At 52.7% G+C, this 115,343-nt stretch carries 102 protein-coding genes and 2 riboswitches (2 of these 104 only partly in view); of the genes, 18 read left to right on the top strand and 84 right to left on the bottom strand.

The genetic code is table 11. The features are described 5' to 3' along the window. The 40 genes from JNUCC32_RS27325 to fni all read right to left on the bottom strand — a co-directional run. Positions 1–626, bottom strand: the 5' portion of a protein-coding gene (locus JNUCC32_RS27325) for a glycosyltransferase family 4 protein (protein WP_009594254.1). 499 nt of this gene lie to the left of the window's left edge; the window shows 626 of its 1,125 coding nt (coding positions 1–626); the start codon lies at positions 624–626; its stop codon lies off the left edge, out of view. Between the two features lie 114 nt (positions 627–740). Beyond that, a complete protein-coding gene (locus JNUCC32_RS27320; RefSeq protein WP_192570397.1) occupies positions 741–1,499 on the bottom strand; it encodes a WecB/TagA/CpsF family glycosyltransferase in 759 nt (252 codons plus the stop codon). 6 nt (positions 1,500–1,505) lie between these two features. Beyond that, positions 1,506–2,744 (bottom strand): polysaccharide pyruvyl transferase CsaB, encoded by a 1,239-nt coding sequence (gene csaB, locus JNUCC32_RS27315; RefSeq protein WP_192570396.1) that lies wholly within the window; start codon positions 2,742–2,744, stop codon positions 1,506–1,508. Further along, entirely contained in the window at positions 2,720–4,738 is a 2,019-nt protein-coding gene (locus tag JNUCC32_RS27310) for a DUF5693 family protein (protein ID WP_192570395.1), read from the bottom strand. Before JNUCC32_RS27310 ends, csaB begins: the two co-directional genes overlap by 25 nt. Positions 4,739–4,858: 120 nt before the next feature. Beyond that, on the bottom strand, positions 4,859–6,577 hold the full coding sequence (locus JNUCC32_RS27305; RefSeq protein WP_192570394.1) for a phospho-sugar mutase: 1,719 nt from the start codon (positions 6,575–6,577) through the stop codon (positions 4,859–4,861). A 45-nt stretch (positions 6,578–6,622) separates the two neighbouring features. Further along, positions 6,623–7,054: a 3-hydroxyacyl-ACP dehydratase FabZ gene (gene fabZ, locus JNUCC32_RS27300; protein WP_007133270.1), complete on the bottom strand. Its 432-nt coding sequence runs from the start codon at positions 7,052–7,054 to the stop codon at positions 6,623–6,625. Between the two features lie 502 nt (positions 7,055–7,556). Continuing rightward, positions 7,557–7,757 carry a DNA-directed RNA polymerase subunit beta gene (locus tag JNUCC32_RS27295; protein WP_009594210.1) on the bottom strand — a complete coding sequence of 67 codons (201 nt, stop codon included), beginning with the start codon at positions 7,755–7,757 and terminating at the stop codon, positions 7,557–7,559. Between the two features lie 9 nt (positions 7,758–7,766). Continuing rightward, entirely contained in the window at positions 7,767–8,594 is an 828-nt protein-coding gene (locus JNUCC32_RS27290) for a flagellar hook-basal body protein (RefSeq protein ID WP_015737739.1), read from the bottom strand. Between the two features lie 68 nt (positions 8,595–8,662). Beyond that, positions 8,663–9,544 carry a flagellar hook-basal body protein gene (locus JNUCC32_RS27285; RefSeq protein WP_036660349.1) on the bottom strand — a complete coding sequence of 294 codons (882 nt, stop codon included), beginning with the start codon at positions 9,542–9,544 and terminating at the stop codon, positions 8,663–8,665. Positions 9,545–9,645: 101 nt separating this feature from the next. After that, complete coding sequence (locus JNUCC32_RS27280) at positions 9,646–10,644, bottom strand: rod shape-determining protein (protein ID WP_036660372.1); 999 nt, start codon at positions 10,642–10,644, stop codon at positions 9,646–9,648. Positions 10,645–10,840: 196 nt separating this feature from the next. Continuing rightward, positions 10,841–11,125 carry a sporulation transcriptional regulator SpoIIID gene (gene spoIIID, locus JNUCC32_RS27275; RefSeq protein WP_009594246.1) on the bottom strand — a complete coding sequence of 95 codons (285 nt, stop codon included), beginning with the start codon at positions 11,123–11,125 and terminating at the stop codon, positions 10,841–10,843. A gap of 261 nt (positions 11,126–11,386) precedes the next feature. Further along, a complete protein-coding gene (locus JNUCC32_RS27270; RefSeq protein WP_015737742.1) occupies positions 11,387–12,127 on the bottom strand; it encodes a M23 family metallopeptidase in 741 nt (246 codons plus the stop codon). A 111-nt stretch (positions 12,128–12,238) separates the two neighbouring features. Then, complete coding sequence (spoIID, locus tag JNUCC32_RS31650) at positions 12,239–13,813, bottom strand: stage II sporulation protein D (RefSeq protein ID WP_228468834.1); 1,575 nt, start codon at positions 13,811–13,813, stop codon at positions 12,239–12,241. 321 nt (positions 13,814–14,134) lie between these two features. Beyond that, positions 14,135–15,481: a UDP-N-acetylglucosamine 1-carboxyvinyltransferase gene (murA, locus tag JNUCC32_RS27260; protein ID WP_176502510.1), complete on the bottom strand. Its 1,347-nt coding sequence runs from the start codon at positions 15,479–15,481 to the stop codon at positions 14,135–14,137. A 501-nt stretch (positions 15,482–15,982) separates the two neighbouring features. Beyond that, positions 15,983–16,237, bottom strand: a complete 255-nt coding sequence (locus JNUCC32_RS27255; RefSeq protein WP_192570393.1) for a DUF1146 family protein — start codon at positions 16,235–16,237, stop codon at positions 15,983–15,985. 663 nt (positions 16,238–16,900) lie between these two features. Next, the gene (locus JNUCC32_RS27250; RefSeq protein ID WP_015737745.1) at positions 16,901–17,305 is read right to left on the bottom strand and encodes a F0F1 ATP synthase subunit epsilon; all 405 of its coding nucleotides are present in this window, start codon (positions 17,303–17,305) and stop codon (positions 16,901–16,903) included. Positions 17,306–17,404: 99 nt separating this feature from the next. Beyond that, a complete protein-coding gene (gene atpD / locus JNUCC32_RS27245; protein WP_009590553.1) occupies positions 17,405–18,805 on the bottom strand; it encodes a F0F1 ATP synthase subunit beta in 1,401 nt (466 codons plus the stop codon). A 116-nt stretch (positions 18,806–18,921) separates the two neighbouring features. Continuing rightward, positions 18,922–19,782, bottom strand: a complete 861-nt coding sequence (atpG, locus tag JNUCC32_RS27240; RefSeq protein WP_009590544.1) for an ATP synthase F1 subunit gamma — start codon at positions 19,780–19,782, stop codon at positions 18,922–18,924. 305 nt (positions 19,783–20,087) lie between these two features. Next, the gene (atpA, locus tag JNUCC32_RS27235; RefSeq protein WP_015737746.1) at positions 20,088–21,602 is read right to left on the bottom strand and encodes a F0F1 ATP synthase subunit alpha; all 1,515 of its coding nucleotides are present in this window, start codon (positions 21,600–21,602) and stop codon (positions 20,088–20,090) included. 18 nt (positions 21,603–21,620) lie between these two features. Continuing rightward, positions 21,621–22,166: a F0F1 ATP synthase subunit delta gene (locus JNUCC32_RS27230; protein ID WP_015737747.1), complete on the bottom strand. Its 546-nt coding sequence runs from the start codon at positions 22,164–22,166 to the stop codon at positions 21,621–21,623. Next, complete coding sequence (gene atpF / locus JNUCC32_RS27225) at positions 22,163–22,651, bottom strand: F0F1 ATP synthase subunit B (RefSeq protein WP_009590554.1); 489 nt, start codon at positions 22,649–22,651, stop codon at positions 22,163–22,165. The genes JNUCC32_RS27230 and atpF overlap by 4 nt, the downstream gene beginning before the upstream one ends. A gap of 95 nt (positions 22,652–22,746) precedes the next feature. Beyond that, a complete protein-coding gene (gene atpE / locus JNUCC32_RS27220) occupies positions 22,747–22,959 on the bottom strand; it encodes a F0F1 ATP synthase subunit C (RefSeq protein ID WP_007128780.1) in 213 nt (70 codons plus the stop codon). A 106-nt stretch (positions 22,960–23,065) separates the two neighbouring features. After that, positions 23,066–23,827 carry a F0F1 ATP synthase subunit A gene (atpB, locus tag JNUCC32_RS27215; RefSeq protein ID WP_009590537.1) on the bottom strand — a complete coding sequence of 254 codons (762 nt, stop codon included), beginning with the start codon at positions 23,825–23,827 and terminating at the stop codon, positions 23,066–23,068. 35 nt (positions 23,828–23,862) lie between these two features. After that, on the bottom strand, positions 23,863–24,240 hold the full coding sequence (locus JNUCC32_RS27210; protein ID WP_015737749.1) for an ATP synthase subunit I: 378 nt from the start codon (positions 24,238–24,240) through the stop codon (positions 23,863–23,865). Next, positions 24,237–24,467, bottom strand: a complete 231-nt coding sequence (locus tag JNUCC32_RS27205; protein WP_009590543.1) for an AtpZ/AtpI family protein — start codon at positions 24,465–24,467, stop codon at positions 24,237–24,239. Before JNUCC32_RS27205 ends, JNUCC32_RS27210 begins: the two co-directional genes overlap by 4 nt. 175 nt (positions 24,468–24,642) lie before the next feature. After that, entirely contained in the window at positions 24,643–25,800 is a 1,158-nt protein-coding gene (gene wecB, locus JNUCC32_RS27200; protein ID WP_096775855.1) for a non-hydrolyzing UDP-N-acetylglucosamine 2-epimerase, read from the bottom strand. 68 nt (positions 25,801–25,868) lie between these two features. Beyond that, on the bottom strand, positions 25,869–26,498 hold the full coding sequence (gene upp / locus JNUCC32_RS27195; protein WP_009590550.1) for a uracil phosphoribosyltransferase: 630 nt from the start codon (positions 26,496–26,498) through the stop codon (positions 25,869–25,871). Between the two features lie 335 nt (positions 26,499–26,833). Further along, the gene (glyA, locus tag JNUCC32_RS27190) at positions 26,834–28,084 is read right to left on the bottom strand and encodes a serine hydroxymethyltransferase (protein ID WP_009590552.1); all 1,251 of its coding nucleotides are present in this window, start codon (positions 28,082–28,084) and stop codon (positions 26,834–26,836) included. Positions 28,085–28,174: 90 nt separating this feature from the next. Next, complete coding sequence (locus JNUCC32_RS27185; protein WP_009590539.1) at positions 28,175–28,759, bottom strand: TIGR01440 family protein; 585 nt, start codon at positions 28,757–28,759, stop codon at positions 28,175–28,177. Positions 28,760–28,839: 80 nt separating this feature from the next. Next, positions 28,840–29,304 carry a ribose 5-phosphate isomerase B gene (gene rpiB / locus JNUCC32_RS27180; RefSeq protein WP_009590548.1) on the bottom strand — a complete coding sequence of 155 codons (465 nt, stop codon included), beginning with the start codon at positions 29,302–29,304 and terminating at the stop codon, positions 28,840–28,842. A 114-nt stretch (positions 29,305–29,418) separates the two neighbouring features. Beyond that, a riboswitch (ZMP/ZTP riboswitch) is annotated at positions 29,419–29,500 on the bottom strand. Between the two features lie 107 nt (positions 29,501–29,607). Continuing rightward, positions 29,608–30,195 carry a low molecular weight protein arginine phosphatase gene (locus JNUCC32_RS27175; RefSeq protein WP_009590545.1) on the bottom strand — a complete coding sequence of 196 codons (588 nt, stop codon included), beginning with the start codon at positions 30,193–30,195 and terminating at the stop codon, positions 29,608–29,610. Between the two features lie 55 nt (positions 30,196–30,250). Then, positions 30,251–30,814, bottom strand: coding sequence for a manganese efflux pump MntP (locus JNUCC32_RS27170; RefSeq protein WP_096775852.1), 564 nt, complete (start codon positions 30,812–30,814; stop codon positions 30,251–30,253). Positions 30,815–30,883: 69 nt separating this feature from the next. Further along, positions 30,884–32,062: an L-threonylcarbamoyladenylate synthase gene (locus JNUCC32_RS27165; RefSeq protein ID WP_192570392.1), complete on the bottom strand. Its 1,179-nt coding sequence runs from the start codon at positions 32,060–32,062 to the stop codon at positions 30,884–30,886. 382 nt (positions 32,063–32,444) lie between these two features. Beyond that, positions 32,445–33,140 carry a stage II sporulation protein R gene (gene spoIIR / locus JNUCC32_RS27160; RefSeq protein ID WP_192570391.1) on the bottom strand — a complete coding sequence of 232 codons (696 nt, stop codon included), beginning with the start codon at positions 33,138–33,140 and terminating at the stop codon, positions 32,445–32,447. A gap of 224 nt (positions 33,141–33,364) precedes the next feature. Beyond that, positions 33,365–34,546: an FtsW/RodA/SpoVE family cell cycle protein gene (locus JNUCC32_RS27155; protein WP_009594539.1), complete on the bottom strand. Its 1,182-nt coding sequence runs from the start codon at positions 34,544–34,546 to the stop codon at positions 33,365–33,367. A gap of 310 nt (positions 34,547–34,856) precedes the next feature. Then, a complete protein-coding gene (locus tag JNUCC32_RS27150) occupies positions 34,857–36,044 on the bottom strand; it encodes an FtsW/RodA/SpoVE family cell cycle protein (RefSeq protein WP_036662077.1) in 1,188 nt (395 codons plus the stop codon). Positions 36,045–36,178: 134 nt separating this feature from the next. Beyond that, positions 36,179–37,069, bottom strand: a complete 891-nt coding sequence (gene prmC, locus JNUCC32_RS27145; RefSeq protein ID WP_192570390.1) for a peptide chain release factor N(5)-glutamine methyltransferase — start codon at positions 37,067–37,069, stop codon at positions 36,179–36,181. 4 nt (positions 37,070–37,073) lie between these two features. Continuing rightward, on the bottom strand, positions 37,074–38,141 hold the full coding sequence (gene prfA, locus JNUCC32_RS27140; protein WP_015737758.1) for a peptide chain release factor 1: 1,068 nt from the start codon (positions 38,139–38,141) through the stop codon (positions 37,074–37,076). Positions 38,142–38,366: 225 nt separating this feature from the next. After that, entirely contained in the window at positions 38,367–39,467 is a 1,101-nt protein-coding gene (gene ychF, locus JNUCC32_RS27135; RefSeq protein WP_090909881.1) for a redox-regulated ATPase YchF, read from the bottom strand. 180 nt (positions 39,468–39,647) lie between these two features. Then, on the bottom strand, positions 39,648–40,760 hold the full coding sequence (fni, locus tag JNUCC32_RS27130; RefSeq protein ID WP_192570389.1) for a type 2 isopentenyl-diphosphate Delta-isomerase: 1,113 nt from the start codon (positions 40,758–40,760) through the stop codon (positions 39,648–39,650). A gap of 415 nt (positions 40,761–41,175) precedes the next feature. On the opposite strand from fni, the gene JNUCC32_RS27125 reads away from it, so the two are divergent. Beyond that, positions 41,176–42,615, top strand: a complete 1,440-nt coding sequence (locus JNUCC32_RS27125; protein WP_430623449.1) for a phospholipase D family protein — start codon at positions 41,176–41,178, stop codon at positions 42,613–42,615. 67 nt (positions 42,616–42,682) lie between these two features. Here the strand turns inward: JNUCC32_RS27125 and cls are convergent, their stop codons facing one another. After that, positions 42,683–44,185, bottom strand: a complete 1,503-nt coding sequence (gene cls / locus JNUCC32_RS27120; protein ID WP_036662074.1) for a cardiolipin synthase — start codon at positions 44,183–44,185, stop codon at positions 42,683–42,685. A gap of 201 nt (positions 44,186–44,386) precedes the next feature. Here cls and JNUCC32_RS27115 point away from each other — a divergent pair, with 201 nt between their 5' ends. The 5 genes from JNUCC32_RS27115 (at position 44,387) to JNUCC32_RS27095 (ending at position 50,103) form a co-directional block, all read left to right on the top strand. Further along, positions 44,387–44,983 (top strand): TetR/AcrR family transcriptional regulator, encoded by a 597-nt coding sequence (locus JNUCC32_RS27115; protein ID WP_090909877.1) that lies wholly within the window; start codon positions 44,387–44,389, stop codon positions 44,981–44,983. A 97-nt stretch (positions 44,984–45,080) separates the two neighbouring features. After that, positions 45,081–45,422 (top strand): DMT family transporter, encoded by a 342-nt coding sequence (locus tag JNUCC32_RS27110; protein WP_009594491.1) that lies wholly within the window; start codon positions 45,081–45,083, stop codon positions 45,420–45,422. After that, complete coding sequence (locus JNUCC32_RS27105) at positions 45,422–45,736, top strand: DMT family transporter (RefSeq protein WP_009594524.1); 315 nt, start codon at positions 45,422–45,424, stop codon at positions 45,734–45,736. The genes JNUCC32_RS27110 and JNUCC32_RS27105 overlap by 1 nt, the downstream gene beginning before the upstream one ends. A gap of 152 nt (positions 45,737–45,888) precedes the next feature. Next, a complete protein-coding gene (locus tag JNUCC32_RS27100) occupies positions 45,889–46,842 on the top strand; it encodes a TetR/AcrR family transcriptional regulator (protein WP_192570387.1) in 954 nt (317 codons plus the stop codon). A gap of 27 nt (positions 46,843–46,869) precedes the next feature. Then, positions 46,870–50,103, top strand: a complete 3,234-nt coding sequence (locus JNUCC32_RS27095) for an efflux RND transporter permease subunit (RefSeq protein ID WP_192570386.1) — start codon at positions 46,870–46,872, stop codon at positions 50,101–50,103. An 80-nt stretch (positions 50,104–50,183) separates the two neighbouring features. On the opposite strand, the gene JNUCC32_RS27090 is transcribed toward JNUCC32_RS27095, so the two are convergent. Further along, complete coding sequence (locus JNUCC32_RS27090; RefSeq protein ID WP_096775841.1) at positions 50,184–50,861, bottom strand: TorD/DmsD family molecular chaperone; 678 nt, start codon at positions 50,859–50,861, stop codon at positions 50,184–50,186. A gap of 343 nt (positions 50,862–51,204) precedes the next feature. On the opposite strand from JNUCC32_RS27090, the gene moaA reads away from it, so the two are divergent. Beyond that, positions 51,205–52,209: a GTP 3',8-cyclase MoaA gene (moaA, locus tag JNUCC32_RS27085; protein ID WP_192570385.1), complete on the top strand. Its 1,005-nt coding sequence runs from the start codon at positions 51,205–51,207 to the stop codon at positions 52,207–52,209. A gap of 122 nt (positions 52,210–52,331) precedes the next feature. On the opposite strand, the gene mobA is transcribed toward moaA, so the two are convergent. Continuing rightward, positions 52,332–52,976 carry a molybdenum cofactor guanylyltransferase gene (gene mobA / locus JNUCC32_RS27080; RefSeq protein ID WP_192570384.1) on the bottom strand — a complete coding sequence of 215 codons (645 nt, stop codon included), beginning with the start codon at positions 52,974–52,976 and terminating at the stop codon, positions 52,332–52,334. Between the two features lie 186 nt (positions 52,977–53,162). Here mobA and JNUCC32_RS27075 point away from each other — a divergent pair, with 186 nt between their 5' ends. Further along, positions 53,163–54,398, top strand: a complete 1,236-nt coding sequence (locus JNUCC32_RS27075; RefSeq protein WP_430623448.1) for an MFS transporter — start codon at positions 53,163–53,165, stop codon at positions 54,396–54,398. 164 nt (positions 54,399–54,562) lie between these two features. Here the strand turns inward: JNUCC32_RS27075 and JNUCC32_RS27070 are convergent, their stop codons facing one another. Continuing rightward, the gene (locus JNUCC32_RS27070) at positions 54,563–56,281 is read right to left on the bottom strand and encodes a glutamine--tRNA ligase/YqeY domain fusion protein (RefSeq protein ID WP_096775839.1); all 1,719 of its coding nucleotides are present in this window, start codon (positions 56,279–56,281) and stop codon (positions 54,563–54,565) included. A 273-nt stretch (positions 56,282–56,554) separates the two neighbouring features. On the opposite strand from JNUCC32_RS27070, the gene JNUCC32_RS27065 reads away from it, so the two are divergent. Both JNUCC32_RS27065 and JNUCC32_RS27060 read left to right on the top strand, forming a co-directional pair. After that, a complete protein-coding gene (locus tag JNUCC32_RS27065; RefSeq protein ID WP_036662061.1) occupies positions 56,555–56,809 on the top strand; it encodes a DUF2164 domain-containing protein in 255 nt (84 codons plus the stop codon). Positions 56,810–56,857: 48 nt separating this feature from the next. Beyond that, positions 56,858–57,406, top strand: coding sequence for a GNAT family N-acetyltransferase (locus JNUCC32_RS27060; RefSeq protein WP_009594522.1), 549 nt, complete (start codon positions 56,858–56,860; stop codon positions 57,404–57,406). A gap of 160 nt (positions 57,407–57,566) precedes the next feature. Here the strand turns inward: JNUCC32_RS27060 and JNUCC32_RS27055 are convergent, their stop codons facing one another. The 16 genes from JNUCC32_RS27055 to JNUCC32_RS26980 form a co-directional block, all read right to left on the bottom strand. Then, positions 57,567–58,226 carry an MOSC domain-containing protein gene (locus JNUCC32_RS27055; protein WP_192570383.1) on the bottom strand — a complete coding sequence of 220 codons (660 nt, stop codon included), beginning with the start codon at positions 58,224–58,226 and terminating at the stop codon, positions 57,567–57,569. A gap of 222 nt (positions 58,227–58,448) precedes the next feature. Then, entirely contained in the window at positions 58,449–58,946 is a 498-nt protein-coding gene (locus JNUCC32_RS27050; protein ID WP_015737774.1) for a GNAT family N-acetyltransferase, read from the bottom strand. Between the two features lie 82 nt (positions 58,947–59,028). Continuing rightward, positions 59,029–62,406 (bottom strand): GH36-type glycosyl hydrolase domain-containing protein, encoded by a 3,378-nt coding sequence (locus tag JNUCC32_RS27045; RefSeq protein ID WP_192570382.1) that lies wholly within the window; start codon positions 62,404–62,406, stop codon positions 59,029–59,031. Positions 62,407–62,447: 41 nt separating this feature from the next. Beyond that, positions 62,448–64,613 (bottom strand): glycoside hydrolase family 3 N-terminal domain-containing protein, encoded by a 2,166-nt coding sequence (locus JNUCC32_RS27040; protein WP_192570381.1) that lies wholly within the window; start codon positions 64,611–64,613, stop codon positions 62,448–62,450. 198 nt (positions 64,614–64,811) lie between these two features. Beyond that, the gene (locus JNUCC32_RS27035; RefSeq protein ID WP_192570380.1) at positions 64,812–65,573 is read right to left on the bottom strand and encodes an alpha/beta hydrolase; all 762 of its coding nucleotides are present in this window, start codon (positions 65,571–65,573) and stop codon (positions 64,812–64,814) included. Between the two features lie 24 nt (positions 65,574–65,597). After that, positions 65,598–66,599: a LacI family DNA-binding transcriptional regulator gene (locus JNUCC32_RS27030; RefSeq protein ID WP_090909864.1), complete on the bottom strand. Its 1,002-nt coding sequence runs from the start codon at positions 66,597–66,599 to the stop codon at positions 65,598–65,600. A gap of 39 nt (positions 66,600–66,638) precedes the next feature. Continuing rightward, positions 66,639–67,457 (bottom strand): carbohydrate ABC transporter permease, encoded by an 819-nt coding sequence (locus JNUCC32_RS27025; RefSeq protein WP_009594477.1) that lies wholly within the window; start codon positions 67,455–67,457, stop codon positions 66,639–66,641. A 45-nt stretch (positions 67,458–67,502) separates the two neighbouring features. Then, entirely contained in the window at positions 67,503–68,408 is a 906-nt protein-coding gene (locus JNUCC32_RS27020; RefSeq protein ID WP_009594508.1) for a carbohydrate ABC transporter permease, read from the bottom strand. 102 nt (positions 68,409–68,510) lie between these two features. After that, entirely contained in the window at positions 68,511–69,758 is a 1,248-nt protein-coding gene (locus JNUCC32_RS27015) for a sugar ABC transporter substrate-binding protein (RefSeq protein WP_009594526.1), read from the bottom strand. Between the two features lie 446 nt (positions 69,759–70,204). Next, the gene (locus JNUCC32_RS27010) at positions 70,205–71,458 is read right to left on the bottom strand and encodes an MFS transporter (RefSeq protein WP_192570379.1); all 1,254 of its coding nucleotides are present in this window, start codon (positions 71,456–71,458) and stop codon (positions 70,205–70,207) included. Positions 71,459–71,846: 388 nt separating this feature from the next. Beyond that, positions 71,847–73,679 (bottom strand): sensor histidine kinase, encoded by a 1,833-nt coding sequence (locus JNUCC32_RS27005; protein ID WP_192570378.1) that lies wholly within the window; start codon positions 73,677–73,679, stop codon positions 71,847–71,849. Further along, a complete protein-coding gene (locus JNUCC32_RS27000; RefSeq protein ID WP_192570377.1) occupies positions 73,676–75,250 on the bottom strand; it encodes a response regulator in 1,575 nt (524 codons plus the stop codon). The genes JNUCC32_RS27005 and JNUCC32_RS27000 overlap by 4 nt, the downstream gene beginning before the upstream one ends. A gap of 164 nt (positions 75,251–75,414) precedes the next feature. Further along, positions 75,415–77,094 carry an extracellular solute-binding protein gene (locus JNUCC32_RS26995; RefSeq protein WP_192570376.1) on the bottom strand — a complete coding sequence of 560 codons (1,680 nt, stop codon included), beginning with the start codon at positions 77,092–77,094 and terminating at the stop codon, positions 75,415–75,417. A gap of 68 nt (positions 77,095–77,162) precedes the next feature. Beyond that, positions 77,163–78,062, bottom strand: coding sequence for a carbohydrate ABC transporter permease (locus JNUCC32_RS26990; RefSeq protein WP_192570375.1), 900 nt, complete (start codon positions 78,060–78,062; stop codon positions 77,163–77,165). A gap of 27 nt (positions 78,063–78,089) precedes the next feature. After that, positions 78,090–79,067, bottom strand: coding sequence for an ABC transporter permease (locus tag JNUCC32_RS26985; protein ID WP_090909857.1), 978 nt, complete (start codon positions 79,065–79,067; stop codon positions 78,090–78,092). Positions 79,068–79,311: 244 nt separating this feature from the next. After that, on the bottom strand, positions 79,312–81,387 hold the full coding sequence (locus JNUCC32_RS26980; RefSeq protein WP_228468832.1) for a molybdopterin-containing oxidoreductase family protein: 2,076 nt from the start codon (positions 81,385–81,387) through the stop codon (positions 79,312–79,314). Positions 81,388–81,872: 485 nt separating this feature from the next. Continuing rightward, positions 81,873–82,068: riboswitch (cyclic di-AMP (ydaO/yuaA leader) on the top strand. 166 nt (positions 82,069–82,234) lie between these two features. Between JNUCC32_RS26980 and JNUCC32_RS26975 the strand changes: the two genes are divergently transcribed. Then, positions 82,235–84,061 (top strand): APC family permease, encoded by a 1,827-nt coding sequence (locus JNUCC32_RS26975; RefSeq protein ID WP_009590329.1) that lies wholly within the window; start codon positions 82,235–82,237, stop codon positions 84,059–84,061. A gap of 140 nt (positions 84,062–84,201) precedes the next feature. Here JNUCC32_RS26975 and JNUCC32_RS26970 read toward each other — a convergent pair whose 3' ends face one another. From JNUCC32_RS26970 to JNUCC32_RS26950, 5 genes are all read right to left on the bottom strand, one after another. Beyond that, a complete protein-coding gene (locus JNUCC32_RS26970; RefSeq protein WP_192570374.1) occupies positions 84,202–85,062 on the bottom strand; it encodes a formate/nitrite transporter family protein in 861 nt (286 codons plus the stop codon). A 462-nt stretch (positions 85,063–85,524) separates the two neighbouring features. Further along, complete coding sequence (locus JNUCC32_RS26965; RefSeq protein WP_015737789.1) at positions 85,525–86,772, bottom strand: MFS transporter; 1,248 nt, start codon at positions 86,770–86,772, stop codon at positions 85,525–85,527. A gap of 111 nt (positions 86,773–86,883) precedes the next feature. Further along, positions 86,884–87,477, bottom strand: a complete 594-nt coding sequence (locus JNUCC32_RS26960; RefSeq protein WP_192570373.1) for a TetR/AcrR family transcriptional regulator — start codon at positions 87,475–87,477, stop codon at positions 86,884–86,886. Positions 87,478–87,735: 258 nt separating this feature from the next. After that, positions 87,736–88,329, bottom strand: coding sequence for a DUF4352 domain-containing protein (locus tag JNUCC32_RS26955; RefSeq protein ID WP_192570372.1), 594 nt, complete (start codon positions 88,327–88,329; stop codon positions 87,736–87,738). A 133-nt stretch (positions 88,330–88,462) separates the two neighbouring features. After that, complete coding sequence (locus JNUCC32_RS26950) at positions 88,463–89,824, bottom strand: FAD-dependent oxidoreductase (protein WP_192570371.1); 1,362 nt, start codon at positions 89,822–89,824, stop codon at positions 88,463–88,465. 427 nt (positions 89,825–90,251) lie between these two features. Between JNUCC32_RS26950 and JNUCC32_RS26945 the strand changes: the two genes are divergently transcribed. Continuing rightward, entirely contained in the window at positions 90,252–90,887 is a 636-nt protein-coding gene (locus JNUCC32_RS26945; protein WP_192570370.1) for an SDR family oxidoreductase, read from the top strand. 107 nt (positions 90,888–90,994) lie between these two features. Here the strand turns inward: JNUCC32_RS26945 and JNUCC32_RS26940 are convergent, their stop codons facing one another. Next, the gene (locus JNUCC32_RS26940; protein ID WP_096775822.1) at positions 90,995–91,474 is read right to left on the bottom strand and encodes a glutathione peroxidase; all 480 of its coding nucleotides are present in this window, start codon (positions 91,472–91,474) and stop codon (positions 90,995–90,997) included. 292 nt (positions 91,475–91,766) lie between these two features. Between JNUCC32_RS26940 and JNUCC32_RS26935 the strand changes: the two genes are divergently transcribed. Beyond that, positions 91,767–92,303 (top strand): hypothetical protein, encoded by a 537-nt coding sequence (locus JNUCC32_RS26935; protein ID WP_096775821.1) that lies wholly within the window; start codon positions 91,767–91,769, stop codon positions 92,301–92,303. Between the two features lie 25 nt (positions 92,304–92,328). Here the strand turns inward: JNUCC32_RS26935 and JNUCC32_RS26930 are convergent, their stop codons facing one another. The 3 genes from JNUCC32_RS26930 to JNUCC32_RS26920 form a co-directional block, all read right to left on the bottom strand. Beyond that, positions 92,329–93,582, bottom strand: coding sequence for a hypothetical protein (locus tag JNUCC32_RS26930; RefSeq protein WP_192570369.1), 1,254 nt, complete (start codon positions 93,580–93,582; stop codon positions 92,329–92,331). A 195-nt stretch (positions 93,583–93,777) separates the two neighbouring features. Then, a complete protein-coding gene (locus JNUCC32_RS26925; protein WP_192570368.1) occupies positions 93,778–94,128 on the bottom strand; it encodes a DUF3243 domain-containing protein in 351 nt (116 codons plus the stop codon). 97 nt (positions 94,129–94,225) lie between these two features. Beyond that, positions 94,226–95,842: a DEAD/DEAH box helicase gene (locus JNUCC32_RS26920; protein WP_192570367.1), complete on the bottom strand. Its 1,617-nt coding sequence runs from the start codon at positions 95,840–95,842 to the stop codon at positions 94,226–94,228. A 243-nt stretch (positions 95,843–96,085) separates the two neighbouring features. Here JNUCC32_RS26920 and JNUCC32_RS26915 point away from each other — a divergent pair, with 243 nt between their 5' ends. Beyond that, positions 96,086–96,655, top strand: a complete 570-nt coding sequence (locus JNUCC32_RS26915) for a hypothetical protein (RefSeq protein ID WP_192570366.1) — start codon at positions 96,086–96,088, stop codon at positions 96,653–96,655. Here JNUCC32_RS26915 and JNUCC32_RS26910 read toward each other — a convergent pair. The 11 genes from JNUCC32_RS26910 to JNUCC32_RS26860 form a co-directional block, all read right to left on the bottom strand. Next, positions 96,652–98,322 carry an ABC1 kinase family protein gene (locus JNUCC32_RS26910; protein WP_096775818.1) on the bottom strand — a complete coding sequence of 557 codons (1,671 nt, stop codon included), beginning with the start codon at positions 98,320–98,322 and terminating at the stop codon, positions 96,652–96,654. The genes JNUCC32_RS26915 and JNUCC32_RS26910 overlap by 4 nt on opposite strands. Further along, on the bottom strand, positions 98,323–98,640 hold the full coding sequence (locus JNUCC32_RS26905) for a phasin family protein (RefSeq protein ID WP_009590344.1): 318 nt from the start codon (positions 98,638–98,640) through the stop codon (positions 98,323–98,325). 248 nt (positions 98,641–98,888) lie between these two features. Continuing rightward, complete coding sequence (locus JNUCC32_RS26900) at positions 98,889–99,545, bottom strand: PepSY domain-containing protein (protein ID WP_228468831.1); 657 nt, start codon at positions 99,543–99,545, stop codon at positions 98,889–98,891. Between the two features lie 118 nt (positions 99,546–99,663). Then, on the bottom strand, positions 99,664–100,290 hold the full coding sequence (locus tag JNUCC32_RS26895; protein ID WP_192570365.1) for a PepSY domain-containing protein: 627 nt from the start codon (positions 100,288–100,290) through the stop codon (positions 99,664–99,666). A gap of 88 nt (positions 100,291–100,378) precedes the next feature. Continuing rightward, entirely contained in the window at positions 100,379–101,731 is a 1,353-nt protein-coding gene (locus JNUCC32_RS26890; RefSeq protein ID WP_192570364.1) for a sensor histidine kinase, read from the bottom strand. Beyond that, complete coding sequence (locus JNUCC32_RS26885) at positions 101,728–102,426, bottom strand: response regulator transcription factor (RefSeq protein ID WP_096775815.1); 699 nt, start codon at positions 102,424–102,426, stop codon at positions 101,728–101,730. The genes JNUCC32_RS26890 and JNUCC32_RS26885 overlap by 4 nt, the downstream gene beginning before the upstream one ends. A 34-nt stretch (positions 102,427–102,460) precedes the next feature. After that, a complete protein-coding gene (locus JNUCC32_RS26880; RefSeq protein WP_009590348.1) occupies positions 102,461–103,099 on the bottom strand; it encodes a ThuA domain-containing protein in 639 nt (212 codons plus the stop codon). 108 nt (positions 103,100–103,207) lie between these two features. Continuing rightward, entirely contained in the window at positions 103,208–104,023 is an 816-nt protein-coding gene (locus JNUCC32_RS26875) for a uroporphyrinogen-III synthase (protein WP_192570363.1), read from the bottom strand. Positions 104,024–104,360: 337 nt separating this feature from the next. After that, a complete protein-coding gene (locus JNUCC32_RS26870) occupies positions 104,361–105,821 on the bottom strand; it encodes a catalase (protein ID WP_192570362.1) in 1,461 nt (486 codons plus the stop codon). Between the two features lie 188 nt (positions 105,822–106,009). Continuing rightward, complete coding sequence (locus JNUCC32_RS26865) at positions 106,010–106,828, bottom strand: winged helix-turn-helix domain-containing protein (protein ID WP_009590363.1); 819 nt, start codon at positions 106,826–106,828, stop codon at positions 106,010–106,012. Continuing rightward, positions 106,804–107,199 carry a Fur family transcriptional regulator gene (locus JNUCC32_RS26860; protein ID WP_009590342.1) on the bottom strand — a complete coding sequence of 132 codons (396 nt, stop codon included), beginning with the start codon at positions 107,197–107,199 and terminating at the stop codon, positions 106,804–106,806. The genes JNUCC32_RS26865 and JNUCC32_RS26860 overlap by 25 nt, the downstream gene beginning before the upstream one ends. A 198-nt stretch (positions 107,200–107,397) precedes the next feature. On the opposite strand from JNUCC32_RS26860, the gene JNUCC32_RS26855 reads away from it, so the two are divergent. The 4 genes from JNUCC32_RS26855 to JNUCC32_RS26840 all read left to right on the top strand — a co-directional run bounded on the left by JNUCC32_RS26855 (position 107,398) and on the right by JNUCC32_RS26840 (position 111,539). Further along, positions 107,398–108,408, top strand: a complete 1,011-nt coding sequence (locus JNUCC32_RS26855) for a D-alanyl-D-alanine carboxypeptidase family protein (RefSeq protein WP_192570361.1) — start codon at positions 107,398–107,400, stop codon at positions 108,406–108,408. Positions 108,409–108,527: 119 nt separating this feature from the next. Beyond that, entirely contained in the window at positions 108,528–109,223 is a 696-nt protein-coding gene (locus tag JNUCC32_RS26850) for a response regulator transcription factor (protein ID WP_096775812.1), read from the top strand. Next, entirely contained in the window at positions 109,216–110,313 is a 1,098-nt protein-coding gene (locus JNUCC32_RS26845; RefSeq protein WP_096775811.1) for a sensor histidine kinase, read from the top strand. Before JNUCC32_RS26850 ends, JNUCC32_RS26845 begins: the two co-directional genes overlap by 8 nt. Before the next feature lie 113 nt (positions 110,314–110,426). Further along, positions 110,427–111,539, top strand: coding sequence for a diguanylate cyclase (locus tag JNUCC32_RS26840; RefSeq protein ID WP_192570360.1), 1,113 nt, complete (start codon positions 110,427–110,429; stop codon positions 111,537–111,539). Here JNUCC32_RS26840 and JNUCC32_RS26835 read toward each other — a convergent pair. From JNUCC32_RS26835 to JNUCC32_RS26820, 4 genes are all read right to left on the bottom strand, one after another. Further along, positions 111,536–112,486, bottom strand: a complete 951-nt coding sequence (locus tag JNUCC32_RS26835) for an aldo/keto reductase family protein (RefSeq protein WP_192570359.1) — start codon at positions 112,484–112,486, stop codon at positions 111,536–111,538. The two genes, JNUCC32_RS26840 and JNUCC32_RS26835, sit on opposite strands and share 4 nt — an antisense overlap. A 79-nt stretch (positions 112,487–112,565) precedes the next feature. Next, positions 112,566–113,675, bottom strand: coding sequence for a Ger(x)C family spore germination protein (locus tag JNUCC32_RS26830; RefSeq protein WP_192570358.1), 1,110 nt, complete (start codon positions 113,673–113,675; stop codon positions 112,566–112,568). After that, entirely contained in the window at positions 113,672–114,781 is a 1,110-nt protein-coding gene (locus tag JNUCC32_RS26825; RefSeq protein WP_192570357.1) for a GerAB/ArcD/ProY family transporter, read from the bottom strand. The genes JNUCC32_RS26830 and JNUCC32_RS26825 overlap by 4 nt, the downstream gene beginning before the upstream one ends. Beyond that, positions 114,774–115,343 carry the end of a spore germination protein gene (locus JNUCC32_RS26820; protein ID WP_192570356.1) on the bottom strand. 792 nt of this gene lie beyond the right edge of the window, so 570 of the gene's 1,362 nt are visible here — the last part of the coding sequence; its start codon lies off the right edge, out of view; its stop codon occupies positions 114,774–114,776. The genes JNUCC32_RS26825 and JNUCC32_RS26820 overlap by 8 nt, the downstream gene beginning before the upstream one ends.

Raw genomic sequence — 115,343 nt, 5'->3', positions numbered from 1 at the left:
AGGAAACCGATAATGCTGCCGAGGAGCAGCAGGCAGAGCAGGGCTACGGTTGTGTTGCCCATCAAGACGGCCATGACCAGGATCGTGCCGATCGCAATGCCGGATACGCCTGCTGCAAGTCCGTCAAGCCCGTCAATCAAATTAATCGCGTTCGTTACGCCGACGATCCAGAAGATCGTGAGCGGAATCGATACCCAGCTCTCCAGCATGGAGTAACGGTCCTGGAACGGTATATTTACAAAGTCCACGGTAATATTAAATCCGAATACAACTACGCAAGCAGCTGCAATCTGAGCCAAAAACTTCACTTTGGCCGAAAGTTCAAATCGATCATCCAAGGCCCCGATCAATACGATCATGGAACCGCCGATCAGAAATGCCTTCATGAAGTTGGCATCACGAGGCGACAGGCTATCCGGCAAAAAAGGAAGAACCGCAATCAGTCCAAGAATAAAAGCCAGATAAATGCCGAGTCCCCCGAGTCGGGGCATGATCCGGGTATGAACCTTGCGGGCATTAGGAACGTCAACGGCACCAATCTTAACCGCAAACTTTTTTACAAGCGGCGTTAAGAGCAGAGCGAGCGCCAGCGATACGATAAACCCGATGATGTATATCATTAACATGTAATCATTCGACCCCCAATAAAAGTCTACCGGTTGAATTATACTCCCTTCGGGTCCGAAAACCAATGCCAATTTCCGGTGATTTCCCGGATTTTACCCACAGAAATGAGCCATTTAGCTCGATTTCGTTACGTTTTCTTTCTCGCGCAGCACTTTCACTACGAATTTCGGCAGCGCAAGCATTCTTTTGTAACGGGTAGGCTCCTTCAGAAGGCGATAAAACCATTCGAGACGCAGCTTTTGAAACACCTTCGGTGCCCGCTTCAGCTTGCCGGAGATAATGTCGAAAGATCCCCCGACGCCCATCACGACCGGAACCTGGAGCGCCTGTTTATGCTGGGCAATCCAAGGCTCCTGGTTATCCGCACCGCGCGCCACAAACAAAATATCCGGTGAAGCCGCCCGTATCTGTTCGATGACGGCAGCATCTTCATCTGGCCCAAAAAAGCCGTCCCGGCAGCCGCATATAATTGCAGCCGGATATTGCATTTGTAACCTTTCGGCAGCTTCCTGAATCACTTCGGCGGTAGTTCCCAGCAGAAAGAACTTCCATCTATAGGTTTCCCCGACCTTCAACAATTCATGTAAAAGCTCGAAGCCGGTTACGCGTCCCTCCAACGGATCCCCGCCCACACCGGCGGCCCAGACGATTCCGGTGCCGTCCGGAACGATGATTTCAGCGCTTTGCATCATCTCTTTATACTCCGGATTGTTGACGGCCGTCATCACCATGATCGGATTCGCCGTGATCACATGATGGGGCTGCCCCGACTGCACAGCCTCTGTCAGGTATTTCACCGTATCTTTCATGCCTAGCTTGGAAAACGGAATCTCGAATACCGATACGGTAGGAAATGGATAGGTCTGTTTCATGTTTTATCATCCTCTATGGCGTAAATATTGGGCAATATGGCGTGCAGGCATGGCAGCCTCGCGCTTCAGCACGGCAATCTGCTCGCCATGCTCCGCCTTCCATGCCGCTGCATCGTCCAACAGCTTCAGCATCTGATCCTTTAATACGTTCGGGTCAAGAGATTCACTGCTTCCGACAGGCTCGCTGCCAAGCCGCTTCAAGAAGTGGTTGATTTTCGGATCATAAGAAATTCCGAGCAGCGGCACGCTCTGATTCGCGGCATAGATCAGGCTATGCAGGCGCATGCCCAATATCATATCACAACGGCTAACCTCGCGCAGCATGTCCTGCGGCTGCTTCTCATCGCGATAGAAACTCAAGGCAGAGCCATTCTTGGAGATATCGCCCATGGCATCCGCTATAAACTGCGAAGCCTCAATATCATCCGGCTGATGAAAAGGAAGAAAGCGAAGATGCACCGGTCGTTGTCCGGCCAACACCTTTAAACCTTCCGCTACAGCCTTCAGCTCTTTTCGTTCCGGATGCCAATACCGAACCGAAATACCAATGACCGGCAGAGAGCCTTTCGTGTCTCCGCTTGATGACGAGGATGCCTTTACAGGTTCTTCGGATGATTCGTGCTGCTCTTCTATAGAAGAAACTAGTGCAGCTTCATTCTCTTTCGACGCTGATCCCGGGTGGGAATCCCGATGGACACCCTCTCCGGCCGGCAGCGGCAACCCCATTACCGGGTCCGGCACGACGTGCACGGCTTCCCCCGATATTCCCATGGACTGAAGCAGTTCGCCCGACTGCATGTCCCGCACCGAGATATACGTGCATTTACGGAAGATCGAGCGAATCATCGGATAAAACAGTTTACGGTTCACCGGGCCAACGCCTTGGGCATAAATAAACGTCGGTTTACCGAGCCACTGCGCGATCTTGAGAACGCCCAGATAGTAAGGAATGGTCTTCGGACTGGTGGCATCCTGCAGCAGGCTTCCTCCGCCGCTGATCAAGCCGTCGCTGTCCTTGATCGCCTGTCGAACCTCGCCGAGCTTCATGCGATGAACGGATTTAACCCCATAGGCAGCCGAAGTCCATTCCGGATCAATGGAAAGCACAACGGGGTTGATATCGACCCCCGCTGCCTGTCCTTCCTGCTCTAATGCGGTCAGAATCGATTTCAGCACCGCTTCGTCACCGCTATTTTTAAATCCGTAATATCCGGAAATGACTATTGTCTTAGAAGTGGAGACCATCGTTTCCAGATCCTTTCTGCCACTTGCCATACCAATATCGCGATCAATCCGATGATCAGGCCGAGTCCAAGGCCCAATACGACGCGAATCGCCGAAATATAGAGAGGCGTGTGAATATGCGTGAATGTTCCGACCATCGACAGCTGCCCCATCACGCCGATAATGAGAAGGTATACGGCATGACGATACTTAAATGACAGGAACACGCCGAGTACCATCATCGGATGAGCGAGCAAGAATTCCTTGTTACGCGGACGTACGCCAAACGTATTTTCCAGGAATGTACGGAATGTCATTTCGATCGAAGATACGGACCCTGCATTACCTGTACGGGTGAGATAGTACCAGCCAACGATGGCCACAATACCCGCTGCGATGACCCATGTCAACGAGATCGGTGCTTTAAGCAGCTTCAGAATTGCGCTGTAAGTCGATCCCCCGCGATATAGAACCACGTAGATCGCAATAAGCCCAATCGGAGCTGCGGCAAGCAAGCTCACGCCACGGAACTGATCCAGCACGAGCATATAGGTCACATTGTTCAATAACGCAACAACGATCGGTACAGCCGCAAGCGACAAAATCGAGGTTTTGACCAGCAATACGATCGAATGGGTCACTCTTCTGCCAGGACTCATGTCCGGAATGCTCTTCTGCGTTTCATTGACTTTGCGAATGGCCAATATGACGGCAACCGTTGGAGCGCTGATCGCGGCAAATAAAGCCAAGGCCTGTTCAAGCAATGTCGGCTTTAGAACATATAATCCGGCGCTGCCCACAAGCCCGATCAGGAAGGCTGCAATCGTCAAGAACGGAATGTAATAGGAAATCATGAGCGATATCAACGCGATGGCTCCGACGACCGCCCCAAGCTTGAAGTAACGCTGCAAGGACGAGTCGGTTACTTTAAACGGCTCTGCAGGCCCCATGGTAAATCCATTGTCTTCGATCTGCTTGATGGCTTGGCCCGATCCGGTCAAACTGTCAATCAGATTGTCGAGCGGATGCGTAACGGTAGCCTTGGTCATATCCCGGCTCGGCTCTGCATTCAAATAGAACATCCGAATGTTACGGTCTTTGGATGCCAAGGCAAAGCGGTCCCCGATAACCTCGGGCTCCAGATTAGCATCCCGCTCGCTTAAGGAATAAATACGGGTTACGTTGTAATCCGTTAAATAGGCAAGTTTCGTAAAGCCTTTTTGCGGACGCTTGATATTCTCAATCGCCACGAGGCCGATCCCATGTTCGTTCAACAGTTGGCCAAAGGAATCCAGGCTTTTCATGTCGGCTTGATCATTGAAACCTCTGGCGGAATCCCCTTCAAACAGAATGCGTTTCACGCCGTTATCCGCGAAGTAAGCCATCAGCTTCTCCATGTAAGCCTGGTCATACGGAAGACTGTCCGACAGACGCGGCACAATGTTAAAGCCCTTCTCCCGCAGCATGCTGATCGTAATCGGGTCTGGAGACAACGGTTTAATGACCGCATTGGAACGCGGAGTTTCCAGCACCAATCCGTCCACTGCGCGATCGAACTGCCATGATCTTACCGGAATCCCCAGTCTCGTGAACGTGTCTTGAATGATGGGTTTAATTAAAGCTGCGCTTTCCTCGTTCAGGAATGCAACATACGTAAAATTCTCGTTCGGGGAGACCGTCGTACCTGTCAGATCGGCGACCTGCTGCCCGTCATATACCGATATCCGCCGCGATTTCGCCAGCTCGTCCAGCGTGCTTTCATAAAGCGCCATACTGATCACGCCAGCGTCTTTCAGGCGATCCAGCTGCTCGGATATAAAATCCTGCGGCTTGGATTGATACACCGCGACATCCAACAAATCCCGATAATCAAACACCAACTCAACGTTCTTTGATGTTGATTCTGTTTGCAGTCGGTCATAACCTACAGGCAGGGCCGCTGCAACGCCAAGAACAACCAGAATCCACAGCCACTTGCGGGCTGCCGTGTTCCAGCGTTTCCATTTCTGAACCACGAAAGTACCTCCTCATCGAACCTGCGGGGATTTACGATGGAGGGCAACGGCAATTTGATGCCTTGCAGCAACCATCGTAAATCCCCTTCGTTCTCTTCTCTCATTAAAATGTATCTATGGTTAAGCGTCTACCCGGGCCATGACTTGATCCGAGAGCGATTGAATTTTGGCCTTCGCATCGGCGAGAGATTCGCCGCGCACGGCAAAGTACACTTTGATCTTCGGCTCGGTGCCCGAAGGTCTCAGGCAGAACCAAGAACCGTCTTCAAGCAAATACTTTAACACGTTTTCCTTCGGCAATCCGTCCAAGCCCTCCGCATAGTCAAGGACCTGCTTAACCGTTTGGCCCCCGACCTTCTGGGGCGGATTGTCGCGCCAATCGGACATCTTGGCTTGAATCTGGGCAACGCCATCCTTGCCTTTGAGCGTCCGGGATTCCAGCGTCTCGAGGAAATAACCGAACTGCTCGTAAAGCTCCTGCAGCACATCGTACAGCGTCTTGCCTTGTCCTTTATAGTAGGCGGCGGCTTCGCATATCAGCATCGAGGCCAGCACGGCATCCTTATCGCGCGCATAGTTGCCTGCCAAATAGCCGTAACTCTCCTCATAGCCGAACAGATACGTATGGCTGCCGGACTCCTCGAACTGGGTCATTTTCTCGCCAATGTACTTGAAGCCCGTCAATGTATTCAACACGGCGGCACCATAATGCTCCGCAATCGCCGCTCCCATCTCGCTCGTAACGATGGTCTTGATGACGGCACCGTTATGAGGAAGCTTGCCCGCCTCCTTCAATTGACCCAGCAAATAGTGGATCATTATCGCGCCCGATTGATTGCCTGTCAGCACGACGTATTCGCCCTGAGCGTTCTTCACGACGGCCCCCATGCGATCAGCGTCCGGATCCGTCCCGATCAAAATGTCGGCTCCCACTTCCTCGCCAAGCTTCATCGCAAGCGTGAACGCTTCCCGTTCCTCCGGATTCGGAGATTTCACGGTGGAGAAATTGCCGTCCGGCTGGGCTTGTTCAGGAACGACATGGATATGCTTAAAGCCGATGTTCCGAAGCACCCGCTCGACCGGGGCTTGCCCAGTTCCATGCAGCGGCGTGAATACGATTTTGAAATCCTCGCCCAGCTTGGACGCGATAAGCTCCCGATTCACGCTGATATCAGTCACCGTATCCACAAAAGCCTGATCTTCCGCTTCGCCCAGCCAAACCAGCAGACCCTGAGCCTCGGCATCCGCCTGCGACAGCCTTTTCACGGCGGAGAAAGAATCCACCTCCTGAATCCGGGCAATCACATTCTCCGCTTCGTCCGGCACTAACTGGCCGCCTTCACGGTTGTACACCTTATAGCCGTTATATTCCGGCGGATTATGGCTTGCCGTGATGACAATTCCGCCAGTAGCGCCCAGGTGGCGCACGCTGAATGACAGTTGCGGCGTAGAACGCAAGGAGGGGTACAGCTTGGCTACAATCCCGTTGCCAGCCAGAACCAAAGCAGCCTCCAACGCAAACTCCGGCGAGAAATGCCGGGAATCATGGGCGATGACAACGGAAGGCTTGCCTTCCGCATCGCCGTGAGCCTCCAGAATATACTGTGCAAAGCCTTGCGTTGCGCGACCTACCGTATATTTATTCATCCGGTTGCTGCCTGCACCGATGACGCCGCGCAGACCGCCCGTTCCAAATTCCAGATCACGATAAAACCGCTCCTCCAGCTCTTTGGCATCGTGCTCGAGTGAACGCAGCTCCTGTTTCGTCTCCTCATCTACATAAGGATCATTCAACCAACGCTGTACCGTATCGATTGTTCTCTGACTCATCTCTGACATGAAAAAAAGTCTCCCTTCCTCATCCAAACAAGAATAGTCTGAAAATTACTCCTTATCCGCGAGAGCAAACATAATTTCTCCCTCGGCCACTACGCGTCCATCCACCGTTGCGGTCGCTTTCCCTTTGCCGATCATGCCCTTCAGGCGAATGATCTCGACTTCCAAGCGCAGCGTGTCTCCCGGTACCACTTGTCCACGGAAACGGAAACCGTCAATGCCCGCCAAAAAGCCGAGCTTGCCCCGATTGCTCTCTACGTTGAGAATCGCCACAGCGCCGACTTGCGCCAAAGCTTCTACAATCAGGACTCCCGGCATAACGGCATATTCAGGGAAATGCCCGACAAAAAACGGTTCGTTGATCGTCACGTTCTTGATGCCTACCGCCCGTTTGCCATCCTCGATCTCCACGATCTTATCGACGAGCAAAAACGGGGGACGATGCGGAATAATCTCTTGGATCTGTTTGATGTTCAACATAGTATTAAATCCTCCTTATGTACGTACCCGCCAAGCATAGCGTTTGAAAAGGGGAGTTCGTTCCAGTTGCGCCGCTATGCCGCTTTCTCAAGCAGCGGAAGGTATTGCTGATGGTTGTATCAGTGCTTCATCTTCGAGGTTCTTTAACGAATTTCGGATCATTTGCATAAAAAGAAGGAGTTGCGGAAAAAATGATGGATATCCTTCACCGCTGCAGAAGTGAAGGTTTCAGATAAGGGGCTTTCTCCTTCGGACATTCCGTGTACGAGGAGAGGGCCCTTTTACAAGTTTTTTTGGGGTCCCCGCAAAGTATTTGGAATAAGCATCGCAGCATAGGCTCCACTTTGTGGGGTTATTTTATATACATCCGTCCATTGTCATGAAATGACAAAGTTAATACGCAAGTCCCATCCCATTATACCGTTTAACCCTAAAAAAAGAAAACTCCCTTGCAGGGAGTTCGGCATCTTATCAACGATGTTGTATGTCACCCCGACCTTCGTCACGGTGCGAAAATCAAATCAAAAACATGCTTCCATGTGCCCCATTCAAACACTTCACTAAGCTCCTGATCCCCCAGGACAACATATCCGAAGACCATGCCCCCGAATAATGCCAGTACGAGCAATACAGGAATCATGATACGGACGGCGATTTTCCATCCGGATGTCTTGGAGCGTTTTTTGGCGTTTGATTCACTCATGATGCCCACCTACCCTCGCATTGTGTTGGCAAGGTTCATCATGGTATCGCTGGAACTAAGCGCGCGTGCCGTCAGCTGGTAGGCCCGCTGAACTTCCATCATCTTGGTCAATTCATCGGTCAGGTTCACGTTGGATTGCTCCACAAATCCGGACAGCACCTTGGATTTAGGAGGCTCACCCGGAGCAGGCGGCGTCGTATCGAATACGTCGCCTTCCGCTAAACCATTCCCTAAGACGAACAGGTTATCCCCTACAGCGACCAGTCCCTCCGGACGCTCAAGCTCAACCAGCTTCAAGGTGGCATAAGGAGCCGTACGGCCACCCGTTGGGGTCTCCACGATAATCTGACCTCTCTCATTGATGGCAACTTTCCCTTTGGCCGGAAGAGAAATCGGATTATCGTTCACGTCAAGCACAGGATAGCCTTGTGAATTGACCAGCAGCAGGTTGTTCGGATTACGGGCGTCCGGGGATACATGGAACCCGCCTTCGCGGGTATATCCGATCGCGCCGTCTCCCTGAACCGCAAACATGGCTTGCCCGTCAATCATCAGATCGAGCGGGTTGCCGGTTTCCTTCATGGCGCCCTGCTCCATGTTTGGCACAACGGAAGATAATCTCATGCCGTACCCGAGTGTATAGCCAAGCGGCGTCGCACGGCCCGTTCGGTCGAAATCCTTGTGATGGCCCTGAACCTGTGTCAGCACATCCTCAAAGGATGCCTCCTTTTTCTTATAACCAGCCGTGTTGACGTTTGCCATATTGTCCGCAATGACATCCAATCGCTGCTGGAGGGCATTCATCGACACCATGGCGCTTATCATCGAGTTGTTCATTACTTACCTCCCGTGGGCTCCCATTATTTCGGCAGCAATGTGCTGCCTACCTGCTTACAGACGTTAGCTTAGACGCGGCCAATCTCATTGACCGCCTTCTCCAGCGTTCTGTCGTAATATTGAACGATTTTCTGATTCGTTTCATACGCGCGCAGCGCAGCGGTCAATTCCACCATCGACTGCGTTGGATCCACGTTGGACCCTTCGATGAATCCCTGTCGGACCACTCCGTTATCGGCCGGCGTCATAAAACGCACTTCACCGTCCGGATCAGCCATGCGGAACACGCCATGCCCTTCTCGAATCAGTCCATGAGGCTGGCTCACGATGCTGACGCCGAGAATGATGCCCGTCCCTCTGCCAGCGGCGTCCATGATTTCTCCTTGCTCATTCACTGTAAAGTCACTCGCCGGACCTGTCAATACAATCGGTCTGTTATTGTTATCCAGAACCTGATAGCCGCTCTCGCTCAACAGGTTGCCTTCGGGGCTGACCCGGAAGCTGCCGTTGCGGGTGTACCGGACATCTCCGTTCTCGTTCTGAACCGTGAAAAATCCTTCCGGCCGGTAAATCACCTCGCCGTTCTCATCCACGTATCTGCCCGAAGCATCAAACGGATAAGCCTGGCCCGTTGCCGGATTCTGTACCGTAAATGAGGATACCAGCGCAAAGTCCGTTGTCTTGTTCGTTTCCCGGAGCGCGCCTTCGGTATAGAGCGAAATGCTCTCCTCGGCGTATACGCCCGTGTTGAACTTACCCAGCTTCCGTCCCGCATTCGACGACTCGTTGCCGCCGATCATCGAGACCAGCACTTCAGGGAACGAGCGCTGTACGCTGTTCGTTGCCTTATAACCTGTCGTGTTAACGTTGGCGATGTTCTGCGTCACCGTATTATGTCGCTGCTCCTGGGTCATCATCCCTGAAGCGGCTGTATATAGACCTCTTAACAATGAAGGCACTTCCCTTCCATTAACGAATCATAAGAACCTTAGTCGATAAAGGCTACGGTTCATCTCCATATTCAACTTGTCCTATCATCTATATCGGAAGGTTAGAACTTTTTCTTAACGACCTTGTCCAAATTATCCAGCATAATTCCCGTTCCCTTAACCACACAGTGCATCGGATCTTCAGCGACAAGCACCGGCACCCGAAGCTCGTCCGTCAACAGCTCGTCCAATCCATGAAGCAGCGCGCCGCCGCCCGTTAGAATAACGCCGCGATCGATGATGTCCGCCGACAGCTCAGGCGGAGTACGCTCCAATACGGATTTGGCCGCGAGCACGATCGATGACACGGGATCCCACAGAGCTTCCTGCACTTCCTCTGACGACACCGTTACGGTAAACGGCAATCCCGATACCATATCGCGTCCGCGAATGTCCATCTCAGCTTGCCTGCCGCCCGGGCGAACCGTTCCGATCGCCATCTTCAAATCTTCTGCCGTCCGTTCCCCGATCAGCAATTTATATTTATGCTTCACGTACTTCGTGATCGCCTCGTCGAACTTGTCCCCTGCCATTTTAATCGAAGAAGCGGTGACCACATCGCCCATGGACAGGACGGCCACATCCGTGGTGCCGCCCCCGATGTCCACAACCATGTTACCGCTCGGTTGGAAAATATCCATTCCTGCGCCGATTGCCGCCGCCTTCGGTTCTTCTTCCAGGAACACATCCCTTGCGCCGCTGCGCTCAGCCGCTTCCCGGATCGCTTTCTGCTCCACCGAAGTAATGTTCGTCGGTGCACAGATCAGGATTCGGGGCCGGCTGTGCCAACTGCGCGCGCCCACGCGATCAATAAAGTACTTCAGCATCGCTTCCGTAATTTCGAAGTCGGCGATGACCCCGTCCCTCAGCGGGCGGATCGCCGTAATGTTGCCGGGAGTACGCCCGACCATGCGCCGTGCTTCCTCACCGACGGCAAGGACTCGTTTGGTGTCGGTCTCAATAGTGACAACGGAAGGTTCGTCTAACACTACCCCCTTCCCCTTTACGTGAATGAGCACGTTCGCCGTTCCGAGATCGATTCCAATATCCTTGCTCAACATCATGAAAAGCCCCCAAAGTGTTATTTTATGGTAAAAGAGTCTGTTCGCTGTACCGTACCACCCTTCGACATAATCTAGCAATCGATGATGATCTTCGGCAAAACAGGTCCCATATTTCGATCCTATACCAGCTTTTAACATATCATACTTTAGGGGAGGGATTCAACGCCAATCTAGCGACCAAAGCCCTAAAAAATCAGGATTTTGCCGTGGCCACCGGTTCACGGTTGCTGCCGGTTTTTTTGTACTTGATCTTGGTAGCTTCTCCGCCTCTCAGATGGCGGATGGATTTGTGGTATTCGAGAATGTGCTTTACCTGATCCGCCAGGTCCGGGTTGATCTCCGGCAGACGTTCGGTTAAGTCCTTATGCACCGTGCTCTTCGACACGCCAAATTCTTTGGCTATAGTTCGAACCGTATGCCTCGTTTCCACGATACAGCGTCCGATCTTAATGGTCCGCTCTTTGATGTAATCGTGCACGCTCCCGCCTCCCTACTGTGTGGATAGTTTGGTACATTATATGAGGGGCCTGACGGGATATTCGCGGTTTCAAGTGCTGACAAGCTTACTTGGACCCATTTATTTTCTGGACATGCCGATCGCGGACAAGCAGAACAACTCCATAAAACAAGGCGCAGCAAGGGTTGGACTTGCCATCCGAACCCGCAGCAAAAAAAAGACAGGATCCCAAGATCCTGCCTCTTCAAGTGCGCGGTGGGCGCATATGACGAAGAAATGAAATTATTTTTGCGGAAGCACGCTCACAGGGTTGACCAGTTTCCCGCCCTCATACACTTCAAAGTGCACGTGGTTGCCGAGATCCTTCTCAAGCTCGCTGCGTCCGGCCGTCGCGATGGAATCGCCCTGCTTCACTTCAGCGCCTTCCTTCACTTTCACTTCGTTCAAGCTTTGGTACACGGTTTTCGTATCGCCGGAGGTAATCTCCACGACGTTGCCATTGACCGGATGATTCTCGACCCGGGTCACTTTACCCGTAAGCGCGGCTCTAACTTCGAACATCGTGTCATCGGCGGCAGCCAAGTCGATTCCCAGATTCGGCGTGAAGGTGTCGTTATATTGCACCATTGCCTCTTGATGGGTCTCCGGATTCGTCTCGTCAAAGTAAGGTTTGACGATGCTCACCGCCACGTCGTCCGCTACCGGCCAGATCATCGCTTGCGCATTAGCCGTCACTTCTACAGCCTCTCCGTCATTGCCTTCGGTTGCAGCAGGCTTCTCCGAGCCTTGAACCGATTCCGATACGGTTGTTGCTTCCTCTTGTGGGTTCAGCGTCTTTTGGCTGGCGTCCTGGTAGACCCACACGAGGGTTAGTATAATTGCCGCTGCTGCTAAGTATGCTGCCGGGAACACCCACCGTTTGGATAATGCTTTCTTCCACGAAGATGACGTTACCGCCGAATCTCCTTGCACAGTTTTAGGAGTTTCTTCGTGGGGTTTACTATTTTTGTTCTGTTCATTCATTTGCAATCACCTCAGTAACCATTGTTACCGGGGTCAACTCTTTTATACGTTATCTCACTATTATTTTTTTGAGAGGTTGTTCCAAAAGTCGTCTTTTGATCACGGAGTGAATCAAGGGGCAACTAAAGAGAGAAGATTTGAAGTTTTGTCAAAAGAAATATTCGTATAATAGTGCTCCAGGATCGCTTTCGCTTCATATCCCTCGCGGGCCATGCCCTCTGCTCCGTACTGGCTCATGCCGACTCCGTGGCCGTTGCCGTAGGTCGTAATCTCAATCTCTCCGTCTTTCATATGAAGGGTGAATTGGCTGGACCGGAGCCCCAGCTTCTCTCTCACCTCGCGACCGGTGAACTTTTTGCCGCCGACCCGTACGCTCTCAATGCGATGGCCTTGCGTATACGAGAGCACTTTCAAAAAAGAAGAACCCCCTTCCCCGCCTGCCGATACCGGTACGGCTCCATCCGCCAGTCCAAGCTTCCCGATAAACTCCGACCTTGGCATCGTGACCGTTGTCTTGTATTTGGGCGAAATCTTTTTATCCCATGGACTCTCCACGCTGCGCAGGTAGGGAATCTCGTTCTTCCAATAATCCTCTGAATTTTCGGTATACCCGTTGCTGGTGGAGAAAAAAGAAGCCGTAATCGGCTTACCTTCATACGTCATCACCACACCCGCCGTTTCCTTAACGGCCTGCCGCAGCTTCGCCAGCTCGGCTTCCTTCCCCAGCCGACGCCATTCCTTCGTCAGCTCGTCTTGGGCAATATAAGCCTGGTGACTGACCGTGTCGGTCACCAGGGCCTTGCCGTCCGGCACGCCGCTGCGGTCGCCGGACGCCAGCCGCTGCACGATATAGGTTCGTGCCGCGATGGCCTGGGCCTTGAGCGCCTCCAGCTGGAACTCCGCCGGCATCTCGGCGGCCAGGACGCCGACGAGGTATTGTTCCAGCGGCAGCTCCTCCACGGTATCCGTCTTGGTTACATAGACGGATACCGTGGGCTCTTCCGCCGCCTGCGGCTCGGCGGAAGGCAGCGGGGCCGGCCCGGGCGGCAGCGGCTCTGGTGCGTTGTTGCCGGGGGCAACCACCAGCAGAGGCAGCGCCAGCGCCAAGGCCAGCAGCCCGGCCACCGCCCAGACGGCGGGGTGCACCCGCACCCGCCGCTTCCCGGCGGCCGGGCGCCGCGCGGCAAAGCCGCGGCGCCCCCAGCGCGCAGGCCGCACACGGAACGTGCGGCCGCCGCGCGGCACGCGGCCCGGCGCCGCTTGCGCGAAGCGCTGCGGCTCGGCCGCGGAGTGCGGGCCCTGCGGCATGGCCGCCGGCCCGCCGGGGTCTGGCCCGGCGCCATACGCAGGCGCGCCGGCAGGGCGTTCGGGCGGCGGCGTCTGTGCCGCCCGCGGGCCATGGCCGGACTCGCCGAAGGCGTCCGGCCTGCTCCTCGGGCCGCGGTGCCCGCGCGGCCCTTCCTCCATATCCTCTGTATCCGGTATCGAACGACGGCTTTGTTCTTCTGTCAGCCCGCCTTTCTTCTCAAGCCCCTCAGGAAATTTCCACTTCAACACGGGAGCCGCCGATCCTTCGGACGGCACCTGATACGACTCAGCACTTCCTTCTTTCCGAACGTCTTTTGAATCGACCGCTCGTTTGTTCCCTGCGGTGCTCACATTCACACGAACCTTCGAATCTTTCATTGCGTTTCCCTCCTGTGCCTTTTCCCCTGGTATAGGCTCTCGTTCATGCTCCATCACGCTCTACTTATACTTATGAGATACGGGCATTTGATAGAACTATTCTAAGAGACGGGAAAAGTATATGGATGAAGAAACGCTGCGGCTGACTACAAGCAAGCTAGCAAAGAGTCTCCTATTCATCCGGAATCCCAACATAAGAGGAGGAGGAGTACCTGCAATGATGATGGCATACCCAAAAAAAGAAGAGGCCTTGCCTCCATCGGCAAAGCCCCTTCTATGACTTATTGCATCTATTCTGAATGAACAGATCCAGCCTCCCGGTTATACCCAGGTTGGCTGCACTTTAAAATGTTTGGCGTCCTCTGCTTCAGTTGCCGCTTTCTTCGAAACCTTCTCCGTGCTCGGTTCCTCCGTCGAAATACGCCAGATATCCGCGCCAAGTCCGGACAGCTTCTCCGCCAAATGAACATAACCGCGATCAATATGCTGAACGCCGCCAACTTCGGTAGTCCCCTCAGAGACAAGACCGGCTAAAATCAAGGCGGCCCCTGCACGCAGATCCGTTGCCGTTACTTTGGCTCCTTTCAGCTTCGCGCCGCCGGTCACGATGGCGGAACGTCCCTCCACCTTGATCTCCGCATTCATCAATTGGAATTCGTCCACGTGCATAAAGCGGTTCTCAAATACGGTTTCGGTTACGACACTTGTACCTTCCGACACCAGCAAGAGCGCCATCATCTGCGATTGCATGTCGGTTGGGAATCCAGGGTAAGGCAAGGTTTTCACATCCACCGACTTTAACGGCTTGTCAGCGATGACGCGAATCCCGTTCTCGTCCGGCTCGACGGTGATCCCCATCTCCTCCATCTTGGAGATGACAGGGCCGAGATGATCGGCAATGGCTCCTTCCACGTATACGTCCCCGCCGGTAATCGCAGCGGCAGCCATAAAGGTGCCTGCTTCGATCCGGTCAGGAATCACGTTATGCTTCACGCCATGCATCTTCTCAACGCCTTCGATGCGGATCACGCCCGTGCCCGCACCGCGAACTTTGGCTCCCATCGCATTCAGGTAATTCGCTAAATCGACAATTTCCGGCTCTTTCGCCGCATTTTCGATAACCGTTGTCCCTTCAGCCAATGTGGCAGCCATCATAATATTTTCAGTAGCACCTACGCTCGCAACGTCCAAATAGACCTTTGCCCCGCGCAATCTGCCATTGCTCTTAGCTTCAATATATCCTTGTCCGAGGCTGATTTCCGCCCCGAGAGCTTCAAATCCTTTTAGATGCTGATCGATGGGTCTTGTGCCGATAGCACATCCCCCGGGAAGCGAAATCCGGGTTCGTCCACAACGTGCCAATAAAGGTCCCATGACCAGAAAAGACGCCCGCATCTTCCGCACCCATTCATAAGGCGCTTCACATGTCGTTATGTGCTCTGCATTCACACGTATCACTTCATCCTGATATGTAATGCCCGCACCAAGCGACTCCAATACTTTGCTGATTGTAATTACATCGTCAAGAGGAGGCGCGTCAATAATAACACTTTCCCCAACTTCCCCTAGTAGAGAGGCAGCGATGATCGGAAGAACTGAATTTTTTGCTCCGCTGACTTTGACGCTTCCGGTCAGTCTTTTGCCACCGCGGACGATAAATTTGCTCATCATGGTTTCCCTCCGCGTCCATAATTTTCCTGATTGCGTGTGTTAGTAATTAGGTGTTGCTAATTCCCTAACTTTCATCTTAACATTAGTGTTTTCCGCTAAACAAGCGATTTTTGAACTATTTATGACATCTGATACGGTGTCTACATCAGGAATTGAACAATCCATGATGCCACCTTATGAAGCATCTGTTATCCGCAGTATGGACCTACGAAAGGTACCATGACCGACCAGCACTTGTCAATGCGCAACAATTACCGGGTGAACATTATAGTCCGGAAGTCATAGCGTCCGCCCGATCAGTTTCTTGATTTAAGTGTTAACATAATAAAATGCGTTTATTCGACATCTTCTTCTGAAGCAACCTAACAGAGATATAACCATTCATACCGCAATTAAAACAGACACGTAAAAAGATTGCCGAACACATAACCATCCTACAACTCATGTCTTTAAAACAAGCTGCTCCAACACGTTATGTACCACGCCCGTCTTTCGCGTTTAAAACATATATCGGATCATTTGACTCCATGTAATATAGTCAATTAGGAATTCAGCAACGAATCGTCCAAGCACCACCGCCAGCAGCAAATGCAGCAGCTTTCCCTGCGGCCCTTTCGGATGACGGACAACCAAATCCAGCTTTACTTGTTGTAATGCCCACCAAGCCAGTGCGATACAGACCAGTGAAACAACAATCGATATCAATCCGCTAACACCGACGGCACCGATTGAATTGGATACATCCTGATTCATACTCCCTCCTCCTTCGTGAATTTGTCAGCCCCATTCAGGACCGACTCTTCTATAATACTTGGCTGGAGCCTAAGAATCCAGCACTTTCTATACGACATTTCCTCGGAAATAATAAAATTTATCGACATTGCCCAAAAACGATCAGGAACGCGCCATTAGCCGAAGTCCAAAATGCTGTTCTTATCGCAATCATGAACCAATGAAGCACCAGGAATGGATATAGTTTCATTCCCCATGCTCCTATTTATACTTATTATATTACAAAAAATTACCGGTCCCTAACTTAGCGGCCGGTAAAGCTTCCAGCATGGTTAATTCTTGGAATGACCTTTCTCTCTTAGACGCTATATGTTGTGCTGCGACTCTATAAAAGCAAGGCTTAGATACTTGGGATATCCAACATTTCATAGAATCGCAGGCTCCAAGAGCCTCATATGACACTGTTAGAGAGCTGCTTTAGCAAATTCATCCTACTCTTCTGACCCTTTAAACGATGAAAAAATTAACTATAATCGACGCGATTCCTAGAAAACAGCCGGCGGTTTCCCCGCTTATCGAAATTTTCCTTGCGATTCAGAGCAACAGGATTCAGCTTCTCTGAAATCCTATCCATGCTGTAAACAAAAAACAGCTTGGCTGCAAGATTGCAGCCAAGCTGTATTGTTAGTTCCGCGTCACTTTAATCCGGTTCATCGCTCTTTGCAGAGCCAATTCCGCGCGACGATGGTCAACTTCATCTTGTCTTCCCTTCGCATGCAGGCGAGTCTCTGCTCTTTCCTTCGCGGCTTCCGCACGCTCCAGATCGATTTCTCCCGCTCTCTCTGCGCTTTCCGCCAGGATGACAATCTTATCTTTGCGGACTTCGACGAAACCGCCCTGTACCGCAAACGGGGTTCTCTCGTTGCCGATCTTCACAAAGACTGGCGCTATTTGAAGCGGCGTAACGAAGGAAATATGACCAGGCAAAATGCCCAGCTCTCCCTCGACCCCACGCACCGTAACACTGTTCACCTGCTCCGAGTAAACCAAGCGGTCCGGCGTTACGATTTCCAACAAAATGGTGCTCACTTCCATCCCTCCTCACCGTTTTCCGCAGAAAACTCGCGCAGCAGACCTCACAGTCCCACTGAGAGCACTGTTTCGGTCTGCCGATCACGGAGCGTCAGCTTACAATGTTTTTGCTTTTTCAACTGCCTCTTCAATCGTACCTACGAACAGGAAAGCGGCTTCCGGAAGGTGGTCGTGCTTGCCTTCCAGGATCTCTTTAAAGCTGCGTACGGTTTCTTTAACCGGCACATATTTACCAGGAATGCCGTTAAACTGCTCGGCAACGTGGAAAGCCTGGGAAAGGAAACGCTGAACACGACGAGCACGTCCAACGATCGCTTTATCTTCCTCGCTCAGCTCATCCATACCGAGGATTGCAATGATATCTTGAAGCTCGTTGTAGCGAGCCAAAATTTTCTTAACGCCTTGAGCTACATTGTAATGCTCTTCACCAACGATTTCCGGAGCCAAGATACGTGAGCTGGATGCCAGCGGATCTACCGCAGGATAGATACCCATCTCGGAAATTTTACGCTCCAGGTTCGTCGTTGCATCCAAGTGAGCAAACGTCGTAGCAGGAGCCGGATCCGTATAGTCATCCGCCGGTACATAGATCGCCTGGATGGATGTTACAGAACCTTTTTTCGTGGAGGTGATCCGCTCTTGCAAGCGTCCCATTTCGGATGCCAGCGTTGGCTGGTAACCTACCGCGGAAGGCATACGTCCCAGGAGGGCGGATACTTCGGAACCCGCTTGAGTAAAGCGGAAGATGTTGTCGATAAAGAGAAGCACGTCTTTACCTTCTTGGTCACGGAAATATTCCGCCATCGTCAAGCCGGTCAACGCTACGCGAAGACGGGCACCCGGAGGCTCGTTCATCTGACCGAATACCATCGCGGTTTTGTTGATAACGCCGGAATCGCTCATCTCGTGGTAAAGGTCATTACCTTCACGAGTACGCTCACCTACGCCGGCGAATACGGAAATACCGCCGTGTTCTTGAGCAATGTTGTTGATCAATTCCTGGATCGCAACGGTTTTACCTACGCCGGCACCGCCAAAGAGACCGATTTTACCGCCTTTTTGGTATGGAGCTAGCAAGTCGATAACTTTAATCCCCGTTTCAAGCATTTCTGCTTGCGTGGAGAGTTCATCGTATGCAGGAGCTTCACGGTGGATCGGGTTATTAACTTCGGACACTACGGCACCTGCATTATCGATCGGCTCACCCAATACGTTAAATACGCGTCCGAGTGTAGCGGAACCTACAGGAACCGTGATCGGTCTGCCCAAATCCACAGCTTCGATACCGCGAACGAGACCGTCCGTGGATGACATCGCGATACAACGAACCAGGTTATCACCCAAATGATTGGATACTTCCAAAGTCAAATCAACCGAGCGGCCGCCTTCCAACGTAGCTTCAATCTTGACAGCATTAAAAATCTCGGGAAGATGACCGCGCTCAAATTCAATGTCAACTACAGCACCTGTAATGCTGACAACGCGTCCTTTTTTCATTGATTCGTTTTCCCTCCTACCCGTTCACCTCTGGCGGTGAACGATGATCGTAAAAGCGGCTGTTCATCACATCGCCGCATATCCGTTAAATACTAAGTTAAGAATTCAAACGTGCATTATTGCTGAGCGTTGGCTCCGCCCACAATCTCGGAAATTTCCTGCGTGATGGCAGCCTGACGAGCACGGTTGTAAGTCAGGTTCAACTCGTTGATCAACTTGCTCGCATTCTTCGTTGCTGCTCCCATCGCGGTCATCTTCGCTCCAAGCTCACTTGCCTTCGCATTGAGCATTGCGCTGAAAATCAGCGTTTCCGCGTATTTCGGAAGCAGAACCTCCAGCACGCCTTCCGGAGACGGCTCATACTCATAACCAGTCAGGTTCTCCCCGCCGCCAATGTTCTCCATCGGCAGAAGCTTTGAGATTTCCTGAAGCTGAGTCAAGGCATTCACGAATTGGTTATAACACAGGTATAACTCATCGATCTGACCCAGCTCGTATTGGTGAACCGCCGCGTTAGCGATGGTCTTAATATCCGCATAGGTCGGACTGTCGGATAAATCGGTGAGCTCCTCAACAACCGGAAGTCCACGACGGCGGAAATAATCCCGTCCTTTACGTCCGATCACAAACAGGCAATACTCATCCTTGGACTGATGGCGTTCTGCGATAAAATTCGATACTTTACGCAAAATATTGGAGTTCGAAGCACCCGCAAGACCACGGTCTGAAGTGATCACCAGATAACCGGTTTTCTTCACTTCGCGCTTCTCCAGCATCGGATGGCTGATTCCCTTGGTTCCAGCAGCGATGCTGCCTACCACTTCTTTCAGCTTCTCGGAGTATGGAAGCGCGGAGGTCGCCTTCTCTTGAGCTCTTCTCAGCTTGGCAGCAGCAACCATTTCCATCGCCTTGGTGATCTGCCTTGTGTTCTGAACACTCTTGATCTGCCGCTTAATATCACGTAATCCTCTTGCCATGTTTTCACCACCTTAAAACTTTGGCGGAGCCAAAGTTACTTCGTAAGCATCAGCCTAGCTTTGGCGAAGCCAAAGCTAACTTCGTAAGCAATCACCTAACTTTGGCGGAGCCAAAGTTACTTCGTAAGCAATTCGCGCTTTGGCTGGGGCCAAAATTACTTCGTACGGGTAGACTTAGCTTTGGCTAGGACCAAAGCCACATCTGTTGTAATAACCACTTTGGTCACAGCCAAAGCTACATTCCATATGATGAAAGAGGATGCCGGGCTTACCCCGGCTCCCCTCCTATTACTTGCCTGAGGAGCTTAGACCGAAGCGGCAAAGCCCTTCTTAAATTGATCGATTGCCGCTTTCAACGCGTTTTCGTTGTCGGACGTCAAATCCTTCGTATCCGTAATGGATTGAAGAATTTCCGGTTTATTGCTTCCAATAAACGCGAGGAATTCGCTCTCGAAACGACGCACGTCAGCAACCTCGATATCATCGATATATCCTTTAACGGCTGCGTACAAGCTAACCACCTGTTGTTCAACGGACAACGGCTGGTTCACGCCCTGTTTCAGGATTTCCATCAATCTTGCACCACGGTTCAAACGAGCCAAGGTTGATTTGTCCAGATCGGATCCGAACTGGGAGAACGCCTGGAGCTCACGGTATTGCGCAAGATCCAGCTTCATGCCGCCCGCAACCTTTTTCATCGCCTTGATCTGCGCGGAACCACCGACACGGGATACCGAAATACCGACGTTAATCGCTGGGCGTTGTCCGGAGTAGAACAGCTCGGACTCCAGGAAGATCTGTCCATCCGTAATCGAAATTACGTTGGTTGGAATGTAAGCAGATACGTCAGAAGCCTGTGTTTCAATAAATGGCAGTGCGGTTAATGAACCACCACCAAGCTCATCGTTGAGCTTCGCTGCACGCTCCAGCAAACGGGAATGCAGGTAGAAAACGTCACCCGGATAAGCTTCCCGACCCGGAGGACGACGGAGGAGCAAGGACAATTCACGGTATGCTGCCGCTTGCTTCGACAAGTCATCATAGATGATGAGCGCATGCTCGCCTTTGTACATGAAGTACTCGCCCATTGCGCAGCCTGCGTATGGAGCGATGTACTGCAGCGGAGCCGGCTCGGAAGCCGAAGCCGTAACAACGATCGTGTACTCCAGCGCGCCATGACGGCGAAGAGTTTCAACAACCTGTGCTACAGTGGACTGCTTTTGCCCGATGGCTACATAAATACATTTAACGCCGCTGCCCTTTTGGTTCAGGATCGTATCGATGGCAACGGTGGTTTTACCTGTTTGGCGGTCACCGATGATCAGCTCGCGCTGGCCGCGGCCGATAGGTACCATCGCGTCGATCGCTTTAATACCGGTTTGCATCGGCTCATGAACGGATTTACGGTCGATAACGCCTGGTGCACTGCTCTCAACCGGACGGAATGCAGTCGCTTCGATCGGGCCTTTGCCGTCAAGCGGCTGACCCAGCGGATTCACGACGCGTCCAAGCAGAGCTTCGCCTACAGGAACCTCCATGATACGTCCTGTACGCTTTACCTGATCGCCTTCCTTGATTTCGGAGTAAGGTCCCAGGATAACGACACCGACATTGCTCTCCTCAAGGTTCAGCGCCAGACCGAACACGCCGTTTTGGAACTCCAAAAGTTCCCCGGACATCGCGTTCTCCAGGCCGTACACGCGAGCAATACCGTCACTTACTTGAATTACCGTACCTACTTCAGAGACAGTGATATCGGATTTATATTCTTCAATTTGACTTTTGATTAAAGTACTGATTTCTTCAGGTCTGATACTCAACGTTTTCACCCCTATCTACTATGCTCGTCTATTAAAAGACTTTTCGAGACGTTCCAGCTTCCCGGCAATGCTTCCGTCATACAGCTTGTCGCCAATGACGACTTTCAGGCCGCCGAGCAAACTTTCGTCCACAACATTGGTCACGCGGATCTTCTGATGTGCTAACTGTCCGAATTCCGAAGCAACTTGTTCTTTTTCCTGATCGCTAAGCGGGTAGGTGGAGTACACAGTGGCGTCTGCCAAACCCAAGCTCGCACCTTGTATCTTCACATAACTGTTCAGCAGTTCTGCGAACATTTCTGCACGCCCTCTGTCGAGAAGCAATTCGATCGTGTTCAATACAGGCTGCGATACCTTCCCTGCCAACGCCTGGCTGATTACGTTCATCTTCACGGACTGGGGAACATTCGGCGTGGCGATGAATTTCTGGATGTCGGCATCGCCTTCAATGGCATGCACGACAGCCCGCAATTCCTCTTCCACTTCCAGACCCTTCTGCTGCTGAGCCGCCACTTCGAACAGCGCCCGCGCATACCGCTTGGCTGCTACCGTATTTTGGCTCATGGTCTGCCTCCTACCTCTTTAAGGTATTGATCCACCAGTTCTTCTTGAGCTTGGTCGTTCTTGACTTCACGTTCGATCAGCTTGGTCGCGATCTTCACGGAAACGCTGCCGATTTCGCTGCGAAGCTCTTCGACCGCTTTCTTCTTCTCATTCTCGATATCACGAACAGCTTCGGATTTCAGGCGAATCGCCTCTTCCTTAGCTTGTTCCATAATTTGCTCTGCTTGTTTGTTGCTAGTTTGTCTGGAACGCTCGATGATTTCGTGAGCATCTTGACGCGCTTGCTCCAGTGCCTTCTTCTGCTCTTCTACATATGCAGTCGCCTGCTGGCGGGTCTGTGCCGCTTCGTTCATCTGGCTCATGACCAGCTCACGACGCTGCTCCATGATGCCGAACAATTTGCTGAACGCAAACTTTTGAAGCAAGAGGTAAAGAATAACAAACGCGATAATAGTGATTACCATATTTTCCCAAAGAATTGTCATTGAGGTCACTCCTTTCCATCAACACGAAGTGCGGTGCCTAACAAAACGAAGGCGCGGATGGCATCGGCCCTCCCCGCCAAACCGTTGTATTGTTATTAAGAGAACATGATCAAGAACGCGATTACAGTAGCTGCCAAAGGAATAACCTCTACGATACCAACACCGATAAACATCGTTGTTTGCAATTGACCACGTGCTTCTGGTTGACGAGCGATAGACTCAACTGTTCTGCTTACGATCATACCGTTACCCAAACCTGCGCCAAGGGCGCCCAGACCTACTGCAATAGCTGCTGCCAAAAATTCCATTGTTAAATATCCTCCTTAAAATTGTTTCAAAATTGAAATTTGGTGAAACTATAGAAAATATCTCTTTCGAAAAACACCGCTGTTACGGCGGATTCGTCCGAGTTGATCAATGCTCTTCGTGAATCGTAGTTTGCGAGATGTATACCATTGTCAAAATCGTAAAGATAAACGCCTGCAATGCACCGATGAAGATACTGAAACCTTGCCATGCGGCCATGAACGGAATGCCCCAGAAGCCGGTTTTCAGAATCACCGTGATCAATACCTCGCCGGCAAAAATGTTGGCGTAAAGCCGGATTGCCAGAGCGATAGGTTTTGCCAGGTTCTCAATGATATTGAGCGGCAGGAAGATCGGGAACGGTTCGATGTAATGCTTCAGGTAATGCTTGCGATTCAGCTTCAGGCCCAGGTAGTTCATGAGCACGAATACAACGATCGCAAGACCGGCCGTAACGGAAATGTCCGCTGTTGGCGACTTCCACCACAATACGTGAGCATAGTGGCCATGTTCAAGTCCGAGTGTAGCCAGGATTGGCTGACCAAAGACCGTGAAGTTCTCCGGCAAGTCGGTGATAATTGAGAACGGCAAGCCCAGCAAGTTGGCTACAAAGATGAACAGGATCAGAGTAAGCCCCAACGATATGTAAGCTTTCCCTTTCTTCAGATCCATCGCACTCGCTACGACGCCTTGCACAAATTCCACTACCCATTCCATGAAGTTTTGCAGTTTGGAAGGGTTTTCGACAGATAGATTACGTACCGCCAGCCGGCATAATACGAACACCACCACACAGGTGACGAGAAGCATTATGACCGCCGAAAGGTCAATATTCAATCCGCCAAGTTTGATAATCGGTGAATCATGCATATAATTGTTTTCACCCCTTTCCAAGTTAGCGCTGATCAATGATTGTTTCTCAAACTGAACACAATGCTGACAGGAATGGTCAACAATTGGGGTATGAACAGACCGGCGATAGCACCGCCTAGGGATACCTGTTCGAGTTTTACGGCGAAGATCACAATCAGGAGCCCGATGCACAATCTCGTAATGAAGCCGAAGTTGTACTTTTTCGGTTCCGGATCGACAGCCAATTGCGCCAGCTGCTGCACTTTCATGGAGAGGAAGCGTACATTAAACAAGCCCGCCGCCATGCCCATGATCAACCCCATAATTATCGGGCGGAATTCCGGATAGAGAGCCCATCCGAGAAACAAGGCAGACAATAAGAGTAACGATACTCTAAATACAGCGTTCACAATGGAAGTCAAATCATTCACGCCTGCGCCCCCAAAAACTTTTTAATGAGAAGAGCGATATTCAAAATCCCTACAAAGAGCCCCGAAAGCGTACCAATGGCAAGCCACACTCTGGGCCCGTCCAACTGATTCATGAGCCATCGCCCGGTAAAAAAACCGATGAGAATGTAAGCGGCAAGCAAACCGCCCGCCCCGCTAATGTATAGCGCTATCAACCAAGGGTTATCTTGACTTTTCGGATTTTTCATATGAACCTCTAATCCCAACTCATTTTACTGAATATAACAAGAGTTTGTCAATGAATCGATTTGATGGATTTCCCGTGTAAAATCGGCGTTTTGAGCAGTCTAAATTGCGCAAAACGCCGCGGTAACCGTACAGTTCAACTGTATGCTGTCCCCTTGCCAATCAGAATACGGTAAACTATGCCTTTGTGAACATTCTGTGAAATTCCTCAGGACGCTCTTTTCGAATGCCAAAATGGTGCAAAATCGCATTGACAATTCGCTGGGAAGCTTGTCCATCCCCGTAAGGATTAGCGGCTTTGCTCATCTTGTCATAGAGCTCCTGATCGGTCAGCAGAGCCTTAATGCGTTCGTACACATTCTCTTCCTGGGTGCCTACCAGCTCCAGGGTTCCGGCCTCAATGCCCTCCGGACGTTCCGTCGTGTCCCGAAGCACCAGCGTCGGCACGCCGAAGGACGGAGCCTCCTCTTGCATGCCGCCCGAATCCGTAATGATGAAATGCGTACGGGTGTAAATATTGTTCATATCCACGACATCCAGCGGTTCAATCAGCTTGATGCGCGGGTGGTTCCCCAAAATGCGGTGAGCCGGCTCTTTGACGGCAGGGCTCGGATGCACAGGGTAGACGATGGCGATATCCTCGAACTCGTCGGCAATGCGCTTCACCGCTTCAAAAATCTGACGGTGCGGCTCCCCTTGGGATTCGCGGCGGTGCGCCGTCATCAGGATTAGGCGCTTGCCCTGTGCCCAATCCAGAACCGGATGGGTATATCCTTCCCGAACCGTATACTGGAACACGTCCGTAGCGGTGTTGCCCGTCACGTAAATGCGGGATTCCGGCTTATTCTCCTTGCGGAGATTCTCGGCAGACCAGTCCGTCGGCGCAAAGTGCAGATCGGCCAGCACGCCGGTCAGCTGACGGTTCATTTCTTCAGGATAAGGATTCAGCTTGTTCCATGTGCGAAGACCGGCCTCTACATGGCCGACCTGAATCTGCTGCAGGAAGGCTGCATAGCTGGCCAGGAACGTTGTCAGCGTGTCGCCGTGCACCAGCACGATGTCCGGCTTGGCCTCGCGCAGGACAGGCTCAAGCCCCTCCAGAACGCGTACGGTGATCTCGTTCAGCGTCTGACGGTCTTTCATCACGTCCAAGTCGTAGTCCGGAACAATCTTGAACACGTCAAGCACCTGATCCAGCATTTGCCGATGCTGCGCAGTTACACAAACCACCGATTCGATATGCTCCGGATGGCGCTGAAGCTCCAGAATAAGCGGCGCCATCTTGATCGCTTCGGGGCGGACCCCAAATATCGTCATCACTTTCACTTTTGACATGTTTGAAATTACCCCTCTTTGCATGCTTGTTTTTTCAATTCAAGTCGTACGAATGACTGGCTCGGCTCTTATTTCGTGCCGTACAGCCGATCTCCTGCATCACCCAGGCCCGGTACGATGTAGCCATGGTCGTTGAGCCCTTCATCCAGAGCAGCAACGTAAATATCCACGTCCGGATGGACGTCATGCACGGCCTTTACGCCTTCCGGCGCAGCCACGAGATTCATCATCTTGATCTGGGTGCAGCCGCGCTTCTTCAGCACGTCGATTGCAGCGATGGCCGATCCGCCCGTCGCCAGCATCGGATCGATGACGATCAATTCCCGCTCTGTCACGTCGGTTGGAAGCTTCGTATAATATTCCACGGGCTGAAGCGTTTCCGGGTCGCGGAACAATCCGACATGCCCTACCTTGGCAGCGGGAAGCAGCTTGACCACGCCGTCCAGCATGCCAAGACCCGCACGCAGGATCGGCACGAGGCCGAGCATCCGGCCGGAAATGACCTTCCCTTGGGTTTCAGCTACCGGTGTCTGCACGGATATCGATTCAAGAGGAACCTCCCGCGTAATTTCATAAGCCATCAAAGTCGCGACTTCGTCTACCAATTCGCGAAAGTCTTTTGTGTTAGTCCGCATATCGCGTATAAATGTAAGTTTGTGTTGAATCAACGGGTGATCACAAATCACCAATTTTCCCATGTCTGGTCCCTCCGGTTTGAATGCAAATGTTATTTCAATATGGGCGTAAATACTTGTGAGCTCCATAAATCCTGTCTATTATATCATTCCCTCTAGTCAATTGACACCTGCACGAGTCATGTTTATTTCCGTGAGTTTTGACCTTATAACCGGATCTTCGTCAGCCCTGCACCTAGGTTTTCCATTTTCGCCTATATTGATCCTCACCGCCAAGCGACCCGACCGGGAGCATGCGAGCATAGCAATCTGGCCAGAATGTGACAGCTCCTAAAAGAGGACCCCACCTTCAGGTGGGGTCCTCTTATCATAGGCCTCTTATGCTGACGAAACTGTGATTAATATTTCATTTCGGCATAGAGAGGATATTGATCCGTAAGCTCAGCCACCAAACGGCCCGCTTTTTCCAGCGTTGCTTCGTCTTTAGGCTGCTTCAAGGTCATGGCAATAATCTTCGCGATTTTCACCATCGCCTGCTCATCCATGCCGCGGGAGGTTACTGCCGGCGTACCGATACGGATACCGCTCGTGACAAACGGGCTCGTCGGATCAAACGGGATGGCGTTCTTGTTGACGGTAATCCCGATGGAATCCAGCACCTTCTCTGCGTCTTTGCCGGTGATGTCCAGATTGCGGGTATCGACCAGCATCAGATGGTTATCGGTTCCGCCGGAAACGATGTTCAGGCCTTCCTCGATCAGGGTGTCAGCCAGCACTTTCGCGTTCTTCACGACGTTCTCTGCATACGTCTTGAAGGACGGATCCAATGCTTCGCCAAGCGCAACGGCCTTGGAAGCAATGACATGCATGAGCGGTCCGCCCTGGGAGCCTGGGAACACCGCTTTGTCGATCGCCTGTGCCCATGCCTTCTTGCACAGAATCATGCCGCCGCGAGGTCCGCGAAGGGTCTTGTGTGTCGTGGTGGTTACGAAATGGGCATGCGGAACCGGATTCGGGTGAAGACCCGCGGCAACAAGACCCGCAATATGAGCCATATCGACCATGAACAATGCGCCTACGTCGTTCGCGATGGCAGCAAGCTTCTCGAAATCAATGATGCGAGGATATGCACTTGCACCCGCCACGATCAGACGAGGACGGTGTTTGAAAGCCGCTTTGCGGACTTCGTCGTAATCGATAAGGAACGTGTCTTCCTGCACGCCGTATGCAACGAAATTGTACAGAAGGCCGGACGCGTTAACCGGGCTTCCGTGAGTCAAATGGCCGCCGTGGGCCAGGTTCATGCCGAGCACGGTATCTCCAGGCTTGAGCGCAGCCAAATACACCGCCATGTTCGCTTGGGCGCCGGAGTGCGGCTGAACGTTGGCATGCTCGGCACCGAACAATTCCTTCGCGCGGTCACGGGCGATATCCTCCACGATATCCACTCGCTCACAGCCGCCGTAATAACGCTTGCCAGGGTAGCCTTCCGCATATTTATTCGTCAGCACCGTCCCCATGGCTTCCATAACCGCTTCGCTGACGATGTTCTCGGAGGCAATCAGCTCAATGTTGCTGCGTTGACGCTTCAGTTCCAAATCCATCGCTTCCAATACAGCCGGGTCATTCTTCCGCAAATGTTCCATCATGTTCATATCCTCCCATAATCAATCGTTATTTTCTCTTGCCAAGTCAAGACTACAAGTTTACCTAATGACTAAAGCGGGCTCTCATTCGAATCAATCGCACAGCGTGGAATCATCCCGCTGCTCAAGCCGGTACACGGCACGTTCTCCGCCGATCAGCTTCGGCCGGGTGTAAGCCGCCGTTACGCGCGCATCGCCGATATAACGCTCGCTCGGCCTGAACGGAACCGCCACTCTTCGCAAATGCATGCCGATCAGCGTCTCGCCGATATCGACACCCGCATGGGCCTCAATGGATTCCGCAAGGCAGGGCTCCTTCATACTCCGATACGCCGCCGAGGCCATGGAGCCTCCCGCCCCCGGAATCGGTACAGCCGCCACTTCCGTCAGGCGCAGCTCTTCAAGCAGTCCCCGCTCCATGACTAGCGCCCGGTTCAAATGCTCACAGCATTGATAGGCTACAGCGAAGCCGAATTCCGCTTGAACCTCGGCAATGCCCTGAAGAAGCTGCTGCGCCGTTTCAAGAGCGCCGCCCGTGCCGATCCGGCGTCCGACCACTTCACTGGTGCTGGCTCCGATGACCAGCACCTTGCCCGGTCCTAAGGCTGCCGCTTCGGCCAGCTCGCGGACGATCCGCGCCGTCTGTTCGCTCAAGGAAACCTTGGAGATATCCGTCATGTCACAGTCCTCCCGATGAATTTTTTTCACAGAAGATGCTTCATTCCATACGCAATAACCGCAGCAGCTTACGCGTTGACCTATCGCGATTCGCTCTTCAGGTAACGCTCCTCGATGGCCTTGATCTTGTTCACGCGGCCGACATGGCGTTCGCCCTGGCTGAAATCCGTTGTCAGCCATGCGCTGACGATCTCGGCAGCAAGCCCGGGGCCGACGACGCGCTCGCCCAGCGCAATCACGTTGCTGTCATTATGCTCACGCGTGGCTTTGGCCGAAAATACATCATGCGTCAGCGCGCAACGGATGCCCGGCACCTTGTTGGCGGCAATGCTCATGCCGATTCCCGTTCCGCAGATCAGAATGCCCCGATCCGCTTCACCCGAGACCACCTTCTCGCACACCGGAAGCGCGTAATCGGGATAATCCACGGAATCGGAACAGCCGCAGCCAAGATCCTCCACCTCGTGTCCAAGACCCCGAATGACCTCCACGATCTCCTCTTTCAGACGAATGCCGGCATGATCGGTACCCAATGCAATTTTCATCTATGAAAAACCCCCTCGAATGTTCGCTTTTGCGTTTTAGCTTGTTTCATTATAACCCAAACTCCACGCAAAAGACGAAAAAAGAGCAGTCGGCGCACGTATTGTGCTCCAAATGCTCTTTGCCCAGGCGACCGGCCGTATATTCCGATGCTCCATCGTGGTTTCATCCACTTCGTCGCCAGTTACATCGGATTCATGTTTTTCACCTTCATCTTAAAGCAATACCCTGCGAAAGGCAAGCGGCTTTTTTAGCCAGATTGAGCCCGGATCCAGATTTACTCTTCGCTTCCGTCGAAGCCGATCCTATTTATGCTGATCCGCTTCCAGCTTGTCCAGCAGGCGGAAGAGCGCCGTTCGAATCTCCGCCGCCGTCGCCTCGTATTCCTCCCGCGAGCCACCGAAAGGATCGGAGATATCGAAGCTCGGAATGCGCTGGCGCAGCTCGATCAGACGCTCCCGGTCGCGGTCGCTGACATCGCGGCCCAGCGATCTGGCCAGCTCAAGCGTCGCGTACAGGCTGTCCTGCTCCCGCAGATCATCCAGCACCCGCCGGTCATCCTCCACAAACTCCTTCAGCGTGTGCATCTTGTCGGCCGCATGCGGGAACTGCCGAATCGCATACTGCTTATGCGACTGGGTCAGCGTCAGAATCAGGTCTGCCCATTCCACCAGATTCGCGGTCAGCGGCTTAGATACCAAACGATCTTGAATATCCTGGTCCCGCAGTATCGATTCCGCATGACGGGATACCGGCATGCCGTCCACGGCCGAGACGCCGGCGGATTGCGTTTCCAGGGGAATGCCCCGCTGTTTGGCGAGCTTGCGCAGCATCCCTTCCGCCATTGGGCTGCGGCACGTATTCCCCGTGCAGACAAACAATATATTTTTCACGGTCCCGTACCTCCCCGTTGTAGGTTGTTTTGGGATTATTGTAACAAATATTGCATCAAAAGATAAACATCACGCCAAAGATGATCAAAATCAGTCCGCCCAGCATTTCGCCGTACTCTCCCAGCTTGTTGCTCACCTGACGGCCGAGCAGCAGGCCGAGAATGGACAGCAAACCGCCCACGACACCGAAGGAGATCACGATCAGCAGCACATCATCCACGAACATCCCGAGCGAAACGCCTACCGAGAAGGAGTCGATGCTGACGCTGAGCGAAAACAGCAGCATGCCCAAGAACGCGGTAGGATGAATGCGCTGACCTTCCCCGCCCCGCCAAGCATTATACAGCATATGCCCGCCCAGCAGGAGGAGCAGCCCGCCGGCTGCAAGCCCTGTGACGTGACCCAGCAGCATACCTACATAGCGGCCGGCAAACAAGCCCGCCAGCGGCATTAGCATGTGAAACAATGCGATCATGAAGCTGATGCCCAGCATATGGCCTAAGCGCATGCCGCCTCTCATTCCGACTCCGATGCCAAGCGAAAATGCGTCTAGCCCGAGTGCAACCGCCATCAGCAGAATCGCCGCAAGCTGTCCCGATTGGACAGACGCCTCCAACATCCCCATTCCCCCAAGTCCCATGGTCTTGTACACCATATGCGGACAAGGGGGAAATCATGCTAAAACCGTTCAATCGACCTCTTCATTGACGTGGACGATGTGATGTCCCGCGGCCTTCAGCAGCCGGTTCATGACGGCTGCGCCAAGCCCCTGCTCCGGGCACGCTTCGGCCAGGATGAAAGTCGCGCCTTCTTCATCGAAGCGGCGCAGGCCGGCGTACAGCCGGCGGGCCGCTTCCTCCGGCGCGGCCAGGCTGCCGAGCGAGACGGCAACGTCCGCGCGGTAGCGACCGATGTGCTCGTCGAACGACAGCACGCCGGTCACCTCCCCGCGCCGGGCCGCCGCCTCGAGCTCGGCCGCGATGCGTGCCGACACCGCGTCGGCACGCGGGCCCTGCACCACGCACATCGCACCCTTCGGTGCGTAGTGCGTGTACTTCATGCCCGGCGAGCGCGGCGCCGGGCTCTCCGCCTCCCCGGCGGCGCGCTGCAGCGCCGGGTCCTGGCGCACGCTTGCCGCCACCGCGGCAAGCTGCTCGGCCGTGACGCCGCCCGGGCGGAGCACCGTGACGGCACCATCTTCGCCGACCTGCACCACCGTCGACTCGACGCCCACCCCGGCCGGGCCGCCGTCGAGCACGCCGTCGATCGCCCCCGCCAGGTCCTCCAGCACATGGCTGGCCAGCGTCGGGCTTGGCCGGCCGGAACGGTTTGCGCTCGGTGCGGCGAGCGGACAACCGGCGGCGCTGATCAGAGCCAGAGCCACAGGGTGATCCGGCATCCGGACGGCAACCGTATCGAGTCCGGCCGTCACGCGAGGCGATACGGCGCCCGGTTTCACGGGCAGCACCAGCGACAGCGGTCCGGGCCAGAACGACGCCATCAGCGCCCGTTCCGTCTCGTTCACCCGCTGGACCAAGCCGTCAAGCTGAGCCAGCTCCGAGATGTGTACGATCAACGGATTGTCCGATGGCCGACCCTTGGCGGCGAAGATGCGCTCGACCGCCTCCGTATTGCCGGCGTCAGCACCAAGTCCGTACACCGTTTCCGTCGGAAAAGCCACCGTACCGCCCTGTGCAAGCACCTGTCCTGCTTCGTGCAGCGCCTGCTTCGCTTCCTTCTCGGACCCGAGGCTCTCGTTGGAGAGGGAGCTTAAGACGTGCCACACTTTGGTTGGTTTCGATGCAGCATTCCGGGAGCCTTGTTCCCGCTGCAGGTTGCGTTCCTTGTCATTCCCGTTCTGTTCCATACCTATCCCAAGCTTTCTGTATATGAAATATATAAACATCCAAACGCGTTTTGCCTATTCTCCAAAAGAAAAAGCGCTTCTCGTTCTTCAGTCCCGTGCCGGTTCCCATGGAAACCGGTCGCGCCAAAGAGAAAGCACTCTTCTAGAGGTTGTTCAAAAAGTCCGCTTTTGATCACGAAGCGAATCAAGAAGCAGCTCGGCATCGAATCTTGAATTCAGCCGGGCCTTCCGGTGCTCACGTACCCAAAACGTACGCTCCACTCCTCAGTCCCTAGCTTCATCCAACCTTCTCGGTGCTGAAAATCCACCTTTTTGAACACGTACTTCTTCATCCAAGTTTATCATACCCTGTCCGTATTGGAAATCAATACGCGGGATCATCCTAGAATAAGCTCGCCACCCAATTCCAGAGGCCCAGGAACATATCCCACAGGAAGAAGCGGACCTCCGGCTCGCTTTCGCTTGCCTTCTTCGGCGCTTCCTCCGGAGAAGCGTCGCCCGCATCGGCGGACACCGTTTGGATCCCCTTCTCGACAGGCTGAGCTGCCGCATCCCCGCTGCCGCCGTCGATGAAGCACAGCGGCGGGAACAGGACGCACCACCAGTTTTGTCCTTGACCTTCGCCTAACGTAATCCGCAGCGCATCGTAATCGCCCGCCGGATACACCGTGCCCCCGTACAATTTGGTCGGGAACGGCACGACGCCAAGCTCTACATGGTAATTGTAGGTGATCCCTCTTTTTCTCAGCTCTTCACCCACCAGCTGGCGGATTTCCGGAAGATGCTGCCGGGTTAATGCTTTGGCGTCTTCCAGGCTTTGCGGGTTCTCCAGCTCCAGGACCCACATCTGCATTTGCTCAACGACCGCGTCTCGAATCTCTCTTTTGACGAGCTGATCGGACGGGTTATCTGAATTCGCGAGAATGCGAAGCCGTATCGATTCTTGAGGGATCGGACCGCCAACAACGGAAGCATCGATCTGCTGTCCCTCCCAAGCCATGATGACCATAAACATGCAGGATAAGAGCACAACCATTTTTTTCACGATAATACGGAGGGTTTCACTATAATTTTTCATCTCGGACAACCGCCTCTCTATGAACGAAACTCTATGATGCTATCAGTATGTCCGACTGAAAAAGATATAAACGTGGAATCTAGCAAATCGAAAAAAATTCATAGATTGGCGCGTCACGACTTTAACAAAAAAAGATGCCGTTCCCATGGGAACGGCATCCTCTCATATAAATGACGATTCGGTTTTGGTTATTTTCCAGACCGCGGCGAAGTTCCACCCGACCATCAAGCCTGCTGCTTAGCGGCCGCCGGGCGATAAGCATGCGGATCCGGCATATCTTCCTCCACTTCCTGACCATGCAGCTTGACGCTCATGGCGACCCCGAGACTCGCCATGCTAATCACAAGGGACGTTCCCCCGTAACTGATGAAGGGCAGCGTAATCCCCGTCAGCGGCATCAAACCGATAAACATCCCGATATTCTCGAAGATCTGATATAAAAACATGGCCACGATTCCTATGATTAGAAACGGTCCCGCACGCTCCCGGGATTCCAGGGAGATCAGGATCAGCCGATGGATCAGGATGAAATACAACAACAGCAGGACGGAGGAACCAATAAATCCGAACTCCTCGGCAATCTGCACAAAGATGGAGTCGGAGTACGCATAAGGCACCCGGCCCGACTGTATCGACGAACCCTGCATGTAGCCCTCGCCGCTCATGCCGCCGGAGGCGATGGCAAGCTTCGCATTCGTCGTATGATAGCTGGCCTTGGCGGTCGCTTTCTCCGGATACAGCCACGGATCAATCCGTTCCACCCAGTGCGGCTTCAGTATTTTCGATTCCAGCAGTTCATCATGATAATGAATGTAAGCCTGAGCGCCGCCGAAGGCCACTCCTGCCACCAGCACAAGCCCGATCAGCGCATGGGAGAACTTGACGTTCCCGATCCAGAGCAGCCCCAGCAAAATGATGACATAGCTAAGCGCGTTACCCAGGTCATTCTGAGCCATAACGAGCACGAAAGGCACGAACGCCAACAGCCCGATCGGAACGACGTCCTTCCAGAAGGACAGCAGCGGTTTGTTTTTTCGCACCAATACAAAAGAAAGAAATATGATCAGGATCAGCTTGAACAATTCAGCAGGCTGTATACTTAAACTGCCAATGTAAATCCAGCCCTGGGCGCCGTTGATGTCCTTCCCGATAAACATCACGAGGACCAGCACGGCTAAACCGCCTAAGTATATATATTTGGCATATTTAATCAACAATCGGTAATCCAGCAGGCTAATTCCGAAAAAAGCCATGAAGCCGACAATGTAAAAAGCAATCATGCGGATATGAGAGCCTTCGAACTTGGTGTCGACGGTCGTGCTGTATATGGACGTAATGCTGATACCCATCATCAAAACCAGTACGAAAACAATAACGTAATCCATCTTCTTGAATTTCTGAAGCATGCTTTGATCCCCCTGTGCCCGGAGACACGAACCCCCGGTTTGCCTATACAGGCATATAACGATTATTCGAAAAGAAAGTTTGCCTTTGCCTTATCGTCGTTGATACTCATCATTCCATAAACCCTAATCTGAAGGTGGCATTACGGTCAAGATTTTCAGGGATCCTGCCATGCAAGCCCCTAATGAATCATTCTAAAAGATTTTCACCGCTAACACAATTCACGATCCTCTTTCCTGGATACGGAGAAAAAAACAAAAGAGATGCTGCTTTCGATAGCATCTCTCCGATTCTAAACCCTAATCACCCGCGTTAAGCCTGTTTGGTTGGCGCGGAACGGTATGTTTGCGGATTCGGCATATCCTCCTCCACTTCCTGTCCGTGCAGCTTCACGCTCATGGCAACCCCGAGGCACGCCATATTAATGATGAGCGACGTTCCGCCGTAACTGATGAAGGGCAAGGTGATTCCCGTCAAAGGCATCAACCCGATAAACATGCCGATGTTCTCAAAGATTTGGTACAGCAGCATGGCAACGATGCCGATGATCAGAAACGGGCCCGCTTTTTCCCGGCTTTCCAGCGAAATCAGGATCATCCTGTGAATGAGTATGAAATATAACAGCAACAGGACGGAAGAGCCGATAAAGCCGTATTCCTCCGCAATTTGCACAAAAATCGAATCCGAATACGTATAAGGTACGCGCGAAGATTGCACGGAGCTGCCTTCCAAGTACCCCTCTCCGCTCATACCGCCTGAAGCAATGGCCAGCTTTGCATTGTTCGTATGATAACTTGCCTTCGCGGTAGCTTTTTCGGGCACCAGCCATGGATCGATCCGTTCCATCCAATGACCGCGGCTCTCCATGATTTTCGATTCTTTAATCTCATCATGAAAGTGGATGTAGGCCTGTGCTCCGCCAAAGGCAATGCCCGCTACCAGCAGCAGACCGATCAGCGCATGCGAAAACTTCACGTTGCCGATCCATAACAACCCGAGCAGTATGACAATATAACTGAGTCCGTTCCCCAAGTCATTCTGAACCATGACGATGGCAAACGGAATGAACGTCAGAAAACCAATCGGTACGATATCCCGCCAGAAAGACAGCCTCGATTTGTCCTTGCGAATAAGGACATAGGTAATAAATATGATCAATACCAGCTTAAATAATTCGGCAGGCTGAATATCCACGATGCCGAGATTGATCCAGCCCGTGGCATTATTTTTGGTTTGACCGATGAAGGAAGGCAGCAACAGCGTGATTAACCCTCCGATATAGATATGCAGCGCGTATTTATTCCATATTCGATAATCAATCAAACTAAGCCCGAAGAAAGCCGCGAAACCGAGGATATAAAATACCGCCATTTTAATATGGTGACCCTCGAACCCAGCGGTATCGAACGTGGCGCTATATATCGACGTGATGCTGACGACCATTAGCATCAGCAGCACAAACACAATGACAAAATCTATCTTCTTGAACTTCTGAAGCATGCTTTAGGTCCCCCTGTGCCCGGAGCCCGCAAACCCCGATGTGCCATTCAGGCAGAATAACCATCTGGGCGAACAAACCAACGTTCATTCTGCAGCCCATCCTCTATTTTAAAAGAAATCGGACCCGAATACAATTAACGGAAAATTCCCAGAACATGCCGGTCAATCCCCGCCAAATCGGGTACCGTGACGATTTCCTCCCAGTATCCTGCCTTCCGCAGCAGCTCCGCTACATCCCCGGCCTGTCCCATGCCCAGCTCAAAAGCGATCAGGCGCGGCGGCGCCGACAGCAAGGGCAGCTGCGCCATCATGATCCGGTACGGATTCAATCCGTCCGGCCCGCCGTCCAGAGCCGTACGCGGTTCATAGTCCCGGACTTCCGGCTGCAGCTCTTCGATATCCTCCGCCGGAATGTACGGCGGATTGGAGACGAGGATGTCCGGCCCCGTGCCGGCAAACGGCTCCAGCAGGTTCCCCTGCCGGAACTCAACCTGGGCGCCCAGCTTCTTCGCGTTCCGCGCGGCAACCTCTAGCGCATCGGGCGAAATATCGCTCGCCAACACATCCCATCCCTTTGACTGCAAAGCCAACGTAATGGCAATGGCCCCGCTGCCTGTGCCGATGTCGACGACCTTCAGCCCTCCATCCGGTCGCGGGGTGAGCTCCCGTCCGTACTTCAGCACCGCTTCCACGAGCAGCTCCGTTTCGGGGCGCGGAATAAGAACCGCCGGCGTGACGTCGAACGGCAGGCCGTAAAACTCCTGTTCGCCGATAATATACTGCGCCGGAACGCCTTGCGCTTTGCGATTGATCGCTTCTTCCAGGGCGCGGCGACGGTCCGCCGGAAACGGCTCCGCGAGCGCCATATAATATGAGGTTCCCGACAATCCCAGCACATGCTCCAGCAGCAGCTGCGCATTCCGCTGCGGCTCCATCACCCGCATGCCGTCTAAAAAAGAAGAAGCCTCCACAAAGGCTTCTCTTACGCTGCGCTGCGGCGTCAATTCAAATATCGTCCGCTTCAAAGCGTTATACTCCTTTTTCCATCGCTTCAGCCTGCTCCGCAAGGGTCAGCGCCGAAACGATCTCTTCAATCTCCCCGTTCATCACTTGATCCAGCTTGTGAACGGTAAGTCCGATCCGATGGTCGGTCACGCGGCTTTGCGGGAAGTTGTACGTCCGGATCCGCTCGCTGCGGTCACCGGTGCCAACTTTGCTCTTGCGCTCCCCGGCGTACTTCGCTTCTTCCTCTTGACGCATCATATCGAAGATACGGGCGCGAAGCACCTGCAGCGCCTTCTCCTTGTTGGAGTTCTGCGATTTGCCGTCTTGGCATGTAGCCACGATGCCGGTCGGAATATGCGTTACGCGCACCGCCGACTTGGTGGTGTTAACGGACTGACCGCCTGCGCCGCTGGAGCAGAAGGTGTCCACGCGGATATCCTTGTCATGGATTTCGATGTCCACTTCTTCCGCCTCCGGCATAACCGCCACGGTGGAGGTGGAGGTATGGATGCGGCCGCCGGATTCCGTGGTCGGAATACGCTGCACGCGGTGCGCCCCGCTCTCGAATTTCATTTTGCTGTAAGCGCCGCGGCCGTTGATCATGAAGATCACTTCCTTGAACCCGCCCAGATCGTTGGTGTTGACGTCCATCAGTTCAACCTTCCAGCCTTGGGTATCGGCATAACGGGTATACATCCGGTACAGGTCGGAAGCGAACAGTGCCGCCTCGTCGCCCCCGGCTGCGCCGCGAATCTCGATAATGACGTTTTTATCGTCGTTCGGGTCCTTCGGCAGCAGCAGAATCCGAATTCTTTCGGCCAGCTCTTGCTCGCGCTGGGTGAGCTCCTCGATCTCCATTTTCACCATTTCGCGCATCTCGTCGTCCATCTTTTCGCCCTGCATGGTTTTGGCGGCTTCGAGTTCTTCAATGACGTTTTTATATTCAACATAAGCCTCATAAGCAGGCTGTAAATCGGATTGTTCTTTGGAATAATCCCTGAGCTTCTTGGAGTCATTAGCGACATCGGGATCGCACAACAGCTCGCTCAACTTCTCATAACGGTCCGCAAGGGATTGTAATCGGTCCAACAAAGGAATTCACCTCTCTAAGATATATTCCTGAAGATATGCCATTTCGCACTCCATTTCGTATGACTCATGAAGTGTAAACGACTTTTTATTTTACCATGAAACGACACGTTTGACTAGCAGGCAGTTGACCGAAGAAAGGGTTCTCGCCTTTCCCGTTCGCTTCAAAAAAACCACGGTCCCATGCACAAAGCGACATGGAGCCATGGCCTTTGAAACCTTCATCGATTACACGTTAAAACGGAAGTGCATAACGTCGCCGTCGTTCACGACGTACTCTTTACCCTCCAGACGAAGCTGTCCGCGCTCTTTCGCGCCGTTCATCGAGCCAGCGGCAACCAGGTCATCGTAAGCAACGACTTCCGCACGAATGAAGCCGCGCTCGAAGTCGGTATGGATGACGCCAGCCGCTTGCGGTGCTTTCGTTCCCTTGCGGATCGTCCAGGCACGCACTTCCTGCACGCCGGCGGTAAAGTAGGTATACAATCCCAAAAGACTGTATGCCGCCTTGATCAGACGGTTCAAACCGGACTCTTCCAGTCCCAGCTCCTCAAGGAACATCGCTTTGTCCTCGCCTTCAAGCTCGGCGATCTCGGCCTCAACCTTCGCGCTGATCGGCACCACGATCGCGTTCTCCGCGGCCGCGAAATCGCGAACCTGCTGCACGTAAGGATTGCTGTCGGCTTCCGCAACGCCGTCTTCGCTCAGGTTCGCCGCGTATAATACCGGCTTCAGCGTCAGCAGGTGCAGATCGCGCACGATCAATTTCTCATCGTCGCTCAGCTCCACGCTGCGTGCCGGCTGGTCATTGTACAGGGCTTCCTTCAGGCGCTCCAGCAGCTCCACTTCCTGAGCATACTGCTTGTTGCCGCCCTTCATGTTCTTCTTCGCGCGTTCGATCCGCTTTTCGACGCTGTCGAGATCCGCAAGGATCAGCTCCAGATTGATCGTCTGAATGTCGCTGACCGGGTTCACTTTACCGTCGACGTGGGTAATGTTCTCGTCTTCAAAGCAGCGGACCACATGAACGATCGCATCCACTTCCCGAATATGGGCCAGGAACTTGTTCCCAAGACCTTCCCCTTTGCTCGCGCCGCGAACCAAGCCCGCGATATCGACGAATTCGAAAGCGGTCGGTACCGTCTTGTTCGGCTGAACCAGTTCGGTCAATTTGTCGAGGCGCTCATCCGGCACTTCCACGACGCCCACGTTAGGATCAATCGTACAGAACGGGTAGTTTGCCGACTCGGCGCCCGCCTGCGTAATCGCATTAAACAATGTAGATTTGCCAACGTTCGGCAAACCGACGATTCCAGCTTTTAAAGCCATTTATGTGACAACTCCTTATCAGGTTTACTCTTATTTATAAGTATACGAAGCTCGGGATCTATACGCCAAGCCTCTATCACCAGCTAAACAATCTTATTAATTATAGCAGATACCCAATAGACTTCAACACGAATATACTGCCATCGCGAATTCCCGTTCTGCGGTGTTCTGCGCGCTGTTTTAGGCACGAATCAACCGCTTGGTGGACTTCAGGGCCTCGATATTCCCCGCGCCGATACCGAACATGGCCGTCCGCAGCTCCAGCTCCACCTGGGCAAGCCGCTGATCGAGCGCTTCAACCGAATCGACCGCCGAGCCCAGGAGTCCGCGGCCGAAACCTGCCAGATCGGCGCCAAGCGCGAGCGCTTTGGCCGCATCGACGCCGCTTTGCAGCCCGCCGCTGCCGATCAGCGCGCAGGCCGGCGCGGCTTCGCGCACCTCCGCGATGCATTCCGCGGTAGGATTGCCCCACCCGGCAAAAGCCTCGGCCGCAGCGCGGCGGACCGGATCCGGGCTGCGGAATTTCTCGACCTGGCTCCATGAGGTGCCGCCCGCACCGGCCACGTCGATGAACGCTGCCCCGACGTCCAGCAGAGACCGCGCCGTTTCGCCATCGATACCCCAGCCCACTTCTTTAATCCCGACCGGTATCGAAAGCGTGCGGCACAAATCCTCGACGCGCCCCAGCAGACGGCCGAACCGGGTGTTCCCTTCCGGCTGAAACACTTCTTGCAGTCCGTTTAGATGGAGAACCAGCATATCCGCACCGGCGATATCCACCGCCCGCTGACAATCGTCAAGGCCAAAGCCATAGTTCAGCTGCACCGCTCCTAGGTTCGCGATCACCGGCACGCTCGGCGCGCTCTCGCGCACGCGGAATGTCGAAGCAAGCTCCTCCTTCTCCACCGCAGCCCGCACGGAGCCGACACCCAGCGCCCAGCCGCGCCGTTCCGCCGCTTCCGCAAGACGCATATTGATCTCTCCGGTGGCCTTGCTTCCGCCAGTCATGGAGCTGATCAAGAATGGCGTTCGTACGGAAAAATCAAGAAACGTCGTGTCCAGCTTAATCTCTCCAAAGTCGATCTCCGGCAGTGCGGCGTGACGAAAACGGTAACGTTCAAAACCGGTGGTTACCCCCACGGAGCCCACTTCTTCGTCCAGGCATAATCGAACATGCTCGATCTTCCGCTCGCCGGTGGGCACTTCCGGCATCAGTCTGCCCCCAAATCTTCCTGATCCTCCGCCTGAAACGGTTGCAGGTTTGCCCGCAGTCTGTTCATGTTCTGAGTTCATTCCGTGCCTCCTTATCCGATTCACTCATCCTTAATAAAACCGTATTTAAAGCATATCATTGACGTCGCAGGTTGTCCCAGCTGCATGATATGTACATCCTTTGACAATTTTAATACCGATGCTCTCACGATCTCCCGTATATTCGAAACCCAACAAACCTTCCCAAATAGCATTCTGCCCCGGCTTCCCGGGATCATCCCCAAACGCGGTGCTTGCCGAATTGCAAAAACTGGAGTGCGTCAGGGCAGCACTTTCATGTTAATTAACGTTATACGACCTACGAATAGAAAAGATAGGAGGATGGGCGATCTTGGACTTCCGCCATTTGTTCCATAACCGTAATTCAGCTAAACCACCTGCACCGGGTCCAGGCACGCAGCCCCTGCCAGAAAATCCTCATGCCAAAAGCTCCCGAATGCGAAAAACAATATTCATGGGTCTTGTCCTTCTCATGCTATGGCTAATCGGCGTGATGATCTATCAGACTCATAAACCTCTTCCGAGTGGAATTTCCTATGAAAGTCCAGTCTACCGGAGCGACGTGAAGATGTGGATCGACCTGACCTATCCCGGACCGGACGGCCAGCCTGTCCACGATCAAGAAATCGGACCGCGCATCGGCCAAATTATCGACGAATCGCGAAAATTCCTGGTGATCGATATGTTTCTGTTCAACGGATATGCCCATAAGGACCAAACATTCCCGAAAGTCAGCGAAGAGCTTGCCCGTCGCCTCGTTACCCATAAGAAGAACCATCCCGATATGGATATCTTCTTTATCACCGACGAAGTGAATACCGGGTACGGCTCCTATACGCCGCCGGAGTTCGAGTCCATGAAGGAAGCAGGCATTCATGTGATTGTAACTGATGTCAACCGGCTGCGGGACTCCACGCCCGCTTATTCCGCCGTATGGCGCACGTTCATTCAGTGGTTTGGCCAGTCCGGCAAAGGCACGCTCCCCAATCTGATGGCAACCGAGGCACCCGATATTACCGTTCGCTCCTATCTGAAGCTGCTGAACGTAAAAGCCAATCACCGCAAAGTCGTGATCAGCGAGAACACCGCGCTGGTGACTTCGGCCAACATGCATGACGCCAGCGCCTTCCACTCGAACATCGCCTTCGAAACGAGCGGGGACATCATCGGCGATATGCTTGCGGCGGAGCAAGCCGCCGTTAACCTTACAAGCCCGATCAAGCTGCCGGAATACGAGCCCGGCTCCAAGCCGGCGGTGCAGCCTTCAGGTCAACCAAACGGCGTCGATGTTCGTTATTTGACGGAAGGAAAAATCTATAAATATGTGCTGGAGGGCATTGAGCAGTCGCAGCCCGGGGACACGCTCTGGATGGGGATGTTCTACCTGGCCGACAGTAAAGTCATGGAACGGCTTCTGCAAGCCTCGGACCGAGGCGTCGACATCCGTCTCATTCTGGATCCGAACCAGAACGCCTTCGGCCGGGACAAAATCGGCATCCCCAACCGTCCGGCTGCCGCCGAGCTCATTCAGAAATCCAAAGGAAAAATCTCCATTCGCTGGTACAACACCGGCACCGAACAGTATCATACCAAGCTCATGTACATTGCCAAACCGACAGGCAAATCGATTATTACCGGCGGGTCAACCAATTTCACAAAGCGGAACCTGGACGATCTGAATTTGGAGAACAATCTGTGGATCGCTGCCCCTCAGAATCATCCGCTCACCCGGGATTTGGACCGTTACTTTCATCGGATATGGTTCAACGAAGATGCCCAGTTCAGTCTGGACGTCGACGCTTATCTGGGAAAAACCACATGGATGAAGGACATCCTGTTTAAATTGCAAAAAAGCCTGGGCTTCACTACCTTTTAAAATTCTTACAAATAGATGGAACGAACAGGTTTAGGGAAGCGGCCGTTCCCGGCTTCTTCCGCTGCGTTTACAACAGGGGGGACATCAGCCGGGCAGCGGATTCAAGCAGCCGTGTCATGATTCTCTTCTTGCGGGTATGATGGCGGTCGTACACGATGGCGGATTCCAGGTCATGCTCGAAATCGGATACCAGCTTGCTTACGCTGTCCGTGTGTACGAGCAATGCGTTGACTTCAAAATTAAGATGGAAGCTCCGCATGTCCATATTGGCCGTTCCGATGGTGGCCACCTCGCCGTCGACGATCAGCAGCTTGGAGTGCATGAACCCTTTTTCGTATTCATAGACCCTTACCCCAACATCCAGCAGGGCCGGAAAATAGGAATGGGACGCGAGGAAGGGCAGCCACTTGTCCGGCTTCGACGGAAACAGAATGCGCACGTCAAGACCCGATAAGGCGGCAACCCTGAGCGCGGTAAGAATGTCCTCATCCGGTATAAAATAAGGCGTAGCCAGCCACACCGACTTACGAGCCGACACAATCATGGAGAAAAAAATGTTCTTGAGGGCTCTCCGTTCATTATCCGGACCGCTTGCGATAATCTGTACGGCGCCGCTGCGGTTCTCCAGCAAATCCGGGGAGTAATAGATCGGCTCGTTCGGCTGCTCCCCCGTCATATACTGCCAATCCTGCAAAAATACAACCTGAAGCGTACGGACCGCTTCTCCCCGGACAAGCATATGGGTGTCGCGCCAGAAACCGAATGCTTTGCTGCGGCTTAAATACTCGTCTCCCACATTCAAGCCGCCAACGAACCCGACGCTGCCGTCGATCACGACGATTTTGCGATGATTGCGGTAATTTACGCGGCTCGTGAAGAAGATCGTCTTGGGACTGCCGAACACGGCCACCTGCACGCCCGCATCCCGCATCTCCTGCAGGAAGGAAGGCGGCAGCTGGAGGCTGCCGACGGCGTCCACCATAAATCGCACGGCAATCCCTTGCCTCGCCTTCCGTATCAAAATTTCCTGGATCTGCGTTCCGATCGCATCCGGGCGGTAAATGTAATATTCCATATGAATATGGTGCGCCGCTTGCTCCAGCTCCGCAATCAATGCAGCAAAGGTCTCTTCCCCATCGGTCAGCACCTTCGTGTCGCTTGAGAACGATATCGGCGTGCGCGCAAGCCGGGTGGACAGCTGAAGCAGCTGCTGCACTTCCGGCTTGAAGCAGGAGACGTCGGGGGTGTTCTTGCGCAGGACCTCGCTGGTGTAGACCAGGCCGTCCTTCCTCGCCTTTTTATCGTATTTTCTCCGTTTGAAATAGTTCTGTCCGAACAAAAAATAAAAGACGAGCCCGACGATGGGGACAAGCGCCAGCAGCAGGATCCAGGCCATGGTGCTGGAAGGATGGCGATTCTCCATAAAAATCATGAATCCGATGGATACGACGGTCAGCGTAGAGAATATCCCGATAACCGTCCCTGTCGTCTTCCCGAAATAATGCATGCCAAAATAATAAAACGCGAACAATAGCGCGGTGATCAGTACAGCCTCTATGCCCTTTCTCATATCCATTTACCCCTTGTTCTTCATCGTTTCTGTCTTTGTATGCACGATGCTGGTCACACATATTCTACATGATCTCCCCCAGGAACTAAAGACTGTTCTCCTTGGGTCGGCAAGTGCCCGATGTCCCAGAAAAAAGAGATTGACAATGCTGACGCCATTTGATAGAAATATAACTAACGATCGTTAGTTAGGAGGAATTCAATGAGTGCCGCCGACATTAAACAGTCCGCTCTTGCCCACTTTGCCAAAAACGGTTACGAAGGGGCATCGCTAAAACATATCGCCGACGATTGCGGTATCAAGAAACCGTCGATATACGCCCATTTTTCGAGTAAGAAGGATTTGTTTCTGCAAGTGCTCCAGGACGTATTCCATCGTCAGGAGGAAATGATGGTAGCCTATTTCCTTGACCATTCCGATTGGCCGCTGGAGCAGCAGCTGCACGGATTTCTTGAGAATCGTCTCCAAGCTTATCAAATGGATGACGAGGTCCAGTTCTTCATGCGGATGGCCTTCTTCCCGCCTAGCACGCTGTATGACGAAGTGATGGCGATGGTGTATCCGCTGCTGGATCAACAGGAGCAGAACCTGTCGAAGCTGCTTGCCGCGGGCTGCCCGGAGCAGGGCCGCATCATCCGTCATCCGCGCAATGCGGCGATAGCCTTTATGACCTTGGTGGACGGGATCCATCTGGAAACCGTGTACGGCGGGGAAGAACGGGCCTCAAGACGCCTTGCAGCTGCTTGGCCTGTGTATTGGTTAGGGGTAACGAAGCAAAGATATAACCACAAGAGTTAAATCCTGATGGAATGACGCATCCTAAGCAGGAAGTTGTAGTCGAAAGAATTTGTAATGTAAGGTTACCGTTCTTTTCATAAAAGGAGTGACAAACATAATGAATCGCAACTGGGGTTACGTGCTGCTGGCTGGATTGGTTGAAATCATATGGGTGATGGGGTTGAAGCATTCCGCCAACATCTGGGAATGGCTTGGGACCTTGGCCGCCATCGCAGCGAGCTTCTATCTTATTATCGAGGCGGCCAAACGGCTGCCGGTCGGAACCGTATATGCCGTCTTTACGGGGATCGGCACCGCCGGAACGGTCGCGTCCGAAATGCTGTTCTTCGGAGAGCCGTTTAAACTGGTCAAGGTGCTTCTGATCTGCGTGCTGCTTGCCGGCGTCATCGGCCTTAAGCTCGTTACGGCTGACCACGCGGAACCGGAGGTGAATAAATAATGGCTTGGATTGCGCTTATATTTGCCGGATTATTCGAAATCGGCGGCGTCATCGGCATCAAAGGCGTGTCGGATCGCAAAGGCTGGCGTTATGTACTGATTTTGGCCTTATCCTTCGCCGCCAGCTTCTCCCTCCTCTCCTACGCCATGACCGAGCTGCCCATGGGGACCGCTTATGCGATCTGGACGGGTATCGGAACGGCCGGCGGGGCCTTGACCGGCATGTTTCTGTTCGGGGAGCCCAAGGAATGGCGGAGAGTGCTGTTTATCGCCATGATCCTGTGCTCGGCCGTAGGCCTGAAATTGATCAGCTAATATTTTTTCAAGAAAAATCGCAAGTTTTCAGAACCTAACGAAAAGGACGACCGTAGTAAAGTTGAAACGGTCGTTCTTTTTCATATATAATATTTCTTGACCCTATGGTCAATCTAAGAACCGATAAGTTCTCAAGCGAGGTGAGCTATTGATTGGCTGATAAAACGGCAGAAAAACGACAGCAAATTCTCATCACTGCGATGCAGCTGTTTTCCGCGAAGGGCTCTTCGGTTACCTCCATGCAGGAAATCGCCGAAGTATGCGGGATGTCGAAAGGCAGCCTCTATCTTCATTTCAAGTCCAAAGAGGAACTGGAAAAGAGCATTTACGAGCATATCGCAGGCCGGATTAAAGACGAGATTCTCCGGGTCGACCACGATCCGCTGCTTGCGCCTAAGGAACAGCTGCGTAAGCAGACGGAAGTGCTCCTGATCCATTTTCTGGAGATCCGGGAATTTCTCCTGAAGCAGTTCCATGATCAGATGCCGGGAAAACCGCCTTTTGACAAGGAAAACATGCGGCAGGAAATGCTCGCTGCATTGCAGTGGTTTAACAATAAGCTCAAAAGCATTTATGGACCGGACGTTGAGCCGTATACGATGGAGATCGGCATGTTTATGGGCAGCATGCTGGGCGCGTATATCCGTTTCCTGTTCATGCCGGGATTCCATTTGAATGTGGGAATCACCGCTGATCACCAGATCCAGCTGCTCGATGATATTGTTGCAAGCATTCTGCGAAGACGGCCCGAGCCGTTGATTCCGATGGAGGCCGTTGGGCAATTGGGCCAGCTGTGCCCGACCGACATTCGCAAACAGCGTCATCCGCTCATCGTTATTAAGGCAATGAAAAGCGAACTGAAGAAGAGTCAGGCCGAGCCGGAAGAGCGGGAAGATGCGATGGAGTCCCTCAATATTATGGAGAAAGAGCTGCTTGGCCTCCAGCCCAGCCGGGCCGTTCTGAAAGGAATGCTTGCTAACTTGGAGGGGATCGAGGAAATTGAAGCATTGTATACCGAGCTCAAAGGCACGATTTCGACTGTGCTTGAAAGCTATCTTACGCCCGGCGGCATGATGCAGGGGAATTCGTTCAAATTAGAGACATAGAGTTTGGAGAGGAGAGAGAATCGCCTAATGAAAGGAATTATCAATTTCTCGCTGCGCAACAAGTTTGCGATCTGGCTGCTGACCATCATCGTCAGCTTCGGTGGATTGTACGGCGGACTGACGATGAAGCAAGAAACCATTCCGGATATTAACGTTCCGTTCTTGAGTGTCACCGCCATTTATCCTGGTGCATCTCCCGAAGGCGTTGTGGAGGATGTAACCAAACCGCTCGAGACGAGACTCCGTAATATCGACGGCGTCAAAACCGTAACCTCCACTTCCATGGAGAATGCAGCGAATGTCATGGTTGAGTTTGATTATGGTAGTGATCTGGACAACGCTACGGCGGCTGTTCGCGAAGCCATCAACGAGGTAAAGCTGCCTGACGACGCCCAGAAACCTACCATATCCAAATTCAGCATGAGCTCCATGCCGGTTGTCTCGTTAAGCATTGCTAACAAAGACAACATGGAATTGGATGAATTGACTCGCATCACGGAGAATGACATCGTTCCCGAGCTGGAGGATTTGGACGGAGTTGCCTCCATCCAGGTAGCCGGCCAATTCGTGAATGAGGTACAGCTTAAGTTTAACCAGGACAAAATGAGCGAGCTTGGCCTGACCGAGGATACCGTCAAAGGTATCGTGCAAGGTTCGGCGCTGTACGCTCCGCTCGGCATGTTCGAAATGGAAAAGTCCCAAAAAGCCGTTGCCGTTGATGGCGGCATCATCGGCATCGACGATCTGAAGAATATCGCTATTCCGGTCATTCCGGGTGGCGGCGGGGCGGATGCGTCTGCCGGCGCCGGTGCTCCGAATGCCGGTGCAGGCCAGCAGCAACAGCCGCCTGGCGATGCTGCAGGGGCCGGCCAGCAAACCGCGCCTGGTGCTGGCGCTGAAGCCGCTGCCGGTGCTGGTGCTGGCGCTGGTGGACAAAATAGCGCTCCTGGTATGCCTACCGGCATTCCAACCGTCAAACTGAGCGAGATTGCCAACATTGAAGTGATCGGCTCCTCGGAATCCATCTCCCGCACCAACGGGAAGGAATCGATCGGTATCCAAATCGTAAAAGCAAACGATGCCAACACGGTTGACGTCGTAAACCAGGTCAAAGACAAAGCCGAAGAATTGAGAGGCCTGTATCCTGGCATGGATCTGACGATCATGCTGGACCAAGGCAAGCCGATAGAGGACTCTGTCCATACGATGCTTTCCAAGGCATTATTCGGTGCGTTGTTCGCCGTTCTGATCATTATGGTCTTCCTGCGCAACATCCGTTCGACGATTATTTCGATCATTTCGATCCCGCTGTCCTTGCTGATTGCGGTTCTGTGCCTGAAGCAAATGGATATCACCTTGAACATGATGTCGCTCGGTGCCATGACCGTTGCCATCGGCCGGGTTGTCGATGACTCCATCGTGGTTATCGAGAATATTTACCGGCGCATGTCCCTCTCGACCGAGAAATTGAAGGGCCGAGAGCTCATCAGCGCCGCTACGCGCGAAATGTTTGTGCCGATCATGTCCTCCACCATCGTGACCATCGCGGTATTCCTGCCGCTTACATTGGTCAGCGGCATGGTAGGAGAGCTGTTCATGCCGTTTGCATTGACGATGGTCTTTGCCCTGCTTGCTTCCCTGGTCGTGGCGATTACGCTCGTACCTGCCATGGCGCACAGCCTGTTCCGCAAAGGCTTGAAGAACACACATGATCATGAAGAGAAGCCGGGTGCCATGGCCCGCGGCTATCGCTCCATCTTGAAATGGACCTTGAATCACAAAGCGATTACCTTCCTGGCAGCCATCGTGCTGCTCGTTGGAAGCTTGTTCTTGACCAAGTACCTGGGCGTAAGCTTTATTCCGGAACAGGAAGACAAATACGCGATGGTCACCTATTCACCTGAGCCTGGCGTAATGCTGGAGGATGTTGAGGATCGAGCCTTAAAAGCCGAGAAGCTGATCCTGGATCAACCAGGCGTACAATCGATGCAATACTCCATCGGCGGAAGCAATCCGCTGGGCATGGGCTCCGCCAATTCAGGATTGTTCTACGTTATGTATGATCCGGACACGAAAAACTTCGAAGACGTCAAAAAGACGCTCATCGAAGATCTTGCCAAGGAAGTGCCGGACGGCACTTGGTCCAATATGGACATGGCAGCCGGCGGCTTTGGCGGCAGCCAGCTGACGGTGAACGTCTTCGGCGACTCGCTGGAGCAGATCAAGCCGGTGGCCGATCAAATCGCAGAGCTTGCGAACAAGGATACCGCGACGTTTGAAAATGCGGAAACCAGCTTGTCCGAAGCGTTTGAGCAGTACACGCTGGTAGCCGATCAAGAGAAGCTCAGCTCACTGGGCCTGACGGCCGGACAGCTGGCCATGAAGCTGGCCCCGGTACGGGAACGTCCGGTCTTGACCGAAGTCAAGATCGAAGACAAAACCTACAATGTTTATATTGAAGCGGACAGCAAAACCTACAAGAGCATTAAGGAAATCGAGAACGAAACCGTGACCTCTCCGCTTGGCATCGAAGTGCCGATCAAGGATGTGGCCAAGGTGGAAAAAGGAACCACGCCGGATTCCATTACGCGCATCGACGGTAAAATGGTTGTGAGTGTCACAGCCGACATCCTGTCCAGCGACGTAGGCTCGGCTTCGACCAACCTGGAGACCGAAGTGAACAAGCTTGAGCTTCCAGACGGCGTGTCCGTCCAATTCGGAGGCGTCACCGAGCAAATTAACGAAACCTTCGGACAGCTCGGGCTCGCCATGCTGGCGGCCATCGCTATCGTATACTTTGTACTCGTGGTTACGTTTGGCGGGGGACTCGCTCCATTCGCCATCCTGTTCTCGCTGCCGTTCATTGTCATCGGCGCTATCATAGGCCTGCTCGTCACGGGCGAAACACTGAACGTGTCTGCACTGATGGGCGTGCTCATGCTGATCGGTATCGTTGTGACAAACGCGATCGTGTTGATCGACCGCGTGATCCATATGGAACGCGAAGGAATGAGCACGCGCGAAGCCCTGCTCGAAGCCGGCGCTACCCGTCTTCGTCCGATTCTGATGACGGCACTGGCAACCATCGGCGCGCTCCTGCCTCTCGTATTCGGCTGGGAGAGCAGCGCAGGCATTATCTCGAAAGGGCTCGGCATCACGGTTATCGGCGGTCTGATCAGTTCCACGCTGCTGACGCTCGTGGTTGTACCGATCGTATACGAGTTCCTGATGAAGTTCAGCAAGAAAAGAATCGAAGATTAATTAGAACACCAAACGCCCCGGCCCTCCTAATTCAAGGAGACCGGGGCGTTGTTGTGTTTGATGATGATATGATTCTGGCGCTAATGCACCAGCATGGCTTCCTTGGAATGCTTCCAGGTCTTCAGCATGTTCAGATCCTGCGCGAGGAATTCCTCCAACAGGCTGAATAACGACTGGTATAGCGGACTTTGCGTGGACCCCTTCAAATCCTTGCAGAGGGATGGCACCCATGACAACAGATGCTCCTCCAGAAACTTCTCTTGTACCTCCATTAATTGCAACATGCTATCTTCACAATACGTATTGTTCAGCATACGGTCATGAAGCAGCGTCATAAATTCCAGTTCAATGGCTATATGATCGTCCGCTTCGCCATGCAGTTTATTAAAGGCAACACCGGCGGATGCATAACACTCGGCCAAATCCTGAGCGCATCCATCCTTCGTATAATGGGATTCCGCGGCCTGGCGAGGTTTGGACTGCTGAAGCAGCCGGCGGTATTCCGCCCTCTCATATTCGCAAATCCGAACCAATTCCTCAGGCGAGCGTCCGCATAAATATTTCATCAGGTCCGTACCGGCCTTCGAACACTCCGCCGCCTTGCTAATTCCGCTCCCGCGGCTCCATTCCGCAATCATAGACAAGCTGGGCCAATTGCCCAAAAAATCAATCAACAGCTCGTAGACCGTCCCCCGGTTTTCAAGCCACCTGTGACAGACGTCAGGCACCTCCAAAGTTTGAACAGGTGATATCGCCATATCGAACCTCCTATTGGTAACCTTTCTTGTTGGATGTGATATCCTTGACAGTATATCTTAGATGAACGTCTAATGAAAGCAGTTTGAAATGATTTCCGAAAATTTCGGAAAAACCAGGAAACTTTCGGAAATCTAGAATGTCACTACTCGCTTTCAAGGGGAGAAAGCTTTGGTCCACAGGTTCAATATACAGGATTTAGAAAGCGTTTTCTGTGATACTTCTCACAAATCCTTGAACTTATGCGTGCGGCTTGTCCGGCTGACATGACCCTTACAATGCATTGACTCCTGTTCGGGGAATGGCTACAATGTGACCATGCACGCTAGTAAAAGGGGGATTTCCATGATCGAACCGCTTAAAGATTCCTTCGGTCGTGTCCATGATTATATTCGAATCTCGGTGACGGATCGGTGCAATCTTCGTTGTGTATATTGTATGCCGGAAGAAGGGATGGAATTCCAACCTCACGATCAGATAATGAGCTATGAAGAGATCGCCGCGATCATGCGCGTTCTGGCCCCCATGGGCGTCTCCAAAGTACGCCTTACCGGCGGCGAGCCGCTTGTGCGCAAGGATCTGGAAACCTTGGTCCATCAGATTGCTTCCATTGAAGGAATTCAAGATATATCCCTCACCACCAACGGGATCATGCTCCCTTCCAAGGCCCGCCTGCTGAAGGAAGCGGGACTCACCCGCATCAACATCAGCTTGGATTCGCTCCAGGAAGAGCGTTACGCTCGCATCACGCGCGGCGGCCGGGTGCATAAAGTGCTGGAAGGCATTGAAGCCGCCTATGAAGCCGGCCTGAATCCGATCAAGCTGAACATGGTGTTAATGAAGGGCTTCAATGAGGACGAGATTCGCGACTTTATCGCCCTGACGCTTGATCGTCCCCTTCATGTCCGCTTTATTGAATACATGCCGATCGGCCAAGCATCCGATACCTGGCGGGATTCGTACCTGCCGCTGAGCCGGGTAGCCGAAGTGTGCCAAGAGGCCGGCTGGGCCATTCAAGAAGAGCAGGGCCCTTCCGGCAACGGTCCTTCACGCAATATGAAGGTGGTTGGAGCAACGGGAACGTTCGGTTTGATCCATCCGGTCAGCGATCATTTCTGCGATTCCTGCAACCGGCTCAGGCTGACGGCCGACGGCCATATCAAGGCTTGCCTATATTGGTCGGACGAATTTAACGTGCGCCGCGTCATCGATGACCCTTCGGCGGTGGCGAACCTGTTCCGAAAAGCGCTCGGCGCCAAGCCGCTGAACCATGAAATGGCGCTCGCGCTGGAGAAAAAGGCCCAAAGCCATACTCCTACGGCCCGGCGCATGTCGCAGATCGGCGGATGAGCTTCTGCTCAGCGCATGAGAGCAGAATCAGCATAACCAAAGCAAACCGCCTTTATATACTAGAAAGCCCCGCCAAGCATTCGAATGGCGGGGCTATTTTTATAGGATGCGTGCAGGGACGATCATTCTTCCGTATTCAGCAGACCGCCTGCGGCCTCGTAATCAACGGGCGTATTCATGTTAAATAAGATTCGGCGCGGATCAAGGCCGGTAACCTCCGCTAATTCCTCCTCATTCGCAAAGACGGCATTCAGCTCCTGCACCCACTCCACCATGCGGAGCTGCCCCCGGATCAGCCTGCGCTCAAGGCTTTCCGCGGTCTCTCTGCGATACGCTGCCAGCAGCGGGTGCATCCTTCCTTCCACGACCGGGATTACGGCCTCAGCCGTGTCCTGCTTGTTCGCCAGATCCAGCAGCCCCTGGAGAAACCGCTCGTGGATATAAGGCATATCGCAAGCTGCGACCAGGTTCCATGTGCTCCGGGAAGACTTCAGGGCGGCGTGAAGGCCCGCCATCGGACCTTGTCCGACATAAAGGTCGGGGACGCATTCCAAGCCGAGGAATTGATAAGGTTCCGGGTCATTGGCAGACAGGATCACCCTTCCGCTGACTTTGTCCAGCGCGTGGACCGTCCGTTCAATCAAACTCATCCCCTCCATGGGCAGCAGCGCCTTGTTTCTCCCCATTCTCCGGGAGGCTCCTCCAGCAAGGGCGATGCCCGTCACTTGACCCGATGGCAGACGAACATCTTGGGAGTGAACGCTCATATGCTCCACCAGCCTTTCTTCGTTATAAAAAATCGGATTCAGTTTATAGGTTAATATCCAGAATAATGGAAAATCATTTAAAAGATGGTTTGTATCCCTTTTCAATGCGTGATACATTGAAAGGAAAGCGGCTTTTTTCTTATACCGCGATTATGGATTGTATTCGGTTTGAAAGGAATGACCTACTTGCGGAATATGGACAATGCTCAACCTTCGCTGACATCGCTCAAGCTGTTCAACTTCTTCATTTACGGAACCATGGTCATCTTCACCGGTTTCTTCCAGTTGTATTTGCAAGATATCGGCATGAGCAAAATCGAAATCGGCAGCCTGATGGCGATTGCGCCATTTGTGTCCATCTTCGCCAATCCGTTCTGGGGATTCTGGAGTGACCGGGCGGCCAACATCAAACGCGTGCTGCTGATCATGATGACCGGTACGCTGCTGCTGGTTCAGCTTGTTTTTCAGGCGAATACCTATGCAATGATATACATGACGATGATTTTCTTTTATTTTTTCCAGACGCCGATGTTCTCGCAGACGAATTCGCTCATTCTGACCTATATTGATGGAACTCAGCAAAAGTTCGGCTCGTTCCGGCTGTGGGGCTCGCTCGGATGGGCGCTGACGGCCATCGCTGCCGGGCCTGTCATCGACCGGCTCGGCTCGGGACGCATCGCCATCGTGTTCTCGATCATGCTGCTGGTGGCGGCCGTGTTCATGTTTACGCTGCCCTCCATTCAGAAAACGGCTGCATCGGCATCGGTCAGCCTCAGGGGACTCAGCAGGCTGTTCCTGAACTCCTATTTCGTCTGGTTCATCCTGTTAGGCATCATGGTATCCATCCCGAACACGGCGAACAATACCTTTATGTCCCTATACATTCTGGAGCTGGGCGGGTCCAAGAAGACGGTCGGCCTAGCCATCTTCTTCTCATCGATATTCGAAGTGCTGGTCTTCATTCTGTTTGACCGCTTCCTGAAGCGGAAAATCAACGTCCTGGTCGGCTGCCTGACGATTGTCAGCCTGCTCTTCGCGCTCCGCTGGCTGCTTATGGCCGAAGCCAACAGCCCGCTGGAGGTCGCCTTCATCCAGCTGCTGCACTGCGTTACCTTCGGCGGCTACTTCTATGTCGGCGTTCAGCTGACGATGCTGTTTGTTCCGACGCCGTACCGCGCCTCCGGCCAAGCGATCTATACCTTAAGCTGGAGCGGCATATCCGGTGTCATCGGCGGCCTTGCCGGCGGCTGGATGTTCCAGAACTTCGGGGCGCAGGCCATGTACCGGACCGGTACGATGCTCGCCATCGTGGGTGCCATCGGCTTTGGCTGGATGTGGTATAACCTCCGCAGGCACGGATACCAGCCGCTGCACCCGGACGATCCCGAAGAGGACGAGATCGAGGAGTACGCTGCAAGTTAACGCGCAGTTATCTCCCGTACGATTTCACTTCCAAGATGATATCACCGTAAATATAACAAGACTCGAATGAATCCTGGAACGGAATCTTCGAGTCTTGTTTACGTTTAGGGCCAGGTCGACCTGATCAGCGCCTACCCGTGCCCTTTTTTTATTCTCCGGCTTGTTTAGTTCTTCGGAAGCTGGAACGAGCTCTTCAGGGAAACCACGCGGTTAAATACCGGGCGTCCTGGCTGCGAATACTTCGAGTCGACGTTGAAATATCCGTGGCGGAAGAACTGGAACTTGTCCTGCGGCGCAACATCCTTCATATTCGGCTCCACGAAGCCTTGCACGATTTGCAGCGAATTTGGATTGATGTCGTCCAAGAAGGACTTCTCGGCAGCTGCCTCCTCCGCTTCGCCTGCAACCTCGTGCACCAATTCCGCTTCTTCGTCTTCGTCCTTGAACAGCGGCTCGAACAGACGGAATTCGGCAGGCACGGCCTGCGTGGCCTCCACCCAGTGAATCGTCCCCTTCACCTTGCGTCCGGTAAAGCCGCTGCCGCTCTTCGTCTCCGGATCGTATGTGCAGTGAATCTCGACGACCTTGCCGTTCTCGTCTTTGATCACGTCATTGCACTTGATGAAATACGCATGCTTCAACCGGACCTCATTGCCCGGGAACAAGCGGAAATATTTGCTCGGCGGATCTTCCATGAAATCCTCTTGCTCAATGTAAATCTCGCGCGAGAACGGAATCTGGCGGATCCCCATCTCCGGATTCTCCGTGTTGTTCTCGGCATCCAGCCATTCGACCTGACCTTCAGGGTAGTTCGTAATGACCACCTTCAGCGGGTCCAGCACGGCCATGGTGCGAGGCGCCTTCAGCTTCAGGTCTTCACGGATAAAGTGCTCCATCACTTGGCGGTCCACCGTGCCGTAAGCCTTCGAAATTCCCGTCTCGAACACGAAATTGCGAATGGCTTCCGGCGTATAGCCCAGACGGCGAAGTCCGGAGATCGTCGGCATGCGCGGGTCGTCCCAGCCGTCTACGATGTTCTCGTCCACGAGCTGTTTCAGCTTGCGTTTGCTGGTGACCGTCTGCGCCACGTTCAGACGCCCGAATTCGTACTGACGCGGCGTGCTGTCCATCTCGCATTCCGCCACGACCCAATCATAGAACGGGCGCTGATCTTCAAACTCCAGGGAGCACAGGGAATGCGTAACCCCTTCGATGGCATCCTCCAACGGATGGGCAAAAGCATACATCGGATAGATGCACCACTTATCCCCTGTATTGTGATGATGCGCGTGGGAGATCCGGTAGATGACCGGATCCCGCAGATTGATATTCGGGGAAGCCATATCGATCTTGGCGCGCAGCACGCGTTCGCCGTTGGCGAATTCCCCTTTGCGCATCCGCTCGAACAGATCCAGGTTCTCTTCCACGCTGCGGTCCCGGTATGGACTGTTCTGTCCAGGCTCGGTCAAGGTTCCGCGCGTTTCGCGGATTTGGTCAGCGGACTGGTCGTCCACGTAAGCCTTCCCTTTCTTAATCAACAGCACCGCGCGATTGTACATCTCTTCAAAATAATCGGACGCGAACCGCAGCTCTTCCCAATCGAAGCCAAGCCACTTCACGTCTTCCTTGATGGAGTTCACGTACTCGATGTCTTCCTTCACCGGGTTCGTGTCATCAAACCGCAAGTGTGTCCGTCCGCCGAATTCATCGGCCAGCGTAAAATTGATCCAAATGGCCTTGGCATGTCCAATATGCAGGTAACCGTTCGGCTCCGGCGGGAAACGGGTAACGATCTCCTTGACTTTACCGGACTTCAGGTCTTCGGTAATAACATTCTTTATGAAATTGGAGGGGGTGCCCCGATGGTTCTCCACGTTGATCAACCTTTCGTCCTGTAATTTCTGTCTATCTCCTGTATAAACGTGTTTCTCTTAAATATACCTGTAATGACGCGATTGTTCAAGGAATTCGGCACTCCCGCGCAGTAAGCCCGCGACTTGGGACAGGGGGGCCGGCAGGCAATAACTACAAGTCCTCAACCTGTTTGCAGAGGCTCCTCCCTTAGCCGGATATAGCGGCGAAAATCATTTTGACGGGGGCTTTTTAATAGGGTAGCATGGAGAGAAAAACAGTTGAAGGAGGCCGGCGATCATCTTATGAAGCCCAGCAAATTTCCAAAGGAACAGCGCGAACAGCTGATTGAATTGGTGCAGGAATATTTTGAAACGGAACGCGGCGAAACCCTCGGAAATCTGGCCGCAGAGAGTGTTCTTGATTTTTTCGTGGAGACCTTGGGGCCTCATCTATACAATCAAGCGCTCAGCGACTGCCGAACGGTTGTCAATCAGCGCATGATTTCCCTGGAAGAAGATATTTACGCATTGGAGCAAAAAGTGAAGCGAACTCGTTAGAGGTACATATACTTTATACTTCGCAATGGAGAACAAAGGAGATACCGTATGTTTGGATACACATTGGACGATCATGTTGAATTGCGCCCGCTTGCCATCGAACATGCACGGGCGATGTTCGAGATTACCGACCGGTCGCGCGACCGTCTCCGCAAGTGGCTTCCGTGGGTGGATGCCGTCACCGAGGTTAACGATACCCTCAACTATATCAAGGGTGCCATGAAGCAAGCAGCCGACAATGGCGGCTTCTCGGCAGGCATCTGGGTGCGCGAGGAGCTGGCGGGCACGATCTCGTTTCACGAGATCGATTGGAACAACCGCTCGGTCGGCATCGGCTACTGGCTGGATCAGCATTTTACGGGGCAAGGCCTGATGACAAGCGCGTGCCGCGCGTTCACGGATCACGCGCTGATGCGCATGGGCCTGAACCGGGTGGAGATTCGATGCGCAACGGCTAACCATCGCAGCCGGGCGATTCCGGAACGTCTGGGCTTTGTTCTTGAGGGAGTCATACGGGAAGCCGAGAAGCTGCCCCAAGGCTATGTCAACCATGCGGTCTACGGCATGATTCAGAGCGAATGGAAGCGGATGAGGTAACGCATACGGTTTAGCTTCGCCGGTACCTGGCATTTTCTATAATCCCAATAAAAAAACGGCTTGTATCCTACCAAAAGGACGCAAGCCGTTTTTGTTGTCCGTATGTGTTCTAGAACACGGGCTAACCTTGGCTTAGAGCTTGGCAAGAGTCCGCACGACTTCAATCCTGACGGCTTCGAAGGGTCGCCAGCCATGTCCCGAATTGCGACTTCAAGCTTGAGGCGAGTTCGTCGATCTCCAGCATGCGCTCAAGCCCTTGTTCATCCTTTCGCCCGTCCTTCATCATGCGAAGCACTTCCAGCACCGCGATGCCGGAAGCTTGGGAATCAAGCCGGGTAACGGGGGAGTCTGCGCTGACCCTTCCTTCCTCGAGCACGCGGAAATAAAAACCGCTGTAACCCGTGTTCAGCACCCTTGCCGGCATGTCCTTGACGCCATGCTTTTGCGACAGCTTAAAGCAGGGATATCGGGGCTGGCTGACCTGCAGCACCGCCCCCCCTATCCGGTATACATCTCCAATGCAGACTTCATCCTCCAGCAGCCCTCGCAGCGTCAGATTTTCGCCGAATGCGGCATACGGCATCGGTTTGCCCAAGGACCGTTCCCAGTACGGATAATGCTCCGAAGGGTACGCGCACACCGCCTTATCCAAGCCGCCGTGATTGATGAGATCGGCTTGGCCGTCCCCTTCGAAATTCAATGAACTTAGGAACAGGGGACCTTCCACAGGCTGCTTATAAATTCCGGTAGACAGGTCCTTCCCCTGGTAATCCACCGTTACAGGCTTTCCAACGTTCAGCGATACAATGCCCATGGTCATGGAAAAACAACCTCCGCTATCTTTCTTTTCATCTACTATATGCAATCGGGTATGCCCTTGTCCAGAAGCCGTTTCAGCAGCGGACCCAAAAAAACATAAAGGCCAACCAGAAGTCTCTGGTTGACCTACGAACAGCCCGGCAAAACCGCCCGGACTGTTCAACCCTATGATCTCATCTCTTTCGCATCCGTAAACCGGACCAGGGCGCTATCCTGAGGGGGATCATGATAAGAAGTAACACATTAAAATATCATCAACGTAACGTCCATCCACGTAGAACTCCCGAATCAGCCGCCCCTCTTCCTTAAACCCGCAGTTTCTGTAAAAGGAGAGAGCGCCCGGGTTGCTGGACAGCACCCGCAGCCTCAGCTTCGCAATGCCTTCCACCCGCGCCATATCCTTCGCCGCCTCGATCAGCCGCTGTCCGATGCCTTGCCGCTGATGGGCAGGGTGGACCGCGATGTTCAGCTCGAGCACATGGCGATTGCTGTTAAGGCCTGTGGGCGAACGGAAGCCGACGTAACCGCACAGCTCCCCTTCATGCAGCGCAACAAGCTGCGTGCCTGGCGGGCACTGCAGAAGATAATGGTCCCGCGAGCTCCATTTCAGGGGCTCCGGGGCCGTATTGCGATCCCATACCAGTTCGTCGAGTTCCATAAGCGCAGCGGCATCCTTCATTTCCGAGAACCGGATGGTCACTGTCTCTTGACGGGTCTTCATCGACATCCCTCGCTTCGATAACCATTCCCTATATTATAACAGACCGGTTCGGTTCCTGCAGACGAGTTTCACGGGTTACGATTTATTGTTCATGAACGCCGCCGAAAATATCCACGACGCAGCCTTGTTCGTCATTTCCGGTCAACCGCTTGAAATCTTCGCCCGAGATGCGAACGCCTCCCGTGCGGTAGCGGTTCTGGACCGTATTCGCGGATACATCCTGCCCGTTAATCGTGACACGGGTCCGCTCGTCGCCATCCATATGATAAACGAATGTTACCGGAACGCCGGCATAGTTGAATTGGAACTCCAAGCCATCCAGCGCCTTCGGCAGAACCGGGTCGATCACCAGGTCGCCCCCCGCTTCGCGGATGCCGAGCGCATTGGAGATCAGCTGGTTCATGTAGATCCCCGGACCGCTGGAATAAATCCGCCATCCCCCTTTGACAGGTATGTCTCCGCTGCGCAGCGCATCAAACGATTCCTGGGCTTCGTAGCGCGTGTTGAACTTTCCGTCCGAGCTGCTGAAATATGCATTGCTCTGGCGCAGCTCCGCATTCGGCACCACCTCGGTGATGCCGATCGGGTTGATGCGCTCTAGCCCGCTCCAAACCTCGCTGCTCTTGCCGAGCTTGGCCATGGCTTCGACAAAGCGGATATGCGCATGCACATATTGAAGGCCAACCTCCCGGCCGAAATTCGCCGCTTGCTCCGCCCGCTTAAAGTGCGTGCTGACGCCGCCGGCATATACCGCCGGGCGGTTCATCAGCCTTACGCCGTCCGGACAGAACAGCTGCTCCCGGATAATCTCGTAATGGCTGGCCGCCTGCTCCGGGGTCAGCAGCTCGCTGATCATGCTGCGCGTCATCGGCAGCAGGCGGTACTGGATTCCCGTTTCCTCATCGGACGGATGCAGCAGGAATCTGCTCTGCTCCTTGCTCTCCATATAGACAAAGCCCGGAATGACTTCGGAGTTCAGGATATACGTATTGAAATCCCGCTGAATTCCTTCCGCGAGTTCCCCCATCGCACCCGACATCGCTTGATCCACGCTTTCCATGACGCGGGAAAACTGGTTCAAGGTCTGATACGTCAAGGCGACCGTCCAGCTGCTGACCATGAACTGCTTCAGCTGGGCGTTAGCCGGCTGCAGCGTATCGTCCCAGTCCCCGTCCCCATAAGAAGACAGATGGGTACCATGTAGGAAATGCTCCTGAATATAGGCTATTTGCTTCTTCACGTGTTCAAGCACGGTGTACGTCCGCTCCGTAAAATCGAAGCTGTGCTTTCTCGTGTATGGAACGGCCGACTCCAGGATGCTGTAATCGTTGGTAACGGCCAAATAATCGCCCAGCACCTTCAGCGGCCATACGATGATGTCGCCGTGGCTCTCTTCCTGCTGGATATGGGCATACTTATCAAACATGAACCACTGCGGCCAGTTTCCGTCATCCTCATATTGGTGGGAATACACCTCAAGCAGGATATCGCGGACCTGCTCGTATTTATGCGTGGCCATGAAATATTCCACGGGTCCCTGGCATACATCGCGCGTTCCCCAAGCCGCACCGCCGTACTGTTCCAACCCGTGCGGCACCGAATAATGGACGAGCATGTTGTGCGTATACCACCAGGCAAGCGCATTGACTTTGAATAAACCGTCATCCCGCCCGTTGTTCAAGCTCAGATGGAACCCGTTCATAACGGATGCGTAAAACGAACGATAGTTTGCAATCTCCTCATCCGCATTCCGCGCCTCGATTGGAGCATCAGCTGCATCAAGGCTGCCTTGCACCGTCATGGCCCACTCGGCACTCTCGGCGAGCTCGAGCACCGTTAAGGAAGCGCTCCCTGGCGCGACGTTGCTTGCCAGACAGGTCTCGTCCGTCACCTGGATATCGGCTCCCGTCACCCCAAGGCGATAACGCAGATCCTTGTACACGGACGCGCTCAGCGAAGCCGCGTCGGCACGGAACGTGAGGACGCCGTCTTCCTGGACCACATGATACGGCACTTCATATTCGTTGACATCCATCGTCATCTGCATGGTCACCAAATAACGGTAGGCTCTTCCGCTTTCGGAACGGACCTGAAGCGTAACCTCCGGTGCCGCGGCGGACGTGAAGTTCGTGATGATCAGCTTGTCGTTTTCGGTTTTGTAATACCAGCGTACATAGTTAAACCCGATCTCGAACACGGACGGCATCGTCAAGAGGCGGTACTGTCCGTCCATCTCGACATAGATCCGTTGTCCAGAAGTCTTGGGCACGTTCAGCGCGTTCCGCGCATGACTCATCATTTTGTTAAAGTTCGTGTTTCCCGTCACCAGCTGGGAATTAAACACGCCATACATGTAGGAGGTGGTCGTGATGACCGGGCTGCCCAGCTTGACGTTGTTGCCGCTCATCAAGATATGGCCGTGCGGACGCTCCACGCGAAGCTCCTTCTCCTTCAAGACGATATGCTCATAGGTGTCCGTGAAGAACGAAAGCAGCGTTTCCCCGTCTCGCTCTTCTTGGCGGCGCACAGGATACAGTGCGTTCAGTTCGTCTGCCGTCAGCGGCACGGACTGCAGAGGTTCGCCGAAGCGGTCGGAACGTTCCATCTGCGGCAGCTTATTGCCCGCATCGGTCAAACGGCGTGCTTCCGCCTGCTGCCAGGCGGCCTGGAGCTCCTCCTGGTATTCGAGCGCAGTGACGGCATCCGGATGATCCTCCTTAAACAAACCGTAGAATACGAACCGGGCCGTCCCGCTCAACGTTACGCGAGGGGACTGCAGAGCCGTATAGGCAAACTCGTATTGATATACCTCATTCGGGAGGTTCTCTTTGAATAAAGCCTCTGCCCGATTCGTCTCTTTATAGGAAAGACCGAAGAACTGAAAGCCGTCCGTGGCATACCCGACCGCCGATGTCAGCGATCCCTGCTGAAGATAAGGGAAGACGCCACCCTGCGGCTGATTTTGGCGGGAGCACACGACATAACCCCGATCTTCCTGACGGAACACGGCATGGTCGATGTATTGGGACAAGTACGCTTCATTGTTTCGAACGGCGCCTGGAAGGGCAATCCCGATATCCTGTCCGTAAACGACGTCGGCTTGTATTCCTTCCCCTTGGAGCTCGATGTCCCAAAACCACGCACCGGCATCCGTCGGGGTAAACCGTATCGTATAGGCCACTCCCTTGAAGCTGCCTTCCCACATCATCCGGTTATCCGCATGCGTGACCACGCTTCGGGAATGCACCCCGAGCATGGGAACGGCCTCGATGCCGTCTTCGGTATGGATTCTCAGAAACAAATTGTTGAGGGCGCCGTCAATCGAATTGGAGAGCAGTTGATTGATCATCGTCGTGCCGTAAGCAGCTTGATAAAGATCCCCGCTCGGCAAAAAGGTAAACGTCAATTCTCCCGCCTGGAGTACAACTTTCGCATCGTTCATTACATGATTGGCTGTCACAAGTTTCACTTCCTATTCTGCATAAATGATGTTGGTCCGCGTTATTTCCGAAGCCGAAAACGTCTGATCTCCGTGTCCCGGCTATTCCTTCCGACCATGAGGTCGAACTCGCCGGCATCGCTCGTGAAGGACAGGTCCGAATGGTGATAACGCAGCTGTTCTTCGGTCAGAGTAAAGGCGATTTCCTGCCGTTCTCCCGGCTGCAGCAGCACCTTGCGGAAGGCCTTCAGTTCCCGGACCGGTCTGACGACCTCGCCGGAACAGTCGCGGACGTACAGCTGGACGACTTCTTCCCCGGCCATATCGCCGGCATTCGTGACAGATACTTTGATCTCAAGCGGCTGTTCCGAAGACATCTCTTCCGCTGAAAGCTCCATGTTTCCGTATTCGAATTCGGTATAGCTTAGGCCGAATCCAAAGGGCATCAGCGGCTCATTCGGAATGTCCAAATACTGCGATACATAGCGCACCTGCGCATCCGGCGCACCCTTCGGCCGCCCGGTATTATAATGGTTGTAATAGACCGGCACCTGTCCGACGGAATAAGGGAACGACATGCTGAGACGGCCGGAAGGATTGATCTCGCCGGTCAGCAGCGAAGCGATGGCCGCCCCGCCTTCGCTTCCCGGGAACCAGGCTTCCAGCACGGCATCGGCCTCATCCAGCACGCCGTGCAAATCCAGCGGGCGGCCGTTGAACAAGACGGCTGCCATCGGCTTCCCCAGCGTTTTCAAATGGCGGATCAATTCGAGCTGCGGCTGCGGCAGCGTGATAAACCCGCGGCTGCCGGCTTCGCCGCTCATCTCGGAATCCTCGCCCAGCGCCAGCACGATCACATCGGCTTGCTTCGCGGTCTCCATCGCCTCTTCCAGCTGCTGATCGGTCATAGCGCTCACGCTGCAGCCCTCGGCCACCGTCAGCGCGCCGGAAGGCAGCTGGGACCGCAGTCCCTGCTCCAGCGTGACGGCATCTTCTTTAGCGCCTGTCCAGGACCATGGGCCGAGTATGTCGCCGCTGGCAGCGAACGGGCCGATCAAGGCTACGCGCTGACCGCCTCTCAGCGGCAGCAGGGAGTCGTTCTTCAGGAGCACGCAGGATTTCGCGGCGGCTTCACGGGCCGCCTGACGGTGCTCCTCGCAAAACACGATCTCCCGTTCGGCTTGCGGGTCGGCTCCCCGCACAGGACGCTCGAACAGTCCAAGCCGCTTTTTCAATGACAGAATACGCAGCACCGCTTCATCGATCAGGCTCTCATCCACCCGTCCATCGCGTACCATTTGCGGCAAATGATGCACGTAGCTGGAGGTCATCATCTCGATGTCCACGCCAGCCTCGATGGCTCTTAACGCTGCTTCTGCCTCGTCCTCGGCAACTCCGTGAGGGATCAGCTCTTTGACCGCTCCCCAGTCGGAAATCAACACACCGTCAAATCCCCATTCGCGACGCAGCAAATCGCGCATCAGCCGCTTATTGCCTGTAGCCGGTATGCCATCGACGGTATTAAAGGCCGTCATGACCATCAAGGCCCCCTCATCCAGCGCGGCCTTGTACGCAGGCAAGTAATACTCCCGAAGCTGGCGCTCGGACATGTCCACCGTGTTGTAATCACGGCCGCCTTCACCGGCTCCATAGGCGGCAAAGTGCTTCACGCACGCAGCCAGCCGGTTTACATCGCCGCTCAAATCGTCGCCTTGAAAACCTCTTACAAACGCTCTTGCAAATTCACTGTTCAGATAGGGATCTTCACCGGTCGACTCCATCACGCGTCCCCAGCGCGGATCGCGCACAAGGTCCACCATCGGCGCAAATGTCACGTGGAGGCCGGATACCGCGGCTTCGCGCGCGGCGATTTCTGCGCTCCGCTCCGCAAGGACAGGGTCCCACGAGCTTCCCATGGCCAGCGGCACCGGGAAGATCGTTTTGAAGCCGTGTACGATATCGGCCATCATGAGCAGCGGAATTTTTAATCGACTTTTGCGCATATGCGCTTCTTGGACGGCTATCACTTCCTCCGCCCCCGCCAAGCCCAGCACCGAGCCTGCATTGCTTACGATCTCATCGGTGATGCCCAGCGACTCCATCGGTCCTGTAATTTGCCCCGATTCTTGAGCTCCTTCGAAAAAAGGGACGGCCAGTTGTATAAGCTGCGCAATTTTTTCCTCCAGCGTCATCTGCTCGACCAGAGAAGTCAGTTGTTGATCTGCCATTTCCCATCCTCCTATGTCTTAACCTTCACGATCTAGTCAATTCGAAACGTTTTGATTTTTGCTCAAACCATGAAATATATTCATAAAACCTTATAATTAGCAGGATTTTCTACCTATACATCCATTGTTTAAAAAGCGAGAAAATCAGCCCGTGTCTGTGAAATAATCGAAACGTTTCAATAAAAACGGACGAAAAAATCAGGGCAGTGGCAGCCAATCCAGCACACGCTGAATTTTACGGTCCCAATATCCCCATTCATGTCCGCCCGGTTCTTCCTCGTATGTCATCGGAATCCCCAGACTGTCCGCATATCGTCTAAACGTTTGGTTATCATGGTATAAAAAGTCTTCCGTTCCGCAGCACTGATACAGCATCGGTTTGTTACCCCCGTATGCCGCGAATTCCGAGGCTAAATACAGCAAGTCGTCCCGGCTTCCCCGCAGTCGGTCGACGCTTCCGAACAGGGTACGGATTTCCTGCTCCTGGAAGCCCGGTCCCGCAGCCCGGCTGGCGAGATCCAACCCTCCCGACAGGCTTGCGCCGGCCGCATAACGCTCCGGATAACTCATGGCCAGCTTAAATGCGCCATACCCGCCCATGGAAATTCCGGCGACAAAGGTATCTTCCCTGCGTCCGGACACCGGAAAGAACGACTGAACCAGCTGCGGAAGCTCCTCGCTCAGGAAGGTAAAGTAAGACGGACCGTTGGCCATGTCCATATAATAGCTTCGTCCGACTCCCGGCATCACGAGTGCGATGCCTTTATCCTCGGCGTACCGCTCGATGGACGACCTGCGCATCCATTCGGTCTGGTCCGCGCCTCGGCCGTGAAGCAAATAAAGCACCGGCAGCTTCGAAGAAGAACCGTATGGCATCAGCGCGGCCTGCGGTATAAAAACCTCGATGCCGGTAGACAGCCGCAGTGTTTCGGAATAAAAATCACACGTGATCCATGCCAAGTTCCTCATCTCCGATCCGGTACATTAACTTTCTACTTTGCTCTTTCCTGCAGACGCACGCTCCATCATTTCCGTTGTCAGCATGTACGACTGCTTTACGGATTCGCCTCCCAATATCTGAAACAGCAGATGGGCTGCAAGCGATCCCGCTTCGCTCTTGGGCTGCCTGATGGTCGTCAGCGGCGGATTCACGTATTCGGCTAATTGGATATCGTCGAATCCGATGACGGACACATCATCCGGCACCGAAATTCCGCTTTCCTCGAATGCCTTCAGCCCTCCGATGGCCATCTCGTCGTTGCCGTAAAATACGGCCGTTGGGAGCGCCCCCTGCATAATCATCATCTTGGTGGCGTTGTAACCGCCCTCGCGCACGAAGTTGCCGCTGAGGCGCCACTTCGACTGTTCTTCCAGCCCCGCCTCCGCGAGCGCCCTTAAATACCCTTGATAACGCAAATGATTATCGTACGAATCCGAGGATCCGCTAATATAGGCTACGTGCCGATGTCCGTTCTCCAGCAGGTAACGAGTAGCCGTGTATCCTCCCTGCTCCCCGTCGACCAGCACATTGACCAGGAATTCGCTGCATAATGGACGATCCATCACGACGATCGGAAATTGAGGCCCGGAGGTCTCGATCAGAACTTCATCGCGAATATTGGGCGCGAGAATGATGGCGCCGTCGGCCCTCTTCTCCCGCAAAAATTTAACCGCCGTCGAATCCCTGCCGCCCATCGAGCTGCAGGCTATCAGATCATACCCGTTGGTCAAAGCAACTTCCTGTACGCTTCGGATCAACTCGGAATAATAAGGCCCGGATAAATCCGTCAGAATTAGAGCGATTGTCTTGGTGCGGCTCCGCTTCAAATCCATGGCAAATCCGTTCTTCCGATAATTCAGCTGTCTTGCTGCCTCGAGCACCTTTGATCTTGTCTTGGAACTCACTCTGCTGTCGCCGCTTAACGCGTATGAAGCCGTCGACAAGGCGACTCCAGCGAGCTTTGCCACATCCTTTATCGTTGCCATTTCCTTTCGCCCCTTCTAATCTTAAAAACTCTATCTATCTTATTTCATGCCAGAGATCGTATATCCTTCAATAATATGTTTTTGGAAGAAAGAAAATACGATGATGATCGGAACAACCATAAATGCAGCACCTGCCATTTGCAGACCGAAATCGGATCCATGCTGTCCTTTCAGAAGCTGCAAACCTACCGAAAGCGTATAAAGTTTCTGGTCGTTAGCCATGATGAGTGGCCACAGGAAGCTGTTCCAAGCGCCGATGAAGGCCAAAATCCCCTGCACCGCAAATACCGGCTTCGTGATCGGAACGATCAAACGGAAGAAAATCCGCAGTTCTCCCGCGCCATCCAGCCTTGATGCCTCGATCAGATCCGTCGGGATCGTCGACATGAACTGACGGAACAGGAAAATACCGAAAGCGCCGACCAAGCCGGGGAGCACGATACCCGCCATCGTATTGGTCAAGCCCATGGCGTTAATCAGCAGATACACCGGAATCATCGTCACCTGTCCCGGAATCATCATCGTGGCGAGCACGAGATAGAACAATTTTTTGTTGCCCGGAAACTCAAACTTGGCGAATGCATATCCTGCAAGCGCGTTGAGGAACAGACCCACAAATGACCAGAACACAATAATAAGCGTATTTTTGAGGTAGACCATAAAGTCCAGCTTCGTAAATAAATCCACATAATTTTTCATGGTAAATTCTTTGGGCAATAACGTCGGCGGAACCGCCGTAAATTCATTCTCCGGCTTGAACGAGGACGTGATCATCCAGATAAACGGGATCATCATCAGCAGTCCCCCTGCAATGAGCAGCACCGTCATGACCGTCTTTTCTATTCTTTTCGCTGCCATACCCTAAAGCCTCCTTCAGTTACGATACGGAACATCGCTTGCATCTTAATACTCGACATCTTTTTTCTTGACTGCGAATTGCGCGATCGTCACAACAATGATAATGAAGAAGAGCACAAACGATCCTGCGGCCGCATAACCGAAATTACTGAGCTGGAAGCCATTGTTGTATATGAAGAGGGCCATCGACATCGTGGAATTCAGCGGTCCGCCCTTGGTCATCACCAGCGGCTCTTCGAAGAACTGAATCCAGCCGATCAGCGTCGTAATCGTGACAAAGAAGGTCGCAAAGCTCAGCAGCGGAACGGTGATGTACAACAGCTTCTTCCACTTGCTCGCTCCATCGATCTCCGCCGCTTCATAATAGGAACGCGGAATGCCCTGGAGGGCAGCAAGGAATATAATCATGTTAAGACCGATCGATTTCCATACAGCCAGAAGGATCAGCGATAACTTGGCAAGCGTGGGATCATTCAGCCACTGCTGCGCGGGAATACCAAACCAGGATAACATATGGTTAAAGAGGCCATAATGGCTGTTATAGAGGTAACCCCAAACAACCGCGACCGCCACAATATTCGTAATGGAAGGCATGTAATAAACAACGCGGAATGTCTTGAACAGCCATCCCGTGCCATAGTTAAGCAGCAATGCAGCGCCCATGGCAAGCATAACGACAAGCGGAACTCCGATAATAACATAGAACATGGTGTTAAACATGGATTTCAGGAAAACCGGATCTTTAAATACATTCATGAAGTTATCGAAGCCGACGGCTTCAATATTGGAGTAATTGGCGAGACCCGCCAGGTCGATGTTCGTGAAGCTGATGACAAGCGCAATGATGATCGGAATGATTGAGAACGTCAGAAGCAGCACCAGCGCGGGCGCAATAAACATATAAGGGTACTTATAGCGGTTAAAGCGCTTGATAAAGTTCTGCAATGTCATTCACCTCCTGCAAATATGGGTTTCGATGATACGCTATGGAAGCAGTCAGGCTTGTTTCATCATCGTCTGAAGAAACAAGCCGGGCTGCGTTACACGCTTTTGTTATTTGGATAGAATTTCGGTAGCCTTCGCGTTCAACTGATCCATTTCGGTCTTGATGTCCGCACCGCCCACCGTGATTCTTTCAAAGGCACCGATGGCTTCTTGGGAAACCGCATCCCACTCTTTGATGAACGGAACAGGTCTGGCGTTCTCAAGCTGTTTTCCGAATGTAGCGAAGATCGGATCTTCAAAGCGTTTGTCTTCCCATGCGCTCTTAATCGCAGGCAAGTTTTTGGATACATCGTAGTTGGTCAGCTGCGATTCTTGTTCGCTCATGAAGGAGATGAATTTAACGGCTTCATCTGCATTTTTGGTGCTGCTGAATACGGACATGTTAGCTCCGCCAAGGAACGATGCGTTGTTTTCTTTTGCAGGAAGGGTTGTGGTTGCCCATTTACCCTCAATCTCAGGCGCTTTATCCTTCACGCCTTGAATCATCCAAGGACCGCTGATGAACATCGGGAACTGTCCGTCCTTAAATGCGGCAAACAGATCCAAATCGCTCGCAAGCGGCGTCATGCCTGTGTCGTAGAAGCTCTTCAGGTATTCCATGGCTCCCATGAATTCCGGCTCGTTGAAATGAGGCTTGCGGTTCTCGTCGATCATAGCGCTTCCATTCTGCCAAGCAAACATGGACAGGTAGTTCATATCTTTGGCATCGATGGTGATCGCGTAATTGCCATTGCCTCTGGCTGCCAGTTTCTGGCCGGCATCCTTCATCTCATCCCAAGTCTTAGGACCTTCAGGATAGCCTACTTCAGCAAGAATATCGGTACGGTAGAACAATACGCGTGTTTCCACGTACCACGGAATGCCGACAACCTTGTCGTCGTAACTCATCGTTTGAACGGCACCGTCGAAATAATTCTCCGGCTTCAAATTCGGATATTGCTCAAGGTACGGCGTCAAGTCAAGCAAAGCGCCGGCTTGCGCGAATTCAGGGATCCAGGTTGTACCCATCTGCACGACGTCCGGGCCGCTCTTCGAAGCAACCGCCGTCAACAGCTTGTCATGCGCGCTTCCCCAAGGAATGGATTGAACGCTTACCTTTACGCCGGGATTCTTCTCTTCGTATTGCTTAATCAAGGTTTCGTCCGTTTCGTCACCCATCAACCAGACTTTCAGTTCCTTCTTGCCACCGCCTTCGCTGCCTCCGTCTGCTTTCTCAGACCCGCCCGAGCATCCGGCTAATACGACCGAGAACACCAGCAATGCTGCCAACGTCCACAATATTGATTTTTTTCTCATTCTACATTCACCCCGTTTTTAATGTTTACCAGCATGCGAAACGTAATGCAAAACATAAATTGAAAGCACTTACTTCGAAACGTTTCGATTTTATTCGAAAAAATAAAGACGCCGGATAAAGGTTATTTCTATAATCCTAATGTCTCTTCATTCCCCCTATGGAGCACCTTTCCATGGTTATCCTAAGGATAATCATGCTCTTGTGTAAACAAAATAAGAAGATTGCTTGCTTGATAAATTCAAAAAACGTATTTCGTTTTGAAACGTTTCGACACGTTCATTATAGCTCCCCCTGAGAGCGATTTCAATATCCTTTTTATTTTTTTTGTAAGGCGTTTCTTTGACAAGGGCTGTAAGCTATGAATCGCTGGCAAAAAAGCAGCAGGCTCCGAAGCATGCCTGCTGCTTAATATGGTTCTGTCATGATCCGTCACTTTATTAGTGCGCTAAGCGTTAAGTTGGCGTTCCCTCTTGTCATGACGGTCGTGGCCCAGCCCCCTGTCCCTGCTAAGCCGGGCATGCACCGCAAACGACAGGAATGACAATACGGCAACTCCCGCGGCCAACCACGCCACCGGGGTCAGTCCGCCGCCGTCATACATCGTTCCCATGATATAAGGCCCGATCACCCGGCCGGCGGCTCCCATGCCGCCGGTCACGCCGATATAGAACGGAGCGGCTTGTCCCGCACGTTCCGAAATAAAAGCCGGGATCGCTGGCGAAATCAGCATTTCGCCCAATGTGGCCAGCACCATCGCAAGGATCATGCCCGGATAGCTGTGCATCGCCACGATAACAACATAAGCCGCCAGATAGAACAAGGCGCTCGCGGTCATCTGACTGCTCTCTGTGCGGGCCGCCCATCGCTTGATGGCATTGGTCAGCGGCTGCGCGGCGAAAATCAAGATCCCGTTCAGCGTCCACAAATAACCGTAAGCCGTCTTGGACATCCCCTCCGAGATGATAAACGGAGACACGCCCGTGTTCCAGATGGAATTGCCGAACCATAGGAACAGCGAGCCTAGTCCCATAAAGAGATAGATGCGGGTGTTCCCAAGCAGTGCCCAAGCGCCGGGCCCCGCCGGAAGCGGACTCTTGGGCTGCGGATGATGCGACCCGTCGGACGCGCTCGTTCCGCCCAGCTTCGTCAGGTAAGACAGGAAGAAAATCGCAAAGCCGAAAGACGTGACGCCGTTTAAGACAAAGCTTAAATGATACGATATCTCCGCCAGGAACCCGCTCATGGCCGTTCCCAAGGCTACGCCGATATTATTGGCAACATAGATGACGTTAAACAATTCGCCCCGCCGATCGGCGAACCGGAAGCCGATAAAGGCCTGGATGGCCGGCATCGATACGGCGTTGCAGAATCCGATGAAGCCCATCATCGCGATGAACAAGCCCCATAATCCGTTAATGAACGGAAGGGTGAACAATCCGAGGGCGTTCAGCAGGAGCGAGCCCACGATCAGCTTCTTCACCCCGACCCGGTGATATAACGCGCCGCCAAGGAGCTGACCCGCGATGCCCCCCATGGACTGAATCAAGATGACAAAGCCAGCATCCTGCATGCTGCGTCCCAGCTCGTCGAATACGTACATCGTTGTCAGCGGCCACATCAAGGAGCCGCCTGCGGAGGCAACGAGACTTGCAACAAGAAAACCTTTTACTTCCTTAGGGTACTGCTCCAACCATTTCATGTTTATTATCTCCCAGCAGCCTCGCAGCAGTATATTTACGCATAAAACCTAAAATAGCCCCACAAAATGGAGCCTGCGCTCCGATGCTTATTCCAAATACTTTGCGGGGACCCCAAAAAACTTTATAAATTCTAATATATTAAAAAAAAGCCCATGCGGGCTTTTATAAATTCTTCTTAAAGGAAAGAGGCAAAGGCCTTCTATTTTGATACTCCTATAACCTGTATGAATGCACAATGCTTGTCATTTCTTATCGCCCAAATCCTAGTATCGCTTGAGAGATCCATTTTTAGCAAGCACACTCATTGACGCTTTACCTTAACAGCGAACAGGCGCTAAAAAGCGGATCCCCGCTTCACGAGGAACCGCTCTGGTCCGGGGCTCCCGTCTATCCCCCTCTCTTATCCGGGTTAGCATTTCTCTCTCTTGCAGGTATGCGTATTTGAACCGAGGTCCCGATTCCGACTTTGCTGAAGATGGACACGCCGTACTCGCTCCCGTAATGCAGCTTCACCCGCTGGTCAATGTTGCGGATGCCGCAGCCGGTATGGCTGTTATCCCGGGGATCGAATATCTCCTGTATTCGCTCCTGCTTCATGCCTAGACCATCATCTATGATCCGGTACAGAATATCGTCGCCTTCCTTGTGAACCGAAATCCGAATATGAATGCGATCTCCACTCCAAGCATGCTTCAGCACATTCTCAATAAAGGGCTGGAGGATCAGCTTAATGGTCTCGTAAGGCCATATATTCGTATCGATATCAAAAGTGACTTCCATGCGCTGGCCATATTTTACCTTCTGGATGTCCAGATACGCATTGGCCTGCTCAATCTCGGATGCTATGGGTATCAATATTCTTCCTGAATTTAATGTAAGCCGATAAAATTGTGCCAGTTGCACAACCATATCCTGGAGCTTCTCCGTTTCCCCGAATTTTGCAAGCTGATTTATAGATGATAGCGTATTGTATAAGAAATGAGGGTTGATCTGCGATTGCAGCATTTCAAGCTCCGCTTCCTTTTTTTGAAGTTGGGTCAAATACACTTCTTTTATTAACGCTTCGATATCCTCGCCCATCGCATTCAAGGCATTCGCAATTTGAGAGAACTCCCCTTTTCCCCGGTACGTGATCCGTTTATGCAAATCGCCTTCCCTAAATGCATTGAGTACCCCTACAATCTTCATGATCCGCTTAGAGAAGGACTGGGAGATAACATACCCCATATATGTAAACAACACGACGCAGATGATACAAATCACAATCAAAACGGTTCGTACCCTCTTCGCTTCCTGTTCAATAATGTTAAGCGGAACCTCAGCAACAATCTTCCAATTCTTCTGTGGCAAATCTTCTTCGATGATCAAATAATTGTTCTTATCATATGCTGCTACATCCGCATCATGATTTGCCTTGACGGAGGTTTGGCTGCTGTCTTCAACAAATTGGCCGGAAGTAAACACCACATTCCCGAAGGGATCCAGCACCGATAACATACTTCCGTCGCCGAGCTTCGTGTAATCCACGCTATCGAACAGTTGTGACAAACGAACACTGAACCGCATGATTCCCACCTCTTTGATCTCGAGCGGATTATTCATATCCACCATGCGTCGAATCATCGAGATCCGTCCATCCCGCTCATCCTCTTCTACCTGCTTCCACATCATCGTTGCATTGTATTTCTCTTCCGGCAGTATGAAGTACCAAAACTCACCTAGAATTCGGTTCATGTGGTAAATGTCATAGGTTTGTTCGTTGAAATCTTTATTTCTTTCGCTGTCCCAATTTTTATACTTCTCGTACACCGTTTGATTATGAAAATAGACGGATAGCCTTAAGTTAAGGCCTACCGCCTTCGCTGCGCTCTCTAACTTCGGGAGAATGACATTGTTCATGCGGGTATGATTCTCCGTACCCGATAAATTCCTGCGAACGCTCTGAACTAATGTAGGATCATCGTACAATGTCGCCGAAGTCTGGACGATATCATCTACTTTATAGGCTACATTATCTCGGATCTGCTTGAGCGTTCCCTGGATGTTTACCCGGGTCTGTTTGCGCATGGTCTCATCATACATCGAGTGAGAAATATAAAAGTTCACGGAAACCAATAACAGGATAAATAACGTGAAGGTCAGCATGAGCTTGTAGCCGATCGGTATATACCCCAGCTTCTTGTCGTTTGGTCTGGACGATGGGATCCAGCGATGGTTCATCCCAATTCTCTCTTTCGATATTCCATGGGTGTCATCGCGAATTTTTCTTTGAATTGTCGGCTGAAGTATGGGAGATAGCGGTAACCTACCTGATCGGCGACTTCATAGACTTTGAGGCCCGGCTGTTTCAGCAATTCGCATGCTTTTTCCATACGCAGTTGTACAAGCAGTTCATTAAACGTATTTCCCGACCTCTCTTTAATCAAAAATCCGATATGGCTCGGCGAAAAAGAAAAATGTTGTGCAATATCCTTTATCGTTAGATTCTCACTCATTCGTTCTTTCATCATTTGGATAACGCTGCGGATGAATTTGCCGTCTTTTGAGTTGGATTTCTCGAATAATCGTTCGGAAATCTCGAAAATATGCTGTATAAACCAAGAACGAATATCACTGACGGTTTCGAATTGCATCAAAATATCCAGATGATGAATCTCCATGCCTAACAGGTCAAACAAATCTTCATTTCGACTGCTTAAATATTGCTCGAGCTTCCATATAATATAGTTCGACATATTGCGTACGGTAAATCGGGAGCGCAGATTCCTTATCGAACCGAATAACTTCTCTAGCTCATCACAGATTTGGACCAGCTCGTATTCCTCCATCGCCTTTAAGAGGACGTTCATACGTTCATCAAGCATCCTGGCATCCAGCATTCCTGGCTCAGCACAGACCTCTTCGTACTTGATAATACTTCCCTTGCCTAGAAACATTTTGCCTTCCACTGCTTCAACAGCTTGCCTATATGAAAGCTGAAGTTGATTCAAGGTGTGCACGGGTTCGCCAATCCCCGTTGTCATGGATGTCGTCAAATGCTGCTGAACGTTATCCATCAATGTACGCATCGTTTGAGTGGCGTTATTGTCCTCAAGCAGTATCGCTACTCGTTTCGTGGACAGCTTACAGTATGGAAGCATGCCACTATCCGTAATTGTCTCTTGAATACCTTGCAGAAATCTCCTCGCCATTTCCCTCTGGGAAGAAAGACTCCCTGCTTGGCGCCAAGAAACATTATCGAGCTCCATGACAGCGACACGAATCGGCCACTTCAACTGGTCGAATTCATATGAAAAGTTCATCATTGTCAACGACTCTTCTGATTCTTCCCGTTCAAGCAAACGTATAAGGAAATCGCTTTTGACAATGGGAATCATCTCTTGATAGGCCATCTCCACTTCGCGCTGCTTGATTTCTTCATCAAGATCCCGTTTCACCTTAATTAACGAAGCGACGAGCTCTCTATCATTCATCGGCTTGAGAACATAACTGTACGCTTTCAATAAGAGCGCTTGCTGCACATAACTGAACTCCTGATATCCGCTGACAAATATGATTCGCATGTTAGGTTTATGTTCAAGCGCAATACGCGCAAGCTCAAGGCCGGACATATAGGGCATATTCACGTCGCTGACCAATATATCGATATCCTCGTTCTTGATAATTTCACATGCCGACAACGCATTATTGACGCTTCCCACTACGGTCATACCCAGATCAGGCCAAGGAATGAACCTTTTCATTCCTTCAAGATCCAGCTCTTCATCATCCACTAGCAGCACCTTGTACACGAGAATCCCTCCAGGCATTGTAAAAAAATCCATATTCATATAGTATAATCGATCTAAAACAGGCATTTAACAAAAGCAGAAAATAAACATGCATAATAAAAAGAGATCTCCCAAAGAACCTGGAGGGTTCTTTGGGAAATTCACCTGCGACATCTTTGTTTAAATTAGTTGCCGTTCAGCTTAGCTACGTTCTCCTGCCATTTGGCCGTACGCCATTCTAATAGCTGATCGTAGCCCAGATCCATCAAATCTTTATGGCCTTGATCAAGAACTTTGTCAACTTCTTCATCGCTCTTCGCCATAACCGATTTGGCATAGATTTCGAGGAACAATTCGTCTACCGATGTTTTGATAATCCCTTCATCTGAATCTGGAGCCGGATTCAGGTTCGCAAATTCCGTGACGTTTAACTGCGTAGGCCATGTAATCGTCTGTTGGTAACGCGTTCTCCAATCCTGCTCTTCGAAAGGAAGCTTCTCCATGTACTTGTATTTGGCAGGGTCAATATAACTCGTATTCCCAACGAACATAACAGGTTCATTCTTGGATTGGATTTCCGCTACTTCAGCCGGGTCATAGTTTTCCGTGAAGTTCGGCTTGCCCTCCTCATCGAATCCATCCCAGTTCTTGCCCTCTGGTCCGAAGTATTGAATATTCATTCCTTCAGGACCTGTATACCAGTCAAGGAATGCGAAGATCGCTTCAGGGTCTTCGGCAGCTGTTGTAATATAAGCAGCATTCCATCCGAAACTGGTGTAAGTACCCGGATAGATTTTATTCTTATCCAAACCTGGCTTATGAATCGGCCAGATCATGAAATATCCGCTATCCGGATCATTCTTGGTCAATTCCGGCTGCGCCTCGCCCGCCATCGTAGTTGGACTAGCTCCTGCAAATACGGCCACTCGTCCTGTCATGACTTTCTCTAAAATCTGATCCTCGGTTTGGCTGAAGGCATCTTGAGAAATAAGCTTCTCTCTGTATAGCTTAGCAATGTATTTCTGTGCCTCGCGGAATACCGGATCCGTTAGCAGAGGCGTCAGCTTCCCGTCCTTTGGAACTGCAAGCAAACTAGCGTTAAGGTTAGTGTAGCTCGCACCTTCTCCGAATGCGGTGTACAGCACGCCGAGCCCCTGTCTTTCCTGCGCACGGTGCGGTTCGAACGGAACAATTTCGCTACCATACTTCTCTTTAACCTTTACCAAGTAGTTATATAAATCATCTGTTGTTTCAAGCGGCGGCTCGCCTAGCTCTTTGTAGATCTTCTTGTTAACTACGTAACCTGCGTTACCGTACGGATTGGATGAATACCAGTTCGGGAACATATACAGCTTGCCGTCATCGGAGCGAAGCATGTTCAGATCGCCCATCCATGTTTTCAGATTAGGATATTTATCGAGGTAATCATCATAAGCTACCAATTTCCCCTCTTTACGGAGTCTCTCCATGTCCGGATGGTTACGATCTGTCCAGATCATATCCGGAAGATCATCCGAAGCCATCATCGCGCTCAGCTTTTGGGTATGTGCTCCAGCAGCGGCAATCATATTGATTTTCACTTGCTTCTCTTCGCTCAAATATTTACCGATAGGCGTACTTTCCCATTTAGGGAAGTCCGAGTTCTCATAGTGAGCATACGCCGTAAATTCCAGCGGTTTCTCCCCGAGTACCCATTTGCCATCACCATTCCCCTCTGCAGGCGGATCGGTTTTCTTCTCGCCGTCATTGTTCGCTGCCGGTGGTGGTGGGGCTGGATCTGCCGATTTTCCGCATCCTGCTAGAGCTGTGACCAGTACCAAAAGCAAAGATATCATCAACAGCAACGACTTTCTTGTCTTTCTCATTCACTAAACCCCTCTCATTTACAAAAATATATATGTTCAAAGCTGTTCGCCTTAAACCGTTCCTGGGCCTACTCTTTCAGTGAGCCTACCAGCACGCCTTTGACAAAATATTTTTGGACAAAGGGATACACCAGAATGATCGGTAGCGTCACAACGATCATCATCGCCATCGTGAGCGACTTGGACGTAATCTGTCTCGCATTCTCCAACAGCGCCGTCGAAGCACTATCGAGTACGGAGCTTGAACCGGTTACAATATTGGCATTCAAGGTTTGCCGAAGAATGGTCTGGATCGGGAGCAAATTATCGTTGGTGATGTAAATGCTCGGCAGGAACCAGTCGTTCCAGTGCCCAACGGCAGTCAGCAAAGCCAGCGTAGCGATAACCGGCCCGGACAAGGGGAGGATAATCCGGAAGAAAGTGCCCCAATTGCTGCAGCCATCGATATTGGCCGATTCCTCCAAGCCGGCGGGAAGGCCTTTAAAGAAGGTTCGGAATATGATCATGTTCCACACACTGATGAGGGATGGAATAATAAATACTAGAAAGCTATCCATCAGTCCCAAGGAGCGGATGAGGAGATACGTTGGAATCAATCCTCCACCAAAGTAGAGGGTAAATATAAAGAACAATGTGTAATATTTGCGTCCGATCAGATACGAACGGGTCATCCCGAATGCCAGGAGCGCTGTCATGAATATGGAGGTTGCCGTTCCGACTATGGTACGGCTTACGGATATAAAGAATCCGTTAAGCAGTCGATCATCTTGGAGTATGATATTGTAATTTTCGGTTGTGAACTCTCTTGGCCAGAAGGTGATTCCGCCTTTTGCGGTGTCTACGCCTACGTTGAAGGAAACCGCAACTGCATTCCAGAACGGGTAGAGCGCCGAGAAGGCCAGCAAACTGAGAAAGACGTATATCACGATAAGCGTAACCTTGTCACTGAAGCTAATTCTTTTTAACATGCCGTACCTCCCGAGGGCTGCTAATTCTTACCATAAGCTATTACCGGATCTTCGAGCCAGATAGTTCGCGATCGTAAGCAGTCCAACACTAATAATCGCCTTAAACAATCCGATGGCAACCGCATAGGAATAACGGTGTGATCCTAGGCCTACTCGATAGACATACGTATCTATAACATCGGATACCGGCCTCAGCACAGGATTGGATGCCAGGAGCAAGATGTCCTCGAATCCGGCGTTGAGCAAGTTGCCGATAGCAAGAATCATGAAGATGATGACGACCGGCATAATCGAAGGAAGCGTAATCAGATAGATCTGCTTGGTCTTGCTAGCCCCGTCAATGTCTGCAGCCTCGTACAGCGCCGGATCGATACTCGCAATTGCAGCCAGGAATACAATCGAGTTAAATCCAATCTCCTTCCAAACGTTAGCCGAAATGAGTATTGTCCAGAAATATTCTTTCAATGAGAGAAAATTGATCGGTTCATCAATGGCCCCTATCCTCTCCAGCAGAATGTTGATGCTTCCGTTCTCCGTTGACAGCAAGGCGGTGGTGAACCCTGCCACAATAACCCATGATAAGAAATGGGGCAGATATGTAATCGTCTGGATGACTCTTTTGAATAGCATATGGCGAACTTCATTCAATAAAAGTGCCAGTACGATCGGTGCCGGAAATCCGATGAAGAATTTCAACAAACTGATGACAATGGTGTTGCGCAAAATCCTTTCAAACTCGGGAGCGGCAAAGAAGGCTTCAAAATGTTTAAAACCAACCCACGGGTTATCCCAAATCCTTGAACCGGTGAACAAGTTATAATCCATAAAACCCGTTATTACTCCGTACATAGGCAGATAGGCAAAAATGAAAACCAGAATCACTCCTGGTAACACCATAAGTTGAACATCCCATTGCTTCATTAATCGCCTAAGGAAACTTTTACTATGGATTTTTGGCTGCCGGGAAATGGGTGATTGCTGCTGTTCTGTAGTCGCTTGCGGCATATTTATCCTCCCGTTACGAAATGATGTAAAAGCATGCTGGGTCTCTGGATTTGCAGCATTCCGAAACCGTTTGCAATTAGCTTAGTATCATTCTACCCATGGAAATATATTGAAGCTATATAATAAAACCCCGATTTTTTATACTTCCACCGGAATGTTTTATCGTTTCCAATAAATAAAAAAAGACTGCCTTCAGGTCATATAGACCTATAAGGCAGTCTCTGTATGCATCTTTAGGCAGCCATCATTTAGCCCTGACCTCGACCACCGTCGAGAAGAAGGTAGCCCCACCCCCCAAGTCGGACAGCCTGTCCGGCGTAAGGGCATTGGCGCGCTGCTTGCGGCCCTCGCCTTCCCACCACAGGCCTTGGCTGACTACGGTGCCCGGCAGCATTTTATCCGTCACCTTCGCCCGGACCTCATAGGTTCCGCGGTCATTATATACGATGACCATCTCGCCGTCCTGAAGCCCGCGTTCCTCCGCATCCGCCGGGTGAATCTGCAGGGCCGGCTCCTTCTCCAGCTTCTGATGCTTCTCCACGTTCGCAAAGGTCGAGTTCAGGAAGTTATGGTTTGGCGGCGAAATGAACATGAGCGGGTATTGATGACCGCGGCCGCGCCTTACCCCGTCATATCCTTCCTTCAGCGGCACGTAGGTCGGAAGGGGCGGCAGACCTGCTTCCTCCAGCTGCGCAGAGTATAACTCGATGCGTCCCGAAGGTGTCGGCAAACGATCCAGATACGTGTCAAGCGGCGTCATATCGAGCTTCACATGGCGCTGTTCCCTCAGCTTGTCCAGCGTGACGCCGTTTAGATAAGGGTTATCCGGGAAGTCGAGCGCTCTTGCGATCATCTCTTCCTCGGTCTCATGAAAAGCCGGTTCCTGGAATCCCATAGCCCGTCCCAGCATGGAGAACAGCTCTACGTTGCCCTTGCTCTCCCCAAGTGCCGGAATGACCGGCTCCTGCAGCTGAACGTACTGATGCCAGTAGGAAGCGTACAGGTCCGTATTCTCGAACGAGGAGGTTGCCGGGAGCACGATATCGGCATACTTGGCCGTGTCCGTCATAAACAGGTCATGCACAACCGTAAACAGATCTTCCCGTGCAAACCCTTCCCTGACCCGCTCGGTATCGGGAGCCACAACCAGCGGATTGCTGCAATAGACGAAGAGCGACTTAATCGGCTGTTCGGTCATGGCAAGCGCTTCGCCGATCCGGTTCATGTTAATCGTGCGCGCTTCGGGATTCGGCCGGAGATCGGGACGCTCAAGCGCGTCGCTATCCATGCTGTTGTAACCGCCGTTCGACTTCGCGGCCCCTCCGCCCCGCTTCAGCCATTGTCCGGTCAAAGCGGGAAGCGCGGCAATGCTGCGCACCGTCAAGCCGCCGTTGTCGTGATGCTGAAGACCGTTGCCGATATGGATGTAGGAGGTATCGGCCCGGCCATAGAGGTCGGCCAATTTCTCGATATCCTCGATCGAGATGCCGGTAATGGAAGAAACGTGCTCCGGCGTGTATTCTTTGACGTGCTCGCGCAAGGCTTCATGACCAATCGTATACTTGCGGAGGAATTCCTCATTTACCATGCCGTCACGGAACATGATGTGCATGAGGCCGACGGCCAGCGCCGCATCCGTGCCTGGATACAGCGGAATGAACCAGTCCGCCCATTGCCCCGTCTGGTTCTTGTGGACATCGATCACAACGACCTTGGCACCGGCTTTGCGTGCTTTCTCTGCAATCACCATCTGGTGCATATTGGTGCTGACGATGTTTCCGCCCCAGACGAGGATGACGTCGGCTCGTACGGTGTCCTCCGGAACGGTTCCCCCATTAAACCCCATCACGGATTTCCAGCCCTCATTGCCCGCGGAATTGCAGATCGACTGCTTCAGGCGGCTGGCACCCAGCCTGTTGAAGAATCTGCGGTCCATGCCGTCGACGCTCAATATCCCCATATTGCCGTAGAAGCTGTAGGGCAGGATGCTCTCGGAGCCGTATTCCTCGATCAAGCCCTTATAGCGTCCGGCTATCTCCTGAATGGCTTCGTCCCAGCTGATCCGCTCGAAGGCGCCCTCTCCCTTGGGACCTACTCTTCGCAGCGGATAGAGCACTCGTTCCGGATGGTACACCCGGTGTGCCATATTACGGACTTTATTGCAGATGGCTCCCTGCGTAATCGGATGCTCCGGATTACCGGTCACCTTGACGATTTTTCCGTTCTCTTTATGCAGCAGCAGGCCGCATGTATCGGGACAATCCAACGGACATACCGCCGGAAATACGCCGTTTTCCTGATGAATCATCGCTTGAGTCATTTCGTGCTTCCCCCTTTTGCTCGGCTGCATCATATCCCATTATCTTAAAAGAAAATCGGGGTTCCAGTAAAGTCATACATTTTTTTCTAATCAGGTGATTCACTTTTCTTCCCCCCGGGTATATTCCTATCAAGAGCAAAGAAGAGGAACCCAGACCCTTTCTCTTCCTTGCCGAATCATGGACCACTCCCAAAAAAATTCGCCATGCCAGTGTCTCCTCCCCCGAGACCGGCATGGCGAATTTGTTTATATGGCATCCTCCCAGTGACCGATGTTCCCCGCGACTAACCTTCCATATTATAGAAACTCGTGATTTTCGCAGAAAACATGCAAAATAAAAAGCCTGTCAAAGCCACGTCTTTATGTAAGCGCTTATCTGTCATTTTTTATAAATAATTCTGTTCGAATGATCGTTGGAGGATGTTTTACAAACGATTGGAGCAGGCGTAATATACTATTCAGCTTCGAAAACATTCTTCATATTCACATGACATTCGCTTAATTTCCTTGATGGAAAGCGGGGGAACCAACCGTATGGAGGGATACCTATAGGATCCTTCAACCATACTAAGGGGTGAATCCTGATTCAATCGCGTACGTACGCCGCGATGGAATCAGGTAGGGCGACTCTCACCGCCCGAATCCGACAGCTAACCTCGTCAGCGTTGATCGGGAGGGTTGTGAACTTGTGATCAAACACAGGGTTCTAACCTGTGTTTTTTGTTTGCCAAAAATCAGCATAGGAAGGGTGACCGTTCCTAGGTCCAGCATATAAAAAACACCGATAGAAGTCCGTTCAGGGAGCTTCTACCATGAACTTAATCTTAAGCGGCGGTGAAAAACAACCATGTTATCCTCAATCAAGCGCTTCCTCATCGGAAGACCGCTTAAATCGACGGAATTAGGCGAACAAAAGCTGAATAAAACCAAGGCGCTGGCCATCCTGTCATCCGATGCACTATCGTCCGTGGCCTATGGCCCGGAACAAATCCTCATTGTGTTGATGACCGTCGGGGCAGCTGCCTATTGGTATTCCATACCGATTGCCGTCGGCGTCCTGGTCTTGTTGCTGGCACTTATCCTGTCGTACAGACAAATTATTTTCTCCTATCCGCACGGCGGCGGCGCATATGTCGTGTCCAAACGGAATTTGGGCATGTACCCGGGGCTGGTGGCCGGCGGTTCCTTGCTCGTGGACTATATCCTGACGGTTGCGGTCAGCGTGTCGGCCGGGACGGATGCGATCACGTCGGCTTTTCCGGAATTGCATGCCTATAATCTGCCGATCTCCATCGTGTTCGTTCTATGCTTGACCGTATTGAATTTAAGAGGGGTTACGGAGTCGGCCTCCATACTGGCTTATCCGGTTTACCTGTTCGTGCTTGCGTTATTCATCCTGATCGGGGTAGGGATATTCAACATTGCCACAGGCCATGCGTCTCCGGAGCTTCATACGCCGATCGGCACGCCCGTAGCCGGGCTGAGCTTGTTTCTGCTCCTGCGCGCATTTGCCTCGGGCAGCTCCGCCCTGACCGGCGTGGAGGCGATTTCCAATGCCATTCCGAATTTCAAAGACCCGGCCCCGAATAACGCGGCCAAAACTCTGGTGGCGATGGGGTCGCTGCTGGCCCTGTTATTTTCGGGCATCGTTTTCCTGGCTTATTACTATGGGGTCAGTCCCAGCGAACAAGTCACGGTCGTTTCCCAAATTGCCGAGCATACCTTCGGGCGAAATGCGCTTTATTACTTCATACAAGGGACAACGGCCTTAATTCTGATCCTTGCCGCCAACACGGGGTATTCCGCTTTTCCCCTGCTTGCCGTCAATCTGGCGAAGGATAAGTTCATTCCTAGAATGTTCACCGTCCGCGGCGACCGTCTGGGATACTCAAACGGAATCATTATTCTTGGATTTTTCTCCATTCTGCTGCTGCTGGCTTTTGAAGGCAAAACCGAGCATCTGATTCCGCTCTATGCCGTCGGCGTGTTTATCCCGTTTACCCTCTCCCAGACGGGGATGATGGTGAAATGGATTCGCGAAAAGCCCGAAGGCTGGATCGTCAAGCTGATCATTAACACCACCGGCGCATGCATCAGCTTTATCGTGACCATGATCTTCTTCTTTACGAAATTCGCCCAGGTGTGGACCGTGCTGATATTCCTGCCGCTGATCATCTGGATTTTCACCCGGATCCGCAAGCATTACGAGGCGGTAGCGGACCAGCTCCGGATTACGACCTGCGAGCCGGTTAAGCCGATTGAGGGGAATGTCATCATCCTGCCTGTGGCAGGAATCACGCATGTGGTGGAGAACTCGCTGAATTACGCCAAATCGCTGGGAGCGGGCCAAATCATCGCGGTGTACGTGCCGTTCGAGCGGGAGGAGGAAGTCGCCTTCCAGGAAAAATGGAAAAAGTGGCAGCCGGACATCCGGCTGGTGACGCTGCACTCGCCTTATCGGAGCATCATTCAGCCGCTGACGAAATTCATCGATACCGTGCAGCGCAAGGCCAGCGAATCCGACTATCAGGTTACCGTCGTCATTCCGCAGTTCATCCCAAAGAAGGGCTGGCATAATTTCCTGCACAATCAATCCAGCCTGCTCATCCGGGCACATCTCCTGTATCGGAGAGACGTGATCATCACGACGGTTCCCTACCATTTAAAAAAATAGCGGGCTTGTTCCCTGCTTGATTCATTACTGGGAACAGCCTCGCCCATCACGACAAAAAGCTGCGATCAACCGCTGCCTTTCATCAAGGACGGTTGAACGCAGCTTTTTCTTTAAGCCAGACGCTCGCCAGGCTTCCGGCATTAGGAAACATTCTGCGCCGAATGAACCTGTTGAGGAGCGCCGGCCGATGGCACAGGCGTCTGCTCGCCGCGCGGAGCGGCTGCGGCCTGTTTCTCCTGCTTTAAATAAACGGTTCCGTATGTCGCTCCCACAAATAACGCGCCGCCAACGAAATTGCCCAGCCATACCGGAATGAAGTTCATCAGATACTCGCCCCAGCTGTAATAGCCTTCAAAAATCGCGGCCGGGATGAGAAACATGTTGGCCACCACGTGCTGAAACCCGATGGCGACAAACGCCATGGTCGGAAACCAGATCCCGAGAATTTTGCCGCTCATCTGATCCGATCCGTAGGACAGCCATACGGCGAGGGCTACGAGCCAGTTGCACCCGATGCCCGACAGGAAGGCTTGCAGGAAGCTGTCGTCCAGCTTATGCCCGGCCATATCCACCAGTTTCTCCAGGTAAACGCCGCTGCCTGTCAGACCGGTCACATGGCCGAAGAAGTAAGCGACGAATAACGCTCCCAACATATTGCTGACCGTGACAAGCGCTAAATTCCGCATCATCTCCTTCGTGGAAATTCTCCTCTTGAATCTGGCCAAGGACACGGCCATCATGTTGCCCGTCAGCAGCTCCCCGCCTGCAAGCAGGACAAGAATCAGGCCGACGGGGAATACCGCCGCGCCTATAAAACCGGCAATCCCTCCCCATTCCGGAGACGCTCCGGCAATCACGCGTATGTCAAGCAAAAAGCCGAGCGCAATAAATGCCCCCGCAAGGAATCCTAATATCATCACGTTTATGGCGGAGTTATGCGCTTTTTTCACCCCGTTCTCCACGGTAATCTCCGCAATGCGCTCAGGTTTATGGTAAGCCATGGTCACTCCCTCATTTCTTCCGCATCCGCCTTGTCTACCTATCCGAATGCAGCTCATGATATTCGTGTTATCGTTACCAACATTGTAACGCAGCTTCTTTGGCAAGAACGTGAATTATATCACGAATCGTGTCCGTCAGGGACGGACAGATGCAGATGTGATGTTCCGTATGCCTTGATCTGCTGACCACGCTGCAGCGAATAACATGGATCGGATTCGGTGTGGCCATTTAAGCGATATATGGATATAGGCACAGCACCCTGTCCATGGGTGGAGCTTCGGATCAGCTTTAGCAGGGTGACTCCTTTCGCTTCCTTCGAGGAATCGCATATGCCGAAAAAGCGGTGCCCGGGTTTCTCCCCGGCACCGCTCTTTTGGATTGTCTTTACCAGTACGAAGCCCGTTCGTGTTGGATACCATTCTGCCAGATTCGGCTTAAATGTATAGATTTTTACTCACCCGCTAGGCTTTGGCCGCAGTCTCTACCCTGACAGGCGCCTCTGTTTCCTGCACCGGCACCTTGGCGATCGGCAGCTTCATGCTGATGAATGACGACAGCAGGAAGAGCGCGCCTGCCGTAAAATACACCACGACAATGGAGGTTACCGACATATACCAGCCCGTCAGCCCGGAGCCGATGAGCAGCATGCCGGTAAATATCGGCGTCATCACGCCGTTCAGCCGGCCAATGAATTTCTCTTCCACCTGCTGCATCATCACCGCCATCAGGACCGTCTGGGCCATGGCCATCAGCACCCCGGTGACGAAGCGCATCGAGCCGGTCAGGATCGGCCACTGGGACAGCACCTCGACAAAGGTCGAGAGTCCAAGGAAGGCCAGCCCCGCGAACAGCAAGTAGGAACCTTTCACTTTGCCTGCAATCACCGCTGCGATCACACCGCCGATCAACATGCCCAAGCCCTCAAGCGCGGTGAACCACTGGACGCTGGACATCTCCAGCTGAAGACGCTCGGTGATGACGAAGATGTCGAGCGGCTGTACGAGTCCGCTGCCCAGCGCCAATAAAACGTAGACCACCAGCAGCACCTTCAACAGCCGGCTGGAACCGATGTAGGCGAAGCCTGCCTTCATGTCCTTCACGAACGAACCGGCTGATTCCGAGTCCTTGGAAGGTTCGTCCACGGTGGAAGGCAGAAAGGCCAACACGATCGCCGAAGCGCCGAACAGAATCAGCAAGCTGATTAAAGAGGCCTGCAATCCAAATGCTTGATAAATCGTCGTGCCTACCATAGGTCCCAAAATGATAAACAGCGACATCGAGGTCTGGGATAACGCCGTGGCCGCGGGCACATGCTCATCCGGCAAACACCGCTTGATGATCTTCATGGACGATGGCTGCGAGAATTGCGATACGACGGCCGAGACCAGCGTCACCGCAAACACGGCCTGCCAATATCCCGCATACACAACAAACAAAATAAGCAGAATGGATATGAAGCTTAAAATATCCCCCCATATCATCGTTCGCTTGGGACGCCAACGGTCAGCCAGTACGCCGCCAACCATGGAAATCACGAAGATCGGCGCGTATTCAATCACGGTCAGCAGCGATACGGCGACCGGGTCATGGTTGCTCTGCTCCATAATAAAGAACAACAGCGCCATATTGCGGATCCAGATCCCGATATTTTGCATAAAATCAGATACCATCAACAGCACGAACGCGCGGTTGCCAAACAAATGCTTCATACTCCATCCCCCTGTTAAAACCGACTATTCGGTTTATTTATATTTGCGAAAACGCCCTTTCCTGTTAGCTAAGAAAAGCGTTTTCGATAAATCCTCCTACCGCACCGTACGCTATGAACCTTCACCCGATAACACACCGTTCAAAAAGTACATCACGCTCTTGCGGTACAGCTGCCTTAATTCCTCCTGGGACCGTTCGAAGTACGAAACCGACAACCCGTCCAGCAGCGATCCGAAAATAACGGCTATTTCGTCGATATCCTCTGCCGCTATGCGTCCCTCGTCCGTTCCCTCTGCCAGAATTTCGCGGTAGAGCATACGCGGACCTTGCAGAATCGCCAGCATTTCGCCCACAATCGTCTTATTTTCCGGCTGGTTGATATAGAATTCCTCCGCGATTTTGGTGAGCGGATTCTGGAAGTCGTCAACCATGTGATCGGCGATCCCGTACAGCTTCTCCTCAAAGCTGGCGTAACCGGCCTTTTTGTCGTCCCAGGCTTCCATCCATTCCCGATTCTGCTTTGTCAGCAGCTTGACGAACAAATCTTCCTTGCTCTCGAAGTGATAATAGATACTTCCCTTGCTGGCCCCCGTATACTTGACCAGTTCATCCATTGACGTTGCCGCATATCCGCGCTGGATGAACAGCTCCTTGGCTTTATCCAGAATCAAATCCCGCTTTCGCTGCGCTTTTTCTGATGACATCGGTATTAGCACTCCTTGCGTTGGATTCAACAGTCCGCATCAACCAGCGGAAATCCGTGATCCGTAATAAAAAATGTATTCTGTCATGAATGAACTTCATCCTTCTTTAAAAAACCGACTGTACGGTTTAATCATACTGAAAACCTCCTCCCATGTAAAGGACGCTCTTCCGAATGCAACGAAAAAAGGACTTTGCCGAAGCAAAATCCTTGTCCATCTCGCACATTCCAAAATAACAACATGCGATGTATTGCTGCATTATTCCACTGCCCAAATGGCTCTTCCTTCTTTCATCGGATCGCCGTAACTCAGCTGCAGCCCCTGAACGTCCTGCTTCACCTCGTACGGAATCTCGCCCGTCAGCTCGCCGCCCGGAGGAATGGTTCCGTCCAGCATCTTCACGTCATCCGTAATAGGAACCGTATAGTTAAGATCGCTTGAATCCGTCATGGAAAAAGACAGTGCCGAAGAGATGACCAACGGCTCCTGACCGTTGTTCTTCACGGTAATGTCGACCACCTTAAACGTATGGCCGGGCTGGGGCTTCAAGTACTCGTCGCCTTCGGAGTCGCGTACGCCGTTCAGCGTGATGACCGCGCCGTGGTAATCGACCGTATCGCCTACAGCGGCAGGCTCGTCGATCGGTTTCGTCTCTCCATCGGCAGGTTGACCCTCCCCTTGGGATGGTTCTGCCGGCGGTTCCTCTTCAGCCGCCCCCGTCTGATCCGTTCCCTCGCTATCCACGACAGCCGGCGGGGTTTCTGCCGGCGGGTCCGCCTGATTGCTGGAACAAGCAGCCGTCAGCAGCATGGAGAACAACACAGCCGAGACCAGCATTATTTTTTTATTCATACTTTATCCTACCTCCTGAAAGTCGATATCGATATGTCCGGATATTTTCCAATTCGCTGTCAAAATCCATATTCCTTCTAAAACAAGAAAAAGACCCCCGAATCAGGGGGTCTTCGTTATTGCCTAGAATGAATTAAGCGTGTACCGGCGCTTTGGTCTCCACCGCCGGCAGAGCCTGCAGGCCGGCCGTGTTAAGGAAATTCCACGGCTTGTTGTAATGCGGCTGGAAGAAGAAATCGATGAAGGCCAGCTGCTCGATCGTCATGCGGTTCTGGATGCACACCGACAGGGTGTTGATGGACTGCGTCATGTCCGCCTTGGAGATCACCTGTGCACCGAGCATCCGGCGGCTTTCCTGTTCATACACCACCTTCAGCGTAACTTCCTCGAAGGTAGGCATGAACTCCGGACGGTAATGGTCCGTAATGGTGACCGTATCCACCTTCAAACCTTCATCCTTGGCCGCTCCCTCGGTTAATCCTGTCGAGGCAATGTTGTGTTCGTATATTTTCAATCCGGACGTACCCTGGGTTCCCATATAAGGCGTTGTGGGCTGCACCAAATTCCGTGCAACGAGCGTACCCATCCGGACAGCGTTGGTCGCCAGCGGAATGTACATCATTTTACCCGTCGGGTTATAGAGCACCGAGCAGCAATCGCCCGCTGCATAGACATCCTGCTTGCTGCTTTGCATATATTGGTCCACGACGATGGCGCCGTTCTTCAGCATATCGACCTGCCCCTTCAGCAGCTCCGTATTCGGTCGGAAGCCGATGCAGAGAATGACCAGATCCGTGTCGATCTCCCCTTTGTCGGTGATGACCTTATTCACCTTGCCATCCTGGCCTTGGAAGGACGTCACGGTCTGCCCCATGGCCATCTCGATTCCTTTTTCACGGAACGATTCCTCGATCTTGCCGCTGAACTCAGGATCCAGGTATTTGTTCAGAATCCGATCGGCACTGTCGATCAAAGTTACCTGCTTGCCGTTCTGTTGGAAGGCCTCCACCAGCTCCACGCCGATGTAACCGGCGCCGACAACGGTAATATGTTTGGCTCCTTGCGCTTTATCAATGATCGCGTTGGAATGATCGTAGTTTTTGCAGAGCAAAATATTATTCAAATCGATGCCTTCAAGCTTCGGTACGATCGGCCAGGATCCGGTGGTAACAATCAATTTGTCATAGGTATCTTCAAACGAATCTTCCGTGGCCAGGTTGCGGACCTTCAAGGTTTTCCGGTCCGTATCCACCGAGATGATCTCATGCTTCATCTTGGTTTCGACACCAAGCTCGTCGAGTTTCTGCGGCGAAGAATAGAACAGCCCGTCCGGATCCTTCACAACGCCCCCGACGTAAAGCGCAATGCCGCACGACAAGAATGAGATGTTATCATTGCGTTCGTAAACGGTAATCTGTGCATCGGGATAAAGTTTGGCGGTATTCACGATGGCGGACGTTCCTGCATGGGTACAACCGATAACTGCAACTTTCATGGTTTTTCCTCCTCCAAGTAATGAAGCTTTATATTGGTTTAAGATGAGCAATTTTGCCTGGATTCATGCTTGGTAACGCTTGTTGAGCATGAATGGGTGACTGGTAATACTAATTGTGAATGATTTCACTTCATGACCTTATTATAATGTGATTTATTTCACATTTCAATAGGCGAATTGCGTTATTCACATATTGTTCATAATTTCACATAGTGGGAATGATGAATGATCTTGACTCCAAGATTAACGTCTTGATGCCACCGAATAAGGCGAAATCGAGAATACGGGTATGGGATCCGGGGAAGCTAAAAGGGCCCCGCTTGCCAACATTCTCGAGATACCGGAATAGGTTTTTCTTATTAATAACGGATTATTCCCTTTTTGAAACAATCGGCTGCGGGTAATGTTGTGCAGGAGGTGCTTTATCATGACAACCGTATTTGTTGCCGGAGCGCATGGAAATACCGGGAGACGGATCGCGAAGCTTCTCGCCGAGAAGGGGTATCAAGTCCGCGGCCTGATCCCCGATGAGATTCAAAAACGGAAGATGGAGCAGGAGGGTGCCGAGGGAATTGTCGGTGATTTGACGCAGTCTTATTCCGATGGTTTAAGGGACGTAGACGCCGTCATCTGCGCAGTTGGCGCCGGGGTAACGGAAGATCCTCAGGAGACGGATCATGTCGGCACCGTGAGGCTGATCGAGCAGTGCGTGCTTCTAGGAATCAATCGCTTCATTATGATTAGCTGCATGGAGACCAAACATCCGGAGCACTTCTCCGAACTAAAGCCCTATTTGCTTGCCAAACATAAAGCTGAGACCATTCTTGAAGAAAGCACGCTGACTCACACGATCATAAGGACCGGCGAGTTAACGGATGACGCTCCTGCCGGCAGGGTTCAGGCACATCCCGATCTCCGGGAAACCGGATCCATATCCCGTCAAGATGTCGCTCAAGCAGCCGTGCTGTGTCTCTCCACGCCAGAGACGGAACTTAAGGCGTTCGATCTGATTCAAGGCGATCATCCCATACAAGATGCCTTGAAGGGTCTTGATTCGGGCTGAATGGACGAAATGGCGAGGGATTTCCCATAAAAAAACAGGACTGTTTCTCCTCCGGGGCAAATCCCCCGACGAAAACAGCCCTGTTATGTGCTCATTACTATCTGGCATTAACCCAGCAGGGATTCAATGGCGCCCTTCATCGATTCAGGCGATTCCTTCGGCTCAAACCGCTGGACCACCTTGCCTTCGCGGTCCACCAGGAACTTCGTAAAATTCCAAGCGATCTCTCCGCCTTCATTCGGTCCGGGCTGCTCCGATTTCAGATACTGAAATAACGGATGAGCATGCTCCCCATTCACGTCAATCTTCTGGAAAACCGGAAAGTTCACGCCATAGTTCAATTGACAGAACGATTCGGCCTCTTCGCTCGTACCCGGCTCCTGTCCGCCAAACTGATTGCACGGAAAGCCAAGAACCTGAAGCCCTTGCTGGCCGTATTGGTCGTACAGCTGTTGAAGCTCTCCATATTGCGGCGTTAGGCCGCATTGGCTTGCCGTATTCGCGATGATCAAGACCTTGCCCGAATACTGATCGAGCGAGACTTCCTGCCCCTTGGTATTGGTTGCATGATACTCATAAACTGACATCCTCGAATCTCCTCTCCAGCTTGTATTGAATGAACCGCTTGCTTCCAAGCTTCTGTAGCCTGGCCCATCTTCTTACATCATACCGAATATACGCCCCTAAACCAAATTTTCGGTTCCAATGCCTCTACCCCGCCATCCGTAAATCCATTATGATAAACGTATATCCGCTTCAAGCAAGAGTTACATAGACTCCTGACAGCTGTTTAGTCAGCAAGTCAGCAGGGTAATGATTTAGGGTTTGGCAAAATATTGCATGATCCCGCATTTCAACAACAGTAAGCGAGGAAACGAAATGAAATTGTATCCCGAAATGTTCTTGTCTCCATGGCATCTCATCGTCGTTGTTCTGGCCCTGATTGCCTTCATCGGATTGATCAAAGGGGGGTATGACCGAAGAACCGTGCTTCGCAGCACAGGGCTGTCGACGCTGGTTTTCTATTTTATTCTGACGATCCCCATTGGCCTGATCACCCAGGAATCGCTTTACAAAGAAGAAACGATGCTAACCGACCTGGATCAGAACTTTGAGGACAAGAAGGCGGATTCCCAGCTGCAGAGCTTGAAAGACTACGTCGTACTTCACGTTGGAGCGTATAAAAATGAGGATGATGCCGACATCGTCGTCTATGCCGGCAATTATCATGAAAGCCAAGCGTTCAACGGTCATATTACCTTGTTCGTGTACGACAAGAACGATGAGGAAGTCTTTACCGAGATGTACAGGGACATCACCCTCGCCCCCGGCGAGAAGAAAAAGCTGGACACCTCTTTTACCAGCCAGCCCATGGATACCTACAGGTACCGATACGAAACGCACCCCCAAATGTGAAGGGTGCGTTTCTTTCGTTTTCGTATTAGGTTGACAGCCGGTCTCCAGACTCGAACCCTGGCTTATCGTTTTCCGTAAGAGGCTGGTACGGCCCCGGCATCGGCGGAAGATTCTTCGCATCCCGCCCTTTGCGCACATACCGGATTCCCAAATAAAAGAGAGCCGCCACAGGCAGCGACAGCATGGCTATCGCAAGGAGCATGCTGGACATTTGGTAGGAAGGATCGGTCTCGATCTCCGAGAAGTCCAGAAACATAAACGATATAAAAGTAACCAGCGAGAACATAATGATCTGTAACCAGCGCATCCATTTCACCAGGAAGAAGAACAGGATCGCCGACAGCGCAACAAGAAGAATGGGGTACAGCGGCTGTTCCGGGTCCGCGTTACCCAGCTCCGCCTGGCGCGTCAGCCAAAAACCGACGGCGAACTGAACCGGGAAAACCAGCCAAGCAAGCAAACCGGTTCCACGAAAAGCCGATCTTCGCTTTTGCAGCGCTTCTTCGTATTCGAGGAGCTTCATCTCGTATTCCAGCTGATCCAGTTCCTCCTCCGTCAGCTCCCTGTCTTCCTCCTCGTTCTCCTGTACCAGGCGATCCAGATACGGACGGAATTGCCGCTCGATATTCCCGTCAAATTCGGCACGCTCTAAATCCTCGTCCTCGCGAAGCACTGACGCCACCGATTCATCCCCCAGATCTTGGATGATGACGGATGTCAGATATAAAGGAATCCCTCGTCTGCCGACGACCTCCAGCCAGCGGTTCGCCTCCATCGGATCCGTGAAAGGAACGGCCACTGCCCGTTCAGCCGTCCCTTCCCCAGCAACAAGGTACATGATGGGCATTAACTCCGCCATAGGCACCGACTCGGTCATTTTGCTGTTTTTATAGGCATAACTGAATTGAAAAATATATCGCCCGTAATATATTTCCTTTACGTCGCCAATCCGAAGGCTCCCCTTCAAGGAGTCTTTCGTCTCGGGATTCCATCGCTCATATTCAATGTGGTCTTCGTATAACAAATATTCGTCCAGATGCGTATTATTCCAGATATGCCCTTTCAGACTCTTGGATAGCCGAATCACCATAAAGATACCGGCGGGTATACCCGCCAGACTCATCCACGTCCAGACATTGGCCCAGAAGTACAACAGAATCAAAGGCCCCATCGTAAACGCCAGGCCCAGCAAAATGCCCAGCACATGCATTTCGAACGTAAGCACCCAATAAAAAGGCTGCATTTTGGGTTTTCTCTGCTCATGAATCACCAGAGACATTCAGGCAGCGCCTCCTCCTTTATTCTTTCGGTGTTACCCAATCCAACAGATGGAATAAAGACATTGGAAATCATATTATGTATAAAGCCTAATATCAAGCCCTTCATCCTATAGTTATGTTCATTCCTGCCTTCGAACCAAAAAAACCTTCCCCGGCAAGTCGGCCGGGGAAGGACCCTCATCTTACGCTTCGCCTTATTGAGGCGTACGGTTTTGAGCCAGCTTAACCAGCAGATGAGCCAGCTGATGCTGCTCCGCTTGCGTTCCGACCTTCCATAACTCCTGAAGAAGTTTCTCCTCGGAATTGCGGGGCTCCTCGTTAGCGGCGAGGTATCCGGCTACCTTCTCTGCCGCCTGCGCCAGCTGCTCTTCATTCAAGCCAATGCTCTCGGCAAGCTGAATTCGTTTGTTCAAAAAGGATTGAAAGGCATCGAAGTCAGCCAGGATCCGTTCCTTCTCCTTGTCGTCAATCCGGTCCATAGCGTCATCGACCTTACTCACATCCAGCTCACCGTTCTTGTTCACCACATGATTATGTTCAGACATGGTAACGCCTCCTTGTCATTGACTGGGTAACGATCTCTACTTAAACGTGATCCTTCGGATTGAAACAGAGGACTTCCTAAAATTTACCTTGAACTGCCTAGCGGCTCCGACCGCCGCGTCGTCCACCGCTTTGGCCTCTGGCAGCGCGGCCTTCGGAGGATCGGGTTCCGCCTTGTCCGCCGCGGCCGGCGTGATTCCCCCGCCCCTCGGTTCTGGACGGTCCGCGGCTGCTGCCTCGTGCTCCGGCCTGCGGTCCGCGGCCCTCGCCTGCACGACCGCCTTCACGCGCGCCGCTGCCTCGGCCTCCGGCCGCCGATGGTCCTCGACCCTCTCCGGTACGGCCTCCTGTCCGGCCCGAATCGCGGTCATCCCTACGCGATGATCCTGCCCTTCCTCTGCCCTGCTCGTTACCGCGGCTACGCCCGGAACCCGTGCCCCGATCGGCACGGCTTCTGCCTTGACCACGTTCATTATCGGATTCAAGTGACGAGACATTTCTTGCTTTCTTCGGTCGGCCCGTATCCCTGCCCGAGCCGCCAGAGCTTTCCCGAAGGCTTCCGGCGGCAGAGTCATAGCGTACTCGCTTCAACCGCTGGGAGATCCCTTCTTCGATGCGCTGCAGATCATTAAGGTCTTTTCCGGCCGCAAACGTGATGGCCATACCGCTACCCCCCGCCCGTCCGGTCCGGCCGATACGATGGATGTAACTTTCAACATCATGGGGCATATCGTAGTTAAAGACATGGGTAACGCCTTCGACGTCCAGCCCCCTCGCGGCAACATCCGTTGCAACGAGCAGCTGCAGCTTGGCTTCCCGGAATCGCTTCATGACCGCTTCCCGTTTCGCCTGGGACAGATCCCCGTGCAGCTCGTCCGATTGGTAGCCATGGGCCAGCAGGGCCTCGTTCAACGTGGTGGCTCTGCGCTTCGTCCGGCAGAAGATGATCGCGAGGAAGGGATTATGCTCTTCGATCATTGCGCGTAAGGCATCCTGTTTGGAACGGTCCGTACACTCGACCACCACCTGCTGGATCTGCTCCAGCGGGATCGGGGAAGCCCCCTTAATCACGATATCGACAGGTTGATTCATATAATTGCCGGCAAGCTGCTTCACGCCGGCAGGCATCGTCGCCGAGAAGAGCATCGTTTGGCGCCGATACGGAAGCGCATGGATCAGCGCCTCCACTTCATCCAAAAAGCCCATATGCAGCATCTGGTCGGCTTCGTCCAGCACCAGCTGCTTCACGCCGCCAAGCTCTAACGTGCCTCGGCGCAAATGATCCAGCAGCCGGCCCGGCGTGCCGATGATCAATTGGCGTCCGCCTTCAAGCTTGCGCAGCTGTTTCTCCACGTCCTGCCCGCCATAGACCGCCAGAATTTTGATGCCATCCGGCTCTCCTGCCGTCAGCTTCTTGGCTTCTTCCGTAATTTGCAATGCCAATTCCCGTGTCGGCGCAACGATGAGCGCCTGCGGGTACGCCCGCTTGGGATCGATATGCTGCAGAATCGGCAGCATGAAAGCCAGCGTCTTGCCTGTGCCGGTCTTCGCCCGGGCAATGACGTCCTTTCCCTGCAGCAGCAGCGGAATGCTCTCTTGCTGTACCGGAGTCGGTTCCGTAATTCCCTGCTCCTTCAGTTTTCGTACTCTTTGTTCGTCAATGCCCAGCTGTTGAAAGTTCGGCAAACGTTCCACCTCATTTAATTTATTTAGCATCTTATGGTCTCAATCCATTCGATTCAGTAAACAAAACCAACATATTTTCATACATAAATCCCAACAAAAGGCCGATACCATTCGTTCTTAGAAGAACAGGGCGCTTCCCTTATGTGTCCAGTGAATGAAGATATGGTTTGAATCCATTCACTATTTTCGCCAGAAAACTGACAAACGACCCTGACTTTGGTAATGTCAATGATATAGAAATCCAGTATACACCAGCGAGGAGGTGTCCCCGATATGCATATCCTACAGCTCATCCTGACAGCCTTGATCTTGATGATCCTATTCGGCCTTATCAATCTAATGATGAATTATATTTCAAGACGCGACGGGGAGCCCATCGTTCCCTTCCGGAAGAAGCTGTGGCTCATTCCGCTGTTGTCGGCCTTTATCATTATGCCATTGGAGCTCTTTTCCATGCTGTATGCCCAGTGGTTCCCCATGCCCGATCCTTCAAGAGCAGGCGAAACGCTTGCATACGACGGCCAAGGCGTGCTGCTCGGCTTCTCGCTTTTCGTCCTGGTCGGGTTCCTGATCTTCGAAGGTCTCATACATCCATTGGTCATCGCCCTGCTGCGGCTTCTGCTTCGCAAGGATACCTCCATCTATATGAAACAGGCAGTGACGGTCGTGACCGATACGCTGCTGCTGTACATAGCCTCTCTGATCGTGCCCGCCATTCCCGTGGAGGGCTGGCTGCAATCGTTGGTCATCGCCGTATTTTTCCATCTCATAGAGTGGATCCTGATCGGTGTCCAGGCCTGGATGCAGCAACGCAAACGGACAAGAGCCGAATCGGCAGGCTAGAACCTGCCGGATTTGAATATGGCGTACAGCAGCCATGCCACCATCAGCAGGGCTACGATGAATCCGACTTCAATCACCGGGAAGCTCCATATCATCATCGGCTCCCGGCTGAGCGACGATCCGATAATCAGCCCTACCATGATGATGCTGAAAGCCAGAAGCACGATGCTGAAGGACAGCCGGTTACTGATCTGATCCAACTTGCGCATCAGCGTTTTCAGTTCCGGAACGCTGATCTCCACCCGCAGTTTTCCTTTGCTGATCAGGGCCGACAGCTGCCGGGCTTGACCGGGCAGATCGAGCAAACTCTCGGCAAGCCCCGCCACCCCATCCAGCACCTTCCTGCTGATCCGGCGGGTATTGTACCGCTTCTTCAGCAGCTTCCTTCCGAAAGGCTCCGCCATATCGATAATACTCAGGCTCGGGTCCAGCATCTCGATGACCCCTTCCAGGGTCAGCAATGATTTGCCAAGCAGCGTCATATCCGGAGGCAGCATAATCCGGTGCCGCTGGGCAACGGCAAACAGATCGGTCAATGCCTTGCCGATGCGCACTTGAGCAAAAGGCACGTCATAATACTCTTCCCGCAGACGGTCCATATCCGACCGCAGCGCATCCATATCGCAATCGTCCGGAATCAAACCCATTCTGGAAATCGCCCGGATCATCCCTTCCGAATTCCGCCGCATCAATGCAATAATAAGTCCTGACAGATGATCCTTCATATCTTCGCTGAGGTGACCCACCAGCCCGAAATCCAGAAAGACCAGCTTGCCGTCCTCCCTGACGAGCAGGTTCCCCGGATGAGGGTCGGCATGAAAGAAGCCCTCAATAAAAATCTGCTGCAGCATGCCGTCGGTCAGATGCTCGGCGATCGCCTTGAGATCATGCCCCTTGGCCACAATCTCCTGCCTGCGGCTTAAGGTAATACCCTCGGCATACTCCATCATCAACACCTTCGATGACGTATAATCCCAATAAATCCGCGGAATATGGACAAATTCCTGCTCCGTCATCCGGGATGCGATCTTCTCCGCATTCCGGGCTTCATGGCTGTAATCCAGCTCCGCCATCATCGCTCTGGCAAACTCGTCAACGATTCGATCCACGCGGTACTGCTTCACCCATTCCCAATGGCGCTCGGCAATCGAAATTAAATCCCGCAGGATTTCCAAGTCGCGGCCGATCATGCGGGCCACGCCCGGACGCTGCACCTTGATCGCTACAAGCTCTCCGGATTTCAGCCTCCCGGCGTGAACCTGGCCGATTGAGGCGGCAGCCAGCGGCTTGTCCTCAAACTCACTCAACACGTCGTCGATCGGCATGCCCCATTCTTGTTCAATCAGCTCCCGTGCGCTCGCGGAAGGGAACGGAGGCACCCGTTCCTGCAGCTTGACCAATTCCTGGATAATGTGGTCTGGCAGCAGGTCCGATCGGGTACTCGCCAATTGGCCCAGCTTCACAAAGGCAGGCCCCAGATCCTCCAGCACTCGCCGAATGCGTTCCCCAAGCGTAATCGTCTCCGGCTGCTCCTTGGAGCTCCAGCGGACAGGCAGCGACAGAACATGGAACAGTCCCATCTCCTCCACCATATAGCCAAAGCCATGACGCATGAGCGCCATGGCGATTTCCCGGTAACGTCCGGCATGTCGAATTCGGACCGCCATCTATTCCTGCCGCGATCCTTCCAGTTCTACAACCTTCTTCTCCAGAGCGGCAATGCGCTGTTCCAGGCTGGCGACATCGCTCTCTTTGGGAACATCCAGATCGGACAACACGCGCTGCACCTGCTCATAAATATATGACTTGATCTGGGATTGCTCCTCTTCGCCGCGCTCGACGAGGCGGTTCACCAGCGCTTTGGATTCCGCAGGAGCCAGCTCCCCGCGTTTGACCAGATCGTCCACGATTTTCTCTACTTTTTCCTTGCTGACCACGGTAAGGCCCAATCCTAACGAGATGGCTTTCTTAAAAAGATCACTCACGATATATCCCTCCCGGTCGTTGTCTGGTTCCATTATAACCTTTAACGCTGGCAAAAACATCTATCCTTGGACTTGCTTTCTAAGTATCGAGAAGCTCCCTTATCAATGTCCCCTGATTTTCCATGAAATATGAGGGCCAATCGGGTACGACGGCGGGAATGCACTAATGCCACGACAAAAAAGCGAACAGCCGGGTTATATCCCGTGCTGTTCGCTGATACGGCTATCCTACGCAGATGAAGAACGGTTTAATCGTCATCCCGATCATCATCGTAATGATCATCGTGATCATCATGGTCCCAATCATCCTGGTCATCGTGGTCGTCATCATCATGGTCGTCGTATTTCTCGTATTCTGCCTTGATCACTTTGCCGCTGACCGCGTTGATCTCAACCTCGGACGAGCCTTTGGCCGTCTTCACTTCGACGTCATACACCCACCGGCCGTCATCGTGGTCCAGATCAACCTCTACGGCTGTCCCGCTCTTGACGTGTTTGACAGCGATCGCGGATGCCTTGCCGGCACCGATCAGATTCCCCGGAATGCTGTCACGGTCATCATCGTCATCATCCCGATCTACTATGACGCCAAGGGATTTGCCTGTGTAGGCATCAATCCATACATCGACATCCCGGTTGCTCTGCTGAATCTCAACATCGTACACCAGCTTGCCCTTTTTGCGGTCGATGTCAATGCTTTCCACTTTACCGCTGGCAGCCGCGAGTGCCAATTGTTCGGCTTTTTCCATTCCAATGAGCTGCTTCTCCTGTTTGGCTGCCGCCTGGGTTCCTGCCGGCGTTGTCTGTCCTGACCCTGCAGCCTGCACGGCGCTATAGCCGTATACTCCACTTGCCGCGATCGCTACGGACAGTGCGCCTGCCCACCATGTTCTTTTGTTCATCATCTTACGCCTCCTCGAAACTCTCTGTGTGATCTCTACAAACCCAATATACCGTCTCAACATGAGAGCTTTCGGAGAGAAACATTAGAATACGATGAGAAAATGAGAATAGGCCTCTAATCTATTCATCGTCATCCTCGTCATCCCAAGTCACGGTCATGATCTTGCCGGTAATCGCGTGGACCTGAATGGTCGCTTCGCGCCCGTCTTCCCGCTCGATCTCGACCAGATAATAACGGCTGCTCTTGCTCTCGCGATATTCCACGTCTTCCACCGTTCCCGGTACCTTCTCTAAAGAAAGCTTGATCGCGTACTCTTTGGTGATCATCGTTGCAGGCGGCTCCGCAGTTCCGCTTTCACCATCCGCTGATCCCTTCTCGCCATTCTCAGCGGGCTCCGCAGGAGTCGTGCTTGGATTGTCGGTCGGCTGCTTGGTTTCGCCGGGCTCCGGCTCTGGCTTCGCTGGCGCTTTGTCCAGCTGCTTGATGGACACGATATCGCCTTGACGGGCATCCACCGTCATCTCATACCTTCCGGAATTGGACTCCAGCTCCATCCGGTACATCTCCCCATCCAGCGTTGCTTTTGTAATCTCACCGTCCGGATATTGTTTCAATACTCCGCTTACGGCTTCCTCCTGCGACATCGCCTCCGTCGAACGGGTAAACGGACTCCATACCGCATTCACGATGATCATGAAGGCCACCACGATAATGACGCCCAGCAGCACACTCACTTTTTTACGCATTGAATCACCTCGCAACCCATTCGGTCTATACCGTCAGTATAGCGCAGCATGGTTAGAATTCGATGAGAAAACGGTGGGCTGCTGACGTTTATTTCGATTCTTGGAGCCGAATGGTGGCCGTTGTGCCCACGCTGGGCAGGCTTTCCAGCTCCAGCTCAGCAGAGATGGCCTCCGCGATATCCTTGGCCAAGGACAATCCAAGGCCGGCTCCCCCGCCCCGGCGGGTACGAGCTTCGTCCACCCGGTAGAAACGGTCGAAGACGTGCTCCAGCTCCTCTTTGGCAATGCCGATTCCGCGGTCGATGACCCGGATATATACCTCCGACGGCTTTCTGCCCAACTGGATGACGATATGTTCGTCACTGTATTTGCGTGCATTATCCAGCAGAATGAACAAGAGCTGCTTGAGCCTGCGGCTGTCCGTCCAGCCCAGAACCTCGCCGTCGGCTTCAACCTCGACCGTGCGGTTATAGGCATCGCGAAATGCGCGAGCGGAAGACTCCGATAATGCTGCGAGATCCACCTGCTCCATCTCGACCTGCCATTGGTCCTGGTTGCGGGCAAGCAGCAGCAGCTGCTCCGTCATCTCCTTCATCCGGATCGCTTCCGAATGGATCGCATCGACGGACTCCATGAACAGCTCCGGCCGATCCAGGCCTCGCCGCTTCAACAAACTGGCGTAACTCTCGATGATGGTGAGCGGTGTTTTTAACTCATGGGAAGCGTTGGACACGAATTGTTCCTGCCTCGCATGGTTGCTCTCCAGCAGCGTGATCATGTCATTGAAGGCAGCCCCCATCTCCACCAGCTCATCCTTGGATGTTTCCTTCAGCTCGATCCGACGGAACCGTCCGCTCTGCCGAATCTCCCGCATCGTACGGATTAAGGCCGTAATCGGCTGCACGATTAAACGCCCCAATATCCGCGTCGAAATGATGACCGGAACCAATGCGATCGCGGTTACGGCCACCAGCACAATGCGCAGCACCTGCAGCGTCTCCATCGTAGCGGCAAGGCTGCGGGAAATTTGGATGTTGTATACCGCCCCGTCGCTCCAAATGACAGGCAGGGACACCAGCACATAACGCATTCCTTCATATCGGATCTGCTCGACCTGCTTATTGGCGTTATAAGGCAGCTTCAGCTCATCCATATCCTCGCCGGAGGAGGTCACGTAAGGAGACTTGGCCTTGCTGTCAGCCGGGACGAATTGAATCTTTCCGTCAGCCGGGACATAACTTCGCAGCAGATCGTCAATGGGAATGGTCGCGGCAGAATGCGCAATGCTTCTGACGATGCTTCCCGCCTCGGCTTCCGCCTGCTCCAGCTGGCTGTCCACCGTCATTTTGCTGAACACGTAATACACGGATAAATTCATGACAATCAGGATGGCGGCCATCAGCACCGACGAATAGAGATGGATTTTGCTGCTCAGCTTCATAGGGTTTCTTTCAGCACGTAGCCGACGCCGCGAACGGTGTGGATGAGCTCTTGCGTGCCGCCATGATCGATTTTCTTGCGGACGTAACGTATGTATACATCAACGACGTTGGTATCGCCGTAATAATCGTACCCCCACACGGCAGCAAGAATCTGCTCGCGGTTCAGCACCTGCCGCTTGTTCTTCAGCAAATAGACGAGCAAGTCAAATTCACGCGGCGTCAGATCGATCCTTCTGCCGTCGCGAATCACTTCCCGCGTGCCTTCATTCAATTTCAAATCCGCGGCCGTAAGCCACTCCCCAGCCGGTTCTTCTTCCGGATGAGGCTTTCCCTGAAGCCGTAATGCAGCACGAATCCGCGCCAGCAGCTCTTCGATCTGAAACGGCTTCGTAATATAATCATTGGCTCCAAGATCCAGCCCCGATACCTTATCTTCAACGGAGCTCTTCGCCGTAAGCAGCAGCACGGCCGTATGGGAATCATGGGCACGAATCCGCCGCAGCAGCTCAATGCCGCTCATACCCGGAAGCATGACATCCAGCAGAATGAGATCCACCTCCTGGCTGCGGTATGCCTCAAGCGCATCCAGCCCGTTATCCGCCTTCGTGACCTGGTATCCTTCACTCTCCAGCTCGATTTCAAGCAAACGGGATATTTTCGCTTCATCCTCAACAATTAGTATCTTCCCGCTCACGCGCGTCCCTCCTGCCCGATCATTTCGAAATGCCTTAACCCGGAACGCGCGCCGCCCACTTGGCCGCTTGCGTAATCATTAAACGCAGCTGAGGCTGGAGAAAGGACGGCTCATGATGGCCCGGCATCAAGAAGACCACGCGTCCAATGCCATACGTATGGCACCAGGCGGCAGGCCACTGCTTGCCTTCGTACTCATAATGCAGCAGCACGGTTTTTTCCGTGAACGGACTGAATACGAACCGGTAAGGCTCCTCGTCCAGCACAAACGGCTCAACGCCCTCCGTAATATCGTGATCGGTCTCCCCCGGAACGAAATACAGCTTCTCCATCGGCGGGTGCCCGTCAAAACGGGCGCCAATCAGCTGCGCCAGCTCATAACGGTTTGCCAAGGTAACGCCATTATGAATCACGAGCAAGCCGCCGCCTCCGCTAACGTAGGACAGCAGGCCTGCGGTCTGCCGTGGCGAAACCCGCTCGTCCCACAAGTCGCTATAGGCGATGCACAGCTCGTAAGGGTAGAGATTGCTTTCATGAAGCATTTTATGGTTTTCCGTGCACTGCACGGTGAACATGTCGTTCAGCAGATGCGTGATCTGTTTGTCTATGCCTTGCAGCGGATGAAACTTCGGGTGCGTGTAGCTGCCGAGCAGCAATGCTTTTCTCTTATCCATCGGTCATCCTCCTATTTACTACTCAATATTTCACATGAACCTGAGGAACATGCATCGACGTGCTGGAATGGATCGAAATCCTTAGCTTCGTTACGTTATATCATGACATTATTCTTGATTTTGAGCAAAATAACGGCCAAGCGCCACCATCATGCTGCCCATTCGCTCTTCCTCGGGAACCACCATGCGTTCAATGCCTTCCTCGCGGAGTCCCTGAGCCGTCACCTTGCCGACAGCCGCCGCCACGACCGGTCCGCGGAACGCCTCCAGCACGGCTTCCAGCTTGCCATGGGCACGAGCATAATCCGCAAGAAAACGAAACTGTGGCGCACTTGTAAAAGCAACCGCATGAACCTTGCCGCCAACGATTTCGTCAACGAGCAGGGAAATATCCTCCTCCAGCGGCGGAATGTGCTTATAAGGCAGAATCTGCTGCACCTCCGCTCCCCGTTGCTGAAGCCAATTGACCAGCTTAGGCGCAGACTCGCCATGCAGCTGCAGAATGACGCGTTGACCCGACAAGTCATGCGGCGCAAGCGACCGGATCAGTCCGGACGTGCTGCCGTCATCGTCTCTGACGACCGGTGCCAAACCGCGTTTTTTCAGAGCATTCGCGGTCTTGTACCCTCTTGCCGCAATCGAGGTGTCTTGAAGCGTTTCATTCAATGTATCCAACAGGCCCATCTGCTCGGCCGTATCGTAAATGGCCTCCAGGCCGATTCCCGTCGTAAAGATCGCCCACGGCGCAGGCGCCTCGAGCCAAGCTTCGATGGAACGCCGGAGCACTTCATCATCCAAAAATACCGTCCCCTGCGCCGGGCGAAGCACCGCCGTGCCTCCCATCTTCTCCACCAGCTTGGCCATGTCCGCCGCTTTGCGCGGGCCTGCCAAGGCTACAACCCGATCTTTCATATGCTGTGCCATGATATATGCCTCACTCTCTTAAATTCTAGCTTGTGCAACCTTCATGCCGTATAGCTTCTAGCAGCTGACTCCAGTATAAAGGCCATGATCCCATAGATAAAGCCACTAAGGTCTTATTCTTCCAAAAAGCCCCCCTTTCCTGCCGCATGCAAAAAAGCAGCAAAGGAATAGGCGTTCCTCTGCTGCTCCACTTATATATTTCAGTGGATGAAAAAAAGAGGCACCCATTTATGCGGGTGCCTCTTTTGGCCGGCGACCATGGATCGCCGTCTATATAAAGGCCTTCCATCCTGCACAGCGGAAACAGGATGGCGGGCTCTTATATGCTTGCATGGTGTTACTTCGGCTGACCGGCCGGGATGAAACCGCTCAGGTCTACGCCAAGCCCTGCGGCAAGTCTTGCGCCATATTCGGCGTCTGCACGGTAAAAATTGCATACGGCACGGAGCTGGATGTCGGATTTGACCTGGCTCAGGTCATCAACCAGATTGCGGAGCAGATGATCCTTCTGCTGCTCCGTAAACGAACGGTACAATTCGCCGGCTTGGGTGAAGTCATCCGTTTTCTCGATGCGCTGGCGAACGACATGACCGCTCAGCGGAGCTTCGCTCTCATTCACGGACGGATCTTCCACAGGGCCCGTTGTATAGCTGTTCGGTTCATAGTTCACCGGCGACGGATCTTGATTCACGTTCATCAAGCCGTCGCGTTGATGATTGCGCACAGGGGCATACGGGCAGTTGATCGGGATCTGCAAATAATTGGCGCCAAGACGATGACGCTGCGTATCCGGGTAAGAGAATAACCGGCCCTGCAGCAATTTATCCTCGGACGGCTCAATGCCAGGCACCAATACGCTTGGGGAGAAAGCCGCCTGCTCCACCTCGGCGAAGAAATTCTGCGGGTTACGGTTCAGGGTCATCGTACCCACGGTTATGAACGGGAAGCGATCCTCCGGCCAAGTCTTGGTCGGATCCAGGGGATCAAAGGACAAATCATCCATTTCTTCCGGAGACATCAGCTGCACCTGCAGGCGCCATTTCGGGAAATTCCCGTTAGCGATGTGTTCGCGAAGATCACGGGTGGCATGATTGAAGTCCTTGCCCTGCACCGCTCCCACTTCGTCTGCATTCAGCGTGTTGATGCCTTGCACGGATTCCCATTTGTATTTAATGTAGGTCACTTTGCCTTCGCTGTTCACCCACTTGAACGCATGGACGCTAAAGCCGTCCAACTCGCGATAGTTTGCCGGCGTGCCATGATCCGAGAACAGCCAGGTCATCATATGGGTGGATTCCGGAGACAGCGTCATGAAATCCCAATACCGGCCTGGCTCTTGAATGTTGCTCTCCGGCGAAGGCTTCAAGGAATGCACCATATCGGGGAATTTGATCGCATCCCGAATGAAGAAGACCGGAAGATGATTGCCTACAATGTCATAGTTCCCTTCCTCCGTATAGAACTTCACGGCGAATCCGCGCGGATCGCGTGCCGTTTCGGGCGACCCGGTTCCATGGATAACCGTGGAGAACCGGACGAACACGGGGGTTTCCTGACCGATTTCCTGCAGGAATGCCGCTTTGGTGTACGGCTTCATGTCATGCTCGACCACAAATACGCCGTGGGCACCTGCTCCGCGTGCATGAACGACGCGCTCCGGAATCCGTTCACGGTCGAAGTGGGCGATTTTTTCGATCAGATGATAATCCTCAAGCAGTGTCGGCCCGCGGCGGCCCGCCGTTTTGGAATTTTGGTTATCTCCTACGGGAGCACCTTGGTTGGTTGTCAATCTATCCATCTATGAACCCTCCATCATTTCTATAATTGATTTTAGACTGAATCTAAATTTATGAAATGATTGTATCATCGGAGGTTCCCTCGGATCATGATTGTCGCGTGAGCGTTATGTGACCCTTCCATGAGCCTTATATGAAGTTCGGATGAATCATTGCGACAATCGCGAATGAACAAAAAAAAAGGAGGGGATTAATCCGCCAGGCGGTATCCCACTCCTCTAACCGTTGCGATATAGCGCGGGGCACCCGCGTTGTCGTTCAGCTTCTTGCGCAAGCTTTTGATGTGGACATCCACCACGTTGCTCCCGCCCATAAAATCGGTATCCCAAATTTTGCACATCAGGTCCTCACGCGTGCATACGGCCCCTTCGCTGTCCAGCAGCAGCATCAGCAGATGATACTCCGTCTTGGTCAAGTGAATCGGGGTGCTGCCCCGGTGGATGGTCATTTTATCCCGGTCGATCGATAAATCTTTATAGATCAGTCCCCGCATGACCTCTTCTCCACCCGACAAACCCGCTGCCGGGGAGAACAAGCGAATCGTCCGCTGCACCTGATACATCATCGTATCTTTGGAACGGGCCGGCCATACCATCAGCTCTTCATCCAACAGGCTTGATCCTGCATTGCTCATGAGCTCCTCGCCTACAAGATACAGGATCGGAATCGTGGTATGTTCCGGCAGCAGAAGCTCCTTCTCCTTGTTGAACGCCGCCATATTCCGGCAGCCCGTCATGTCGGCGATAATGAGTCCCGTGTTAAGGGCAGACTGCAGACGCGGTTCCCATTTACGGAACATCATGACCTCGAAGCAGTTCTCCGTCAAGGTTATGAACATTTCGTTCACGCGCCCCGGAGACCGGCTGATCAATGCGGCCCGCAGCGTGGTGGGACAAGCATCTCCAATCGCCATCGGCGTCGTGGGACGCACATACAGATTGCCGGATTGGAAATCCGGAAAAGCATAGACTTTCCCGAGCTCCGTCATTTCTTCCGTTTGATTTGACATTCTGGACACACCCCCCCGAATACAACGTGAGCATGATGGATAACGTAGTTGGTTTCACCGGCTACCGTAGCAGCCCAATCCTCTGGCACCTCCGTCATGACCTCGTCCACTTTGCCGCAGACTTCACAGATAATATGCTGGTGCTCGTCGGTACGGGCATCGTATCGACTCGCGCTCTCGCCCAGCTTCAATTCCCGGATCAGTTGTTTATCCGTCAAGTAACGCAGGGAATTATAAACGGTCCCGTACGCGAGATTATATCCTTTCTCCACCAGCCGGTTCATGATATCCGCAGCAGTCGGATGATCATGCGATTCCCGAAGGACATCGTACACCGCTTGGCGTTGCGTCGTCAGATTTAAAGATTTCAAGGTATTCACCCTTTTAATTTATTTTTAGATCAAGTATAAATCTTATTCGCCTCAAGGTCAACATCCCGCACCAAAAACGCTGCTGGTAATCTTTAAGATTTCTTTAGATTCAATTAAAAATTACTTTAGTTTGTCTGGCTAGACTTAGAACATACCTAAATGAGACGCATAACCAGTCAAAGGAGACGATAGAGCGCCATGGAATCCATAACCAAGCATCCCCGCAAGGCACCTCCAGCCCCTGAAACATCCCGGCAGCAAACCGGCACGCTTCGGCATCAACGTGCGAACCACCGCAAGGGACGCGCGAAATTAAGCCTGTTGCTGCTGCTGTTCGGCGTCATTCTGATAGCCGTGTTCATAGCGAGGGTATTTATACCCCCTCCCATCAAAGCGAGCTCGGCCATCCTGATTCATGCGGATACGGGCCGCGTGCTCTATGCGATGCATGCCGATCTCCCCCTTCCTCCCGCAAGCATGTCCAAGATGATGACCGAGCTGCTGGTGCTGGATGCTGTTCGTTCCGGGCAGCATGCCTGGGACGAGAACGTACCGGTCAGCCGATATGCCGCAGAGGTACCCGGTTCGGCCATCGGCATGCATGAAGGCGAACGTTACACGCTGAAGCAGCTGTTCGAAGCACTCATCATCCATTCGGCCAATGATGCGGCCGTTGCTATTGCGGAGCACCTCGGCGGGTCGGAGGCCCGATTCGTGGAGACCATGAATGCCCGGGCGAAGGAAATCGGCCTCTCTGACCGCACCGTATTCGCCAACGCTTCCGGTTTGCCTGCGGCCGACCTGGTTCCTTTTGCCGAGGCGGCCTCCGAAGGGGACACCGTCATGACGGCCCGGGACTCAGCCATGCTCGCCAGATGGCTGGTGAACAAACACCCGGATCTGCTTGAGGTAACCAGCCAGCGGGATTTGCCCGTCCCGCAGAAGGAACTCTCCCTGCACACCACGAATCTCATGCTGCCCGGCGAGCCGCATGCTTACCAAGGCAATGACGGCTTTAAGACCGGGTATACGGCCTCGGCCGGTTATTGCTTCACGGGAACCGCGTCACGGGGCGGAAACCGGCTGATTTCCGTCGTGATGGGAACCGGGGACGCCGATCAGCGGTTTACGGAAACCCGGAAGCTGATGGATTACGGATTCGATCGCCAAGGCATCCTTTCGAATCTCGTATCCGGCCTTTTTAAATAGCTATTGTGCAAGTACTCCCTAGTTTTTGAAGGCAAAGCTGCACTTTATGCGGTTGATTTAGGGTACACTGTTCCTAAAGGAATCATAGTTTTCATGGGAGATGTACGGGAGGATATCGAATGAGAAGCGTATTAATCGTAGATGACGATAAAGAAATATCCGGGCTGATCTCCATTTATCTGGAGAATGAGGGATACCGCGTAATCCAAGCCCACGACGGGGAAGAAGCCCTGCAGGCCATGACCTCGAACAACGGAATGATAGATCTCGTGATTCTGGACGTCATGATGCCCAAGCTGAACGGGATCGACACCTGCCGCAGAATCCGGGAAACCTCGTCCATTCCCATTCTGATGCTGAGCGCGAAGAGCGAGGATATGGATAAAATACTGGGGCTCATGACAGGCGCGGATGATTATATGATTAAACCGTTCAATCCGCTGGAACTGACGACACGGGTCAAAACGCTGCTGCGGCGCTCCACCCAGTACAACGTGGACCTTCACCAGGGGGACAGCGACCGGATCCGGATCGACGGGCTCGACATTAACCGGACAACGCATGAAGTAACGGCCAATGGCCGTGCGATCTCCCTGACGGCCAGGGAATTCGAGATTTTGTACTTGCTTGCCCGTCAGCCGGGGAGAATCTTTAGCGCCGAGGATATCTTCCAGCAGGTCTGGAAGGAAAAATATTACGTCTCCAACAATACGGTCATGGTTCATATCAGCAACCTGAGGGACAAGCTCGAGAAGGAACTCGGTTATAAACTCATCCAAACGGTATGGGGCGTCGGGTACAAAATCCATGCGTAAGCTGCAGTGGAAGATTATCACGCTGTTCTTCGCCAGCGGTGCCTTGACCTTGTCCATATTGTTCATCGCACAGCAGATCATGCGATTGATCGGCCGGGAGTATTGGAAGGAGCCCTGGGTAGACACCCTTTTCAGAGTGGAACGCACGCTGTCGAGTTTCTTCGGCTTTCCGGTCGTCCCGACGATCATCGGCATCGTGCTGTTTATCTGCATGGTGCTTCTCTTAAGTCAAGGCACCATTCGCCAAATCAATCAATTGATGCAGGGGACGCAGCGTTTGGCGAAGGGCGAGTTGGACCAGGCGATCATCGTAAGCTCGAACGACGAGCTGGGCCAGATGGCCGTGCAAATCAATCAAATGGCCCAGCAGCTCAAGCTGTCGCTGGCAGAGGAGCGGATGGCGGTCCAGTCCAAAAACGAGCTTATCAGCAACGTATCGCACGATCTGCGCACCCCGCTCACCTCCATCATCGGGTACTTGCGGCTGGTCAACGAAGACCATTACAAGGATGAGGTCGAACTCCGCTATTACACCGATATCGCCTACGATAAATCGCTGCGTCTGGGCGGCCTCGTGAATGATTTGTTTGAGTACACCCGGATGGGGTATTCCCCGATTAACCGTGTGGACATCAATTTGGTTGAGCTGCTTGCCCAATTGTCCGTGGACTTTTCATTGACCGGGCAGCATGAAGGAGTACAGGTCGTGTTTACGCCTGCCGTGGAGAAAATCATGATCTCATCGGACGGGGATAAGCTGATGCGCACCTTCGAGAATCTGCTGTCCAATGCGGTAAGGCACGGACGGGAGGCCGGGCGTGTGGATTTAAAAGTATCGCAGGATCCCAAGTTTGCCATCGTGCAGGTGATCAACTACGGTCCTCCGATTCCCCAGCATGCCATCCCCCACTTGTTCGAGCGGTTTTACCGGGCAGATGAATCGCGGACCGATCAAACCGGCGGCTCGGGGCTTGGCCTGGCCATCGTAAAAACCATCGTCGATGCCCATCATGGCACGATCCAGGTGACCAGTACGACAGAGTTGACGATGTTCGAGGTTCGCCTACCATTGCAGGTCCCAGAAAATTAACAAAAATTACGTTTATCATTCGACATACAATTCCATTTTCCGATAAAATAGGGGTGAATGTCTTCATCGCTCTGTCGTTCCTACCGCAGGGTACGTGAAAGGAATGATCCCCTATGACTAATATACTATTTACCAATTTTTGTATATTTGTAACGTTCTTATACTTATCCGGACTGCTGTCCCAAAAATATGTCGCAGGTGTCGTGGTGCCCTCCTTCACCGTCAAGATCAACGCCGGGCTGCTCTTTGGCATCTATGGGATCATTTTAATGTACTACTCGTTCCCCATCGACCCGCGGTTTTTTGCTGATTTGCGGCATCTGGCCATAATGGTGATCGCCACCTACCTGGGATGGCTTCCGTCCTTGATTGCCGGCATGCTGATTGCACTTGGACGGCTGATCCTGTTCGGCATGTCCGCTTCCTCGGCCATTGCAGGTGCGGGCATGCTGCTGATCAGCGTCGTCTGCGGGATCCTCTCCCGCACCCATTGGAATCGTCTGAGCAAAATGCTGCTAATGAGCCTATCCAGCATGTTGGTCATCTTGTTCATTATGTGGATGAACATCCCGAACCATCAAAAGGTGTTTACCGTCTTCACGCAACAGCTCGTCATATCGGTGCTGGCCACGGTGGTCATCTACATGCTGACCGAGTATATCAACACCTCGAATAAACTGTTCCTGCAGATGAAAAAGAACGCGGAAACGGATTACCTGACCAGCCTGCACAATTTGCGCCAGTTCGAGCAGCTGTTGTCGGAACGCTTCCTCGAAGCCCAGCATTTCAGCGAGCGGCTGGGTGTCCTGGTCGTGGACATCGATCATTTCAAACAAATAAACGACACCTACGGCCATGCGGCCGGAGATGTCGTTTTGCAGCAGCTCAGCAAAGTGCTGAGGGATTATTCCCGTTCTTTTGACGAGGTATCCCGCAACGGCGGGGAGGAATTCTCGGTACTGGTCCCGGAAGCCACCATCGACGAGACGGCCGCGATCGCGGAACGAATCCGAGCCGCGGTAGAGGACCACGTCTTCACCCTTGAAGACGGAGCCAAGATTCGAATCACCGTGTCCATCGGCGCTGCCGTGCATCCCGATACGATCCGGTCAAAAAATGCCAAGGAGCTGCTCCAGCAAGCGGACCGCGAGCTGTACCGCGCCAAGGAAAGCGGGCGCAACCGCGTATGCTCCGCACCCGAAATCAATGACCTGATCCTCTCCTAATTCCGATCCGCCTTCAGGATGTCCTCGATGACAGCCAGCGTATCCGAGGACAATTTCATGCCGGAAGCCTTCACGTTCTCTTCCACCTGTTCCGGACGGCTGGCGCCCACCAGCGCGCTGGCTACGTTGTTCTGGCGCAGAATCCAGGCCAAGGCCAATTGGCCGACGGTCATGTCCAGCTCGCTTGCGACAAGGCCCAGCGCCTGCACCTTCTGTATGCGATCTTCGTTTATTTTGAGCCGGTCTGCTCCAATCTTCGACGCGCGGCTGTTCTCCGGCACGTCCTGCTTCGAGGCGTACTTGCCGGTCAGAAGCCCTTGAGCGAGCGGGGAGTATACGACTTGTCCAATCCCCTTCTTCTCGCCAAGCGGGATAATCTCCTCCTCGATCTTGCGCTCGAACATGTTATACAGCGGCTGATTCACCACGATGCGGTCCAGTAAATACCGGTCCGCAACAGCCAAGGCCGCTTCCATCTGGGCCGCCGTCCACATGCTGACGCCGACATAGAGCACCTTGCCTTGCCGGACAAGATCATCCAGCGCGCGAAGCGTCTCCTCAAGCGGCGTTTCCTCATGATATCGATGGCAGTAGTAGATGTCGATGTAATCGGTGCCCAGCCGCTTCAGGCTGGCATCGCACTGCTCTTTGATATGCTTGCGGGACAGTCCCTGATCATTCGGTCCGTCTCCCATCTTGCCGAACACCTTTGTGGCCAGCACATAGGATTCCCTCGGAAATGCCCTTAACGTCTCGCCCACGACGACTTCGGCCGCTCCTTGAGCATAAACGTTCGCCGTATCGAAAAAATTGACGCCGAGTCCATAGGCAGTCTGAATCGACTTGACCGCATTTTCCCGTTCCACGTATCCCCCGTAGGTCAGCCAGCTCCCGAGGCTGATATCGCTAACCTTCAGTCCGCTTCCGCCCAATCTTCTGAATTCCATATGTGAAACCTCCTTCATACAAGATAGATGCTTATCCTTATTGTAACATCTTCCTGTACGATAAACAGATATCCCCCGCCTAGCGTTTGTAGCCGGTAGACTTTATTTTCACCTTGACCGATACATTAAACTTGGCATTCGGATAAATGGCAGCCCATTCCTCCATCTCCGTCCGGTTGTTCCAATGCGTGCCGCCATACCGGAGGCCGAAACCCAGCGGATCCAGTCCTGTTTTTTGAATTTTCTCCAAAAAGCTTTTGACCGCTTGGGATAATTCCTTGTTGAATTGCGCTTCGATGTTGTCCAGATCCCTCGGATCCAGCTGCGCGGGATCCTCTTTCTCCTCCAATATCGCCGTGATCCTTATCTTATAATCAATCGTTCCTTCCCCTCGTTTATCCGTTACGATCTTGTATCTGGCCCGGGTTCTGTCCGTGTTCACTTCAAGCAATTTGCCGCCAATCTTCGTTCCGAAATTCGTGCTTAAATTCCGGAGGTCCAGCAGATTGTACAGCCTGGTTTCATCCGGGGTCAGGATGTACTTCACTTTGTTCTTGTCCATCAAGGCTACTTTATCGATATTCAGAACCTTGTCTTCGGTCGTTTCCACGACGGGCATAACCGGGTCCTCCCCCTCCTCCAACATTCGGCGGCTCAGATCGAAGGAATAGGTCTTCGAGATAAAAGGGGATTCGGTGCCTTCCTCGCTGAGCGCCAGAAATATGGCGTTTCCGGCGATCCGCTCCGTAGGAGGCTCCGCTTTCAATACGGCTTCTGCGGTAGGAACGGCAACAGCCGGATACATGAGCAGCTGCATGTCCCGTCTCCGAACGGTCCAATCCTGAATTTTGCTGATATCTGTTCGCGCGAAAGCCTCGCCGTACATCACACCCTTGCAATGTCCGAAGTCGAGCTCCTTATCCACCTTGGATTTGACCTCCCGGATCGCCTCCGCAATGCTTGTCGATTCCTCCGTAATGAGCAGGGATTTTTTGTCCCCGGTCTTCGGATCGCCCGAAGGAATGGCGATTTTGAAGCTGAAACGGTGCATTTCGGGATTTTTCTCTGAGACATCGATCCCTATGGATACTACGAATAGCCTGAGATCGATATCCCGAAATTCGCAGCCCGACAGAAACAAAAAAGAGCAGCACATGACACAGAGCAGCCCTCGTTTCAGGCCATTCATGCTCTCTTCCTCCTTTTCTTCCATACCGCATAGATTAACATGGCAAGCAGCAGGAACTCGCCCCCAAACCGGACGTCCAGGAATACGATCGCCATATCGTTCAATATGTATTGATTCACAATTAACGACGTTCCGAAGGTAATAAGGGAAAAGAGCACCAGGACCCACCATTCGACTTTTCGCTTTTTATCTATCGATTTGCCCTGAACCCCCGATAAACCGAAGCCCCCCAGGATCAATTCCTTGCCAACATGCCAGTGTATGATGGAATTCACGAGGGAAAGGCACATATATGCCACGTAGAAGACATAAATCATCCGTTCAACGATGAAATAACGGATCCGCAGTGCGTCTATCGTCGAGAAGGCCGGATACACGTGTCCTCCGGCTCCTGCGGCTCCCAATATCCCGATGGGCGCGAACATCGAAACGAGAAGGGTCAGTATGCTGACTACCACGATCGCCCAAATATGGCGGACTCTGAATCGGTGAAAGATCCGGTTGAATACCACCATGTTCACGTATCCCGTAAAAATATAGGTTGCTGCCGCAACCGTCCCGTAATTAGGTAAATTCCAGGCATGGGTAATGATCTGCCTCACGGCATCCCAGCTGAAATACGGATTGCTGAAGACGCGCCATGACATATAGGCAATCAGAGGAACGGTGATGTACAAAATCATCTCCAACCCGTAAAGAATCGATTCGGAATCGAGCCTGGCGCTAAGCGCCACAACCACCAGAAATCCCATCAGAACGATATAGGGAGACACGTCCGGACTGATGTAACGGTTGGTAATATCTACGAAGCTGGTCAAGGTAATGACGCTGGAGAAATACCACGCAAGTCCGTATAACACAAGCAGGATGCCGGATATCCCTTTCGGCATCACCGATTGGAAAATCTCCGGCAGCCCTTGCCCCGGAAATTTCTGAATCAGTTTTATGAAGCCGAACATAATCAGGGTCCCGATCGGGATGGATACGAGGATCGACATCAGCGCTCCGTCAAAGCGATCCGTAATCAAGATGCGGGGGACATAATTAATCAGGTTGATGGTTGCGTTGAGCAGGAAGAGGTAATAAAAATATTTGTTTCTAACCACTTCGCTGGTCTCCTTTCTTGTTCCAATCCACGGCAAACATCTTCAAGTAAGGTTTGCCGAAGGACCGTAGGCTCGTGAGGTACATGATCATGGCCACCACACCCAACACGATGCCAACCAAGCCGAAGAAGGTGGCAAGCACGATGAAGAGATACTTCGTAACGCGGATGCCGGAGCTCATCATCGTGATCGGGATGACGAAATTCGTTATGGCAACCGCGGACACCAGAATGATCATGATGTTGCTGACCAGTCCGGCCTCCGTAGCGGCGGTTCCCAGAATGAGACCCCCGACCGTGGTCGCGGTCTGGCCAATCGCTTTGGGCAGCCGAACGCTGGCCTCCGTCAGAAATTCCATCGCGAGCAGCATAAAGATCACTTCGAAGAAGGACGGGTACGGCACCGTGGCCCTGCTTCCTGCAATGAGAAGCGTAACTTGCATCCTCAATATCTCCGGGTTATAGGAGGTGAATGCCACGTAAAAACTTGGCATCAGCACGGTTACAAACAAGGCGATATACCGAATGGCCTTGAGAAACCAGCCGATCGGGGGAAGCTGGAT

Source organism: Paenibacillus sp. JNUCC32, from assembly GCF_014863545.1.
Taxonomy (GTDB): domain Bacteria; phylum Bacillota; class Bacilli; order Paenibacillales; family Paenibacillaceae; genus Paenibacillus_AQ; species Paenibacillus_AQ lautus_A.
The sequence above is the reverse complement of the archived record's forward strand: the minus strand, read 5'-3'. Positions and strand labels throughout refer to the sequence as shown.

Excerpts from the sequence above, each read along its gene's own strand:
- JNUCC32_RS27320 (WP_192570397.1), bottom strand. The coding sequence starts at position 1,499 with ATGAAACAGACCTATCCATTTCCTACCGTATCGGTATTCGAGATTCCG.
- csaB (WP_192570396.1), bottom strand. The coding sequence starts at position 2,744 with ATGGTCTCCACTTCTAAGACAATAGTCATTTCCGGATATTACGGATTT.
- JNUCC32_RS27305 (WP_192570394.1), bottom strand. The coding sequence starts at position 6,577 with ATGTCAGAGATGAGTCAGAGAACAATCGATACGGTACAGCGTTGGTTG.
- fabZ (WP_007133270.1), bottom strand. The coding sequence starts at position 7,054 with ATGTTGAACATCAAACAGATCCAAGAGATTATTCCGCATCGTCCCCCG.
- JNUCC32_RS27295 (WP_009594210.1), bottom strand. The coding sequence starts at position 7,757 with ATGAGTGAATCAAACGCCAAAAAACGCTCCAAGACATCCGGATGGAAA.
- JNUCC32_RS27290 (WP_015737739.1), bottom strand. The coding sequence starts at position 8,594 with ATGAACAACTCGATGATAAGCGCCATGGTGTCGATGAATGCCCTCCAG.
- JNUCC32_RS27280 (WP_036660372.1), bottom strand. The coding sequence starts at position 10,644 with ATGTTGAGCAAGGATATTGGAATCGATCTCGGAACGGCGAACGTGCTC.
- JNUCC32_RS27270 (WP_015737742.1), bottom strand. The coding sequence starts at position 12,127 with ATGAATGAACAGAACAAAAATAGTAAACCCCACGAAGAAACTCCTAAA.
- spoIID (WP_228468834.1), bottom strand. The coding sequence starts at position 13,813 with ATGAAAGATTCGAAGGTTCGTGTGAATGTGAGCACCGCAGGGAACAAA.
- murA (WP_176502510.1), bottom strand. The coding sequence starts at position 15,481 with ATGAGCAAATTTATCGTCCGCGGTGGCAAAAGACTGACCGGAAGCGTC.
- JNUCC32_RS27255 (WP_192570393.1), bottom strand. The coding sequence starts at position 16,237 with ATGAATCAGGATGTATCCAATTCAATCGGTGCCGTCGGTGTTAGCGGA.
- atpD (WP_009590553.1), bottom strand. The coding sequence starts at position 18,805 with ATGAAAAAAGGACGCGTTGTCAGCATTACAGGTGCTGTAGTTGACATT.
- atpG (WP_009590544.1), bottom strand. The coding sequence starts at position 19,782 with ATGGCAAGAGGATTACGTGATATTAAGCGGCAGATCAAGAGTGTTCAG.
- JNUCC32_RS27230 (WP_015737747.1), bottom strand. The coding sequence starts at position 22,166 with ATGAGCCAAAATACGGTAGCAGCCAAGCGGTATGCGCGGGCGCTGTTC.
- atpF (WP_009590554.1), bottom strand. The coding sequence starts at position 22,651 with ATGACAATTCTTTGGGAAAATATGGTAATCACTATTATCGCGTTTGTT.
- atpE (WP_007128780.1), bottom strand. The coding sequence starts at position 22,959 with ATGGAATTTTTGGCAGCAGCTATTGCAGTAGGTCTGGGCGCCCTTGGC.
- atpB (WP_009590537.1), bottom strand. The coding sequence starts at position 23,827 with ATGCATGATTCACCGATTATCAAACTTGGCGGATTGAATATTGACCTT.
- JNUCC32_RS27205 (WP_009590543.1), bottom strand. The coding sequence starts at position 24,467 with ATGAAAAATCCGAAAAGTCAAGATAACCCTTGGTTGATAGCGCTATAC.
- wecB (WP_096775855.1), bottom strand. The coding sequence starts at position 25,800 with ATGTCAAAAGTGAAAGTGATGACGATATTTGGGGTCCGCCCCGAAGCG.
- upp (WP_009590550.1), bottom strand. The coding sequence starts at position 26,498 with ATGGGAAAATTGGTGATTTGTGATCACCCGTTGATTCAACACAAACTT.
- glyA (WP_009590552.1), bottom strand. The coding sequence starts at position 28,084 with ATGATGGAACATTTGCGGAAGAATGACCCGGCTGTATTGGAAGCGATG.
- JNUCC32_RS27185 (WP_009590539.1), bottom strand. The coding sequence starts at position 28,759 with ATGACGGATATCTCCAAGGTTTCCTTGAGCGAACAGACGGCGCGGATC.
- rpiB (WP_009590548.1), bottom strand. The coding sequence starts at position 29,304 with ATGAAAATTGCATTGGGTACCGATCATGCCGGCATTCGTCTGAAAGAG.
- JNUCC32_RS27170 (WP_096775852.1), bottom strand. The coding sequence starts at position 30,814 with ATGTTGGAGGCGTCTGTCCAATCGGGACAGCTTGCGGCGATTCTGCTG.
- JNUCC32_RS27165 (WP_192570392.1), bottom strand. The coding sequence starts at position 32,062 with ATGGAACAGAACGGGAATGACAAGGAACGCAACCTGCAGCGGGAACAA.
- spoIIR (WP_192570391.1), bottom strand. The coding sequence starts at position 33,140 with ATGAAAAATTATAGTGAAACCCTCCGTATTATCGTGAAAAAAATGGTT.
- JNUCC32_RS27155 (WP_009594539.1), bottom strand. The coding sequence starts at position 34,546 with ATGCTTCAGAAATTCAAGAAGATGGATTACGTTATTGTTTTCGTACTG.
- JNUCC32_RS27150 (WP_036662077.1), bottom strand. The coding sequence starts at position 36,044 with ATGCTTCAGAAGTTCAAGAAGATAGATTTTGTCATTGTGTTTGTGCTG.
- ychF (WP_090909881.1), bottom strand. The coding sequence starts at position 39,467 with ATGGCTTTAAAAGCTGGAATCGTCGGTTTGCCGAACGTTGGCAAATCT.
- fni (WP_192570389.1), bottom strand. The coding sequence starts at position 40,760 with ATGAACTCAGAACATGAACAGACTGCGGGCAAACCTGCAACCGTTTCA.
- JNUCC32_RS27125 (WP_430623449.1), top strand. The coding sequence starts at position 41,176 with ATGCGAAAAACAATATTCATGGGTCTTGTCCTTCTCATGCTATGGCTA.
- cls (WP_036662074.1), bottom strand. The coding sequence starts at position 44,185 with ATGAGAAAGGGCATAGAGGCTGTACTGATCACCGCGCTATTGTTCGCG.
- JNUCC32_RS27115 (WP_090909877.1), top strand. The coding sequence starts at position 44,387 with ATGAGTGCCGCCGACATTAAACAGTCCGCTCTTGCCCACTTTGCCAAA.
- JNUCC32_RS27110 (WP_009594491.1), top strand. The coding sequence starts at position 45,081 with ATGAATCGCAACTGGGGTTACGTGCTGCTGGCTGGATTGGTTGAAATC.
- JNUCC32_RS27105 (WP_009594524.1), top strand. The coding sequence starts at position 45,422 with ATGGCTTGGATTGCGCTTATATTTGCCGGATTATTCGAAATCGGCGGC.
- JNUCC32_RS27095 (WP_192570386.1), top strand. The coding sequence starts at position 46,870 with ATGAAAGGAATTATCAATTTCTCGCTGCGCAACAAGTTTGCGATCTGG.
- JNUCC32_RS27090 (WP_096775841.1), bottom strand. The coding sequence starts at position 50,861 with ATGGCGATATCACCTGTTCAAACTTTGGAGGTGCCTGACGTCTGTCAC.
- moaA (WP_192570385.1), top strand. The coding sequence starts at position 51,205 with ATGATCGAACCGCTTAAAGATTCCTTCGGTCGTGTCCATGATTATATT.
- mobA (WP_192570384.1), bottom strand. The coding sequence starts at position 52,976 with ATGAGCGTTCACTCCCAAGATGTTCGTCTGCCATCGGGTCAAGTGACG.
- JNUCC32_RS27065 (WP_036662061.1), top strand. The coding sequence starts at position 56,555 with ATGAAGCCCAGCAAATTTCCAAAGGAACAGCGCGAACAGCTGATTGAA.
- JNUCC32_RS27060 (WP_009594522.1), top strand. The coding sequence starts at position 56,858 with ATGTTTGGATACACATTGGACGATCATGTTGAATTGCGCCCGCTTGCC.
- JNUCC32_RS27055 (WP_192570383.1), bottom strand. The coding sequence starts at position 58,226 with ATGACCATGGGCATTGTATCGCTGAACGTTGGAAAGCCTGTAACGGTG.
- JNUCC32_RS27050 (WP_015737774.1), bottom strand. The coding sequence starts at position 58,946 with ATGAAGACCCGTCAAGAGACAGTGACCATCCGGTTCTCGGAAATGAAG.
- JNUCC32_RS27040 (WP_192570381.1), bottom strand. The coding sequence starts at position 64,613 with ATGGCAGATCAACAACTGACTTCTCTGGTCGAGCAGATGACGCTGGAG.
- JNUCC32_RS27030 (WP_090909864.1), bottom strand. The coding sequence starts at position 66,599 with ATGGCAACGATAAAGGATGTGGCAAAGCTCGCTGGAGTCGCCTTGTCG.
- JNUCC32_RS27025 (WP_009594477.1), bottom strand. The coding sequence starts at position 67,457 with ATGGCAGCGAAAAGAATAGAAAAGACGGTCATGACGGTGCTGCTCATT.
- JNUCC32_RS27020 (WP_009594508.1), bottom strand. The coding sequence starts at position 68,408 with ATGACATTGCAGAACTTTATCAAGCGCTTTAACCGCTATAAGTACCCT.
- JNUCC32_RS27015 (WP_009594526.1), bottom strand. The coding sequence starts at position 69,758 with ATGAGAAAAAAATCAATATTGTGGACGTTGGCAGCATTGCTGGTGTTC.
- JNUCC32_RS27010 (WP_192570379.1), bottom strand. The coding sequence starts at position 71,458 with ATGAAATGGTTGGAGCAGTACCCTAAGGAAGTAAAAGGTTTTCTTGTT.
- JNUCC32_RS27005 (WP_192570378.1), bottom strand. The coding sequence starts at position 73,679 with ATGAACCATCGCTGGATCCCATCGTCCAGACCAAACGACAAGAAGCTG.
- JNUCC32_RS26995 (WP_192570376.1), bottom strand. The coding sequence starts at position 77,094 with ATGAGAAAGACAAGAAAGTCGTTGCTGTTGATGATATCTTTGCTTTTG.
- JNUCC32_RS26990 (WP_192570375.1), bottom strand. The coding sequence starts at position 78,062 with ATGTTAAAAAGAATTAGCTTCAGTGACAAGGTTACGCTTATCGTGATA.
- JNUCC32_RS26985 (WP_090909857.1), bottom strand. The coding sequence starts at position 79,067 with ATGCCGCAAGCGACTACAGAACAGCAGCAATCACCCATTTCCCGGCAG.
- JNUCC32_RS26980 (WP_228468832.1), bottom strand. The coding sequence starts at position 81,387 with ATGACTCAAGCGATGATTCATCAGGAAAACGGCGTATTTCCGGCGGTA.
- JNUCC32_RS26975 (WP_009590329.1), top strand. The coding sequence starts at position 82,235 with ATGTTATCCTCAATCAAGCGCTTCCTCATCGGAAGACCGCTTAAATCG.
- JNUCC32_RS26970 (WP_192570374.1), bottom strand. The coding sequence starts at position 85,062 with ATGGCTTACCATAAACCTGAGCGCATTGCGGAGATTACCGTGGAGAAC.
- JNUCC32_RS26965 (WP_015737789.1), bottom strand. The coding sequence starts at position 86,772 with ATGAAGCATTTGTTTGGCAACCGCGCGTTCGTGCTGTTGATGGTATCT.
- JNUCC32_RS26960 (WP_192570373.1), bottom strand. The coding sequence starts at position 87,477 with ATGTCATCAGAAAAAGCGCAGCGAAAGCGGGATTTGATTCTGGATAAA.
- JNUCC32_RS26955 (WP_192570372.1), bottom strand. The coding sequence starts at position 88,329 with ATGAATAAAAAAATAATGCTGGTCTCGGCTGTGTTGTTCTCCATGCTG.
- JNUCC32_RS26950 (WP_192570371.1), bottom strand. The coding sequence starts at position 89,824 with ATGAAAGTTGCAGTTATCGGTTGTACCCATGCAGGAACGTCCGCCATC.
- JNUCC32_RS26945 (WP_192570370.1), top strand. The coding sequence starts at position 90,252 with ATGACAACCGTATTTGTTGCCGGAGCGCATGGAAATACCGGGAGACGG.
- JNUCC32_RS26940 (WP_096775822.1), bottom strand. The coding sequence starts at position 91,474 with ATGTCAGTTTATGAGTATCATGCAACCAATACCAAGGGGCAGGAAGTC.
- JNUCC32_RS26935 (WP_096775821.1), top strand. The coding sequence starts at position 91,767 with ATGAAATTGTATCCCGAAATGTTCTTGTCTCCATGGCATCTCATCGTC.
- JNUCC32_RS26930 (WP_192570369.1), bottom strand. The coding sequence starts at position 93,582 with ATGTCTCTGGTGATTCATGAGCAGAGAAAACCCAAAATGCAGCCTTTT.
- JNUCC32_RS26925 (WP_192570368.1), bottom strand. The coding sequence starts at position 94,128 with ATGTCTGAACATAATCATGTGGTGAACAAGAACGGTGAGCTGGATGTG.
- JNUCC32_RS26920 (WP_192570367.1), bottom strand. The coding sequence starts at position 95,842 with ATGCTAAATAAATTAAATGAGGTGGAACGTTTGCCGAACTTTCAACAG.
- JNUCC32_RS26915 (WP_192570366.1), top strand. The coding sequence starts at position 96,086 with ATGCATATCCTACAGCTCATCCTGACAGCCTTGATCTTGATGATCCTA.
- JNUCC32_RS26910 (WP_096775818.1), bottom strand. The coding sequence starts at position 98,322 with ATGGCGGTCCGAATTCGACATGCCGGACGTTACCGGGAAATCGCCATG.
- JNUCC32_RS26900 (WP_228468831.1), bottom strand. The coding sequence starts at position 99,545 with ATGATGAACAAAAGAACATGGTGGGCAGGCGCACTGTCCGTAGCGATC.
- JNUCC32_RS26895 (WP_192570365.1), bottom strand. The coding sequence starts at position 100,290 with ATGCGTAAAAAAGTGAGTGTGCTGCTGGGCGTCATTATCGTGGTGGCC.
- JNUCC32_RS26890 (WP_192570364.1), bottom strand. The coding sequence starts at position 101,731 with ATGAAGCTGAGCAGCAAAATCCATCTCTATTCGTCGGTGCTGATGGCC.
- JNUCC32_RS26880 (WP_009590348.1), bottom strand. The coding sequence starts at position 103,099 with ATGGATAAGAGAAAAGCATTGCTGCTCGGCAGCTACACGCACCCGAAG.
- JNUCC32_RS26875 (WP_192570363.1), bottom strand. The coding sequence starts at position 104,023 with ATGGCACAGCATATGAAAGATCGGGTTGTAGCCTTGGCAGGCCCGCGC.
- JNUCC32_RS26870 (WP_192570362.1), bottom strand. The coding sequence starts at position 105,821 with ATGGATAGATTGACAACCAACCAAGGTGCTCCCGTAGGAGATAACCAA.
- JNUCC32_RS26865 (WP_009590363.1), bottom strand. The coding sequence starts at position 106,828 with ATGTCAAATCAAACGGAAGAAATGACGGAGCTCGGGAAAGTCTATGCT.
- JNUCC32_RS26855 (WP_192570361.1), top strand. The coding sequence starts at position 107,398 with ATGGAATCCATAACCAAGCATCCCCGCAAGGCACCTCCAGCCCCTGAA.
- JNUCC32_RS26850 (WP_096775812.1), top strand. The coding sequence starts at position 108,528 with ATGAGAAGCGTATTAATCGTAGATGACGATAAAGAAATATCCGGGCTG.
- JNUCC32_RS26845 (WP_096775811.1), top strand. The coding sequence starts at position 109,216 with ATGCGTAAGCTGCAGTGGAAGATTATCACGCTGTTCTTCGCCAGCGGT.
- JNUCC32_RS26840 (WP_192570360.1), top strand. The coding sequence starts at position 110,427 with ATGACTAATATACTATTTACCAATTTTTGTATATTTGTAACGTTCTTA.
- JNUCC32_RS26835 (WP_192570359.1), bottom strand. The coding sequence starts at position 112,486 with ATGGAATTCAGAAGATTGGGCGGAAGCGGACTGAAGGTTAGCGATATC.
- JNUCC32_RS26830 (WP_192570358.1), bottom strand. The coding sequence starts at position 113,675 with ATGAATGGCCTGAAACGAGGGCTGCTCTGTGTCATGTGCTGCTCTTTT.